At 39.6% G+C, this 115,343-nt stretch carries 105 protein-coding genes, 1 tRNA gene and 6 pseudogenes (2 of these 112 cut by a window edge); 61 read left to right on the forward strand and 51 right to left on the reverse strand.

The genetic code is table 11. The features are described from left to right. Positions 1 to 844, reverse strand: partial view of a GTP 3',8-cyclase MoaA gene (gene moaA / locus SLP02_RS16000; protein WP_319421690.1) — the 5' portion only. The gene continues 146 nt to the left of window position 1, outside the view; the window shows 844 of its 990 coding nt (coding positions 1–844); the start codon lies at positions 842 to 844; the stop codon falls past the left edge of the window. A 136-nt stretch (positions 845 to 980) separates the two neighbouring features. Continuing rightward, positions 981 to 1,088: pseudogene (locus SLP02_RS16005) on the reverse strand (nitrate reductase associated protein); the annotation flags it as partial. Between the two features lie 469 nt (positions 1,089 to 1,557). On the opposite strand from SLP02_RS16005, the pseudogene SLP02_RS26730 reads away from it, so the two are divergent. Next, a pseudogene (locus SLP02_RS26730) lies at positions 1,558 to 1,677 on the forward strand (IS982 family transposase); the annotation flags it as partial. A 167-nt stretch (positions 1,678 to 1,844) separates the two neighbouring features. On the opposite strand, the pseudogene SLP02_RS26735 reads toward SLP02_RS26730, so the two are convergent. Further along, a pseudogene (locus tag SLP02_RS26735) lies at positions 1,845 to 2,118 on the reverse strand (IS701 family transposase); the annotation flags it as partial. Positions 2,119 to 2,142: 24 nt separating this feature from the next. On the opposite strand from SLP02_RS26735, the pseudogene SLP02_RS16015 reads away from it, so the two are divergent. Further along, positions 2,143 to 2,964 (forward strand): annotated as a pseudogene (locus tag SLP02_RS16015) (cysteine desulfurase family protein); the annotation flags it as partial. A 3-nt stretch (positions 2,965 to 2,967) separates the two neighbouring features. Here SLP02_RS16015 and SLP02_RS16020 read toward each other — a convergent pair. Next, positions 2,968 to 3,462 carry a hypothetical protein gene (locus SLP02_RS16020; RefSeq protein WP_319421692.1) on the reverse strand — a complete coding sequence of 165 codons (495 nt, stop codon included), beginning with the start codon at positions 3,460 to 3,462 and terminating at the stop codon, positions 2,968 to 2,970. Positions 3,463 to 3,633: 171 nt separating this feature from the next. Here SLP02_RS16020 and SLP02_RS16025 point away from each other — a divergent pair, with 171 nt between their 5' ends. The 4 genes from SLP02_RS16025 to SLP02_RS16040 all read left to right on the forward strand — a co-directional run bounded on the left by SLP02_RS16025 (position 3,634) and on the right by SLP02_RS16040 (position 5,749). Beyond that, positions 3,634 to 4,107 (forward strand): hypothetical protein, encoded by a 474-nt coding sequence (locus SLP02_RS16025; protein WP_319421693.1) that lies wholly within the window; start codon positions 3,634 to 3,636, stop codon positions 4,105 to 4,107. Positions 4,108 to 4,116: 9 nt separating this feature from the next. Continuing rightward, positions 4,117 to 4,446, forward strand: a complete 330-nt coding sequence (locus SLP02_RS16030) for a hypothetical protein (RefSeq protein ID WP_319421694.1) — start codon at positions 4,117 to 4,119, stop codon at positions 4,444 to 4,446. Positions 4,447 to 4,500: 54 nt separating this feature from the next. Beyond that, complete coding sequence (gene cas12k, locus SLP02_RS16035; protein WP_319421695.1) at positions 4,501 to 4,929, forward strand: type V CRISPR-associated protein Cas12k; 429 nt, start codon at positions 4,501 to 4,503, stop codon at positions 4,927 to 4,929. A gap of 616 nt (positions 4,930 to 5,545) precedes the next feature. Further along, positions 5,546 to 5,749: a hypothetical protein gene (locus SLP02_RS16040; RefSeq protein ID WP_319421696.1), complete on the forward strand. Its 204-nt coding sequence runs from the start codon at positions 5,546 to 5,548 to the stop codon at positions 5,747 to 5,749. A gap of 336 nt (positions 5,750 to 6,085) precedes the next feature. On the opposite strand, the gene SLP02_RS16045 is transcribed toward SLP02_RS16040, so the two are convergent. Beyond that, positions 6,086 to 6,158: transfer RNA gene (locus SLP02_RS16045), tRNA-Phe, on the reverse strand. Positions 6,159 to 6,290: 132 nt separating this feature from the next. On the opposite strand from SLP02_RS16045, the gene SLP02_RS16050 reads away from it, so the two are divergent. Continuing rightward, the gene (locus SLP02_RS16050) at positions 6,291 to 6,464 is read left to right on the forward strand and encodes a metallothionein (protein ID WP_319421697.1); all 174 of its coding nucleotides are present in this window, start codon (positions 6,291 to 6,293) and stop codon (positions 6,462 to 6,464) included. Between the two features lie 130 nt (positions 6,465 to 6,594). On the opposite strand, the gene SLP02_RS16055 is transcribed toward SLP02_RS16050, so the two are convergent. From SLP02_RS16055 to purS, 3 genes are read right to left on the reverse strand one after another with little or no spacing between them, the layout of a single operon-like run. After that, positions 6,595 to 7,503, reverse strand: coding sequence for a D-hexose-6-phosphate mutarotase (locus SLP02_RS16055; protein ID WP_319421698.1), 909 nt, complete (start codon positions 7,501 to 7,503; stop codon positions 6,595 to 6,597). Between the two features lie 40 nt (positions 7,504 to 7,543). Next, positions 7,544 to 8,236 carry a phosphoribosylformylglycinamidine synthase subunit PurQ gene (purQ, locus tag SLP02_RS16060; protein ID WP_319421699.1) on the reverse strand — a complete coding sequence of 231 codons (693 nt, stop codon included), beginning with the start codon at positions 8,234 to 8,236 and terminating at the stop codon, positions 7,544 to 7,546. A 22-nt stretch (positions 8,237 to 8,258) separates the two neighbouring features. Continuing rightward, positions 8,259 to 8,525, reverse strand: a complete 267-nt coding sequence (gene purS / locus SLP02_RS16065; protein WP_319421700.1) for a phosphoribosylformylglycinamidine synthase subunit PurS — start codon at positions 8,523 to 8,525, stop codon at positions 8,259 to 8,261. Positions 8,526 to 8,819: 294 nt separating this feature from the next. Between purS and SLP02_RS16070 the strand changes: the two genes are divergently transcribed. Both SLP02_RS16070 and SLP02_RS16075 read left to right on the forward strand, forming a co-directional pair. Next, positions 8,820 to 9,197 (forward strand): Fur family transcriptional regulator, encoded by a 378-nt coding sequence (locus SLP02_RS16070; protein ID WP_319421701.1) that lies wholly within the window; start codon positions 8,820 to 8,822, stop codon positions 9,195 to 9,197. Positions 9,198 to 9,207: 10 nt separating this feature from the next. Further along, positions 9,208 to 9,753, forward strand: coding sequence for a Uma2 family endonuclease (locus SLP02_RS16075; RefSeq protein ID WP_319421702.1), 546 nt, complete (start codon positions 9,208 to 9,210; stop codon positions 9,751 to 9,753). Positions 9,754 to 9,762: 9 nt separating this feature from the next. Here the strand turns inward: SLP02_RS16075 and SLP02_RS26740 are convergent, their stop codons facing one another. Both SLP02_RS26740 and purM read right to left on the reverse strand, forming a co-directional pair. Then, positions 9,763 to 9,900 carry an HNH endonuclease gene (locus tag SLP02_RS26740; RefSeq protein ID WP_413467215.1) on the reverse strand — a complete coding sequence of 46 codons (138 nt, stop codon included), beginning with the start codon at positions 9,898 to 9,900 and terminating at the stop codon, positions 9,763 to 9,765. Beyond that, positions 9,875 to 10,897 carry a phosphoribosylformylglycinamidine cyclo-ligase gene (gene purM, locus SLP02_RS16080; RefSeq protein ID WP_319421703.1) on the reverse strand — a complete coding sequence of 341 codons (1,023 nt, stop codon included), beginning with the start codon at positions 10,895 to 10,897 and terminating at the stop codon, positions 9,875 to 9,877. Before purM ends, SLP02_RS26740 begins: the two co-directional genes overlap by 26 nt. A 560-nt stretch (positions 10,898 to 11,457) precedes the next feature. On the opposite strand from purM, the pseudogene SLP02_RS26745 reads away from it, so the two are divergent. Both SLP02_RS26745 and SLP02_RS16090 read left to right on the forward strand, forming a co-directional pair. Continuing rightward, positions 11,458 to 11,757, forward strand: a pseudogene (locus tag SLP02_RS26745) (septal ring lytic transglycosylase RlpA family protein); the annotation flags it as partial. 98 nt (positions 11,758 to 11,855) lie between these two features. Continuing rightward, a complete protein-coding gene (locus tag SLP02_RS16090; RefSeq protein WP_319421705.1) occupies positions 11,856 to 13,400 on the forward strand; it encodes a bifunctional pantoate--beta-alanine ligase/(d)CMP kinase in 1,545 nt (514 codons plus the stop codon). Positions 13,401 to 13,412: 12 nt separating this feature from the next. On the opposite strand, the gene ruvA is transcribed toward SLP02_RS16090, so the two are convergent. Both ruvA and SLP02_RS16100 read right to left on the reverse strand, forming a co-directional pair. Then, positions 13,413 to 14,063: a Holliday junction branch migration protein RuvA gene (gene ruvA, locus SLP02_RS16095; protein WP_319421706.1), complete on the reverse strand. Its 651-nt coding sequence runs from the start codon at positions 14,061 to 14,063 to the stop codon at positions 13,413 to 13,415. Between the two features lie 143 nt (positions 14,064 to 14,206). Next, positions 14,207 to 14,410, reverse strand: a complete 204-nt coding sequence (locus SLP02_RS16100; protein WP_319421707.1) for a hypothetical protein — start codon at positions 14,408 to 14,410, stop codon at positions 14,207 to 14,209. Between the two features lie 975 nt (positions 14,411 to 15,385). Here SLP02_RS16100 and SLP02_RS16105 point away from each other — a divergent pair. The 3 genes from SLP02_RS16105 to SLP02_RS16115 all read left to right on the forward strand — a co-directional run bounded on the left by SLP02_RS16105 (position 15,386) and on the right by SLP02_RS16115 (position 17,121). Continuing rightward, the gene (locus SLP02_RS16105) at positions 15,386 to 16,249 is read left to right on the forward strand and encodes a M48 family metallopeptidase (RefSeq protein ID WP_319421708.1); all 864 of its coding nucleotides are present in this window, start codon (positions 15,386 to 15,388) and stop codon (positions 16,247 to 16,249) included. A gap of 77 nt (positions 16,250 to 16,326) precedes the next feature. Continuing rightward, positions 16,327 to 16,698, forward strand: coding sequence for a ferredoxin-thioredoxin reductase catalytic domain-containing protein (locus SLP02_RS16110; RefSeq protein WP_319421709.1), 372 nt, complete (start codon positions 16,327 to 16,329; stop codon positions 16,696 to 16,698). Positions 16,699 to 16,704: 6 nt separating this feature from the next. Continuing rightward, positions 16,705 to 17,121 (forward strand): DUF309 domain-containing protein, encoded by a 417-nt coding sequence (locus tag SLP02_RS16115; protein WP_319421710.1) that lies wholly within the window; start codon positions 16,705 to 16,707, stop codon positions 17,119 to 17,121. A 170-nt stretch (positions 17,122 to 17,291) separates the two neighbouring features. Here the strand turns inward: SLP02_RS16115 and SLP02_RS16120 are convergent, their stop codons facing one another. Genes SLP02_RS16120 through SLP02_RS16130 form a run of 3 tightly spaced genes read right to left on the reverse strand, consistent with a single transcriptional unit; the run spans position 17,292 to position 21,505 of the window. Continuing rightward, positions 17,292 to 18,230: a hypothetical protein gene (locus SLP02_RS16120; RefSeq protein WP_319421711.1), complete on the reverse strand. Its 939-nt coding sequence runs from the start codon at positions 18,228 to 18,230 to the stop codon at positions 17,292 to 17,294. A 13-nt stretch (positions 18,231 to 18,243) separates the two neighbouring features. Next, positions 18,244 to 19,230, reverse strand: a complete 987-nt coding sequence (locus SLP02_RS16125) for a GTPase (RefSeq protein ID WP_319421712.1) — start codon at positions 19,228 to 19,230, stop codon at positions 18,244 to 18,246. A 22-nt stretch (positions 19,231 to 19,252) separates the two neighbouring features. Further along, entirely contained in the window at positions 19,253 to 21,505 is a 2,253-nt protein-coding gene (locus tag SLP02_RS16130; RefSeq protein ID WP_319421713.1) for a hypothetical protein, read from the reverse strand. A 455-nt stretch (positions 21,506 to 21,960) separates the two neighbouring features. On the opposite strand from SLP02_RS16130, the gene cysK reads away from it, so the two are divergent. Together cysK and SLP02_RS16140 are read left to right on the forward strand one after the other, a co-directional pair. After that, positions 21,961 to 22,914: a cysteine synthase A gene (gene cysK / locus SLP02_RS16135; RefSeq protein ID WP_319421714.1), complete on the forward strand. Its 954-nt coding sequence runs from the start codon at positions 21,961 to 21,963 to the stop codon at positions 22,912 to 22,914. Between the two features lie 194 nt (positions 22,915 to 23,108). Continuing rightward, positions 23,109 to 23,798, forward strand: coding sequence for a J domain-containing protein (locus tag SLP02_RS16140; RefSeq protein WP_319421715.1), 690 nt, complete (start codon positions 23,109 to 23,111; stop codon positions 23,796 to 23,798). A 47-nt stretch (positions 23,799 to 23,845) separates the two neighbouring features. On the opposite strand, the gene SLP02_RS16145 is transcribed toward SLP02_RS16140, so the two are convergent. Together SLP02_RS16145 and SLP02_RS16150 are read right to left on the reverse strand one after the other, a co-directional pair. Next, entirely contained in the window at positions 23,846 to 27,121 is a 3,276-nt protein-coding gene (locus SLP02_RS16145; RefSeq protein ID WP_319421716.1) for an efflux RND transporter permease subunit, read from the reverse strand. Between the two features lie 129 nt (positions 27,122 to 27,250). Next, positions 27,251 to 28,612: an efflux RND transporter periplasmic adaptor subunit gene (locus SLP02_RS16150; RefSeq protein WP_319421717.1), complete on the reverse strand. Its 1,362-nt coding sequence runs from the start codon at positions 28,610 to 28,612 to the stop codon at positions 27,251 to 27,253. Between the two features lie 101 nt (positions 28,613 to 28,713). On the opposite strand from SLP02_RS16150, the gene SLP02_RS16155 reads away from it, so the two are divergent. Next, complete coding sequence (locus SLP02_RS16155) at positions 28,714 to 29,088, forward strand: winged helix-turn-helix transcriptional regulator (RefSeq protein ID WP_319421718.1); 375 nt, start codon at positions 28,714 to 28,716, stop codon at positions 29,086 to 29,088. Between the two features lie 73 nt (positions 29,089 to 29,161). Then, positions 29,162 to 30,334: an LptF/LptG family permease gene (locus SLP02_RS16160; protein ID WP_319421719.1), complete on the forward strand. Its 1,173-nt coding sequence runs from the start codon at positions 29,162 to 29,164 to the stop codon at positions 30,332 to 30,334. A gap of 10 nt (positions 30,335 to 30,344) precedes the next feature. Here the strand turns inward: SLP02_RS16160 and SLP02_RS16165 are convergent, their stop codons facing one another. Continuing rightward, complete coding sequence (locus SLP02_RS16165; protein ID WP_319421720.1) at positions 30,345 to 31,481, reverse strand: ATP-binding response regulator; 1,137 nt, start codon at positions 31,479 to 31,481, stop codon at positions 30,345 to 30,347. 630 nt (positions 31,482 to 32,111) lie between these two features. On the opposite strand from SLP02_RS16165, the gene SLP02_RS16170 reads away from it, so the two are divergent. Next, positions 32,112 to 32,261, forward strand: a complete 150-nt coding sequence (locus SLP02_RS16170; RefSeq protein WP_319421721.1) for a hypothetical protein — start codon at positions 32,112 to 32,114, stop codon at positions 32,259 to 32,261. Between the two features lie 154 nt (positions 32,262 to 32,415). Next, the gene (gene ttcA / locus SLP02_RS16175) at positions 32,416 to 33,228 is read left to right on the forward strand and encodes a tRNA 2-thiocytidine(32) synthetase TtcA (RefSeq protein ID WP_319421722.1); all 813 of its coding nucleotides are present in this window, start codon (positions 32,416 to 32,418) and stop codon (positions 33,226 to 33,228) included. Between the two features lie 48 nt (positions 33,229 to 33,276). Here ttcA and SLP02_RS16180 read toward each other — a convergent pair whose 3' ends face one another. Then, entirely contained in the window at positions 33,277 to 33,945 is a 669-nt protein-coding gene (locus SLP02_RS16180; protein WP_319421723.1) for a phosphorylase family protein, read from the reverse strand. Between the two features lie 31 nt (positions 33,946 to 33,976). Between SLP02_RS16180 and lepB the strand changes: the two genes are divergently transcribed. Beyond that, on the forward strand, positions 33,977 to 34,534 hold the full coding sequence (gene lepB, locus SLP02_RS16185) for a signal peptidase I (RefSeq protein WP_319421724.1): 558 nt from the start codon (positions 33,977 to 33,979) through the stop codon (positions 34,532 to 34,534). 119 nt (positions 34,535 to 34,653) lie between these two features. On the opposite strand, the gene SLP02_RS16190 is transcribed toward lepB, so the two are convergent. Next, complete coding sequence (locus SLP02_RS16190; protein WP_319421726.1) at positions 34,654 to 34,971, reverse strand: 2Fe-2S iron-sulfur cluster-binding protein; 318 nt, start codon at positions 34,969 to 34,971, stop codon at positions 34,654 to 34,656. 328 nt (positions 34,972 to 35,299) lie between these two features. Here SLP02_RS16190 and clpB point away from each other — a divergent pair, with 328 nt between their 5' ends. Then, positions 35,300 to 38,032: an ATP-dependent chaperone ClpB gene (gene clpB, locus SLP02_RS16195; RefSeq protein WP_319421728.1), complete on the forward strand. Its 2,733-nt coding sequence runs from the start codon at positions 35,300 to 35,302 to the stop codon at positions 38,030 to 38,032. Between the two features lie 101 nt (positions 38,033 to 38,133). On the opposite strand, the gene hisD is transcribed toward clpB, so the two are convergent. After that, positions 38,134 to 39,426 carry a histidinol dehydrogenase gene (gene hisD, locus SLP02_RS16200; RefSeq protein WP_319421730.1) on the reverse strand — a complete coding sequence of 431 codons (1,293 nt, stop codon included), beginning with the start codon at positions 39,424 to 39,426 and terminating at the stop codon, positions 38,134 to 38,136. A 318-nt stretch (positions 39,427 to 39,744) separates the two neighbouring features. Between hisD and rpsT the strand changes: the two genes are divergently transcribed. From rpsT to SLP02_RS16265, 13 genes and pseudogenes are all read left to right on the forward strand, one after another. After that, entirely contained in the window at positions 39,745 to 40,035 is a 291-nt protein-coding gene (rpsT, locus tag SLP02_RS16205; protein ID WP_319421731.1) for a 30S ribosomal protein S20, read from the forward strand. A 119-nt stretch (positions 40,036 to 40,154) separates the two neighbouring features. Next, positions 40,155 to 40,946, forward strand: coding sequence for a TatD family hydrolase (locus SLP02_RS16210; protein WP_319421732.1), 792 nt, complete (start codon positions 40,155 to 40,157; stop codon positions 40,944 to 40,946). 82 nt (positions 40,947 to 41,028) lie between these two features. Next, positions 41,029 to 44,340, forward strand: coding sequence for a DNA-directed RNA polymerase subunit beta (gene rpoB / locus SLP02_RS16215; RefSeq protein WP_319421733.1), 3,312 nt, complete (start codon positions 41,029 to 41,031; stop codon positions 44,338 to 44,340). 100 nt (positions 44,341 to 44,440) lie between these two features. Further along, positions 44,441 to 46,324 (forward strand): DNA-directed RNA polymerase subunit gamma, encoded by a 1,884-nt coding sequence (locus SLP02_RS16220; RefSeq protein WP_319421734.1) that lies wholly within the window; start codon positions 44,441 to 44,443, stop codon positions 46,322 to 46,324. 46 nt (positions 46,325 to 46,370) lie between these two features. Further along, positions 46,371 to 50,312 (forward strand): annotated as a pseudogene (locus SLP02_RS16225) (DNA-directed RNA polymerase subunit beta'); the annotation flags it as partial. Between the two features lie 273 nt (positions 50,313 to 50,585). After that, positions 50,586 to 50,924: a metal-sensitive transcriptional regulator gene (locus SLP02_RS16230; RefSeq protein WP_319421735.1), complete on the forward strand. Its 339-nt coding sequence runs from the start codon at positions 50,586 to 50,588 to the stop codon at positions 50,922 to 50,924. 69 nt (positions 50,925 to 50,993) lie between these two features. Beyond that, complete coding sequence (locus SLP02_RS16235; RefSeq protein ID WP_319421736.1) at positions 50,994 to 52,388, forward strand: pre-peptidase C-terminal domain-containing protein; 1,395 nt, start codon at positions 50,994 to 50,996, stop codon at positions 52,386 to 52,388. A 175-nt stretch (positions 52,389 to 52,563) separates the two neighbouring features. Further along, positions 52,564 to 52,956, forward strand: coding sequence for a hypothetical protein (locus tag SLP02_RS16240; protein ID WP_319421737.1), 393 nt, complete (start codon positions 52,564 to 52,566; stop codon positions 52,954 to 52,956). Continuing rightward, a complete protein-coding gene (locus tag SLP02_RS16245) occupies positions 52,953 to 53,384 on the forward strand; it encodes a hypothetical protein (RefSeq protein WP_319421738.1) in 432 nt (143 codons plus the stop codon). Before SLP02_RS16240 ends, SLP02_RS16245 begins: the two co-directional genes overlap by 4 nt. Before the next feature lie 213 nt (positions 53,385 to 53,597). After that, entirely contained in the window at positions 53,598 to 53,879 is a 282-nt protein-coding gene (locus SLP02_RS16250) for a DUF6679 family protein (RefSeq protein WP_319421739.1), read from the forward strand. 465 nt (positions 53,880 to 54,344) lie between these two features. Beyond that, entirely contained in the window at positions 54,345 to 54,800 is a 456-nt protein-coding gene (locus SLP02_RS16255; protein ID WP_319421740.1) for a DUF2267 domain-containing protein, read from the forward strand. A 27-nt stretch (positions 54,801 to 54,827) separates the two neighbouring features. Beyond that, complete coding sequence (locus tag SLP02_RS16260; protein ID WP_319421741.1) at positions 54,828 to 54,974, forward strand: hypothetical protein; 147 nt, start codon at positions 54,828 to 54,830, stop codon at positions 54,972 to 54,974. A 15-nt stretch (positions 54,975 to 54,989) separates the two neighbouring features. Then, on the forward strand, positions 54,990 to 55,850 hold the full coding sequence (locus SLP02_RS16265; protein WP_319421742.1) for a DUF72 domain-containing protein: 861 nt from the start codon (positions 54,990 to 54,992) through the stop codon (positions 55,848 to 55,850). Between the two features lie 655 nt (positions 55,851 to 56,505). Here SLP02_RS16265 and SLP02_RS16270 read toward each other — a convergent pair. Next, the gene (locus SLP02_RS16270) at positions 56,506 to 57,027 is read right to left on the reverse strand and encodes a phosphoribosyltransferase (RefSeq protein ID WP_319421744.1); all 522 of its coding nucleotides are present in this window, start codon (positions 57,025 to 57,027) and stop codon (positions 56,506 to 56,508) included. A 96-nt stretch (positions 57,028 to 57,123) separates the two neighbouring features. On the opposite strand from SLP02_RS16270, the gene SLP02_RS16275 reads away from it, so the two are divergent. Further along, entirely contained in the window at positions 57,124 to 58,686 is a 1,563-nt protein-coding gene (locus tag SLP02_RS16275) for an MFS transporter (RefSeq protein ID WP_413467390.1), read from the forward strand. A gap of 413 nt (positions 58,687 to 59,099) precedes the next feature. Continuing rightward, entirely contained in the window at positions 59,100 to 60,737 is a 1,638-nt protein-coding gene (locus SLP02_RS16280) for a B12-binding domain-containing radical SAM protein (protein ID WP_319421747.1), read from the forward strand. Positions 60,738 to 60,897: 160 nt separating this feature from the next. Here the strand turns inward: SLP02_RS16280 and SLP02_RS16285 are convergent, their stop codons facing one another. The 10 genes from SLP02_RS16285 to grpE form a co-directional block, all read right to left on the reverse strand. After that, positions 60,898 to 61,044 carry a hypothetical protein gene (locus tag SLP02_RS16285; RefSeq protein WP_319421749.1) on the reverse strand — a complete coding sequence of 49 codons (147 nt, stop codon included), beginning with the start codon at positions 61,042 to 61,044 and terminating at the stop codon, positions 60,898 to 60,900. A 78-nt stretch (positions 61,045 to 61,122) separates the two neighbouring features. Next, positions 61,123 to 61,269 (reverse strand): hypothetical protein, encoded by a 147-nt coding sequence (locus SLP02_RS16290; protein WP_319421749.1) that lies wholly within the window; start codon positions 61,267 to 61,269, stop codon positions 61,123 to 61,125. Between the two features lie 78 nt (positions 61,270 to 61,347). After that, the gene (locus SLP02_RS16295) at positions 61,348 to 61,494 is read right to left on the reverse strand and encodes a hypothetical protein (RefSeq protein ID WP_319421750.1); all 147 of its coding nucleotides are present in this window, start codon (positions 61,492 to 61,494) and stop codon (positions 61,348 to 61,350) included. A 107-nt stretch (positions 61,495 to 61,601) separates the two neighbouring features. Further along, positions 61,602 to 62,480: an iron-containing redox enzyme family protein gene (locus SLP02_RS16300; protein WP_319421751.1), complete on the reverse strand. Its 879-nt coding sequence runs from the start codon at positions 62,478 to 62,480 to the stop codon at positions 61,602 to 61,604. Between the two features lie 414 nt (positions 62,481 to 62,894). Continuing rightward, entirely contained in the window at positions 62,895 to 63,083 is a 189-nt protein-coding gene (locus tag SLP02_RS16305; protein WP_319421752.1) for a CPXCG motif-containing cysteine-rich protein, read from the reverse strand. A gap of 25 nt (positions 63,084 to 63,108) precedes the next feature. Further along, positions 63,109 to 64,239 (reverse strand): small ribosomal subunit biogenesis GTPase RsgA, encoded by a 1,131-nt coding sequence (rsgA, locus tag SLP02_RS16310; protein ID WP_319421753.1) that lies wholly within the window; start codon positions 64,237 to 64,239, stop codon positions 63,109 to 63,111. Then, positions 64,233 to 64,514, reverse strand: coding sequence for a sulfurtransferase TusA family protein (locus SLP02_RS16315; RefSeq protein ID WP_319421754.1), 282 nt, complete (start codon positions 64,512 to 64,514; stop codon positions 64,233 to 64,235). The genes rsgA and SLP02_RS16315 overlap by 7 nt, the downstream gene beginning before the upstream one ends. Beyond that, complete coding sequence (gene dnaJ / locus SLP02_RS16320) at positions 64,511 to 65,647, reverse strand: molecular chaperone DnaJ (RefSeq protein ID WP_319421755.1); 1,137 nt, start codon at positions 65,645 to 65,647, stop codon at positions 64,511 to 64,513. Before dnaJ ends, SLP02_RS16315 begins: the two co-directional genes overlap by 4 nt. Positions 65,648 to 65,763: 116 nt before the next feature. Continuing rightward, positions 65,764 to 67,752 carry a molecular chaperone DnaK gene (gene dnaK / locus SLP02_RS16325; protein ID WP_319421756.1) on the reverse strand — a complete coding sequence of 663 codons (1,989 nt, stop codon included), beginning with the start codon at positions 67,750 to 67,752 and terminating at the stop codon, positions 65,764 to 65,766. 153 nt (positions 67,753 to 67,905) lie between these two features. Beyond that, entirely contained in the window at positions 67,906 to 68,649 is a 744-nt protein-coding gene (gene grpE, locus SLP02_RS16330) for a nucleotide exchange factor GrpE (protein WP_319421757.1), read from the reverse strand. 303 nt (positions 68,650 to 68,952) lie between these two features. Here grpE and SLP02_RS16335 point away from each other — a divergent pair, with 303 nt between their 5' ends. The 4 genes from SLP02_RS16335 (at position 68,953) to SLP02_RS16350 (ending at position 74,140) form a co-directional block, all read left to right on the forward strand. Next, entirely contained in the window at positions 68,953 to 70,959 is a 2,007-nt protein-coding gene (locus SLP02_RS16335; protein ID WP_319421759.1) for a GspE/PulE family protein, read from the forward strand. A gap of 74 nt (positions 70,960 to 71,033) precedes the next feature. Beyond that, entirely contained in the window at positions 71,034 to 72,143 is a 1,110-nt protein-coding gene (locus SLP02_RS16340; protein ID WP_319421760.1) for a type IV pilus twitching motility protein PilT, read from the forward strand. 163 nt (positions 72,144 to 72,306) lie between these two features. Next, positions 72,307 to 73,521, forward strand: a complete 1,215-nt coding sequence (locus SLP02_RS16345; RefSeq protein WP_319421762.1) for a type II secretion system F family protein — start codon at positions 72,307 to 72,309, stop codon at positions 73,519 to 73,521. Between the two features lie 40 nt (positions 73,522 to 73,561). Continuing rightward, positions 73,562 to 74,140, forward strand: coding sequence for a hypothetical protein (locus tag SLP02_RS16350; protein ID WP_319421763.1), 579 nt, complete (start codon positions 73,562 to 73,564; stop codon positions 74,138 to 74,140). Positions 74,141 to 74,257: 117 nt separating this feature from the next. Here the strand turns inward: SLP02_RS16350 and SLP02_RS16355 are convergent, their stop codons facing one another. Then, positions 74,258 to 74,887 carry a hypothetical protein gene (locus SLP02_RS16355; RefSeq protein WP_319421765.1) on the reverse strand — a complete coding sequence of 210 codons (630 nt, stop codon included), beginning with the start codon at positions 74,885 to 74,887 and terminating at the stop codon, positions 74,258 to 74,260. A 223-nt stretch (positions 74,888 to 75,110) separates the two neighbouring features. Beyond that, entirely contained in the window at positions 75,111 to 75,722 is a 612-nt protein-coding gene (gene hpf, locus SLP02_RS16360) for a ribosome hibernation-promoting factor, HPF/YfiA family (protein ID WP_319421767.1), read from the reverse strand. 521 nt (positions 75,723 to 76,243) lie between these two features. Here hpf and lipB point away from each other — a divergent pair. Both lipB and SLP02_RS16370 read left to right on the forward strand, forming a co-directional pair. Continuing rightward, complete coding sequence (gene lipB, locus SLP02_RS16365) at positions 76,244 to 76,930, forward strand: lipoyl(octanoyl) transferase LipB (RefSeq protein ID WP_319421768.1); 687 nt, start codon at positions 76,244 to 76,246, stop codon at positions 76,928 to 76,930. Beyond that, the gene (locus SLP02_RS16370; protein WP_319421770.1) at positions 76,899 to 77,678 is read left to right on the forward strand and encodes an HAD family hydrolase; all 780 of its coding nucleotides are present in this window, start codon (positions 76,899 to 76,901) and stop codon (positions 77,676 to 77,678) included. The genes lipB and SLP02_RS16370 overlap by 32 nt, the downstream gene beginning before the upstream one ends. Positions 77,679 to 77,700: 22 nt before the next feature. Here SLP02_RS16370 and SLP02_RS16375 read toward each other — a convergent pair whose 3' ends face one another. Continuing rightward, on the reverse strand, positions 77,701 to 78,573 hold the full coding sequence (locus SLP02_RS16375) for an inositol monophosphatase family protein (RefSeq protein ID WP_319421772.1): 873 nt from the start codon (positions 78,571 to 78,573) through the stop codon (positions 77,701 to 77,703). A gap of 166 nt (positions 78,574 to 78,739) precedes the next feature. On the opposite strand from SLP02_RS16375, the gene SLP02_RS16380 reads away from it, so the two are divergent. Next, entirely contained in the window at positions 78,740 to 79,600 is an 861-nt protein-coding gene (locus SLP02_RS16380; RefSeq protein ID WP_319421774.1) for a fructosamine kinase family protein, read from the forward strand. A gap of 45 nt (positions 79,601 to 79,645) precedes the next feature. On the opposite strand, the gene SLP02_RS16385 is transcribed toward SLP02_RS16380, so the two are convergent. The 3 genes from SLP02_RS16385 to SLP02_RS16395 form a co-directional block, all read right to left on the reverse strand. Next, on the reverse strand, positions 79,646 to 80,167 hold the full coding sequence (locus tag SLP02_RS16385; RefSeq protein WP_319421776.1) for a cofactor assembly of complex C subunit B: 522 nt from the start codon (positions 80,165 to 80,167) through the stop codon (positions 79,646 to 79,648). Between the two features lie 51 nt (positions 80,168 to 80,218). After that, entirely contained in the window at positions 80,219 to 82,588 is a 2,370-nt protein-coding gene (locus SLP02_RS16390) for a GumC family protein (protein ID WP_319421777.1), read from the reverse strand. Positions 82,589 to 82,696: 108 nt separating this feature from the next. Then, the gene (locus SLP02_RS16395) at positions 82,697 to 84,286 is read right to left on the reverse strand and encodes a polysaccharide biosynthesis/export family protein (RefSeq protein WP_319421779.1); all 1,590 of its coding nucleotides are present in this window, start codon (positions 84,284 to 84,286) and stop codon (positions 82,697 to 82,699) included. Between the two features lie 69 nt (positions 84,287 to 84,355). Here SLP02_RS16395 and SLP02_RS16400 point away from each other — a divergent pair, with 69 nt between their 5' ends. Together SLP02_RS16400 and hisS are read left to right on the forward strand one after the other, a co-directional pair. Then, complete coding sequence (locus SLP02_RS16400; protein ID WP_319421780.1) at positions 84,356 to 84,634, forward strand: TIGR02450 family Trp-rich protein; 279 nt, start codon at positions 84,356 to 84,358, stop codon at positions 84,632 to 84,634. 328 nt (positions 84,635 to 84,962) lie between these two features. Beyond that, entirely contained in the window at positions 84,963 to 86,285 is a 1,323-nt protein-coding gene (hisS, locus tag SLP02_RS16405; RefSeq protein WP_319421781.1) for a histidine--tRNA ligase, read from the forward strand. Positions 86,286 to 86,295: 10 nt separating this feature from the next. On the opposite strand, the gene pdhA is transcribed toward hisS, so the two are convergent. Beyond that, on the reverse strand, positions 86,296 to 87,327 hold the full coding sequence (gene pdhA / locus SLP02_RS16410) for a pyruvate dehydrogenase (acetyl-transferring) E1 component subunit alpha (protein ID WP_319421783.1): 1,032 nt from the start codon (positions 87,325 to 87,327) through the stop codon (positions 86,296 to 86,298). Positions 87,328 to 87,666: 339 nt separating this feature from the next. On the opposite strand from pdhA, the gene SLP02_RS16415 reads away from it, so the two are divergent. Then, entirely contained in the window at positions 87,667 to 88,140 is a 474-nt protein-coding gene (locus SLP02_RS16415) for a Tic20 family protein (RefSeq protein WP_319421784.1), read from the forward strand. Positions 88,141 to 88,173: 33 nt separating this feature from the next. Here the strand turns inward: SLP02_RS16415 and SLP02_RS16420 are convergent, their stop codons facing one another. Then, positions 88,174 to 88,953 (reverse strand): fumarylacetoacetate hydrolase family protein, encoded by a 780-nt coding sequence (locus SLP02_RS16420; protein ID WP_319421785.1) that lies wholly within the window; start codon positions 88,951 to 88,953, stop codon positions 88,174 to 88,176. Between the two features lie 287 nt (positions 88,954 to 89,240). On the opposite strand from SLP02_RS16420, the gene rpsF reads away from it, so the two are divergent. Then, positions 89,241 to 89,591, forward strand: coding sequence for a 30S ribosomal protein S6 (gene rpsF, locus SLP02_RS16425; RefSeq protein ID WP_319421787.1), 351 nt, complete (start codon positions 89,241 to 89,243; stop codon positions 89,589 to 89,591). Positions 89,592 to 89,612: 21 nt separating this feature from the next. Here the strand turns inward: rpsF and SLP02_RS16430 are convergent, their stop codons facing one another. Beyond that, positions 89,613 to 90,461 (reverse strand): MOSC domain-containing protein, encoded by an 849-nt coding sequence (locus SLP02_RS16430; protein ID WP_319421789.1) that lies wholly within the window; start codon positions 90,459 to 90,461, stop codon positions 89,613 to 89,615. A gap of 900 nt (positions 90,462 to 91,361) precedes the next feature. Between SLP02_RS16430 and SLP02_RS16435 the strand changes: the two genes are divergently transcribed. Both SLP02_RS16435 and SLP02_RS16440 read left to right on the forward strand, forming a co-directional pair. Further along, the gene (locus SLP02_RS16435) at positions 91,362 to 93,659 is read left to right on the forward strand and encodes an NACHT domain-containing protein (protein WP_319421791.1); all 2,298 of its coding nucleotides are present in this window, start codon (positions 91,362 to 91,364) and stop codon (positions 93,657 to 93,659) included. Positions 93,660 to 94,193: 534 nt separating this feature from the next. After that, positions 94,194 to 94,670 carry an NACHT C-terminal helical domain 2-containing protein gene (locus SLP02_RS16440; RefSeq protein WP_319421792.1) on the forward strand — a complete coding sequence of 159 codons (477 nt, stop codon included), beginning with the start codon at positions 94,194 to 94,196 and terminating at the stop codon, positions 94,668 to 94,670. Here SLP02_RS16440 and SLP02_RS16445 read toward each other — a convergent pair. From SLP02_RS16445 to SLP02_RS16455, 3 genes are all read right to left on the reverse strand, one after another. Then, entirely contained in the window at positions 94,638 to 94,862 is a 225-nt protein-coding gene (locus SLP02_RS16445; protein ID WP_319423695.1) for a mechanosensitive ion channel domain-containing protein, read from the reverse strand. The genes SLP02_RS16440 and SLP02_RS16445 overlap by 33 nt on opposite strands. After that, entirely contained in the window at positions 94,852 to 95,466 is a 615-nt protein-coding gene (locus tag SLP02_RS16450) for a 7-carboxy-7-deazaguanine synthase QueE (protein WP_413467391.1), read from the reverse strand. Before SLP02_RS16450 ends, SLP02_RS16445 begins: the two co-directional genes overlap by 11 nt. A 108-nt stretch (positions 95,467 to 95,574) precedes the next feature. Next, the gene (locus SLP02_RS16455; protein WP_319421796.1) at positions 95,575 to 97,407 is read right to left on the reverse strand and encodes a M48 family metallopeptidase; all 1,833 of its coding nucleotides are present in this window, start codon (positions 97,405 to 97,407) and stop codon (positions 95,575 to 95,577) included. A 275-nt stretch (positions 97,408 to 97,682) separates the two neighbouring features. Between SLP02_RS16455 and SLP02_RS16460 the strand changes: the two genes are divergently transcribed. The 5 genes from SLP02_RS16460 (at position 97,683) to SLP02_RS16480 (ending at position 101,931) form a co-directional block, all read left to right on the forward strand. Continuing rightward, entirely contained in the window at positions 97,683 to 97,856 is a 174-nt protein-coding gene (locus tag SLP02_RS16460; RefSeq protein WP_319421798.1) for a hypothetical protein, read from the forward strand. Positions 97,857 to 97,884: 28 nt separating this feature from the next. Then, a complete protein-coding gene (locus SLP02_RS16465; RefSeq protein ID WP_319421800.1) occupies positions 97,885 to 98,934 on the forward strand; it encodes a DUF3326 domain-containing protein in 1,050 nt (349 codons plus the stop codon). 6 nt (positions 98,935 to 98,940) lie between these two features. Further along, positions 98,941 to 99,543, forward strand: coding sequence for a CPBP family intramembrane glutamic endopeptidase (locus SLP02_RS16470; protein ID WP_319421801.1), 603 nt, complete (start codon positions 98,941 to 98,943; stop codon positions 99,541 to 99,543). A gap of 499 nt (positions 99,544 to 100,042) precedes the next feature. Continuing rightward, complete coding sequence (locus tag SLP02_RS16475) at positions 100,043 to 101,074, forward strand: YheT family hydrolase (protein WP_319421802.1); 1,032 nt, start codon at positions 100,043 to 100,045, stop codon at positions 101,072 to 101,074. 149 nt (positions 101,075 to 101,223) lie between these two features. Then, positions 101,224 to 101,931, forward strand: coding sequence for a GDSL-type esterase/lipase family protein (locus tag SLP02_RS16480; protein WP_319421803.1), 708 nt, complete (start codon positions 101,224 to 101,226; stop codon positions 101,929 to 101,931). A gap of 146 nt (positions 101,932 to 102,077) precedes the next feature. Here the strand turns inward: SLP02_RS16480 and SLP02_RS16485 are convergent, their stop codons facing one another. From SLP02_RS16485 to SLP02_RS16510, 6 genes are all read right to left on the reverse strand, one after another. Further along, complete coding sequence (locus tag SLP02_RS16485; RefSeq protein WP_319421805.1) at positions 102,078 to 103,337, reverse strand: GNAT family N-acetyltransferase; 1,260 nt, start codon at positions 103,335 to 103,337, stop codon at positions 102,078 to 102,080. Between the two features lie 211 nt (positions 103,338 to 103,548). After that, the gene (locus tag SLP02_RS16490; RefSeq protein WP_319421806.1) at positions 103,549 to 105,150 is read right to left on the reverse strand and encodes a Ppx/GppA phosphatase family protein; all 1,602 of its coding nucleotides are present in this window, start codon (positions 105,148 to 105,150) and stop codon (positions 103,549 to 103,551) included. A 210-nt stretch (positions 105,151 to 105,360) separates the two neighbouring features. Next, the gene (gene ilvN / locus SLP02_RS16495) at positions 105,361 to 105,888 is read right to left on the reverse strand and encodes an acetolactate synthase small subunit (protein ID WP_319423696.1); all 528 of its coding nucleotides are present in this window, start codon (positions 105,886 to 105,888) and stop codon (positions 105,361 to 105,363) included. Positions 105,889 to 106,183: 295 nt separating this feature from the next. Beyond that, positions 106,184 to 107,152, reverse strand: a complete 969-nt coding sequence (speB, locus tag SLP02_RS16500; protein WP_319421808.1) for an agmatinase — start codon at positions 107,150 to 107,152, stop codon at positions 106,184 to 106,186. Between the two features lie 27 nt (positions 107,153 to 107,179). Beyond that, entirely contained in the window at positions 107,180 to 107,980 is an 801-nt protein-coding gene (locus tag SLP02_RS16505; RefSeq protein WP_319421810.1) for a creatininase, read from the reverse strand. 402 nt (positions 107,981 to 108,382) lie between these two features. Beyond that, positions 108,383 to 108,859, reverse strand: coding sequence for an Lrp/AsnC family transcriptional regulator (locus SLP02_RS16510; RefSeq protein WP_319421812.1), 477 nt, complete (start codon positions 108,857 to 108,859; stop codon positions 108,383 to 108,385). 322 nt (positions 108,860 to 109,181) lie between these two features. Between SLP02_RS16510 and SLP02_RS16515 the strand changes: the two genes are divergently transcribed. The 6 genes from SLP02_RS16515 to codB are packed head-to-tail and all read left to right on the forward strand — an operon-like array spanning position 109,182 to position 114,526. Continuing rightward, complete coding sequence (locus SLP02_RS16515) at positions 109,182 to 110,168, forward strand: aromatic ring-hydroxylating dioxygenase subunit alpha (RefSeq protein ID WP_319421813.1); 987 nt, start codon at positions 109,182 to 109,184, stop codon at positions 110,166 to 110,168. 56 nt (positions 110,169 to 110,224) lie between these two features. Next, entirely contained in the window at positions 110,225 to 111,094 is an 870-nt protein-coding gene (locus SLP02_RS16520) for a transporter substrate-binding domain-containing protein (RefSeq protein WP_319421815.1), read from the forward strand. Positions 111,095 to 111,143: 49 nt separating this feature from the next. Continuing rightward, on the forward strand, positions 111,144 to 111,785 hold the full coding sequence (locus SLP02_RS16525; RefSeq protein WP_319421817.1) for an amino acid ABC transporter permease: 642 nt from the start codon (positions 111,144 to 111,146) through the stop codon (positions 111,783 to 111,785). Continuing rightward, positions 111,782 to 112,441: an amino acid ABC transporter permease gene (locus SLP02_RS16530; RefSeq protein WP_319421819.1), complete on the forward strand. Its 660-nt coding sequence runs from the start codon at positions 111,782 to 111,784 to the stop codon at positions 112,439 to 112,441. The genes SLP02_RS16525 and SLP02_RS16530 overlap by 4 nt, the downstream gene beginning before the upstream one ends. Then, the gene (locus SLP02_RS16535; RefSeq protein ID WP_319421821.1) at positions 112,431 to 113,225 is read left to right on the forward strand and encodes an amino acid ABC transporter ATP-binding protein; all 795 of its coding nucleotides are present in this window, start codon (positions 112,431 to 112,433) and stop codon (positions 113,223 to 113,225) included. Before SLP02_RS16530 ends, SLP02_RS16535 begins: the two co-directional genes overlap by 11 nt. 14 nt (positions 113,226 to 113,239) lie before the next feature. Beyond that, the gene (gene codB / locus SLP02_RS16540) at positions 113,240 to 114,526 is read left to right on the forward strand and encodes a cytosine permease (RefSeq protein WP_319421823.1); all 1,287 of its coding nucleotides are present in this window, start codon (positions 113,240 to 113,242) and stop codon (positions 114,524 to 114,526) included. Between the two features lie 25 nt (positions 114,527 to 114,551). Here codB and SLP02_RS16545 read toward each other — a convergent pair whose 3' ends face one another. Further along, positions 114,552 to 115,343 carry the 3' portion of a hypothetical protein gene (locus SLP02_RS16545; protein WP_319421825.1) on the reverse strand. Its footprint extends 681 nt past the window's final position, so the window shows 792 of its 1,473 coding nt (coding positions 682–1,473); its start codon lies off the right edge, out of view — the gene reads right to left on this strand; its stop codon occupies positions 114,552 to 114,554.

The following is a 115,343-nucleotide window of genomic DNA, read 5'->3' on the forward strand; positions in this document are numbered from 1 at the left end:
CAGTTTTTAAATCAATTTGACCCGTCTCGTTGAGTAAACAAGGGCGCAACCAACCATCGGCTGACAGTCTTACACGGTTACAGCGATCGCAAAAACATTCGGACATCTGAGAAATAAAGCCCAGGGTGCCTTTGGCATTGGGAATTTGAAATACATCGGCAGGACCATTGCCCTTGATATTTGATTCTACTAAGCCCCATTTTTGACGAACTGACTGCCGTATCTCTTCTGAGTCTATCCAGGCTTTTTCGCCAAATAAATAAGAATTACCAATAGGCATAAACTCAATAAAACGAATATGCCATTGGCGATCGATGCTCAAGGCAGCCAAATCCAAAACTTCTTGGTCGTTTAAGCCAGGAATCACCACCACATTAAGCTTTAAAGGATCGAACCCCACTTGATGAGCAGTTAAAATTCCTTCCCAAGTTTGTTGCCAACGGCTTTTACCACGGTTGCCAATAATTTGATCGAATATCTGGGGATCTAAAGAATCTAAACTGATATTAATGCGCTTTAATCCCGCATCATAAAGTGGCTGTGCCAAATCTGCTAATAAAAAGCCGTTGGTGGTTAGGGCAAGATCTTTGCAGGCGGGCAATTGGGCAAGATCTCTGACTAAATCTACTAACCCAGGACGTAATAATGGCTCTCCCCCCGTTAAGCGAAACTTAGTAAAACCTAAAGGCATAAAAACATCTCGCACTAAAGTCAGAATTTCTTGATTGCTTAATAATTCTTGGTTAAGGACATAATTAAGCTTTGCCTCTTCTGGCATACAGTATTGGCAACGAAAGTTGCATTTATCAATTAGGCTGATGCGTAAATAATCTATTTCAGGCATTGAGTGGCTTGGTATAGTTAAAATATATTATTAATTAGGGAATGCGATCGCTATTCGCTACGCTAAAATAGCAGTTAATTTCTTGGTAGCTGTTTATTTTTCTACTTCTATTATTTAGCTTAATTGATGTCACTCTTTAAACCAAGTGAAACTCTTTAAGAGCAGGAATAAAATTTCTATTTTCATGATTAGATCGACTTAGTTTAATCAGGACAAATCTTTGCATTTGTGTCAGATTTTCCCATTTGTACATTAAATGATTATTTGTCAATTTTAAAGAATTAGCGTCACAAATTACAATCGGCTACAAGCCCTTCATAATAAAGCTTGTAGCTTTTATCATACTCCAATAGACTAAAACTAGATTTAAAGAATTAAATGTCAATTCTTTTCCAAGACATTTTTGACTTTAAAAAATAAGTGTCAATTTTTTCACTGTTTTATTGCTATCTGAAATACTCAATATATTAAGAAACACAATAAAGCCCATAATCCTTATTTTGAAAGAGCTTTAATAGTTTTTTCAAGCTCAAATAATAAGTTTGTTTAAATAATTAAATGTCAAAATTTGATGTTGATTTGAGAAAATTTCAGCGATCGCCAGGAAGTTACCGACAACAAATGCTACGTCGATAGTATTTAACCTGAGTTCGGGATAAGAAAAGGGACAAGTAGTAAGCTTAAAATAATAACAAATTCAGTAAACCTGTCCTATATTTAGTTTAGATGCTTTGTTTTGTAATGTAGATGATTTTTGTCTTCATTTTGAACCTGAATGGCAGAAAAAGTTGCTAAATCATGAAGGAATAAAAAGATGTAGAGCCAGAAGAATTAGGAAAAATCTCTAACCAGGGAGAAACCAAGCATAATAAAAGAGTTGGTTGAATAATTAAACGACAATTATTTAAGACATTTTTCCATCCAGTTGGAGCATTCTATTCAAGATGAGAAGCCCAGTTAAAGTTGCTCTGCTCTATTTCTAAACTAGAGATATTAGATGGGCTCAAAGACAAAAAAGCTTCAGTATTTAAACTAATCATCAAATAAGCATTCATGATGATTTCCCACCATTTACTAATCTCATCAAATTTGGTAAATCTGTAATTAGTCGGGCCTAGCTCTTGCTTGCATTGTCGAAAGCCATATTCAACCCATGTTCTCAGTCCATATAAGTTACCAAGAGTTTTTTTCATTTTGTTTCTAGTCTCTTGAAGATTAGTCATAACAAAAGAAGTTGAATTCTCTGGAATAGTTTCAGGATCGGTAGTTATTTCCTAGTAAGTTCTTTCTTTTCTCGTGCCAAAAAAGGGTTAGCCGATATTATTAGTCTCCAGGTTGATTCTCTTGGCAGATTAGACTTAGAATATCTCGAACAAGTCTGCAAACAACGACTATCTCTGCTATGTGTCATGGCAGCAAATAACGAAATTGCTAATATTTACCCCATTCGAGAAATTGGTGAAATAGCTCAAAAATATAATATTCCTTTTCTTGGCGATGCTTCTCCAGCAGTAGGAAAAATACCAATCGACTTTGAACAATGGGGAATTACTTATCTAGCAATCTCTGGTCATAAATTTTACGCTCCCAAAGGAATAGGAGCATTAATTGTCAGAAAAGGAGATCATCTAGAACCGATTATCTTTGGTGGTGGTCATCAAAAAGGATTGCGATCGCGAACGTTTAATGTACCTGGTATTGTGGGTTTGAGTGAAGCCTGTCGATTAAGAATGTTGGAAATGGAAGAAGATGAACAAGCGATTACACGACTACGGGATAAATTACAGAATCTGCTTCAAGAAAAAATCCCCAATCAAGTTGTCAACGGCGATCTAACTTCTCGACTCGCTGGAAACCTCCATATTTCTATCCCAGGGATTCCCAATAGTGCCGTTCTTGCTAGAATCCGCGCTCACCTGGCAATTTCTACTGGATCGGCTTGTTCTTCTGGAGTTGCAGCACCATCTCATGTCTTGAGAGCGATGAATCTACCCGAAGAACTAATCGCAGGCTCGCTCAGAATCGGTTTGGGGAAATTTACTACTGAAGAAGAAATAATACAATCCGCAGAAATTATTTCTGATGCTGTAAAAAAAATTGATCGCTTGATGTCGGTGTAATTACTAATCTTTGGGTTTCCTTTGACCTCTTTTTAACCTTTCTAACTGTCTCTGTCTAAGTTCTTCAGCTATTCGCATATCAGTTAACTCTTCTCGGTCGAAAACCAAACCCTCTAATTTAACCAGGTATCCAGCTAATTTCTTAATCTCTTCATCAGTCGGGCGATCGCCTGACAATAATTTTTTCAGCCTACTGACAGAAATTTTGGTTTCTTTTGCTAAATGCTTCAAACCCCAGTCTGGATTATCTAAAGTTTTCTCGATTGCAGTGGAGATCGTAGGTAGCGAAGAAAAAGTTAAATCTTCTTGAAAAGAATTCTGTGATCGCCGTTCCGTAGATTGTTCTTGCTTGCTAATCCAATCCTTAACAGCTTCCTCTAGAGTCTCATTTATATTTTGTCCTACTTTCTTGGAGGCAGCCTTGAACTCCATGGTCAGTGACTTAGGAATAAATCCCCTCAATTCCTTATATTCAGATGATCTACGTTTATCTACCACTCGCTATTTATCTACCAATATCGCTCATACTCCATTTTCTCACATGATTTCGTAGACAAATTAATAACGCTATTATAGCGATATAAAATATATTGCTATTATTGCTAATTTTTTGTATATTTATCCTATCGATCGCCAGAGTAAGCTATTCGTGAGATCGCAGCTTGAACTATGAATCAATCCATCAAAAATAATTTGCCTCAGAATACGGCTTTGCCTAATCTTGCTGAAAATTTGGGCATTAAAAAGTTACAAACAAAGATTTCCTATTTGTATAGGCTAGAAAAAACAGAAGAAATTCATTTATTAACTGCATTGTTCGTAGAGCATCTGGCAGATAATTTGGAATTAATCCAGAAACCTACGCAGATAGAAAATAGCGAACTTTTACCACTGACTTGCTTTCCCAGTCTTCCGATTAATTTTCCTGACAGCGCAGAAATGCCACTTTTTCTTTATGGAGACAAAGTTGATCATGAATCGATAGAAGATTATGGAATTGTAATTGGTCGTTTTTATGCCATCGATCGCTCTATCAATCAGTGGCGGTGGAAATATCTAATTCTTAACAACGCAGATTTTACAATTAATTCTTTTTTCTCTAGTTGTATTTGTTGGGAAACAGAACTTGAGCCTTTAGATTGAGATAAAACTATGGCTGTTATTAGCATTCAATGTCTTCTACAGGCTACAGAAGAAACTCTTCACTATCTGTGGAACTTGATGATAGAACAAAACACTTTATTGGTAAGTGAAATCTTAGAAAAGATTAAAACTCATCCAGAATTAGATGTATGGATAGTTCAAGGATATATTCCAGTTGAGAAGATCGATAAAATTGCCAAACAACTCAAGCAACAACCAAAATATGATGGAATGCCTGGTAGATTTAGTACTTCCGCTAAAACGCTAGTCAAAAATATTTACAAATCTTGGTTTGTCGTTCAGAGAAAGAAAAGAAACCAAAGAAGGAGAAAAAAGTGAAAAAGCACACTCAGTACGAACTGTTTCTCAGACGCAGACAGCAGCAACAAGATAATGATGCCAAGAGACAACAGGCAAATAACGAAATTTGCCGATAATCGTTTTGGAGAATCGGAATTAGGTCAGTATGTCGATCGCCTGTTAGCGAAAGCAATAGTAGAAATAGCAATCCAATATAGAGTAAACAGTATTGTTCTGCCCGATTTTCAAAATGCCAGGGAAATTCTAGATAGCGAAATACAGGCTAAAGCAGAGGCGAAGATACCTGGATGTAGAAAGACTCAAAAACAATATGCTAAAGATTTTCGCCAAAGCATTCATCGCTGGAGCTATGCTCGTTTGTGTGATGCGATCGCGTCAAAAGCGACTCAAAAAGGTATTGCTATAGAATGCGAGCGCCAATTATTCAATGAAATACCTGAAATACAAGCACGAGATTTAGCTTTAACTGCCTATCGTAATCGTCAAAAAACCACAGGGTAGACCGCAGCTTTTAAACATTTCTTATAGTTTTTTTGTACCTAGATAATTTATTATTGAAGTAATATGCGCCGTATATTCCAATCTGGAATTACGATAAGTGTGGGGTTGTTTGGCTGTTTAGAAAGCAGTCGTACTTTCTGACCTTTTGTAGCTACTAGCTCACAGTGCTTGATTCAGTTAAGCAAAGCATTTCACTCTTGATGAACAACTTTGTTGATGAAAAGTACGTTTGCTGCCAATTCTGCGTTCTAGTTGCGGATTGGGAAAAAACTATTTTAGAAAATACTCGTTGTTCTCTATTATAGTCTAGTTTGCGCCACCAGCAAATGAGTTGATTGATAGGGGAAGGACACTTTATCAGTCAAGCTTACAAACTATTTTATAAGATACGTCTGTGTAAGTCTAAATGATTTATATGCCCTTATAAAGACCAAAGGTTTGTAAGTATAGCTCTGACTCAAGAATCATTTAACTATGATGTTCGGGGTACGAATATATCGTCTTGTGGCTACGTTTTCACCCCTTCGTGGGGAACTTTTCCTACAAATCTGTCGAACCTAAGCATGGGCGAAACTCCTAGTAGGCTCAACAGAAACTACAAAACCTTTATCTGTTCTTGCTTCTACAAATCATAGCCAACAAAAGCAATCTATTTTTAGCTGTTATTTTGATTTATTTAGAAGAACATTTTCTACCTTTGGCAGAAGTAACGGTCAAGGCTCTTGTTAAAAAAGGTTTAGAAGGGCGGAGTTGCTTCGACTCTCCCGATGTGGAAGATGTTGAAAGAGGACAAAACCTTTTATTATGCTTTATTTGTTAATTGTTGCTTCGACTCTCCCAATGTGGAAGATGTTGAAAAAGGATGTATTCAAGCATCCCCGATCCTGTTATGTTGCTTCGACTCTGCCGATGCGGGAGATGTTGAGATTATTGGAAAAGTTGAAAGGAGCAGAGGACTGAAAACTTATAAACGCAGTCCTATTTTTTGACATTAATTCTTTAAATCTGATTTTTTTAGCAAAAATATTTGCAATCTAGTCATAGGAAAACACATTTATAGGCTCAAACACCTATAAAATCGTTCAAGCCATGCAGTTTTTTGACATTAATTATTTAAAACTGACAAATAATTCTTTAATGTACAATATATCTAAAATGCCGGGAGGCAGACTTGAACTGCCGACACGAGGATTTTCAGTCCTCTGCTCTACCACCTGAGCTATCCTGGCTCGCTGATTATTGCGCTCAACTAATATAGCAAACTGAATGTCTAGTTTGCAAGAAATAAATAATTTCTGTAATTTTAATATCTGAATGTATGTTCATATATAATATATTTATTACCTTACTAGAAAAAAATTATGACTACTACCAATTTAGTAAAATGCTCTTGCGATCGCTGTGATTGCGAAATATCTTTAGAAAATGCAATTGAAAAAGGCGACCAATATTATTGTTGTGCCGCCTGTGCTAATGGTCATGCAAATGATCAAAGTTGTAAAATGTCAGACTGTGGCTGTGGTGAAACCTCATAGCAACGACTATGTATTCATCGTCCCTCAGTTTGTAAATAGTTTTTTTGACATCATCATCTTCGTTTCTTCAGCATGGAGATGATGAATTAGACTATTAATTGGTTAATTAATATAAGCAATCAAAAATGCGCTATGCAGATTTAGTTACTGCGTAGTTAGCAGTCAGCTTGTATTCACTACCCGCAGCCACTTCAATTACTTCGTCAGCCGCATTAGCAGTTTCTACACAGACAAAGTTTTGATAGTCATGGTCTTCTAAGTCAGCCATATTTGCTGAAATAGTTGCCCAGGGATTCCAAACAATTGCTGTCTTGCTATTGGTAGCAGTAATCTTAATTTGTCTTTCTAATGCACCGTCATTGATAGTTAATTCTGGCTGCACATTTAGATAAATGCGATCGCACTCTCGATCAAAAGCTACTTCGCCAGATTGGGTTTTTTGTTTACCACTATCAACCTTATCAATATAATCATTGCCTGCCAAACCAAGCACCTGCACTTGCTTAATATTTCCCACTTTGAAGTAAGTGTGCAAAGCTTGAGTAATAGAAAATGTCTTGTCTCCTGTATTGCGGGTAATTAGTTTGACGGTTAGAGACTTACCAACGGTAATGGCGATCGCAAAATCAAATCCATAATCCCAGATTGCTCTAGTCTCGGCTGTATCTGTTAGTCCTAATGTGACTTTAGTAGCACCATCTTGAGTGCTGACTACTTCTCGCATCTGGCACAGGCGATTGCGCACAAAACCATGGCTAGAACGTCCTTTATCTTCTGGATCGGGTCCAAACCAGGGCCAGCATATTGGTGCACCGCCTTTCATTGCTTTACCTTCTTGGTGATAGGCTTTGCTGCTAAAAAACATTATGTCTTCAGCCTGATCTACAGGTTGAAAAGATAGTACTTGACCAGCATAGACTGAAATAACAGCCTGAGCATATTCGTTGTTGACTTTGATAATAGGAAAACCACCTTTGCCCTCAACAAACTGAACTTTGTTAGCGATGCCGTAATCTGCGTTTAATTGTTCGATATTCATGGTGATTTTCCTGGTAAAATTTAGCTTGAATTACATCTTACTAAGCAACAGCTAAAGACTTCAGTAATCCTTCAAACATAGCCAAACCATCAGTGCCGCCGATCGCTTTGTCAGCAGCCCTTTCAGGGTGAGGCATCATACCTAATACATTGCCTTGTTGGTTAACAATTCCTGCTATATTATTCATTGAACCATTGAGATTATGGTCAGCGTTTATTTCTCCTGCTGCACTACAGTAACGAAATACTACCTGATTATTATCTTCTAAAGCTTTTAGAGTATTATCATCGGCAAAATAGCAGCCTTCACCGTGGGCAATAGGTAAGGTAATCACTTGAGCATGGTAATCTTTTGTCCAGATTAAGTCGTTACGTTCAACCTTAATAGGAGCGCGATCGCAGATAAAATGTAGACCACGATTGCGAATTAATGCCCCTGGTAACAAGCCAACCTCTGTAAGTATCTGAAAACCATTGCAGATCCCCAAGACATATTTATCTTGTTTAGCGTGTTCGATGATGCTGTTCATAACGGGAGAAAATTGCGCGATCGCCCCACAGCGTAAATAATCACCGTAGCTAAAACCTCCAGGTAGAACCACTACATCAATATCTGAAATGTCTGTTTCTTGATGCCAGACCATGCGCGTCGGTGCATCTAGTAACCCTTTAGTTACCGTAGAAATATCACGATCGCAATTTGAACCAGGAAATACTATAACCCCAAACTTCATCTTTTTGACTCCTCTGGTAATCTTACGCTGTAGCTAGTTCAGTTAGTTCAAAGTAATAATTTTCAATTACTGTATTTGCCAAAAGGCGATCGCACATTGCATCTAAATGCTGTTTTGCCTCTTCTTCATTGGCTGCACTTAACTTCAATTCAATATATTTACCAATTCTGACAGATTCCACTTCGGTATATCCCATTTGCTTTAATCCCGATTCTACCGCCGTACCTGCTGGATCGAGAACTGAGGAACGAAGAGTAACATAGATACGAGCCTGATATTTGATCGCCATAGAATTACCGTTAATTATTACGCAAAGCTTGATCGCCTCCTTGATTTTATAGTGTAGATGGTTCAAGATAATCAAATTCAAAATTCAATTTCTATGTTTGCCCAGTCAGCGATACACCGCCACGTCCGATATAAACGCCTGGGAAACCACAGGCGACACGGACTCCTAAACGGACGGTGCCTTCTTGCTCAATAGCCTCAACGGGGGAAACCCCCGCAACGGCTTTTCGCGCTGCGCTGACCGCATTCCGCGGTAAAATATATATCTATATATCTAAATTCGATATAAACAATTATGAAAGCCCAACGCACTCGTTCTCAAGAGCGAATAATGGAAGTCCTTAAGAGTCTAAAACGTTCTATTTCGGCTCAGGATCTTTATATCGAATTACGCAATCGAGAACAGGATATGGGTTTGGCAACAGTTTATCGCTCCTTGGAAGCTTTGAAGATTCAGGGGGAAGTCCAGGTAAGGGCTTTAGCTAACGGAGAATCTGTATATAGTCCAATCAAAAGCGATCGCCATCATCTTACCTGCGTCAACTGCGGTGTGTCTATTGCCATTGATGAATGTCCCGTACATGACTTGGAAAAACAGCTAGAAAAGTCTCATACTTTTAAAGTTTACTATCACACCCTAGAATTTTTTGGTTTGTGCCAAAAGTGTAATTAATGTAATTAAAATGAAAACTCGATACAAGTGGACGGTAGCAGATTATCATCAGTTAATTGAAACAGGCTTATTAGAGGGTAAACCTGTGGAATTATTAGAAGGAGAACTGATTGAAATGAGTCCAGAGGGCATTCCTCATAGCTATACTAACGATAGTGTCGTAAAGTACCTGAGAAGAACTTTGAGGGGGTTAGCAGATGTTAAGGAGTCACATCCGATTACTCTAGATAATTCTGAACCCGAACCCGATATAGTTATAGTTCGTTTGCCCGAAGAGATATATAAGCAACATCATCCTTATCCTGAAGATATTTATTGGTTAATAGAAGTATCAAATCGAACTCTTGAGAAAGATTTAAAAGAAAAAACTATTACCTATGCTCGCAATGGTATTCCTGAATATTGGGTAATAGACTTACCCAACAAAAAATTATGGGTGTTTGCTCAATCTGAGAAATCTGTTTACCGCCAGACTAAAGAATTTACTACAGGTACAGTATCTCTTCAGTCTTTTCCTAATGTTTCTATAGAACTTAAGCATTTATTGCTCTATTAACAAAAATCATCAACCAGAAAATCTGTTGCTTTTACCTTTATTGCAGTCGCTATAAAGAGTTTGTAAATTACTCAACGCATTACTACCGCCTTTAGAGAAAGGAATTATGTATAAAAATGTATTAAATAAACGACAAAGTATTATCACCAGAAATCACCTTGCCAATTCTTGAGGCGCTAATATTCTGAGACTCAAACCAATCGAGACTAGACTGAGCTTGAGTAGGAGGCACAATGATTACAAAACCAATACCCATATTAAAAGTATTAAACATTGCCTCTGGTTCTACTTTTCCAGCCTCGGCTAACCAGTTAAAAATTGGCGGAATTTTCCAGCTATCAAGCTTAACCTCTATCGATTGATCTTTATTTAAACAACGGGGTAAATTCTCTGGTAAACCGCCACCAGTAATGTGCGCCATAGCGTGAACTTGTTTGCCTGTAGCGAGAAACTCCAAAATCGGCTTAACGTAAATTTTGGTAGGAGTAATTAATTCTGCGCCCAAACTGTTTCCACCTAATGCGTCTGGAGTATCTGACCAAGAATAACCGCCAGTATCGACAATCTTGCGAACCAAACTAAAGCCATTACTATGCACTCCTGTACTAGCTAGCCCAATGGCAACGTCTCCTTCTTGCACTTGTGAGCCATTCAAAAGCTTACTTTTTTCGACTACTCCTACGCAAAAACCCGCCAAGTCATATTCCCCTAATTGATAGAATCCAGGCATTTCTGCGGTTTCACCTCCCAAAAGAGCGCAACCGCTAAGACGGCATCCCTGGGCAATTCCTTTAACCACATCTGCTAACTGTTGTGAGTTTAGTTTGCCTGTAGCTAAATAATCTAAGAAAAATAAAGGTTCTGCACCAGAAGTCAAAATATCATTGACGCACATTGCCACTAAATCAATGCCCACAGTATCGTGTCGTTCAAGTTCTTGAGCAATTTTTAGTTTTGTGCCAACTCCATCTGTACCAGATACTAATACAGGCTCTTGATAGCCCGACGGCATCTGAAAACAACCGCCAAACCCTCCTAGTCCTCCTAAAACTTCGGGTCGATTTGTACTGGCAACATCTTGGCGAATTTGCGAGACAAAAGAGCGTCCTGCTTCTACATCAACGCCAGCGTCTTTATAATCCATAGGTATTATTGTCTAGATAAAAGTAGCTTTAGGTTTAGGATGAACAATATGAACTCAATTTGATCTTAACCGCGATCGCATAATCTGCTGATAGTCTAACGACAACAACTATACCAGTATCTTCTACTCCAGCATAAATTAAGACTACTATTTTACCGAGTCTTTAACTTATTTGCTTATAGAATACTCAATCTGTCTTGAGTTTAATTGCCAACAAAACATTTTATATTACCGAGTTTTTTAATTGAACATCTAACCTATATAGCTCAATCACAATGACTTTAAACCGACAAATGTTTTACAAGCTTTCTTCCCTATTAACTTTGGCAACAGCCTCAACAATGATTGTCTTGTTTCCCACAGTAGCTAAATCCGAACTTCAAGCCCCTAAGGTGCGACGTAAACTACCTACAGTAACAACTGCCAAAAATAAGCAAGTAAAATTTAATTTTGACAATGCTGATAGCTTTTTAGACCGAAAAACAGCCACAAATATAAAATCTGCTGTTCTTCAAACTTCTGCACCAAAAAAAGATACAGTCGCACCTAAGTCAACTATAGTTGCTAACGCCTTTAACGGTAACGCTTCCTGGTATGGACCTGGGTTTGATGGTAATATGACTGCAAATGGCGAAACATACGATCAAAATGCTCTGACAGCAGCCCATCCAACTCTTGCCTTTGGTACTAGAGTTAAAGTGACAAATCTGAACAATGATCGTTCTGTAATCGTTAAAATCAATGATCGAGGTCCTTATGCTGAAGGTAGAGTGATAGATCTATCGGCAGCAGCAGCGCAATCTCTAGATATGATTCATTCTGGGGTTGCTCCAGTTGAGGTTACAGTCTTGGGACAGTAGAATGTTTTACAGCTAATATTCAGTCTATAGTTGGCAAGCTCATCTAAAATGAGAAAACAAAGAACTTTAACCTGAATATTTCAAGATACTGACCAATTATGGTGCTTTTGTGTAAAACAATTAATGAATTACGTTCTCAAATAGCAATTCATCGTTATCAACATCAGCATCAGATTGGTCTAGTCCCGACTATGGGGGCTTTACATCAGGGTCATTTGAGCCTGATCGAGCAGGCGATAGCCGATAACGATATAGTTGTTGTTAGCGTCTTTGTTAATCCTTTGCAGTTTGCTCCCCAAGAAGATTTAGCTAACTATCCGCGTCAGCTAGAACAAGATCTTCAGATTTGTCAGGAGTTAGGAGTAGATCTGATTTTTGCCCCCAGTCCTCAAGAAATGAATAGTGGAGGAGATACAGAGGCGTTAAATAGCACTACAGCAGTGATTCCTCCCCAAAATATGACACAAGCGCTATGCGGCAAATACCGTCCTGGTCACTTTACAGGAGTTGCCACCATAGTCACTAAGCTTTTCAACATTATTCAGCCAGACAAAGCTTATTTTGGACAAAAAGATGCCCAACAGCTAGCTATTATCCGCCGTCTGATACAAGATTTGCATATTCCTGTAGAAATCATTGGTTGTCCTATTGTACGAGAGGCATCGGGACTAGCATTAAGCTCCCGTAATCAATATCTCAAGCCTATTGAAAGGGAAGAAGCTGCTCGAATTTATAGTAGCCTCCAAAAAGCAAAAGCAGCCTTTTATCGGGGAGAATTAAAAGCCATAGCCTTGATTAATTTAGTCAAACAAGAATTAAGTTCTGTAGAAAGAGTTAAAATTCAATACGTTGACCTAATTGATCCTGTAAATCTTCAATCTTTAAACCAGATTGAACAGCAAGGATTACTGGCGATCGCTGCTTATGTCGGCTCTACTCGTTTAATTGATAATATCGTGTTGCAAAAACGTCAGCCAATTATAGCTATAGATGGTCCTGCGGGAGCGGGAAAGTCTACCGTTACTCGTCATGTGGCTCATCAACTTGGCTTACTTTATTTGGATACAGGGGCAATGTATCGGGCTGTAACTTGGTTAGTGATGCAATCTAAAATTGCCATTAATGACGAACCAGCGATCGCGCTTTTGATTCAAGATATTAGTCTAAAATTAACCTCCCCCAACGCCGTTAATTTACCTACGGTAGTGCATATAGATGGACAAGAAGTAACTAATGCTATTCGTACTCCAGAAGTTACGGCAAATGTATCGGCGATCGCTGCCCAGAGTAAGGTAAGAACCAAACTAGTAGAGATGCAGCAGCAATGGGGTAAAGCAGGCGGTTTGATCGCCGAAGGCAGAGATATCGGCACCAGTGTCTTTCCTGACGCGGAATTAAAAATCTTTTTGACTGCCACCGTCGCTGAGAGAGCTAAAAGACGCTGGCAAGATCTACAAAATCAAGGACGAGATGATATTAGTATTGAACAACTAGCTTTAAATATCCAACAGCGAGATGAACAAGATAGCAATAGAGCGATCGCACCTTTGAAAAAAGCCGATGATGCGGTTGAATTGATTACTGACAATCTTACTATCGAAGAAGTAATTGAAAAAATCATCGAACTCTATAATCAAATTTAATTGATAATTGATTTATTCTCCACTAAGCCAAGCGATCGCACTTCTAATCCACTCTTCTACGTTATTATTTTTAAGTAATTGATTATCTTGACTAAGAGCAGTCAAAACCTGTTCAATTTCCTCATTTGTATAGCCAAGAGCCAAAAGGGTCATTTCCAAATCCTCTTTAATTTCGGGCTTGGGAGCAAAAACAGCATCAGGCTGCTGTACTTCCACGCCAGATATATTGGAGATTTTATGCCATTCCGCTAGCTTAGTCTTTAATTCTAAAGCAATTCTCTCTGCGGTTTTTTTGCCCACACCAGGAGTTTTAGTCAGAGTAGGAATATTGCTGGTAACTATTGCCCCAACCAACTCTGATATTCCCAAAGTATCAATTAGTGCGATCGCCAGCTGCATCCCAATGCCGCTAACAGCAGTTAACTGACGAAACAAATCTCTCTCTACTAGCGTTGGAAAACCATAAAGAATTTGTTTGTCCTCTTGGATCTGTAAATGAGTAAAAACTTGCAGCAATTCATCTTGCTCTACATCTAACTGACGTGCAAAACGAGAATAGATTTGCATTTCATAGCCAATATTATTAACCTCCAAAATCAAAAAAAGGCGATTTTGAGTATTTTTGACAATTTCTACTTTTTTACCCTTAAGGTAACTAATCATTAATTTCGTAGTCTAAACAGCTATTTATTCCCTTATATTCGTTTATGGTAACTGTTTAAAACCTTTAATACTCAGCTTTTGCAGAGATAAATTAGCTCGATGTAAAAATAGCCAACTGGCAATGGCTTGATTTTAAATTAATACTAATGTTGATTGCGATCGAAGCCACAAGCCATTTCTACAGCTGCGCGCCCTTTAATATTGGCTTCTTCAGCAGTTAAGAAAATACTATCAAAATTAAATGCTGTTCCTGAAACATCAATAATACTAAAACGATATAAATGATCAACAGAACTGTAAATTAGCAAAGTGTAGCCATTAATTCCTGTTACATTTTCAATTTTCATCGCCAACTCCTTGTTGAAAATAGTTGCTTAACGGTATTGTTTTTAATCTCAGTTATTGATATATAAATACAGATGATATGCTTTGGATCTGCAATATTTGCGAATCTGCTGTCTGATACAAAATACAAAACAAAGCTACCAGGCTTACTGTCAGATAGTGATTATTTTGCGATCGGACAATAGTTTTTTGGCAACTTTGCTTTGAATATTATTGTATTTATTATTATTTATTTGAGATATAACTTATATTAGGCTTTTTTTTTAAGTCTAAATCAACCGTGATCTTACCTAAGTCACCATGTGTTCTTGGCTTTTTCAGTATTTTTGCTGAATATATTTCCCATATAAATACGAGGCTTAATCAAAAAATAGTAATAATATTGCAACATTAATTTTGACCTTATTTAATCTCTACTGCAAAATTAACGATTGAGCTTCAAGTACCTCACGGATTCCCAGTCTCATATAAAGTAAACAAGCAATACCCCAAGCCATAGTAGGTAATAAATTAGTATTTTTAAGACATAAGATTTATGATTGCTCTATTCAATTCTCAACTTGCTCTCAAAAACGAATGGAATAACTAAAGAAGCAATCTTACTCATGAACTCAGATGAACTTTAGTCTGCTTCTTAACGTCACTAATTGTCTATCACTTGTTATAAATTTATCACCACTTATAGTCATTTCAGATAGAAACCATACGAAAAGGGACAACTTTTATAAGTACCTCAAACTCTTCTGACCTCTGAACAGTAAATCATGAGGAAATTAATTGGAATGACTATACAATCAGTTTTGCACACTGCTCGTCAAGCTTTAGATAAATATGTAGATATTGTGACTGAGACAAGCGGACTTTAAATTGTAGCAATACATTTGGGCAAAAACATACTGATAATACTAAGATCGAGATAGAATAGCTAAATCAAAAATTTAGCTATTAGCTATATATTTAGTAGTGGTACTCCCTTGATGAATTTATCAAAAAAAGCTTTAATTGGCTTGAAAGCCGATCTCTTTCGCCATCCTCTAGACTTGCAGGCAACTAATACCTTGAAGCAAATACCAGGAATAGATATAGCTATTCGGAGTGTTTTAGGTTCAGTGGGGGAGCAGTTTTTTTATCTGAATAATATTGCCTCTAGTGTTCTAGTTAGCGAAAAACAGCTACCTCATCTCCATAAATTACTGTTAGAAGCCTCTGAAATTCTAGATTTAGAACCACCTCAGCTATACGTCCAGCAAAACCCTACTCCCAATGCCTATACTTTTGCCATGAGAGGCAAACAACCTTTTGTGATGCTTCATACGTCTTTGATTGAAATGCTTACTCCCGAAGAAATTCAGGCAGTAATTGCTCACGAATTAGGTCATCTTAAGTGTGAACATGGGGTTTATTTGAGTATGGTAAATATGCTGGTGCTAGCAGCTAACTTACTGCCACCTTGGGGAACCGTTTTAGCCCAATCGTTACAGGATCAAATGCTGCAATGGGTGCGTTGTGCAGAATTTAGTTGCGATCGCGCTGCTCTTTTAGCCATTCAAGACCCAAAAGTAGTTATGTCAGTCTTGATGAAGCTAGCGGGAGGTTCTCCTACTATCGCCCCACAGCTAAACTTAGATGCCTTTATTGAACAGGCAAAAGCTTATGATTCTATAACCACAGATAGCCTAGGAGAAGTTTTGCAGGCAGCGCAAACTGCTCAATTAACTCACCCTGTTCCCGTAATTCGAGCCAGAGAAATTGGTCGTTGGGCAAGTTCAGCAGAATATCAGACAATAATTGACAAGCAGCAAATTAATCGAGAGCAAAAGCTCGGCTGGAGTAATTGGTAACAGATTTTATTAAATATTGATTACTTAATGCCTCGATTCATCAAAGAAGTGAGCGGTAAACCCAATTATTTAAAGTTATGACTAAAGCAGAATCAACATCTACAGAACAAAACCAAGATAAAAACTTGGAGTCGATGAGAAAATTTGCCGAAAAATATGCGAGCCGTACTGATACTTATTTTTGTAGCGATTTATCCGTTACTGCTGCGGTAGTTAAAGGCTTGGCTAAACATAAGCAAGAATTAGGTTCTCCTTTGTGTCCCTGTCGCCACTATCAAGATAAAGAGGCAGAAGTTAAAAAAGCTTATTGGAATTGCCCTTGCGTCCCAATGCGTGAGGAGAAGAAATGTCACTGTATGTTATTTCTAACCGCCGACAATGCTTTTGCAGGAAACACTCAAGAAATTACCACAGAGCAAATTAATCAGCTTTATGGAGATATGGAGTGAGCAAAAATGGGAACAGCAGCAAAATTTGAGCAGGGTATTGCTGAATTCAACCAGCAGCAGTTTTATGCTTGTCACGATACCTTAGAAGCAATTTGGGTTGAAGTTCCCGAAGCAGACAAAAGGTTTTATCAGGGAATTTTGCAGGTGGCGGTAGGTTGCTACCATTTGAGTAATGGCAACTTACGCGGAGCAACTATTCTCTTGGGAGAGGCGGTTAGACGCTTATATGATTATCAGCCAGACTATGAGGGGGTTAATGTTGAACTGCTATTAGAACAGGCTATTAAATTGCTTCAGACATTACAGCAACTTGAACCAGAACAAGCTCAAGAGTTTTTTCAACAGCTAGAGCAAAAGCATTCAGCCGCTCCTCAAAATAATTTGGTTGATGGTTGTCAGATGCCTTATATAGCTAAAGTCTAAATAGTAGAATAGACTTCTTGCACAATTAAGTAACTTTGTAATAGATAAGCTGTAATCCAATCTAAGCTAATCTATATCATCAAGTTCTTGAAACAAGCAATCTATCTCTTTTAAAATCACTTGTTTCATATCTAGAGATTGCGTCGGATCAAAAAAATTCTGGCTCTTATTTATATCCCATATTCTTCGTTGGATATATATGAGGATGTCGGATAGTTTATCTCTTTGGCTTTGATGAGAGCAATTGACGGATTCAATTCTTCTTTTGATGTAGAAGAAGAATTCTCCTGGATTGTCGAAGGGGTCGGGATAATTTCGGGTCGTGGTTTTTGTAATGTTGTAAATTTGATGATCGACAGTACTATTACGATCAACAAGAGCGTGGCGATCGCTATGCCTAGGAATATTGTTTTTTTTTGAGCCTGTTGATTTACAGTTTTTAAAGAAGAATATTCCTCAAACTCATGATCATCAATTCTGTTGGATAAACCACGCCACACAGCAGTTTCTTTTAAGACAGAAGCAGATTTAATACTGGTAACTAAGATCAATAAGCCGTTGCGATCGGCAAGAGGATTGGTTTGTAACTCCAAAGCAATTTCTTGTCGTAATGATTCAGAATTACTGCCAATCTTGCAGCTTGGATCGGTATTTCGATTATTTTCTACATCTAAAACTGAATTAAATAATTCTACTAGACTTTTGTAATCAACTTTAAAACCATATTCACCACAAGCACTAACAGTTTTATCTATTTCTTGGTCTAATTTTCCCTTTAAAACTCGAATTAATAACGAACGTACCTTTATATTTTCACTATCTTTTTGGCAAATCCAAAGAACAGAATTGCGGATAGAACGCCCTGTAAAGTCAGTTCTATCTTCTCTTGTTTTTAAGCCAGTAACCAATAAATAATAATTATCTCGATCTGCGACTAGAATGATAGATTGTTTTTGGCTTTCAATCAAATTAACTGGTTTTAATGGGGAATTACCAATGGACTGCATTAAAAAATCAGGATTTTCTGGATAATATTCAGCCGATTTTATTCTCAACCAACGATAATCTTGGTCTTGCTTCTTGCCACGACTTTGAATATAAATAGGCATTTTTTGCTTTCTCCTAAATATTTAGCCACTTTTCACCTTTTACTACTGCAAAACTGCCGTTAGTTTTGCAACCACGTGCAAACTCATTGACTGCCTTTTCTAGATGATTATCTAACTCCAACCAATTACGAAGAAAGTTGAAGAATTTCCATTGTCGGGAGTCTAGATGTAGTTTCAATAGGAAACGTAGTAGATAACGCAAAGGTTGTTCGCTGTCACTGGGAGAGTATTCTGCATCATGTCTGGTTTTACGGAAGTAAAAATGAGGATTATTTTCACTATCTACTTCCATGCGGGAAAATATAACGCTACCAACTGTTTGAACAGGGGTGATTACATTAGCAACCCAAGGATTTAAACTTGGAGAATTAAAGTGATCTAATAAGGGTGCATAGCCCTGTTTGACTTTTTCTAATAGCTCTTTGGCAGTTTTGTTATTTTTCAAATATTTCTCGCATTTGACAGGAGCAAATATTACTAAGCGAGGGGAATCTAGATTTTGATATGCTGCGTTAAATAAGGCTTTGATTTGTTGAGGTCGATTGATCTTCTCATGAAATTTACCGTTTTTCTCCATTAAGGAAGGAGCATCAATGGGAATTAGAACGGCTGTTGATTCTCGCAAGGTCTTTTTGACAAACTCTTTCTCTTCCTTGGAGGCTTGAGATGCATGATATCCTCCTGGATAATCGTAAAAGCGTAGGTTGAGAGAGGGGGTTTCGCCTTTTCTACCTAAGCCAAAAGAAAATGAACGTAGAGACTCAGGACCAGCCATTGCCTCCGTACCTTCAATTCCTACTCTTCCCCTGGCTTCAAATACGTCAACCAAGCTTTTTAACTCGATTAAACGATCTTGTAGAATTGCAGCACTTTCGTCATCAGGAGTCAGTTGTAAATTAGTATTACCAATATTGCTTTCAAACTGTTCGTACATTGCTGTCAACAGAGTAGTCTTACCTACCCCACTTGCACCCAGCATCGTGATTTTGAGTTCTTGCATTGAGATTTCCTAATCTTGAGTTTTAAAATTGAAAGTTGTCTTTTTTATTAGCTACGATCGCGCTCTCAACTTCAACCATCCACTGTTGGCTTATTTTGCTATTATGACCAAACTCTTCAAATTCTTCGCTCCAAACGCGATCGTAGATTTCCTGTAAGAACTTGAGCCATTCTTGTCTGACTTGTTTGGCTCTTAAAATGCGATCTAAAAACTCTTCGACAATGGCAAATGCAGCTTGATTGGGTTCGGCTAACAAATCGTCTAAAGCGGATTCACATTTATAAATAGCTTCTGCGTGGAGAGAATTTAAGCAGCTTAACACTTCCGCAGCGGAGGGAGAAGGAGAAAGCTGCAAAGAGGTTTCATCAGGAGTTAGATCGTCAAGATGTTGGCGAATGCGATGCTGAATCAAACCACGATAGGAAAGATCGAACTCAGCTAATGTCTTAAAACCTAATTTAAGACGTTTGAGATTGTCGGGAATAATTTCGGCGATCGCACTAATAAATTCTGCTTCCCTAGTTTCAGTTAGATTACCCAATTTACCATGCTCTATAAGTATCTGAGCGACTTGGGTTTTAACTTTGTTTATTTCTTTTTTGAGAACATCATCTAGAAGCAGAAAGTGTTGGGATAAGTGAGCGCGAACTTCATTAAGATATTCATAATAAGCATTAGGATAGCCACCCTTACTGTGACGCATTTTCTCAATTTCATTCTCTGTAGGAATGCCGTTATCTTCTCGACAAGCAGTAACCGCAGCTTCTACCTGCTGCTTAAATTCTAAGTTTTCTATGTCTCTCTCTTCTCGTAAGCCTTGCAGTAATTCTTCTAAGCCACTGGCCAACTCTACCCAAAGCCGATCGAATAATTCGATAAATTTAGGAAAATAATTACCGTTTTGAGCCAAACCTTTTAACATCTGGCTTGCTTTGTTTAATTCTGCTGCTACTTCTTGCTGTAGTTCCCATAAACTTTCCTGACAGGAAGATACATAAGCAAGATCGAGTTCGGTAATGCGATCGACTAGATAATTTAAAACAGGATCGAGTAGTTTTTGATTGACTGCTGAAGAATCGGCACAATTAGCGGTGATACAGTCAGCAAAATATAATCCCTTATTTTCGCGATCGCTTTTTAAATCTTGACAATAAACTGAATTGTCTCCAATGAGGGAATTAGCCTCAGTCTGATTAAGAATCAGAAAAGACCACTCTTTAAAGGGTAAAGCAGTTAAAGCTCTGCTAGCTGTATCGTATAACTTTAAGTCTACATCTTTCCAATATTCCCCAGGTGGACTGGGAAGACGTACCATTAATACCAGATCGACATCCTGAGACAAAATTTCGATCAACCTTTTTTCGTCTCCTACTCCCGTATCTCCCAATCCTGGCATATCAATTAAAGCAATTTGTCCTATATCGGGATGAGGAAAAGTACAAAATATTTTGGCTTCTTTAACTGCTAAATAGTTGTGATAAACTCGTTCGCCTTTTAGATTATCTTGCGCCACATATTCTCTAATTTGCTGCTTAGTAATTTTAATTGAGGTTGATTTTCCTAACAGATGACGGTATTGAGGCAAATAATGATGATATCTTTGTAAATACTCATATTTTCCTTCTGCTACTGCTGTATTAGATAAATGAATGGGACGAGAAGATAAGGGATTGCGAGCAAACTCATCTAAACTGTAGGGTAATTGACCCAAACCTAAATCTTGGTAGTAGGGAGCGATAATTTCTTCTAAAAAAGAATGCTCTGAATGAAAAGTAATCTCTCCATAGGTATCTATTCCAGGCTGATGTAGAATCGTGCTGCGAACTCCAGTACAGTGTCCGCGATCGCCTGTAGGAATTTCATTACTCGATAATCCCGTTAGACTTTGCAGTAAACGACTTTTTCCCTGTCTAGCTCGTCCAATTACTCCAATATTGATGGTGTCCCGATTAAAGCGATTTTTGAGTAAATCTAATTCTACTAGCTGAGATTGAATTTGATTTTGTAATTGGAGAAAATTTAGTTGTTGTAGATTGCTTTGTTCTTCTGGTTCGTTAACTTGAGAGATTGGGCGTTCGCGTAGCGTACCCGAAGGGTTATCGCGATTTTGACGGGAGAAAATGAGAGAAGCATTCCCTTGTTGGGATAGAGTTTCTAAAGAACGAGATAGCGATCGCAAATTAGCTTCAACAGTAGCAATCTTTTCCCTGAGAGGAAGTCGTCGATTTAGTATTGCTTGAATTTGCTTAGTTCTTTCGGTTGTAGCAATTTGCATGACTTTTCTATTAGTAAATAGTATTTTTATTGAACTGCTTGTTCTCGCTGATACAACCAAAATGCGATGCCTTAGGCTAACTTCGCAATCGCACTAAAAACTACCGTTGCCCAAACAAGCCATAGTTAAGTGTAGAAAATATCTGTTTGTCCTAGTCTAACCCTGCTACCCAAAGAATTGCCTCGTGATCGTTATTTTTGCTTGATGAGCGAGCTTGATCTGGATGATGAACCTGCTGCTATAGAATCTCTGTAATCGTTATTGTTTTTAATTTGTGAGTAGTGAGTTGCGATCGCCATAAAATTAGAGCCTTTGAATAAAGCGATCTCACTTCTAAATTAGTTATTTAAGGTTACTAAAGGTTAATAGAAAAATATACTTTTTTATGAATTGAGCAACGAAATTTGTAACAATAGAGATTAGAGAAAATCTTGATTTGTACCTCGTTGCCACCCATGAAAATTGCGAACGACGTTACTGAGTTGATTGGTAACACTCCTTTAGTAAAACTTAATCGCATTCCTCAAGCAGAAGGATGCATTGCCCAAATAGTAGTCAAGCTAGAGGGAATGAATCCCGCAGCATCGGTAAAAGACCGTATTGGGGTTAATATGATTAATGCTGCTGAAGCCATGGGTGAAATTACCCCTGGGAAAACAATATTAGTTGAACCCACATCTGGGAATACAGGAATCGCCCTAGCGATGGCTGCTGCTGCTAAAGGATACAAGCTAATTTTGACTATGCCCGAAACTATGAGCAAGGAAAGACGGGCAATGTTAAAAGCCTATGGCGCACAGCTTGAACTAACCCCTGGTACTGAAGGAATGGGAGGCTGTATTAGAAAAGCTCAGGAAATAAGTGATAGTCTTGCCGATGCTTATATGTTGCAACAGTTTAATAACCCTGCCAATCCTGAGATTCATAAAAGTACCACCGCCGAAGAAATTTGGGCAGATACAGAGGGTAAAGTTGACATGATTATAGCGGGAGTTGGTACAGGTGGAACAATTACAGGAATAGCAGAAGTCCTGAAAAGATACAAACCAGAGCTAAAGGCGATCGCCGTAGAACCAACAGGCAGCCCTATACTTTCGGGGGGAAATCCAGGTTCTCATAAAATACAGGGCATTGGTGCAGGGTTTGTCCCAGAAGTGCTAAAACTAGATTTGATTGATGAAGTTGTCACGGTTACGGACGATGAGGCAATTGATTTTGGTCGTCGTTTGGCTCGTGAAGAAGGCTTGTTGTCTGGCATTTCCACTGGTGCAGCCCTAGCAGCAGCAGTTAAAGTAGCGCAAAGACCTGAAAACAAAGATAAACTAATTGTGATGATCCAGCCTAGCTTTGGTGAACGTTATCTTAGTACTCCTTTGTTTGCTGATTTAGAACAGCCTGTATTTAATTAAAAAGTTTTTAGCTCTTAGTCATTAGCCCTTCGGGTTCGGGCGCGTTCCCTTGCGCCTTACGTCGGCGCGGGGTCGCCCTCACTTTTAGCTCGATTTAGTTAAACAAACTATAATTCCTAAATTTTTTGAACTTCTCATTTCTGAACTCACTTACCCTTTAAATTAGGTACATATACATTCACTAATGTCGAGTCGTGAATCATTATCAAACACTCCAACTTAACTCAAAAGCCACCCAGCAAGAAATTAAGCTCGCCTATAGACGTTTAGCCAAGCAGTTTCATCCAGATAGCCAATCAGAAATCCAAGACTGTGACAGAATTATTGCTCTTAATGCTGCTTATGAAATATTAGGCGATCGCCGTAGCCGACGCTTGTACGATCAACAGCAACAACTTGGTCAAACCAGCGATTTTTTGGCTGAGCGACAGGCAAGAAATACAGCAGCACAACAACAGTATCGCAGACATAAAACCACTAGTCGTCCAGAAATCAGCTATCAGCAATGGTTGAGAGAAGTTTATCTTCCCATTGATTGTTTAGTAGCCAAGATTCTTCATCCTCTAAAAATAGAAATCGAAAAGCTAGCAGCAGATCCTTTTGATGACCTATTAATGGAAGATTTTGAGACTTATTTAGATACCTGCAATGATTATTGGGAACAAGCACAGCAAAAGCTAGCTTCTCAGCCAAATCCACCTCAAGTAGCAGGAGTAGCAGCTAATATTTACTATTGTATTAACCACATTGGCGACGGTATTAAAGAATTAAAGTGGTTCACCATGAACTATAACGATCAGTATCTACATACAGGTCAAGAAATATTTAGAATCGCAGGCAAATTACATTGTCAGGCTCAAGAAAAAATTGAATTTCTTCTGTGAGCCAAACAGTGTCCCTTAGTCTGTTTTTTAGCGAAAATTGTCCAATTTTACTGATTTGAATCAAGTCGATAGTTAGGAGCTAGGTCGGTTGGCGATTTTTCCTTGGGTGCGAGGCGACCATTATTAGAATTATTAGTCTTGCCATTATTTCCCGATCCTCCAGAGTCTTTATCTTTTTTGAAGAAAGATTCTAAACTTTTGATGATGATATATAGAGAAGGAACTAAGAATAAACTTAAGACCGTAGCCAAGAGCAATCCCCCAAATACGGCTGTCCCCAGTGACCAACGGCTAGATGCACCCGCGCCTGTGGCTACTACCAAAGGATAAAAGCCAACCAAACTAGAGATGGCCGTCATTAAAATAGGACGAAAACGCTCTTGTCCTGCTTTAATCGCTGCTTTGACCGTATTTAGTCCCTGGGCTTTTAACTGGTTGGCATATTCCACAATTAGAATTGCGTTTTTACTAGCTAGCCCAATTAACATTACCAAACCAACCTGGACATACACATCGTTGTTGATGATCGGCCAAATACTGCCAGCTTGGAGAAGATTAGCTCGTATCCAGATAGCTGAGATCGCACCTAGAACTGCCATAGGTACAGTTAGTATGATAATAATCGGGTCTACGTAGCTTTCGTATTGAGCAGCAAGAACTAAAAACGCCATTAATAAGCCCAAGCCAAAGATCAGCCCCGACTGTCCCCCAGCGGATTTTTCTTGTAAAGCTGTACCAGTCCACTCATAACCTAAACTAGCAGGTAAAGTTGCTGTTGCCACTTCTTCCATGGCTTTGATTGCTTGTCCTGTACTAAAGCCAGGGGCAGGAGAGCCTTGAATTTTGATAGTGCGGAATAAGTTGTAGTGGGTAATAATTGAAGGTCCTGTGAACTTCTTGAGACTTACTAAAGTACCTAGAGAGACTGACTGTCCACTTGCGGAATTAACATAAAGCTTATTAATATCCTGCGGGTTAGAGCGAAAATTGCCGTCTGCCTGAATATAGACGCGGTATTGTCTTTGTCCTAGGACAAAATCATTAACGTATCTAGAGCCAAGATAAGACTGGAGAGTATTAAATACGTCGTCTATATCAACGCCGATTGCTTTAGCGCGATCGCGATTTACATTCACCTCAATTTGGGGCGTATTAGCTGCAAACTGAGTAAAAGCTGCGCCAATTTCTGGTCTTTTATTGGCAGCAGCAATCATTTTATTGGAATTTTCCACCAGGACTGAGATTGGCAACCCAACACGATCCTGGAGTTGAAATTCAAACCCCCCAAAACTACTTAAACCCCTAACAGGCGGAGCATTAACCGACAAGGCTCTAGCACCTTTAATCTCCCCGAATGAAGCATTAAGACGACCAAGAATTGCATAAATTGACTGATCTTGGTTTGGTCTATCATCCCAAGGCTTGAGCTTACTAAAGACAAAACCGCGACTGCTGCCGTTACCTTCAAAACCAAAACCACTTAAGGCAAAATTGCTTTGAATATCTTCAATTTCGTTCATTTTATTGCCCACCTGTTCCATTATCTCCTGGGTGTAGTTGAGCGATACGCCATCAGGTGCTTGAACAATGGTAAAAAAATAACCCTGATCTTCTTCAGGGATAAAGCCTGTGGGAATTAAGTTATAAAGAAAATAGGTAAAGATAATCAGGGCAGTAAAACCCGCTATGACAAAAGGACGGACGAATTTTTTTGATAAAAAAGTAATGCCTTGGGTGTACTTAACGTTAATCCAGTCAAAACCCTGATTAAACTTATTAAAAAACTTGCCTAAAATACCTCTTCTTTCTTTGGGCGGGCGTAATAAAATACCTGCTATGGTGGGGGAAAAGCTAAGGGCATTAAAGGTCGAAAGAGCGATCGCAAAGACAATTGTCAGGGCAAACTGCTTGAAGATTACTCCTGTTGAACCAGGAAAGAAGGACACGGGAATAAACACTGCCATCAAGACCAAAGAGGTGGCAATTACCGCCCCGCTCAACTCGTTCATAGTATCAACTGCTGCAATACGCGGCTTCATGCCTCGTTCTACTTTAGTAGCGATCGCTTCTACCACCACAATTGCATCATCTACCACCAACCCTGTAGAAAGTACCATGGCAAATAGAGTCAGAGTGTTGATTTGAAAGCCAAAAACATTGAGAAAGATAAAGGCACCGATTAAAGATACGGGAATGGCGAGTGCTGGAATAATCATGGTGCGCCAGTCTTGCAGGAAGATAAAAATGATTAAAACTACTAGCAAAATCGCCTGCACCAAAGTTATAATCACCTCTTTCAACGATACCTGGACAAATTCCGTAGTATCTAAGGCAATTTCATATGTCATTCCAGGAGGGAAGGTTTTAGCTAATTCGGCAACTGTTTCTTTAACTGCGCTACCAACCTGTAAGGCATTACTGCCAGGAAGTTGATACACCCCCATCCCTGCCGTAGGCTTCCCTTTGAACGTTGCCGAGGTATCATAGTTTTCTGCTCCTAATTCTGCTCTGCCAATATCTCTTAGCCTGATTAAATTACCGTTTTCTCCAGTGGCTACTATTAAATCATTAAATTCTTCAGCACTTTTTAATCTACCAGTCGCCCGAAGCGTAAATTCAAACCTTTGATTGTCTTGGGTGGGTTGTTTCCCAATGCTTCCTGCACCCACCTGAATATTTTGTTCTTCTAAGGCATCAGCTACATCTTCTGGACTTAAATTGCGCGCAGCCAAAGCATCAGGATCGAGCCAGAGACGCATGGCGTATTTTCTTTCGCCAAAAATAACTGTCCGTCCTACCCCTTCAATTCTTTTTACCTGATCGAGTAAATAAAGGTCGATATAGTTACTCAAAAACAGGTCGTCATATTCGCCGTTTTCGGCAAAAAAGGCAATCCCCAGCAGCAAGTCTGGAGATGATTTTTGTACCGTTACACCAGTTTGTTGCACAACGCTTGGTAGCCGCGGTTCTGATAAAGACTCCCTGTTTTGCACATTTACCTGAGCAATATCGCGGTCTACATCTGGAGGAAAAGAAACTGTTATATTGCTGACACCATTATTACTAGTGTTGGAGGAGATATAGCTCATGTTTTCCACCCCATTGATTTCTCGTTCAATAATGGTGGTAACATTGGTTTCAGCGGTTTCTGCATCTGCGCCAATATAAGTCGAACTTACTTCTACTTGAATTGGGGCTATTTGGGGTAATTGGGAAATAGGCAATATAGGAATGCTTATTGCCCCCACTATCACAATAATGGCAGCGCAAACTGTCGTTAAAATTGGACGTTTGATAAATGGGTCGGAGATACTCAGAAGCATTTTAATTACTAATTACTAGTTATTGATTACTAATTGCTGATTAACCCCAAGCATCGGGTTTTAATCTTGTGAGGTGGGCAAGGATGTTTTTCCAGTACGTTATTTAACTTCATTTTTGGTTTGCCCGCCCTACTTACTACTTACTGCTTTACTGGTGGCGGTTTCTTCTCCAGGATTAATCGGCATACCATCGGCTAGATTAAGAATGCCAGAGGTAATTAATTTGTCCCCTGACTCTAACCCAGAAATTACCTGATAAGATTGACCTTGAATCTCTCCTAGCTCTACAGGCTTTTGTTTGGCAACCATAGCAGTTGAACCGTCTTTTTGTTTTTTCTCTACCGCCACAAAAACAAAGTCTCTGCCTGCAATACTAGATACTGCCTCAGTAGGAATTAAAAGCCCTGGCTTTTGTGACCATATTATTCTAGCTCTTGCAAAGCTATCGTCTCTTAATCTACCGTCATTATTAAATGCTGCCTTGACTAAAATCCCCTGACTACTTCTATCGGTTTTTGGTGAAATAAAGCTAATATCTCCTTTGGAGATCGCTTTTCCTTGGGGGTCGATAATCTCAACGGGTAAACCAGTCTTTAGGTTAGCAGCCTGTTCTATGGGAACGCTAATGTTTAGCTCAAAAGCATCATCTTTAGTGATGCTGGTTACTTGATCTCCTGCCTCGACATAATCACCCACTTTGGGCTGAATATTGCCCACTGTCCCATCTATGGGTGCAGTAAGTCGATTATAGTCAAGAGTGTCATTAGCAATGCCTACTCTTGTTTGTGCTTGTTTGAGAGCAGCCTGTTGTCCTGCGATCGCCGATCTGGAGGCAGTTACTTTTTCCTGTGCTGCGCCAAGAGCTTTTTGACTAGAATTGACTGCCGCTTTTAAAGCATTACTCTTTGCTTGTGCTGCATCTACGTCCCTAGTGCGATCGTCTAAAACCTGTTGGGACTGCGCCCCTTCTTTGACTAAAAACTGACTTCTACCTAGGTTAGTTTTGGCTGATTTTAATTGGGCTTGTTGCTCTACCAAGTCTGCTTTACTTTGCTCAACTGCTGCTTCGGCTTGAGCTACTTCTGCCTGTGCGCCTCTTAAATCTGCCTCAGCACTATTGATGTTAGCTCGCTGAATATTTACTTGAGACTCAGCAGCATTAACTTGTCCCTGCTCTTGGTTCAATTGCAGTTCAACAATCAGATCTCCTTTTTTGACTGGATCTCCCTCTGTGGCTGCAATATTGAGAATTCTGCCATCAACTCTAGGAGCAAGGGCTACTCTTTGTTTGGCTTCTAGGTTTCCTACATATTCAGAGCTAGTCTGGACAGTAGACTTACTCAAATCTTTAACCTCTACAGCAGCAGGGGGCGGGGGAGCTTGAGCTTCTGGCTTTTTGCCACATCCTACTAAAGCAAAAAATAGTAAAGATACGCTAATAGTTTTGCTGGCGATTGCGTAGCTAGTCGAAGACATCGCACTTTTTCTCATAGCAATATAAATATATAATTAAAATTTTATCCTTGGTCTATAATATGACGCATATAGACTCTTAATCGCAAGTAGGTACTGTTTAGTATCATAGTTACTTCATGGTTTCCCAAAAAAAACAAGAACCCCTCCTAGATATAGATTGCCCAGTACGTCAGCTAATCAATATTGTGGGTGACAAATGGACATTGCCAGTTTTATATGTCTTGAAACAAGATACTAAAAGGTATAGTGAACTACAGCGAGAAATTCCTGGAATTTCAAAAAAGATGCTGACCCAAACGTTGAGAAGGCTAGAATCAAACAACATTGTAAAACGAAAGGTTTATCCTGTCATCCCTCCTAAGACAGAGTACAATTTGACTATTTTTGGTAAAAAGTTAATTGAGCCTATAGAAGTCTTGGCAGATTGGGCTTGGGATCATCAAAAAGAACTAAAGATAATTTGCAATCGTCGTTACAAAAACGCTCAGTAGAAAAACCCAAAGATTACCAATAAATAGCAAAATAAAGATTAGGCTACAGCTAAATTTTTTCCAGTTATAAAATATGAAAATCGGTGCAGTTAAGCTATTTGATCGAGCAAGTTTAGGTTTGTCGGTAATGAACCTCTACATCATCAGGGAGTTGATTTTACCGTTTTTGTTTGGCATGGGAATTTTTACTTCCTTAGGTCTATCTATTGGCGCAGTATTTGAATTGATTCGCAAGGTCACAGACTCAGGCTTGTTTTGGGGAGTAGCTGTTAAAGTGCTGATTTTGAAAATGCCAGGATTCATCGTGCTGGCGTTTCCCATGTCTATCTTGCTAGCGACATTGATGAGCTATAGTCGTTTATCTAACGATAGCGAATTAATTGCCCTACGTAGTGTTGGGGTTAATATTTATCGTTTAATTATGCCAGCGATCGCCTTTAGCTTGTGTGTTGTTGCCCTTGCCTTTTTATTTAATAATTTTATTGCTCCCGCTGCCAATTATCAGGCTTCAGTCACCCTCGAAAAAGCACTTGGAGAGACTAAACCCAATTTTAAGACTGAGAATATTTTATATGACGAATACACAGAAATTCCCATAAAGGGAGATCAAACCCAAACCAAAGAAGTACTAACGCGGTTGTTTTATGCCGAAGAATTTGACGGGGAGCAAATGAAAAATCTAACGGTATTAGATCGTTCTCGCGGCTCGGTTAGTCAAATCGTCACGGCGCGATCGGCTAAATGGAATGTGTTAGAAAATATTTGGGACTTTTACAATGGCACAATTTATTTAATTGGCATAGACGGTAGCTATAACAACATAGTGCGTTTTCAGCATCAACAACTGGCACTTCCCAAAACTGCTTTAGATATTACTAAAGAAGGCAAAAACACCGATGAAATGAATATCTTTGAAGCTAGAAAATATTTAGAAATAATTAAACGTAGTGCTGATGAACAAAGAGTTCGTAAATGGCAAGTTCGGATTCAAGAAAAAATTGCCATCCCTTTTGCTTGTGTGGTATTTGCCTTAATCGGTGTTGCCCTAGGGATTACCCCTCAAAACTCAGGTAAAACCACTAGTTTCGGTATCTGTATTGGACTAATTTTTGCTTATTATCTTGTATCTTTTATTTCTCAATCAATAGGAATTTCAGGGGTTATCCCTCCTTGGCTAGCAGCATGGTCACCAAATTTATTAGGTTTAGGCGCAGCAGGTGGATTGTTAGCTAAGACAACTGAATAATACTTTAGTGCTAAGTAGATTTATTCGTTGTTGTTTTGACAGGAATAGTAATCACAAAGCTAGTGCTTACTTTTGGCTCACTAGAGACTGCGATCGCCCCTTGGTGTAACTCGATATATTCTTTAGCGATCGCCAGACCTAAACCCGTACCTTGAAATCCTTGAGAGTTACTGGCACGATAAAAGGAATTAAAGAGATTGGGGATATCTGCTGCGGGAATACCAATACCGCGATCGCGGATGGCTAATACTATCTCTTCCGTCTGGCAAGAAACTTCAAAATCGATCGCGCTATCTTTGGGAGAATACTTACAGGCGTTAGATAGTAAATTGGTCAGCACAGGATGGAGTAGCTTACTATCTAAGTTGAATTCTTGTTCTCCTTGATAGGCAAAGTTAACGGTTTGCTTATGCTCAAAAACTGTTTGTACTTCAGCTATTAAATCGCGACAAAAAATTTTCAAATTCAGTGATGCGGGATTAAACTCAAGTTTACCCATGTCTTTGCGACCAAGAACCAGCACATTGTCCAGCAAATTTGTCATCTTACTAACGTTACGCTGTAGCTGCTGCAAAAGCTCTGCTTTTTTCTCAGGGGGTAAATTATCTCCATATAGCTCGAAAATTTGCGCCATGCCAGAAATGCTGTTGAGAGGATTGCGAAACTCATGGGACACTATTGACACAAATCGAGATTTTAACTGATTTAAATCTTGCTCTTGAATTAAAGCCTCTTTTAATTTTAATTGCGCTGCCTGAAGCCCTAAAGAGGAAGAACGCGATCGCAACAACACCCTTAACTTTGTTCGTAGTTCAATTTTTCTAATCGGCAGATAAATAAGATCGTCAATTAACTGTTCTAAATGATCTGTAGACAGACCAACATCTTTTAAAGTCGTCAAGAAAACAAAAGGCAAAAATATCGGTGATTCTGCTTCTCTTCTAGCCTCCATTTTTGCTCGTAGGTAATAGATTGCCCCAAAGTCAATAAAGCACAAATCAAAATCTTCAGATAGCATTTGTTCGCCAACCACGACAAAATCTTCTTTCACTTCAGGAGACAAGACCTGATAATCTTGGGCAAGAGATTGAGATAACATTTGCCGATTCTGTTGATGTTCAATGAGTATAAGAATCCGTTTTAACATTTAACATTTAACATTGATCAATTGTTGGTATTAATTCTGGTGGTTTTTAAGATTAAAAATATAATTTTAGCTAACTCGTCTGTATTTTGATAGATACTGTCAAAGGATGTTATGTCTACATATCCAGTATTTTTTAATGAAAAAGACAAAATATTAGCTCTAAAATTTCTTGATGATCTTTATTTCGAGATTATCAAGGGCAAGTTAACTTTTTACACAGATATCTGCAAGATCTAGACAGCTTAATAAATCGATTGATTAGAGTAAAAAACAGCAGAAAAAAGGTTTTAGTGAGCAAATTTTTACCGCTCAAAAAAATTTTAGATAGATCGATAAAGGCAGTTTATGCTTTTTTAGGATCTGTAGTAATGTCGCGATTGCTAAACAATTATAACTTCTAACTCTTCACAGTGCGTACAAGCTATTTTAGCAGCCTGACGATATAAGTTAGTGTAGAAGAATTCAAATCCTGCAATCAAGACAATCTGTTTCATGTACCCTGGCTCTTAAAATTTATTTATATTCCTGTTTTAATTGTAAAGAAATTCTCGAACAAAAAAGTATTGAACTAGAAAAAATTGTTAATTGCGATTGCCATCTGGCAAGTAATCGCATCAGTTATTAGCTAATTTGGAGTCTGGCTTAATCAATTTAGGCTCATTGTCTCAACATAATGCTCAGGATTATCAACAACTATTATCTGAAGCGATAGAAATTGGCTTAAGCGTACATCAGGAAATTCGTAAAACTCAAACATTACGACAGTCATTTCCTGAATAAAAATCAAAACATCAATCGAAATCAACTAGAAAACGCTATATTTAGTTTTTTGGTCAGGCGATCGCCTTAATTACCGAAGGCAAGACGATTTTCTTGAATAGTTGATACGATAAAACAATGCAAAAAAGCATTCATAGTATAAAAATATTAAGATATGGAAGCGACTAAGGTTCGTACTTCTAATAATTTCAAAAGGCTTCAGGCGCGATTGCGTGGGCAAGTGGGCAAAGCGATCGCCGATTATCAGATGATCGAGCAAGGCGATCGCGTTATGGTATGTTTATCTGGCGGGAAAGACTCTTACACCATGTTAGATATGCTGCTTAGTTTACAGCGCAAAGCCCCTGTTGATTTTGAGCTACTGGCAGTCAATTTAGATCAAAAGCAGCCTGGTTTTCCCACCCACGTCTTGCCAGATTATTTAGCTGCCTTAAACGTTTCTTATCGCATTGTCGAACAGGATACCTATAGTACTGTCACAAGTATAGTTCCCGAAGGCAAAACCATGTGCGGTTTGTGTTCTCGTCTGCGTCGGGGGATTCTCTATCGGGTTGCCACAGAAGAAGGAATCAATAAAATTGCCTTAGGACATCATCGTGATGATATTGTTGAGACTTTATTTCTCAATATGTTTTATGGTGGAAAACTTAAAGCTATGCCTCCCAAGCTTTTAAGCAATGATAAGAAGAATATTGTGATTCGTCCTTTGGCTTATTGTGCGGAAGCGGAAATTGAAAAATACGCCAAAGCAAGAGAGTTTCCCATCATTCCCTGTAATTTATGCGGTAGTCAAGAAAATTTACAGCGAGTCCAGATCAAGCAAATGCTTCAAAGGTGGGAAAGAGAATCTCCAGGAAGAATTAATAGTCTGTTTCATAGTCTGCAAAATGTTTCTCCTTCTCATTTGGCAGATCCAGAATTATTTGATTTTGCTAGCCTTGGTAAAGGATCTTCTAGTAGTTGCTAAAAGCTAAAAGCTATTAGCTATAAACCAATGATTATGAACAAAGCTCATTTACATCAGGCACAATTTAGTAGTAATTTGTTGCAGCTTTTTCAATCCTATTAAAGAACCCTTGATTAATCTAATTGCAGCAATAGGCTGACGTAGAAATGCGCTCGCCAGTGGCAGAGATTTTAAATTACCATCCTCATCAATAGCTAGACTTAAATTGGGTATATTACCTGTTAAATCATCGCTAATTACCCTTAACATAGCTACAGATATTCCCTGACGCTGTAGCTCTTTAATATAGCCATAGCCCTCCATATCCACAGCTTCAGCAGCATATTGTTGAGCAAGCTTACGTTTATGGGAAGCTAAACAAATTGGGCGATCGCTAGTTAAGCCCGTAACTAAATTGAGCGATAATTTGTTATGGATCATAGTAGTTAATTCAGGCTCTAAATTAAGATACTGTCGATTTAAATTACAGCAGTCTTGGTAGAGGACTGTATCTCCTACAGAATATTGCTGGGAAAGACTGCCACATAAGCCCATAATTAATACCCTCTGGGGAGTAGTAAACTTAAAAGAGCGATTAACTAAGGTTTGTAATACATCTTTTGTACCAATAGGGATGGCAATAACTTGAATCTTACTCCCTTTCTGCTGTAAGCCACGACAGACAGCCTGGTATTCTGCCCCTTGAGGAACGACAATAGTATTAATAGATAAATTCACATCTTAAAGATAATTGGTCATTTGATAATTTATGCCTTCTACTGAAATAAATAAAAAAGCTAATTTATGGCGCAATGTTAAAGAAAATGGCACTACAGTCGCTATTGCTCTAGTTTTAGCTTTTTTAATTCGGGTTTTTATTGCTGAACCTCGCTATATCCCTTCAGAGTCCATGTTTCCTACTTTAACAATTGGCGATCGCCTGGTTGTGGAAAAGGTGGCATACAAGTTCAATCCTCCAGCCAGAGGAGATATTGTCGTTTTTGAACCGCCAACCAAACTTAGGCTTTTAGGTTACGAAAAAAACCAGGCGTTTATCAAAAGAGCGATCGCTATAGGAGGAGAGACAGTAGCTGTTAAAGATGGAATAGTTTATGTCAATAATCAGCCTTTAGCAGAAGATTATATTGCTGCACCGCCTAATTATAATCTGATGCCCGTTACAGTCCCAGAGGGACAAGTATTTGTCATGGGAGACAACCGCAACAACAGCAATGATTCCCACATCTGGGGATTTTTACCAACAGAAAATATCATTGGTCATGCTGTACTGCGATTTTGGCCCTTTGAGCGTATTGGCATAGTTTAAGCATTGAGCATGAAGATGTCTATATGGTTAGATATTAGGGTATTTGAGGTAATAGGGTATTTGAGGTAGGTTAATAATTAATCTTCCCTATCTTCATCATCTCCTCTATTCTTGCTCGTTTACTGTTTGCCAAACTGTCTTTGATAGACAATATCTTCTTTGCCAGACTCTAGTTTAATATCTGAACGAGGATATGCTACACATAATAGGGCATATCCTTCAGCTTGTAATTCTGGAGATACTCCCATGCCCTCACTTTGTTCCACCTCTCCTGAGAGAATTTGAGCAGCACAGGTAGTACATACTCCAGCACTACAGGAAAAGGGCAAATCAATACCTGCGCTGGTAGCAGCTTCTAAAATACTTTGTGTTTCTTCAACCTGGATAGTTTGAGTTTTACCTTGATGATTTATTTCGACGGCGTAGGTATTGGACATTGCAAATACAAATTTGAGCGGCTAATTCAACTGAGTTTACTATCATCTCATAGTCTAAACCCCGTCCATATTCAAAACAGAAGTTTTGATGAAAACGAAATAGTGTTAAATCTGAACTTGTTACTTAAAACAATTAACTGGAAAACTACAGATTTCAAACTATTGGATTTCTACTGGCTATCAAATAAGACTAAAATTATTATCAAGACATATTATTATATTAAGTCTTCAGACAAGGTGATTTTTGGCTTTAATATTTAGTAATTTAAGCCTGACTATACTGAGCATCATCAATTATCAAAATTCAAAAACCCTATTTAGCTAAAATATGCAGCCTACCGACCAAAGTAAGTTTACTGAACAAGCCTGGGATGCGATCGTTAAATCCCAAGAAGTCGCCAAGTTATTTCAGAATCAAAACTTAGAGGTAGAGCATTTAATCTTGGCGGCTTTAGAACAGCAGGGATTAGCCACAACTATTTTAGACAAAGCAAATATAGACTCACTGCGTCTCAAGCAACAGCTAGAGATGTTTACCAAACGTCAGCCCAGAATAGGCTCGTCTCAACTCTATCTAGGGGCTAGCCTAGATCGAATGTTAGACCGTGCCGAGGCTTGTCGCGTCAGTTGGGGAGATGATTTTATTTCCATTGAGCATATTCTGATGGGGTTTGCTGAAGATGCTCGCATTGGCAAGAAGTCTTTGCGCAGCTTTGATCTCGATGCTCAAGACTTAGAACAGATAATTAAATCAGTTAGAGGTTCGCAAAAAGTAACCAAACAAAACCAAGAAGAACAGTATCAGGCGTTAGAAAAGTATGGGCGCGATCTAACTGAAGCAGCAAAAGCAGGTAAACTTGACCCCGTGATCGGTCGAGATGAAGAAATACGTCGGGTAATTCAGGTGCTTTCTCGCAGATCTAAAAATAACCCTGTATTGATTGGTGAGCCTGGAGTTGGCAAAACTGCGATCGCCGAAGGATTGGCGCAACGAATTGTTAACGGTGATGTTCCCGAATCTCTTAAAAACCGTCAATTGATTTCTCTAGATATGGGCAGCCTGATTGCAGGGGCGAAATATCGCGGGGAGTTTGAAGAACGTTTGCGAGCGGTATTAAAGGAAGTCACTGAATCGGGCGGACAAATAGTTTTATTTATCGATGAGGTGCATACCGTTGTGGGTGCGGGGGCAAGAGAAGGTTCTGGCTCAATGGATGCGGGAAACTTGCTCAAACCTATGTTGGCGCGGGGTGAATTGCGCTGTATTGGGGCAACTACCCTAGATGAATATCGCAAGCATATTGAAAAAGACCCAGCCTTGGAAAGACGCTTTCAGCAGGTATACGTCAAACAGCCTTCCGTTGAGGATACGATCTCAATTCTGCGGGGACTGAAAGAAAGATATGAGGTGCATCATGGTGTAACTATTACGGATTCTGCCCTAGTTGCAGCAGCTACTTTGTCTCAACGTTACATTACCGAACGCTTTCTACCCGATAAGGCGATCGATCTGATTGATGAAGCAGCAGCAAAATTGAAAATGGAGATCACTTCTAAGCCCAGTGAGCTAGAAGATATCGATCGCCGTATCATGCAGCTAGAAATGGAAAAAGTCTCTTTAACAGGGGAAAGTCAACGTCCAGGGATGGCGATCGTCGATAAAGCAGCAAAGGAAAGACTAAGCAAAATTAAAGCAGAAATTGAAACCTTAAAAGGTAAGCAAACTGGACTATCTGCTCAATGGCAATCAGAAAAAAGCTTGTTAGATGAAATTAATGCTCTTAAAGAAGAGGAGGAAAAAACGCGCCTCCAGTTAGATCAAGCAGAAAGAGCTTTCGACCATGAAAAAGCTGCACTTTTGAAATATGACAAGCTAGAAACTTTGCAAAGAGATTTAGAAGCTAAGGAAACTAAGCTAATTGACATCCAATCAGCAGGGACTACTCTGCTTCGAGAACAGGTAACAGAATCAGATATTGCCGAGATTGTCGCTAATTGGACTGGTGTACCGATTAACCGACTGCTCGAAACTGAAAGACAGAAACTGCTTCAGCTAGAAGGACACCTCCATCAGCGAGTTATCGGACAACAAGAACCTGTAGCAGCAGTATCGGCTGCTATTCGTCGCGCTAGGGCAGGAATGAAAGACCCTGGCAGACCTATAGGTTCATTCCTCTTTATGGGTCCTACAGGTGTGGGTAAAACCGAATTAGCCAGAGCCTTAGCTGCATTCCTCTTTGATAGTGAAGAGGCGATGGTGCGAATTGATATGTCTGAATATATGGAAAAACACGCCGTATCTCGTCTAGTGGGTGCGCCTCCTGGATACATTGGCTTTGAAGAAGGAGGACAGCTAACCGAAGCTGTGCGCCGTCGTCCTTACTGCGTTGTGCTACTAGATGAAGTAGAAAAGGCACACAAGGATGTGTTCAACATTTTGCTTCAGGTGCTTGATGATGGCAGAATTACCGACTCTCAAGGACGAGTAGTAGACTTCCGCAACGCCATTATCGTTATGACTAGCAATATCGGTAGTGAACACATTCTCAATGTTAAAGGAGAAGATGTGGATTATGAAGAAATTTATAAGCAGGTAAATCAAGCTTTGCGGGGTCATTTTCGACCAGAGTTTCTCAACCGCATCGATGATTTAATTATCTTCCATGGCTTGAAAAAAGAAGAACTCAAACAGATTGTCTCGATTCAAATTGAAGGTATTCAACGCCTATTGAGTGAACAAAAAATCACTATTGAGCTTTCGACCGCAGCCCAAGATCGCATTGTCGATATTGGCTACGATCCTGCTTATGGTGCGCGTCCCTTGAAACGAGCAATTCAACGGGAATTACAAAATCCAATTGCGACGATGATTTTGGATAACACTTATACCGCAGGAGACAAAATTGTAGTAGATTGTGTAGCCCAAAAGCTAATCTTTGATAAAGAAACTACTCCTCAACCCATTGAACCTGAGAAAAATGAGCAGAAAGCTAATAATAAAAAAAAGCAATTACCGCCAAAATCAGATGAAAAACCTGAAGTTGTCTCATCAGAAAAGTAAACCTTTGGCTATAAAGTAGCAGCAAAAAATATCTTACTCTAGTTTTTAGATTATGGCGATCGCATCTTTACTCAGGTGTATTTTCCTTGTAATCTAGTTATCTATTCCGTCCTGAACTTTACTGAGTCAGCATGAGAAGTCAAACCTTCTGCCTGAGCTAAAATTTGAATAGTGCTAGACATTTTTTTAAGAGCCGTAGGTGAATATTGAATTAGGCTCGAATGCTTCATAAAGGTTTCTACTCCCAAGGCTGAAGCATAACGGGCAGCCCCCGACGTTGGCAGGGTATGATTAGGCCCTGCTAAATAGTCTCCAGTAGCTTCTGGAGTAGAGTTGCCGAGAAAAATCGCCCCTGCATGGCGGATTTTATCAATTAAGTCCCAAGGCTCTGCTATTTCTAGCTCTAAATGTTCGGGAGCAAACAAGTTTGAAAGCTCTGCTGCTTCGGCTAAGGAATTGACAATAACTATTAGACCATAATGAGCGATCGCCTTTTCGGTTAAGATCTTACGGGGATGATTGGCTAGCTGCTTGGTGACTTCCTGCTGCACTTGCTTTGCCAGGACAGGATCGGTAGTTATTAATATGGCAGCAGCCATCGGATCGTGTTCTGCCTGAGCCAACATATCGGCAGCAACGTAAATGGGGTTTGCCAGAGAGTCGGCAATAACTAATACTTCAGATGGTCCGGCTAGCGAGTCAATGCCCACAGTACCGTAAACCATTTTTTTAGCTAAGGTAACGTAGATATTTCCTGGTCCTGTTATTATATCAACCTGGGGAATAGTTTTTGTACCATAAGCCAATGCAGCTATAGCTTGCGCCCCCCCAATACGATAGATTTCTTCTACTCCTGCTTCTTGTGCAGCCACCAGCACCGCAGGGTTAATTTTGCCATCTTGACCAGGAGGAGTAACCATAACGATCTGAGGAACTTGTGCCACTTTAGCAGGAATAGCATTCATCAAGACTGTGCTAGGATAGGATGCTCTACCTCCAGGAACATACAGCCCTGCTCTATCTATGGGTGTATAGCGTTTGCCCAAAACTACGTTATCTTCTTCAAACTGTACCCAGGATTTGGGAACTCGCTGACGATGAAATGCTTCTATTTTCTGGCTGGCTAATTGAATAGCCCGCAGCAGATCTTTAGATATTTGCTGATAAGCAGCATCTAATTCTGAACCACTGACTCGCAATTGGTTGGCGGTGTATACTTGATGGTCAAATTTTTCCGTATACTCAAGTAAAGCGCGATCGCCATTTTTTTTGACATTGGTGATAACTTCTCTAACCACAGCTTCCTTTGGCTGAATATCATCACCATTGTTGCGATCGCCAATACGCTTTAATTCCGCTTGTGCCTCACTTTGCCGATCAATTATTCGCAGCATCGAGATCCCCATGTCCATTTGAGCTAATATACAAGAGTAAGCTTTTGCTTCTAAAATTGCTACTATAAAAAATATAAATAAAAACGAAAACTTTTATAGCAATATACTCTTCTCTTAGCTTAACGTGAATCTATATTTACTCGCCTGTTTCTCAACAAATTGCCAGCTTTAAGCAATTTGCTGAGAAACCCCAAATTATTTTTAATTTTGATTTTATCTTGACGGTATTTTTCAATAATTGATATGATATACTGTAAAATCCGTCTTCTATATATACTTTCAAAATTACTTACAAAGTAAATCTCTGTTTTTAAAACTGTGGCTAATTCTAAATCGGCAATCAAACGTATCAGAACATCAGAGCGCAATCGCCTGCGTAATAAAACGTACAAGTCGGCGTTAAGAACTCTAACCAAAAAGTATTTTGGTGCGGTAGAAACCTACACAGCCGAACCAACTCCAGAAAATATGGAGGTCGTCAATCAAGCAATGTCCGCAGCCTACAGCAAAATCGACAAAGCCGTTAAGCGTAACGTGTTGCATCGAAATAATGGAGCTAGAAAAAAGGCTCGCATTGCTAGAGTTTTGAAAAAGGCAACGGTAGCTTAATAGCTAGTAGTCTTAGTTGTTAAACAAAAATTTCTTTTTTGAGAGTTTATCTCAAGTTCGGGGTTGCTGACTCAGGTTAGTGGGCATAAAATTATCAAGCAAACAATACACCAATTTAAATGCAGTTAATAGATACCCATGTACACATCAATTTCGATGTTTTTCAAGGGAATTTAGACTCGTTGAAGCAACGTTGGCAAGAAGCAGGTGTAGTTCATTTAGTACACTCTTGTGTGAAACCAAACGAATTTCAGGGAATACAGTCCTTAGCGAATCGTTTTCCTGAATTGTCATTTGCAGTTGGCCTCCATCCTTTGGATGTAGATGAATGGCAAGCTGACACTGCTGGGCAAATTAAGAATTTGGCAGCGTCAGACCAGCGAGTGGTAGCTATTGGGGAAACGGGGTTAGACTTTTATAAAGCTGATAACCAGTCAAAGCAAGTTTTGGCCTTACAAGCGCAACTAAGAGTAGCTAAAGAATTAAATAAACCCGTAATTATTCACTGTCGGGAGGCAGCGTCAAAGCTAAAAGATGTATTAACCGACTTTTGGGCAACAGAAGGTTCGGTAAATGGCGTAATGCACTGTTGGGGAGGAAACGAAATAGAAACAAGGTGGTTTTTAGATCTAGGTTTTTATATCAGCTATAGCGGTATTGTCACTTTTAAAAACGCCAAGCAGGTTCAGGCAGCAGCCAAAATAGTCCCTAGCGATCGCTTATTGGTCGAAACAGACTGTCCTTTTCTAGCACCCGTACCCTGCCGAGGTAAAACCAACGAACCCTCTTATGTGCTGCACGTAGCTCAACAGGTGGCAAACCTGCGTCAGGCTTCAATTGAAACCATAGCCAAACAAACAACTGCCAATGCTTGTCGCTTATTTAATTTAAAGCTAGAAAACAAACCATAAAACCAAAATTTAAGTTTAATTTATCATTGACCAGTTTTTTGACGAGCCGAAAAACTCAAACACATTACCAAGCATAATCTTCATGAACAATCTGACTTATAATTTGCTACCAGACTTAATTGAAATTCAACGCTCTAGTTTTCGTTGGTTTCTAGAAGAAGGATTAATTGAAGAACTAAATAGTTTTTCTCCTATCACCGACTATACGGGTAAATTTGAGCTACATTTCATGGGTGAAAACTATCGGCTCAAAGAACCAAAATATTCGATGGAGGAAGCAAAACGCCGTGATAGTACCTACAACGTGCAGGTGTATGTTCCTACTCGCCTGATCGATAAAGAAAGCGGTGAAATCAAAGAAATGGAGGTATTTATCGGTGATTTACCTCTAATGACCGATCGCGGCACGTTTATTATTAACGGTGCAGAGAGGGTAATCGTCAACCAGATAGTGCGATCGCCTGGAGTATACTATAAAGCAGAGACTGATAAAAACGGTCGTCGCACCTATTCTGCTTCTTTGATTCCTAACCGTGGAGCTTGGTTAAAATTTGAAACCGATAAAAATGGTTTAGTTTGGGTCAGAATTGACAAGACTCGTAAACTTTCGGCTCAGGTATTGTTAAAGGCGATCGGCTTAAGTGATAATGAGATTCTCGATGGCATTCGTCATCCAGACTTTTATCAGAAGACTTTAGATAAAGAAGGCAATCCTACAGAAGAAGAGGCATTGCTAGAGCTTTATCGTAAATTGCGTCCTGGTGAGCCTCCTACCGTCAGTGGTGGACAGCAGCTACTAGAATCCCGTTTCTTTGATTCCAAACGCTATGACTTAGGGCGGGTTGGTCGCTATAAAATCAACAAAAAGCTCCGCCTGACTGTTCCTGATACTACTAGAGTTTTAACCACTACCGATATTTTGGCAGCAGTAGCCTATCTAATTAACTTAGAATTTGACGGTGGCAGCACTGATGATATTGACCACCTGGGAAACCGTCGGGTGCGTTCGGTAGGCGAACTGTTGCAGAATCAGGTCAGGGTCGGTTTAAACCGTTTAGAAAGAATAATTCGCGAACGGATGACGGTAAGTGAAGCAAATACCCTTACCCCCGCAGCTTTAGTTAACCCTAAACCATTAGTAGCAGCGATTAAAGAATTCTTTGGTTCTTCTCAGCTATCTCAGTTTATGGATCAAACCAATCCTTTGGCAGAGTTAACTCACAAGCGTCGTTTATCAGCTTTAGGACCAGGGGGTTTAACTAGAGAGAGAGCAGGTTTTGCAGTACGAGATATTCACCCTACTCAGTATGGTCGTATTTGCCCTGTCGAGACTCCTGAAGGACCAAATGCTGGTTTGATTGGTTCTTTGGCTACTTATGCTCGCGTTAATCCCTATGGTTTTATTGCCACTCCCTATTATCGAGTCGAAAACGGTCGTGTATTGCGGGAAAATGAGCCTGTATATCTGACCGCCGATGAAGAAGACGATATGAGAGTTGCACCTGGGGACATAGCCACCGATGACGATGGTTATATCTTGGGCGAGACAATTGCCATTCGTTATCGTCAAGAATTTTCAACTTGCGACTCTGAAGAAGTAGATTATGTCGCTATTTCTCCTGTACAGATAGTTTCTGTAGCCACTAGCTTGATTCCTTTTTTAGAACATGATGATGCTAACCGCGCCTTAATGGGTTCTAATATGCAGCGTCAGGCTGTGCCTTTGTTACGTCCAGAACGACCTCTTGTAGGAACTGGATTAGAAGCTCAAGCTGCTCGTGACTCAGGAATGGTAGTTGTATCTCGCACCCATGGGATTGTTACCTATGTCGATGCTGAAGTAGTTAGAGTTAGGGTAGAAGAAGGTAACAATGGACTTTATGCCCCACAACCAGGACAAGAAATTACTTACAAACTACAAAAATATCAGCGTTCTAACCAAGATACCTGTTTAAATCAGCGACCCTTAGTTTATGCAGGGGAAGACGTTGTGCCAGGGCAGGTGTTAGCAGATGGTTCTTCTACCGAAGGTGGAGAATTAGCTCTAGGACAAAATGTTCTGATCGCTTATATGCCCTGGGAAGGATATAACTATGAAGATGCGATTTTAATTAGCGAACGACTAGTTTATGACGATGTTTACACTAGTATTCACGTCGAAAAATTTGAAATTGAAGCTAGGCAAACCAAATTAGGACCAGAAGAAATCACTAGAGAGATTCCTAATGTTGGTGAAGATGCCCTACGCAACCTTGATGAGCGTGGCATTATTCACGTTGGTGCCTGGGTAGAAGCAGGAGAAATATTGGTAGGCAAGGTAACTCCCAAAGGAGAATCCGATCAACCCCCTGAAGAAAAACTACTTAGAGCAATTTTTGGAGAAAAAGCCAGAGACGTGCGGGATAATTCTCTAAGAGTTCCTAACGGTGAAAAAGGCAGAGTTGTAGACGTGCGCGTCTTTACTAGAGAACAAGGTGATGAACTACCTCCTGGTGCCAACATGGTTGTCAGAATCTACGTAGCGCAAAAACGCAAGATTCAGGTAGGAGATAAAATGGCTGGTCGTCATGGTAATAAGGGAATTATTTCCCGCATTTTACCTATTGAAGATATGCCCTATTTACCTGATGGTACTCCCATTGATATTGCTCTTAATCCTTTGGGTGTTCCCTCACGGATGAATGTCGGACAGGTATTTGAGTGTCTCTTGGGTTGGGCTGGTGAAAACCTAGCTATGCGCTTTAAAATGATGCCTTTTGATGAAATGTATGGCAAAGAAGCATCAAGAGAAACAGTACATGGCAAAATCCAGGATGCTGCCAAGAAACCAGGTAAATCTTGGGTCTATGACGAGCAAAATCCTGGCAAAATTCAGGTATTTGATGGACGCACGGGCGAAGCATTTGATCGACCTGTAACGATAGGTCAAGCATATATGCTCAAGTTAGTTCACCTTGTAGATGATAAGATTCATGCTCGTTCAACTGGTCCTTATTCTCTAGTTACTCAACAGCCTCTTGGCGGTAAAGCGCAACAAGGTGGACAAAGATTTGGAGAAATGGAGGTATGGGCGTTAGAAGCTTATGGTGCAGCCTATACTCTGCAAGAACTGTTAACGGTTAAATCCGATGATATGCAGGGACGAAACGAAGCCCTAAATTCGATTGTCAAAGGAAAACCAATTCCTCGTCCTGGTACACCAGAATCCTTCAAAGTGTTGATGCGAGAACTACAGTCCTTGGGCTTAGATATTGCGGTACATAAACTTGAAGCTTTAGACGATGGTAGCAGCCGTGATGTGGAAGTAGATTTAATGGCAGATACTCCTCGTCGCACTCCTAACCGACCTACTTACGAATCTCTGCAACGAGATGAAAGCATTGAAGAAGTCTAGTAAAGGATAAGAGATGGAGGACGAGGAAAATGATTTTTCTGCCTCCATTTGCGATCGAATAGCTTTTTTCATTCCCAGAACCTTTAATTCCTAGCCAATAATGAGAAACCAGATAGAACAAAGATTCGATTACGTTAAAATTGGTATTGCCTCTCCTGAGAGAATTCGCCAGTGGGGAGAAAGAACTCTACCTAACGGTCAATTAGTTGGGGAAGTGACTAAGCCCGAAACGATTAATTATCGTACCCTAAAGCCAGAGATGGATGGGTTATTTTGCGAACGCATTTTTGGACCCGCCAAAGATTGGGAATGTCACTGTGGTAAGTATAAGCGAGTGCGCCATCGTGGAATTGTCTGCGAACGCTGCGGAGTTGAGGTAACTGAATCACGAGTACGCCGTCATCGCATGGGCTATATTAAGCTGGCTGCGCCTGTTACTCACGTTTGGTATCTCAAGGGTATTCCTAGCTACTTGAGTATTTTGCTGGATATGCCTTTACGAGATGTAGAGCAGGTGGTTTACTTTAATGCTTATGTAGTCCTCGATCCTGGTAATGCGGGTAACTTATCTGCCAAGCAACTTTTAACCGAAGATCAGTGGATTGAAATTGAGGATCAGCTTTATAGTGAGGACTCGGAATTAGTTGGGGTCGAGGTTGGTATCGGTGCAGAAGCAGTACAAAGACTTTTAGAAGAAGTTGCTTTAGAAGAAGAAGCAGAAAAGCTAAGAGAACAAATCGCCGAAGCCAAAGGACAAAAAAGAGCCAAGCTAATTAAGCGTCTACGGGTAATTGATAACTTCGTGGCTACTGGTTCTCGTCCAGAATGGATGGTATTAAATGCTATTCCCGTAATTCCTCCAGATTTGCGTCCGATGGTGCAGTTAGATGGTGGTCGCTTTGCCACTTCTGACCTGAATGATCTTTATCGTCGAGTAATAAACCGTAATAACCGTTTAGCCAGACTGCAAGAAATTCTCGCTCCAGAAATTATTGTCCGTAATGAGAAACGGATGCTGCAAGAGGCAGTAGATGCCTTAATTGATAACGGTCGTCGTGGTCGTACTGTAGTTGGGGCAAATAACCGCCCTCTTAAATCTCTATCGGACATTATTGAAGGAAAACAAGGGCGTTTTCGTCAGAACTTGTTAGGTAAGCGGGTTGACTATTCAGGACGTTCGGTAATTGTGGTTGGACCGAAACTAAAGATTTATCAGTGTGGTTTGCCAAGAGAAATGGCGATCGAATTATTCCAACCTTTTGTAATCCACCGTCTGATTAATAGTGGCATGGTGAACAACATCAAAGCTGCTAAAAAACTAATTCAGCGTAACGATTCTAGCGTTTATGAAGTATTGAAAGAGGTGATTACTGGGCATCCAGTGATGTTAAACCGCGCACCAACGCTTCACCGCTTGGGAATTCAGGCATTTGAGCCAATTTTAGTAGAGGGTAGAGCCATTCAACTCCATCCTCTTGTATGTCCTGCCTTTAACGCTGACTTTGACGGTGACCAAATGGCGGTTCACGTACCTTTGTCTTTAGAGGCACAGGCAGAAGCTCGATTACTAATGTTGGCTTGTCATAATATTCTGTCTCCCGCTACAGGAAGACCAATTGTGGCACCATCTCAGGACATGGTTTTGGGCTGCTACTATCTAACGGCGGAAAATCCTAATGCTTTAAAAGGTAAAGGTCGTCGTTTTGGCAACTTAGAGGATGCTGTCAAAGCCTATGAACAAGGACAGGTAGATATTCATGCCCGTGTTTGGCTCAGGTATGACGGAGAAGTAGAAACAGAAGAACCAGATACTGAAATTATAGAAACAGAAGATTTAGCTGATGGCAGCAAGATTGAATATTATCGTCAAAGATTTGTCAGGAAGTCGGCTCAAGGAGAAGAAATTGCTCAGTATATAGACACTACTATCGGTCGAATTATTTATAACCAGACGGTACAAGAGGCTTTGACTGCTATGGTATAGGCGTAACTTTTACCCCCTAAAAACTCAAAAATTTTAATAGCTAAGAACAGAAAAATCAGACATGAAATTTTATAACCACATCGTTGATAAAGGTCGTCTAAAAAAACTGATGGCTTCGGCTTTTACAGAGTATGGTTCGGCTCATAGCGCAACCGTTGCAGATTCTCTCAAAGAACTTGGCTTTCGTTATGCGACGGTGGCTGGAGTGTCTATTAGCGTAGACGACCTGAAAGTACCGCCTATTAAAGCTGAAATGCTCGAAGCAGCAGAGGTGGAAATTAGAGAGACAGAGGAACGTTATGCTCGCGGAGAAATCACAGAAGTTGAGCGTTTTCAAAAGGTAATTGATACCTGGACGAGTACCTCAGAAAACCTCAAAAATGAGGTGGTAACCAATTTCCGGGCTACGGATCCTCTTAATTCCGTCTACATGATGGCTTTTAGCGGAGCGCGAGGTAACTTATCTCAGGTGCGCCAGCTTGTAGGAATGCGGGGTTTGATGGCCGATCCTCAAGGGGAAATTATTGACTTACCAATTAAAACTAATTTCCGTGAAGGATTAACCGTAACTGAATATATTATTTCTTCCTATGGAGCAAGAAAAGGGCTGGTAGATACAGCACTGCGTACTGCTGACTCTGGCTATTTAACCCGACGTTTAGTAGATGTCTCTCAAGACGTAATTGTTAGAGAAATCGATTGTGGTACTGAGCGAGGCATTAGTTTAAAGGCGATGATGGATGGCGATCGCACTTTAATTCAGCTATCAGATCGTCTTTTAGGTAGAGTTCTGGCTGAAGACGCAGTAGAAAAGAAAACTAAACAAGTAATTGCTACTCGTAATCAAGATATTGACCACGATTTGGCGCAAGAAATAGGCGATCGCGTTGAGGAGGTGATGGTACGTTCTCCTCTTACCTGTCAGGCTGCTCGTTCTGTATGTCAAAAATGCTACGGCTGGAGTTTAGCACACGGACATATGGTAGATATGGGAGAAGCAGTGGGTATTATTGCTGCCCAATCTATTGGTGAACCTGGAACTCAGTTAACCATGCGTACTTTCCATACAGGAGGAGTATTTACGGGAGAAGTAGCCCGTCAAATCCGTGCTAAATCTGACGGTACGGTCAAGTTTGGTAAAGGATTAAGTACCCGTGCAATTCGCACCCGTCACGGTGATGAAAGAAATCAGGTAGAAACCATCGGTGACATTTTGCTAGTTCCTCATAAAGGTAAAACGGTAAATACTGCCTTAACCGCTGCTTCTTTGATTTATGTAGAAGACGGAGAAGAAGTCAAGAAAGGTCAGCTATTAGTCGAAGTAGCAAAAGTACAGGTACAAAAATCTACAGAAAAAGCAGCCAAAGACGTAACTTCCGATTTAGCGGGAGAAGTTTTGTTTGCTGACCTTGTACCTGAAGACAAAAAAGATCGTCAAGGAAATACGACCCGTATAGCTCAAAGAGGAGGACTGCTTTGGGTATTATCAGGAGAAGTATATAACCTACTCCCTGGTGCCGAAGCCTTGGTGAAAAACGGCGATAAAGTTAAGCCAGGAGATTTACTAGCTCAAACTCGACTTACTGCTGCTAATGGTGGTGTGGTCAGAATGATTACCGATAGCCGTGAAATAGAAATTGTGACTGCATCTGTGTCTTTGGATCAAGCCAAAGTCAAGGTTGAAAGCGATGGTGGTCGCGAGCAGTATATTATCTACACTGCCGACGAGCGCAAATTCTTACTCAAAGCCACTCCTGGCACAAAAGTACAGAATGGTCAGATCGTTGCTGAATTGATTGACGATCGCTATCGTACAGAAACAGGGGGAATTATCAAATATGGTGGTATCACCATTGGTAAAGGTAATCGTAAACAGGGTTACGAAATTGAAAAAGGTGGGACTTTACTATGGATTCCTGAAGAAAGCCACGAAGTAAACAAAGATATTTCGCTGCTAATTGTTGAAGACGGCGAATATGTTGAAGCTGGCGCAGAAGTAGTCAAAGATGTCTTTTGTCAATCTTCGGGTATTGTCGAAGTGGTGCAGAAAAACGACATCCTTAGAGAAATAATTATTAAGCCAGGGGAAATTCATCAATTAGAGGACACTAAAAGCGAATGGCATGAGCAGCTAATTCAGCCAGGTACAGAGGTTTTGCCTGGAGTAATAGTTTCAGAACAAAGATATGGAGAAGTTGTCGAAAGTACTGAAGGACCAGCTTTAATTCTCCGTCCTGTCCGAGAATTTGAAGTAGCAGATGAACCTTCTATTCCTTCTCAAGCATCTATTAATCAAGATGATGGTCGTCAAATAGAATTACGCTCAGTCCAAAGAATCTTTTATAAAGATGGCGAAAGAGTAAAATCTGTCAATAGCCTGTCTTTAATTAGTACCCTGTTAATCCTAGAGATCGAAACCAGCCAACAAAGCGATATCATCGCCAATCTAAGCGCAGATATCGAGTTGCAGCCAGAGGAAGACGATCCAGATACTAAACGATTACAGATGGTTATCTTAGAATCTTTAGTACTCAGAAGAGATACTGATGTAGATCCTCATAGTGGTGATGTAGAAACTAAAGTTTTGGTCACGGACGGCGAAGAAATTGTCAAAGGTGCAACTATCGCTCGAACTGAAATTCAGTGTAGATCTACTGGAGAAGTACAGGGGATACGTGAAGGAGCAGAAGCTATTCGCCGTATTTTAATTGTCCGAGAAAGCGATGTGGTTACACATGAATTAAACATAGCCAAAAGCGCCTGTGACTTTAAAGAAAGAGATCTATTAGTATCTGGTACTCAACTGGCTGAGGGAGTCAAATTAGAACAATCAGGACAGGTAATTGGATTAACAGAGACAGCGGGCAAAACCACTGCGGTTCTTCGTCATACTCGTCCTTATCGTGTATCTCAAGGAGCAGTATTACATATCGATCATGGTGATTTAGTACAGCGTGGCGATAACTTAGTGCTGCTGGTGTTTGAACGTTCTAAAACAGGGGATATTATTCAAGGTTTACCCCGTATTGAAGAACTTCTAGAAGCGCGTAAACCAAAAGAAGGCTGTATCCTCAGCCGTAGCTCTGGAGTATGCCAGGTAGTCTACGAAGAAAATGAAACCGTAGATGTCAAAATCATGGAAGATGATGGGGTAGTCAGTGATTATCCGATTAAACCTGGACAAAACGCCATTGTCAGCGATGGACAAGTTGTTGAAGCTGGTGAACCATTAACTGATGGTCCTGCCAATCCGCACGAAATCTTGGAGACTCACTTCAATTTTCATCTACCCGAAAAAGGTTGTTATGGAGCGTCTTTAATTGGTTTACAAAAAGCCCAGCTATTCTTAGTTCGTCAGGTACAGTCTGTATACCAAAGCCAAGGAATTGATATCTCTGATAAACATATTGAGGTCATCGTCAGACAAATGACTGCCAAGGTCAGAATCGATGATGGAGGAGATACAATTATTCTGCCTGGAGAGCTTTTGGAATTGAGCCAGATTGAACAAGTTAACGAGGCAATGTCTATTACTGGTGGTGCGCCAGCGCAATATACTCCTGTACTGCTAGGTATCACCAAAGCTTCTTTGAATACCGATAGCTTCATCTCCGCAGCCTCTTTCCAAGAAACAACTAGGGTCTTGACTGAGGCAGCTATTGAAGGTAAGTCTGATTGGCTTAGAGGCTTGAAAGAAAACGTAATTATTGGTCGTCTGATTCCTGCTGGGACTGGTTTTAATATTCACGATGATCCTATGGGTGGTCGTAGTGATGCAGATTCTGGGATGCAGAATAGTGCAGTGTATGGCTATGGTGAGGATTTTGAATCTTATCGCTTGGCCGAAGAGCTAAATGGAGGTTCAGATAATACTCCCCGTCGCTCTTACAAAAACTTGAGTGATGATGAAAATGTCATCTTAGATGATAAATCAGCCAGAGCATATACAGGCTTTGATGCTTCAGAGAGAGCAGCAGAAGAGGAATAAATATTGATTGGGCTTGTTTACCATAAATTTGTCCAATATCATCAACTTTTAGCAGCGATGTAGTGATAATAAGAGAAATCTTAAAAACATCACGGCATCGCTTTTTTGCTGCTGGTCTATTTACAATAAAAGAATATTTGCTCAGGACTCAATACTTCTCGTCTAATAATTATAATTACCTACTATTTATTACTCGACCGATCAATAATAAAATTGAAACGAGAAGTATTAATTTGGGACGATTATATTTTCCCAAGAAATTGCTGAAATTTTATGATTAAAAGAGCGTATCATTCCCCATCTTCACCAACAGCTAATAGTAAGTCAGAAATTCATCCCCATGTTCACAGTGATGAATCTTTAAAGAAAATTATTAATCGTTTATCTCGTATCGAAGGTCATGTTCGGGGAATTAAAACGATGGTTCGGGAACATCGTCCTTGTCCAGAAGTCCTAGATCAAATAGCAGCGGTAAAAGGAGCAATATCTAGTGTGGCTAAGATTGTTTTAGAAGAGCATTTAGATGAGTGCTTGACCAACGCTGTTGACAAAGGAAACTTAGAGGTGGAAATTAGAGAATTGAAAAACTCCCTCAATCGATTTTTATCATAGTCTGATGATGGTCGAGGATGGGCTTTGATTCAATCCCCCGATAGAGGTTGTATAATATACAAAACTAAGATGGTAAAAGTTTTTCTGGGCAGTATTCCGTTCTACATCTTTGGTCTGATTATTAATCTTCTAGCTTTAGAGATTTATCCCTCCGCTGCATTGACGAAGCCTAACAAAGTTATTGCTCAATCAACATCCGCGCCTAAAACCCAACAAGCAGCAAACCCAACGCTAACTGCTTTAGAGCCAGAGATATTATCAGAAATAAATCGGGTTAGAACCAATCCTCAAGGCTACGCTCAATGGCTAGAACAGCAGCGACAATATTATGATGGCATTTGGCTTAGGCTACCTGGAGAAAAGCCAATTAGAACTAATAGAGGATTAAAAGCTTTAGAAGAAGCGATCGCCGTTCTCAAAAAACAACCGCCCTTACCTCCTTTGGATATCTCTGAGCAAACTAAGGCTAAAGCAACAACTAAGCTTGATAATTTTGCTACGGCTAACAATATCCAAAATATCAGCTACGGTAGAGTTACCCCTCAAGGCATTGTCATGAGTATGGTGGTGGATGAGCTATTTCCCGATCGCCGTCGCCGTGAAAGTCTTTTAAGCTCAAATGCTGAAGATACAGGAGTAGTCTGTAAACCCGATCCTCGGTATGCTAAGGTGTGTGCGATCGCCTATTCTAATACAGCTTCTGATCCAGAAGTCGCCGAGGCTAACCTACAGACTAAACCCCAACCCAAAAAAGAGACTATTGCTAGTCAGCCAAAAGTTGCTAGAGCAAAACCAGAAACTGCTGTTACGCCAGAAGTAAAGACTCCCCCTAGCCCAGCAGAAAGCACGGAAACTGCTGTTACGCCAGAAGCACCTACTGTCACCCAAGCACCTGCTTCTAACGAAGATACAGTTGCTGAATTACCTCAGCCACCTCAACCTCCTCTTGTTCCTGAAGTAACGACCCCAACTCCAGAAGCGGAAAACAATCAAGATGTAGAAGTTGCTCAAGCTGAAAAAGAACCACAAGCTGAAGCAGAAGACAAAGAAAAACCAATTGAAGAATCTGCAAGCAATCAAGAAAATGCCAAAATAGAAGCCGAAGACTCACAGAAAGTTGCCGCTAATTCTGATAGCGATCGCACACTAAACAATATAGAACGGGGTGCATTAGAAGATGGCGATCGCACCATACCCGAAGACGGTAGTTTCTATGATTCTTATCCCCTTGAAGGCAAAAGGGACGATTCCCTTACTATTCATCTTGAAAGCGATGAATTCGATCCTTTTGTGGCTTTAATTGACGATAAAGGTAATATTATTGAGCAGAATGATGATATTAGCGAAGAAGATAGCAACTCTGAAATTAAGGTAAGCATTCCTGAAGATGGTGCTTATAATATTATTGTCAATGCCTATGACGAGGGTGGAAAAGGGGAGTATATACTTACTATCAATCCGTAGATTAATTGATTGCAGGAAAAACATTTAGCTAGAAAAACTAGTCTTGCTGTGTAGAGGTCGTCTACAGTGAACAATTGAGATTAATTTTGAGGTTTCAACTCTTTTTTAGCTCTTAACGAGAACTTAGTCCAAGAGATGGATTATAGAAGAAAGTAGCTTTTGAAATCAAAAAATCATGCCTTTTACCCTAATTCAAGGAACTTTCCAACCCGATACAGGTAGACCTGATGGAGATACGGTACGTTTTGCGCCAGATGATTCAATGTTGGTATTTATCTTAAATCGTCGAGGTAGACCACCAAAAATAAATGAGAATAACGGCACGATTTCATTGCGTTATGAAGGCATAGATGCAATGGAAACAAAGGCAAGAATGCCTGAATCCTCAGATGCTACAGCAAAAAACTTAATTTTACTCGGTATTACCGAGACTGTTAGAGAAACGCGCGGTTATGTCTTATCCAATCAGCTCGATCCTAATGGTAGACCAATTTGCTTTATTTTTACTGGAGATCCTGAGTCTGGGGAAAACGATGGAGATAGTATTTTTCTTACTCCTGAACGGTGAAAACAAGCTTAAATTATCAACTTATAGAGAATGGCAATGTTTATCCACTGTATTATGACACATTGTTTTTCGATCTGCGCCAAGAATTTACCGATGCAGTACTAGCTGCAAGAGAAGCTAGAAAAGGTATCTGGAAAAATGACGTAACTACCGAAGGTGCAACTTGGGATGGTGCTAATTCTCTTGGTGCTATTCCTCCGTTATTTCCTAAACTGTGGAGAAGGCTACAGGGGTATACTCAAGATCGCGATTATCGTGAAGATTCTGAGACATTGGATCGCTTTATTGAATATTTACAAACTAAACGCTCAGAAAGAGTATTGGTGAGCGATCGAGGACGTTTTACAGGATTCGATAACGTAGTTGAAGTTGACGGCGACACAATAAAACTTCTATATCGACCAGAAGAATTAATATTTATGTCATAGCATTATTTTTACTGTCTGATAACCCTTACCTCTTAATCTTTGACCTTTTCCCTAAATCAACTTTTGTATTCTTATATACAATTAATTTTAAAGTCGTCATCTATCTCAAGATACAAATAAATAGGTATTTTCCAGTGTGCATATTAAAAATATATATCTTATAGTAGATTTGAAAATTTATTAACTATATGAACACCTAATGGTTATTGACTCATGGAAAAAAAGCTAAAGGAACTTATTGGTCAAGCGGATATTTGGCTTTTTATTAAAAGTAGTAATGGCTGGGTTAAGAACGTAGAGATTCTAGATGTAGAATCACATACAGTATCTTTCCGATATCAGCACGAATCTTCAGCAGAGGTAAAAATTTGGGAAAAAACAACTAGATTGGATAATATTTTAGAAATTGATATTCGTGTCACGGCTATTCCTAGATGTGAACTAAAGCTAAAGGATATGCGCCATAAACTTAGTCGACTATTAGAACAAGAATAAATGTAGGGGAAAGGAAAAAGGGGAAGTTAAATGTGTAATTAATAAGGACGCGATTTCTAAGGTTTATTTCCTCAGAAATTAAGGCCGTCCTTTTTGTTTAGACACCTAAATGCTTATTTGCTCAACCTAAATTTAATCATCAAAAAACTGAAAAATAGAAATGAAGATTCAGAATACTATCCGCCATATTTATGATCTAGTTCGCCAATCATCGAAGATGAGAGTATTATCTATTCGCCTTGATCGTTTCTTTAAAGTATCTTTATTAAACAAAGAAAACAAGCTGTTTCGTTACCCGTTTTTTAATTATCAGCAAATAGTTAAAAAATATCCGTCTTAAGGAATAGATATCGTCAATATTCGTTGACTACACTTACGAAAAATATATACTCAGTAGGAGGTTTGATAAGCTTTAATTCTGTCAAAATATCTAAGAAAACAAAAAACAAAACTTTACAATTACTTATGTCTGCCAATGGATTAGCGGTATTTGACCGCACCACAGAAAAAACACATCAATTTATTAACGATGTTGCTCAACAAATTGATATAGAAGATAAACACCTTGTGTTTATTGGTATTAAAGCAGTTTTACATGGTTTACGCGATCGCATTCCTCTTGAAGAAGCTGCTCAACTAGCCGCACAGCTTCCTGTACTGTTGGCAGGTTTTTATTATCAGGGTTGGAAACCAGCAGCCACACCTACTAAAGAGAGATCTGTAGATGCTTTTGTAGATAAAGTTAAAGGTAATTTACCTAAGGGAGATTATCCTGTAGAAATAGAAGCTTTAATTCGAGGGGTTTTTGCCGTGCTATCTGAGTGGGTAACTCAAGGAGAAATCCAAGACGTAGCTAATATGTTGCCTAAAGATGTGCAAGAATTTTGGCCAGAAGCTATTGTTGCTCAATTAAATCAATAAGAACAACAGATATGACTGTAGGTAAAGATGTTTTTTAAAAACGTCCATCCCGCACTATGTTTGGATGTTGTTAAGGCGATCGCTTATATTAAAAAATTTGGCGATCTTACCCACAGAATATTGGGTAAGATCGCCAACCCTATATTTATTAGATCTTTAGATAGTAGACTGTAAGAAAAAATAATTAAATTGAAGGCAAACTTTTATCTTGGCTGTGCAGTTTGGTCATATAAGGATTGGGTAGGCAACCTGTATCCTCCCAAAAGCCAACCGCGAGATTTTTTAAAGCTATATAGCCAGCGTTTTACTACGGTAGAAGGAAATACGACTTTTTATGCTATTCCTTCAGAAGCAACAGTAAAAAATTGGGTGGCGCAAACTCCCGTTGGCTTTAGGCTATGTCCCAAGGTAAATCGAAATATTACCCATCAAGGTTTGTTATCTCCCTCAATTTCTGATGCCTTGAGTTTTTTAGAGCGAATTTCAGGCTTGAATGATCGTCTAGGAACAACATTTATCCAGTTACCACCTAGCTATAGTCCAGAGAATTTTGCTGATTTAAGCGAGTTTTTGACTGCCTGTAGCCAGTCCAATTTACCTTTGGCTTTGGAAGTACGACACTTAGATTGGTTTAAACAACAGTATCGCGATCGCCTTAATTATTTGCTAGCAGACTTAAACATAGCTATAACTCTACTTGACACTCGCCCCATTTACAATTGTCCAGACGATCCCCAAATTCATTCCCCCAGAAAAAAACCTGATGTTCCTCTTCAGCAGGTAGTTACTGGAAACACTGCTTTTGTACGTTTTATTAGCCATCCCGATTTGCAATACAATCAGGCTTATCTAAAACAGTGGGCGTATGATTTAAATAACTGGTTATGTCAAGGGAAAACAGTATACTTTTTCGTTCATTGTCCCCAAGAAGTGCGATCGCCTGATACTGCTAAGTATTTTTACTCTTTATTAAAGGCTCAGAACTATGATATTCCTGCTTTACCATGGAATAAGCTCGATCCCCACCCCACGCAATTAAGTTTGTTTTGATTTTTTTAATTGTAAAATAAATATAAATTTATGGCAGATCAGAGAAATATCAAGTTTTTATTAAACTTATAATTGTTTTGAATAGAGAATAAGGTTTACTTTGAATTACTTCGAGCTAGCTGATTCTTAATTTACGACTCGATCAAGATATTGCTTAACAGTTCTATAAGAATAATGTTAGGGCCGTTGTTTGGCTGACGACACCCCTAAATTTTTTTTATAGCTTCGTGGAAAATCTTGAGGCAAAAGTTTAAAAAACTTAACATTAGCCAAACCTTCGTGGCTGTCTATAGTTCAAACCCCTAAATGTCTTTATGACTTTTCAGGAGAATGAAAAAGTTTGGAGAGCGGCGTAAAATAGATAATGTTATAGACCCATTTAACAGCAAGAGTTCTAGCTGACACTAGTAACTCTTATAGCGATTTACGACTCGGCTCAAATATTGCTTAACGGTTCTATATGGTTGGTATTAGGGGTGTTGTTTGGCTGACAACGCTCCTAATTTTTTTTTAACAAGCAATTTAAGCCTTTGTATCTAAAATATAGGTTAATTGCAAACTCAACTTCTTGTCTTCTGTAAATATACTAGTTTTTTCAACTAATTTGGCTTATTTATTTTAAAGTTTTGATAATCTTTTCCCTAATTCAGCGTACTTACTTTATCTTAACTTTATTGAACTGAGCAGCAAGACTAATAATGTTGGTTTGTTCGTACTTTTCAAAAGGTTGATGAATCCAAGGATTATCAGGAAGATAGTCAACATAATAATCGGGTATTTTTATCGACGTACTTTTGTACCAAATTACAGCAGTGCGAATTTCTGCTATGTTGGCACCGTAATTTGTCTGAAGCCAGTTTAAAGATTCGGCTAAACTGACCCCAGAGTCAACCAAATCATCTACCAGTAAAATGCGATTATCTAAAGGTTGAATCGTCGCCAGATGTTCAGAAAACTTAATTTGACCACGCTGTTGATTATTTTCTCCCCCATAAGAAGCAGTAGAGAGAATAGCTAATGGTTGGTCATATAGCCGACAAAGAATATCTCCCACTCTTAAACCACCTTTTGCCAAACACACAATTTGATTAAACTGCCAATCTGACTGATGGATCTTGACAGCTAGAGTTTCGATTTTATGATGATATTCTGACCATGTAATGTGTAAATCTGTCATAAAAATAGGAATTTAAAATAATTGGACATCAGCGAGAAGTCAATAGATCGAGAAAAGCTTAACTTCACTACCAAGCTGGCATATGGTTCTGGAGATATGGGACCAGCCATCACGGCTAATATTTTAGTATTTTTTCTGTTATATTTTTTTACTAATGTGGCGGGATTACCTGCGGGTTTAGCAGGAAGCATTTTAGCCATCGGTAAGGTTGGAGATGCGATTAATGATCCCATTGCTGGAATTTTGAGCGATCGCACTCGTACCAGATGGGGAAGGCGTATACCCTGGATGCTATTTGGGGCAATTCCCTTTGGAATTTTCTTTTTTCTTCAATGGATTGTACCTACATTTAGCGAAGATCCTAACGTCAATAATTGGGGACTGTTTGTCTATTATGTAGTCGTAGCAACGCTGTTTAATATAGCTTATACGGCAGTTAATTTACCCTATACGGCACTAACTCCCGAACTAACTCAAGACTATGATGAACGAACCAATTTAAATAGTTTCCGCTTTGCTTTTTCCATTGGTGGGAGTATTTTATCTTTAATTTTAGCGACGGTTATTTTTAAAGTTTATTCTAACGATCCCAAGCAACAATATCTAATTTTGGGAGGAGTTTCTAGTTTAATCTCGATAGTTGCCTTATTTTGGTGTACCTTTCGGATTCAAGAACGAGGCGCAGCACCGCTTTTGCAACAGCAAGGAAAAAAAATACTCGGCTTTATTTTAACTGCGGTTGGGGCATTAGGAATAGCTTATGGTGTCAGCCAAATAGCTAATAGTACGACAGGAATTAGCGTTCTAGGCATTGCCAGTATTTTATTTGGTTTACAGTTTATTGGTTTTGGCATAACCCTAATTTTAGCTAAGACTGAATCTCATTTAAATAGTCGTGAAGCAGTTGAAGCAAGAAACTTGGCTAATAGTGTTCCCAGTGTTCCGATTCGAGAACAATTAAAGGTGGCATTTGCCAATAAAGCATTTTTATATGTAATTGGCATCTACTTATGTTCTTGGTTGGGAGTGCAGCTAACGGCTTCAATTCTGATTTACTATGTTGTCAGTTGGATGGGAATGGATGAGGCTGCTTTTCCTGCATTTGCGATCGCCGTACAGGGAACAGCCTTAGTCATGTTGTTTTTCTGGAAGTTTGTGAGCGAAAAACTAGGTAAAAAAGCTGTTTATTATCTAGGGATGGTTGTTTGGATTGTTGCTCAAGCAGGCTTATTCTTGATTCAGCCTGGTCAAACTGGAGAGCTTTATATATTAGCTATCATGGCTGGTTTTGGTGTCTCTGTGGCTTATCTTATTCCTTGGTCAATGATTCCCGATGTGGTGGATTTAGATGAACTAAATACGGGACAAAGAAGGGAAGGAGTTTTTTACAGTTTCATGGTACTGCTGCAAAAGCTTGGTTTAGCCTTAGCATTATTTTTAGTCGGACAAGCTTTAGAATTCTCTGGTTTTGTTGCCCGAATACCAGGAGAAGCTATTCCTGTGCAGCCAGATAGTGCTTTGTTGGCTATTCGGATTGCGATCGCGCCTTTGCCTACAGTGTTTCTAATTATTGGTTTAGTTTTGACCTATTTCTATCCGATTACCAAAGAAGTTCACGCCGATATTCGGATGCAGTTAAAAGCCAAAAAAAATAGTTAAAAACAATTTTACTAAATCCTATTTAGATACATCACTTAAAAATATTGTAGGGTCAGAGGTCAGAGGTCAGAGGTTAGAGGTCAGAGGTCAGAGGTTAGAGGTCAGAGGTCAGAGGTCAGAGGTCAGAGGTTAGAGGTCAGAGGTCAGAGGTCAGAGGTCAGAGGTCAGAGGTCAGAGGTCAGAGGTCAGAGGTCAGAGGTCAGAGGTCAGAGGTCAGAGGTCAGGAGAATGATAGCGATTTCAAGGAAAGAGTACCTTATCAATCAGATTTAGTATGAGATGGTTAAATAGCTATAAGAGGAGATTGTAATTTTTAAAAATACTGAGAATTTCTGCAACCTGACCCTAAAGGGATAGATAATTAAAATAGGTGCATATTTCAGCTACAACTAAAGCCAACTAATTAATAATCTGTGACTGTATTTCAACAAGAACGTCTGTTATTTACTCCTGCAACTCCAGAAACCAACGCCATTCCCGCTATTTTTGCTTTTCCTAATGAATATACCATTGGTATTACTAGTTTGGGTTTTCAAATCGTTTGGGCGACTCTGGCAATGCGTTCTGATGTTGATGTCAGCCGCTTGTTTACCGACCTGAGTGAAACCCTACCCAGAAATCCTGAATTACTTGGTTTTTCAGTATCCTGGGAACTAGACTATGTTAATATTTTTAATCTATTAGAGTCTTTAGATATTCCCCTTGAGAGCATTGATAGACAAGACGAGCATCCTTTAGTATTCGGAGGGGGAACTGTTTTAACCGCTAATCCTGAACCCTTTGCCGATTTCTTTGATGTAATTTTGCTAGGAGATGGAGAGAATTTACTCGATAGCTTTATTGATGCTTATCAACAGGTAAGAAACGCAGACCGCTTGACTAAGCTTAAGCATTTAGCCCAAGTTCCTGGAGTTTATATTCCCAGCTTATATGAAGTAACTTATCATAGTCCTGAAGGCGAAATAAGCGCGATCGCACCTATCGATCCTGACATTCCCGCAGCAGTTGAAAAACAAACCTATCGTGGCAATACTCTCTCAGCTTCTACCGTAGTTACGGAAAAGGCAGCCTGGGAGAATATTTACATGGTGGAAGTTGTCCGCAGTTGTCCTGAAATGTGTCGCTTCTGTTTGGCTAGCTATTTAACTTTGCCATTTCGCACGGCATCTTTAAATGACTCTTTAATTCCTGCTATTGAAAAAGGTTTGAAAGTTACTAAGCGTTTGGGTTTACTAGGCGCATCTGTAACCCAGCATCCAGAATTTGCCGCCATCTTAGATTATTTGTCTCAGCCTCAATATGAAGATGTGCGTCTTAGTATTGCTTCAGTGCGTACCAACACCGTTACAGAAAAGCTGGCTGCTACCTTAGCAAACCGTGATACTCGTTCAATTACCATTGCTGTAGAAAGTGGTTCAGAAAAAGTTAGACAGATCGTCAATAAAAAACTTACTAATGACGAAATCATTCAAGCAGCTATTAACGCCAAAGCAGGAGGCTTAAAAGCCCTTAAGCTTTACGGAATGGTTGGTATTCCAGGAGAAAATATGGCTGATGTAGAAGCAACTGTGTCTATGATGTCGGCAATTAAAAAAGCTGTTCCTGGTTTACGCTTAACTTTAGGATGCAGCACCTTTGTACCAAAATCTCACACTCCCTTTCAATGGTTTGGAGTCAATCCCCAAGCCAAGAAAAGACTTAAATATCTAGAGAAAAATCTGCGCCAGCAGGGTATTGATTTTCGTCCTGAAAGCTATAATTGGTCAGTAATTCAGGCTTTAATTTCTCGTGGAGATCGCCGTTTAGGAAAGCTGCTGCAATTAACCAGAGAATATGGTGACTCCGTAGGCAGCTACAAACGAGCCTTTAAACAACTGCGAGGGCAAATACCTACCTTGGATTACTATGTTCACGATCGTTGGGATTCAGATAAGCAAATTCTTCCCTGGCAGCATATCCAAGGCGCATTACCTCAGAAAACACTAGTTAAACATTTGGATGAGGCAATGGCGATCGCGAGTAAATCTACTTTATCAGAACAATTTAACTAAAGAAAATTTTGGAAGAAGTAAAACTTTACCTCATCAAGTTTATTTGTACTTGAAAATAAACTCAATGAGGTAGTATTTTTTAGCCTTTAACAAGCGTCACCTATAAATAAAAGAAAAGCGAAAAAAGTGCATTTCTCTAAGTGACTTCAAGCCTTAAAATTTAATAGCAGTTGCTAATATCACTAGATAATCCTCTTTCAAGCTCTTTAGCCAAAATATTATCTAGCTCAATTTCAATGCCAAATTGGTTCAAAACTTCTAGAGTATTTTCAACGTGTTTGATTTGAGTAGCTGTTGCAGTCTTCATAATTATTCTCCGTGAATTGTTAGTTAATGAAAAGCGAAATAAAGTGTATCTTTGCGAGTGATATGCAGGTCTTAAAATTTAATAGCAGTTGCTAATATCACTAGATAATCCTCTTTCAAGCTCTTTAGCCAAAATATTATCTAGCTCAATTTCAATGCCAAATTGGTTCAAAACTTCTAGAGTATTTTCAACGTGTTTGATTTGAGTAGCTGTTGCAGTCTTCATAATTATTCTCCGTGAATTGTTAGTTAATGAAAAGCGAAATAAAGTGTATCTTTGCGAGTGATATGCAGGTCTTAAAATTTAATAGCAGTTGCTAATATCACTAGATAATCCTGCTTCAAACTCTTGAGCCAAGATATTGTCTAGCTCAATTTCGATGCCAAATTGATTCAAAACTTCTAGAGTATTTTCAACGTGTTTGATTTGAGTAGCTGTTGCAGTCTTCATATTTATTTTCCGTAAATTTTTAGCTGTGGATATGTACCAAAAACTGTTTGTTCTTGGTTGATGAATTATTTTGTGGGTAGGCTTAAATCAACTTTCAGCTAATAGAATTAATTAAGCTTTAATAATTCTAGGGTTTGCTGAAGCTCAACATCAGAAATATAGCCTCCAGGTGGTGGACTAAAAGACATAAGTGCAGTTTCATAACAAGCTCTTGCCACACGAGTTCTTTCAGAGGCAGTAAGCCCTGCTACTAGTGAGACATTTTCTACTGCGTGTCCAGCATCAGCACCAACAGAACTATGTACGCGCAGACAGCGAGTAGCATTGGTCTGAGTTGGAAACAAAGCTTCAACCTTTTGGATATAATCCTCTTCAATGCCCAAAGATAAACGTTCCATTGTGTAGGTGTAGCCCACACAATCGATTGGATTGCTATCTTTGGCACTACGAGTAAAATAATCCATCAAAGCAACAGCAGCAGGGGGAACAAGAGTCTTAACCACAGCCTCAGCATCGTAACCCAAGGACTGAATATCGAGCAAAGCTAGGCGATCGTGACCTGTTTCCTCTTCAGCTTTTTCTAAAGCCCACTCTTCTAATGCAAAATGCCTATTAGCAGCAAAGTTTTTAGCAGCATCTCTCATTAGATCTGGGACAGAAGAAGTCAGGTGATAAGCACCAGCCAATCGCCAAATCCAGCGAACAGTAGTTAACGCAGGTGGTCTAAGTTCAGATTTGACTGCATACTTAGCAACAGCGATCGCCGTATCTAATAACTTCCGAGTGGTAGCAAAACTACCAGCACCTTTCATTGATTGAGCAAAGCGATCGTCAGCAGAACGAGGTTTATATAACCAAGCACGTTCAGCAGTAGCTACTACTACTTTATCTGGGGCAATTTGCACCCATTCTGCATTGGCAAGATCTGATCGATCCTGGCTACCTCTTGCTCGATCGGCAGCATCTGTGTTATGATTATTAGCCATATAGAGTCACAAAACAATTCGTTAAACATTTGCGGTGAAATCTACTAGTTTGCAGACTGAATATATTTGACCGCATTTTCTTTTTTAATTACAAAATAAACTAAGCCATAGCTAATTACGAAATTGTTCAGAGAAAAAACTTTGAGCAATTTATAGCTTTTGGTTTATTTAAAGTCAATCAAGAAATAATATTTCGTATGTTTGATTAACTTTTTACTTTGTAACTTTATGCTCTAAATATTAGGTGCTTGTCAGCTAATTGGCATCCGAAAGTCTACCTAATTTTAAACAAGAAATAAACTAACATTTAAAGTTAATCTCAGTATTTTTACATCTACAGCTAAGTATTTTTCCTTATTTTGAAAACATAGTTGTCAACTTAATAAAAATTACTTAAATAAAATTACTTAAAGCTTATTCTTCATAATCGCTGTTAATTTGAACATCTAGAGTATCTTCATCAACATAAATATATAAAACGTTGGGACGACAGCACACCTGGCAATCTTCGGTATAAGATTGCTGCATTCCCGCACTTAGATCGATGAAAGTACTATTAGACTCGCCACAAAAAGCGCAGATATATTCAGAAGTAGTTTGCATATTGACCTAATTAATAATCACCTAGTTAATTCTCATCTTCTATTTCTTCTTGTAACTGTCGATCGTAAACATCCTGTAGATTTTGATGTTTCTTCTTGCGCGAGGTACGACGGTATTTCTTAGTTTGTAATTTTGGTTCGTAATAGCTTTTTCCTGCTCTTTTGACCTTTAGTTTTAGGCTAGACTCTCGATCTGGCTGTTGATCTAAGATATCTTGACGAGCGATCGCCTTGTCTAAAAAATCAAGATAATATTCATAACGTTCCCAATCTCCTCTAACTGCACAGTTAGGTTCATCTCGGTGCAGACAATCACTAAACTGACAGCTTTTTGTATGTAGTCTAGCTCTGGCTTCGGGGAAATATTGAGCTAAATCTTGGGGAAGGCAGTCTAAATCTGGCTGGTTGAAGCCTGGGCTATCTGCCAACAAACCACCCCCAGGAAGCTCAAATAACTCTACATGGCGGGTAGTATGACGACCTCGCTGTAGCTTGCCTGAGACTTCGCCAATCCTGAGATTAACAGAGGGGATTAAAGCATCAATTAAGCTTGATTTTCCGACACCACTTGGTCCTGCTACCACGGTAATGATACCCTTTAAATGTTCTAATAACTCATTGATGCCAGACTGCTGCTGAACGCTAATATAGTTTGCTTGGTAACCCCATTGCTCAAGACGTTCCTGCCATTGTTGCTGCTGCAACTGGGTAATCAAATCGCATTTATTGAGACATAAGCATAAATTTAAAGCAGTAGATTCCGCTTTAACCAAAAAGCGACTTAGCTGCCAGGGATCTAAAGTAGGTTCTTCAACCGCAAATACTAGTAAAATGCTATGGGCATTGGCAACAGGAGGACGCTGTAGTTCGGTGGTGCGAGGAATAACTTGAGAGATCGCTCCTCTAGCATCTTGCCAATCTGGTTCCTCGACGATAATGCGATCGCCAACCATCACTTTTTGCCCAATTTTTTTGAGCCGAGTCCGACGGGTACACAGCAAAAACCGAGCCATGTCATTATTTTCTAGCTTGACATGGTAAAAGTTAGCCTGAACAGCAACTACAGTGCCAATGATTTGACGCTCGGTATCTATATACTGGCTTGAGCGATCGAGCTTAAGCTCAACTGCGCCGTTCAAATCTCCATCCTTCACCATTTTGTCGGACGACGAACTAGTAACGAAAAAAAGCCCTGACGCTCATCAATAGCTTCTAAATGATAGCCTTCCATCTTTAGGCTGTCTGGAACTTGTTCAATCGGCTCACCAGAATCGAGCCAAACTTCTAATAAAGAACCAGGGGACATTTGTTCTAAACGAAGCTTAGTTCGCACAAAATTAATCGGACAGGGAGTACCGCGCAAATCTAGATGAGCATCAGCCTCTTTGGAGGTAGCATTATCCGCACCTTTTGAAGAGTCAACAGGGTTCATTTTTGAAATAAACCTCCCAAAAAGCCCTCTTTGTTACCTTTACCTGTAGCTTCACCTCTAACGGTGGCTAGCTTTTCTAATAGTTCCCTTTCTTCAGAGTTGAGCTTAGTTGGAATATCTATCTTGACTGTAATCAAGTGATTCCCTCTACTGACAGGATTACCTAGCTTAGGTACGCCTTTATTTTCTAGAGTCAGCACAGTATTAGGTTGAGTTCCTGCTGGAATAATTAATTCTTCTTTGCCATCAACAGTGTTTATATTTAAACTACAGCCCAAAATTGCCTGTAGATAGCTGATGGTAAGTTCTGACCTGATGTTAATTCCTTCTCTAGTAAACTCTTTGTCAGATTCAACAAACAAATATACGTATAGGTCACCTGGTGTACCGCTACGAACTCCAGCGTCTCCTTCCCCAGAAACTCTCAGGCGAGTTCCATTGTCCACGCCAGGGGGAATAGTAATTTTTAGCTTTTTAGTTTCTTGTTGCCGACCTGCACCATGACAAGTATTACATTTTTCCTCAATTACTTGTCCTGTGCCATTACAAGTAGTACAAGCTGCAACCTGAGCAAAACTACCAAAAGGAGTGCGAGTTGCACGACGTACCTGACCGCTACCGCCACAAGTACCACAGGTTTTAACGCCTGTACCTGGTTTAGCTCCCGTACCGTTGCAGGTGTTACATGATTCTAGATGAGGAATTTTTATTTGCTTTTCGCCACCAAAGACAGCCTCTCGGAAGTCCAGCTTTAAGTCTAGTCGTAGATCGTCTCCTCTTGCTGGGCCATTACGACGACGAGATTGACCTGGACTAGTACCAACGCCACCGCCAAATCCACTAAAGATAGTTTCAAAGATATCGGCAAAACCGCCCATATCACCGTAATCGTATCCCGATGCCCCTGCTGCACCACCTACGCCAGCCTCGCCAAAGCGATCGTATCTGGCGCGAGTTTCAGGTTCAGAAAGAACCTCATAGGCGCGACTAATTTCTTTGAACTTTTCCTCTGCTCCCGATTCTTTGTTGACATCGGGATGATACTGGCGAGCCAGACGACGATAAGCACGCTTTAATTCATCTTTATCTACATCTTGGGATACGCCCAGAATTTGATAGTAGTCCCCTGCCATAAAATCTTAATTTTTTCCTATGGTTTGTTGATTGTACTTTAGCAAAATCAGCACTAGAAAACATAGTACGGTTACTACTAAGAGTTGTTTGTTCCAGCAAAACAATCTCAATTTACTTAGTCAACTGCTTCATAATCATCATCATCAAGACCTAAACCAGCACCGCCTTCAATGTTGGCATCATTAGATACGTTAACTACTGCCTTGACGCTATTATCTTGTGAAATACCCATTTCAGTTTTAGCATCAGCAAAATCATCATCATCAAATTTGAATGAATCATCTAAACCAGAATTCTTTTGTTGATAGACATCTGTTCCAACTTCTAATAAAGTTTGACGCAGGTTTTCTAAAATACTGCTGACATTTTTGATAGTTGTGTTGGGATTATTACAGGCTATCTTAAATTCTTCGCTAATTCTGGCAATTTTTGCCTTTAATTCATCACGGACTAGATCTCCTTGTTCGCTTAAAGTTGATTCGTAGTTATAGATAAGATTTTCAGCTTGATTTTTTAAGTTGACCAACTCAATATTGCGGCGGTCTTGTTCAGCATAATTATCTGCCTCTAGGCGCATTCGTTCAACTTCATTAGAACTTAAGCCTCCAGTATTGCTAATAGTAATACCTTGTTGCTTGCCCGTGCCTTTATCTTGCGCCCCAACCTGCAAAATTCCGTTAACGTCAATTTCAAAAGCAACTTCTATTTGAGGCATTCCTCTCGGAGCAACAGGAATACCCGTTAGCAAGAATTTACCAAGGCTTTTATTATCTTTTGCCATGGCTCTTTCACCCTGAAGCACATGAATTTCGACGCTTGTTTGACCATCAGCAGCAGTAGAAAAAACCTGAGATTTGCTTGTCGGTACGGTGGTATTTCTTTCGATAATTTTAGTAAAGACCTCCCCTAAAGTTTCAATCCCCAAAGAGAGAGGAGTAATGTCTAAAAGCAAAACATCTTCTATTTCTCCACCTAGCACTCCTGCTTGAATTGCAGCACCAGCAGCTACCGCCTCATCAGGGTTGACAGATCTATCAATCTGCATTCCCTCAAAGATGGTTTGAATTGCTTGTTGTACAGCGGGAATACGGGTTGAACCACCTACTAGGATAATACGATCTATCTCACTAGGCTCTGAATCTGCATCTTTGAGTGCCAGCCTAACAGGATCTAAAGTTTTTTGAATTAAATCTTTAGCTAATTCCTCAAATTTCGCCCGACTCAACTCCATTTCAATATGTTTTGGGCCAGTTTCATCTGCCGTGATAAATGGCAGATTTATTGAAGTTGTAGGCGCAACTGAAAGCTCAATTTTGGCTTTTTCCGCAGCTTCTCGCATTCGCTGTAGTGCCATTTTGTCAGTTCTTAGATCAATTTCTTCCTCAGCATAAAAAGTTTTGATCATCCAACGGACAATAACATTATCAAAGTCATCTCCACCCAAATGATTGTTGCCCGAAGTTGCCTTGACCTCAAAAACACCATTTCCCAGTTGCAGAATGGAAACATCAAAAGTACCGCCACCCAAGTCAAAGACTAAGATGTTTTCTTCTCGGTCTTGTTTATCTAGACCATAAGCCAATGCTGCTGCCGTTGGTTCATTAACAATGCGCAAAACATCTAAGCCAGCGATAGTTCCTGCGTCCTTTGTTGCCTGTCTTTGAGCATCTGTAAAGTAAGCTGGAACAGTAATAACTACCTCAGTTACGGGTTCTCCCAGAAAACTTTCGGCATCTGTTTTTAATTTCTGCAAAATCATAGCCGAAATTTCTTGGGGAGTATACTGATGATTGTTAATTTGAACATCAACAGTACCATCTCGACCAGAAATACATTTGTATGGAGTACGCGATCGCTCTTCTTCTGTATCTTCCCAGCGACGACCAATAAAACGCTTAATACTGTGAACAGTATTTTTAGCATTAGTAACTGATTGTCTTTTAGCTAGTTGACCAACTAAACGAGTGTCACCTTTAGCAAATGCCACCATACTCGGTGTTGTTCGCGCACCTTCTGAGTTGGCAATTATTACAGGCTTTCCTCCTTCAAGCACAGCAACGCAACTGTTGGTAGTTCCAAGGTCAATACCGATAACTTTTGCCATAGTGCTTAGGCAGTAACTTTCTTTCTATAGGGTTATCAGAAGTTAACAGCAAATTAGAAAGCAGTGTCGGCATTTCCCTATGCCGAAGCTACTTATCCTAAGCCTACGTCTAAAATTTTAAAATACTTAAAATATTTGGTATTCTAAAATTTCTTAGCCGTTGTTTTCCTGTTCTTCTGTATTTTTCTCTTCCGAAGTTATCACAGGATCTTTAGGAACAGCAACTTTAACCATGGCATGACGTAAAATTGTATCCCCCAGAACATATCCTCGCATCAACTGCTCCATAACAGTTCCTTCTGGATACTCATCGGTTTGCTCGCGCAACATTGCTTCATGAAAATTGGGATCAAATTCTTTTCCTTCAGGACGCATTGCCGATACACCCATTTTTTTGAGGCATTCTACTAAGGTCTTATAAACGCCTTGATAGCTGGTATGAATCGCCTTTTCACCGTCAGTTTCTGGCTTAAGTTGAGTTCTGGCACGTTCAAAATTATCGACTACTGGAAGTAACTCAGTAATTACATTTTTTTTTGCCTGTATTTCTAAAATTTCTTTTTCATTGATGGTTCGTCGGCGAAAATTCTCGAAATCAGCAGCTAATCGAGCGTATTGCGCTTTTGTTAGTTCTGCCTGTTGGCTTTTCTCATCTAAAAGATTTTTAAGATTGGCATTTTCTTGTTGAAAAGCAGCAAATATCTCTGCCTGCTCTTCAGAAAATTGTTTTTCTGGTTCTAAATTGACCTCTATAGACTCTACAGTTTCAACAGTGGACTCTACAGAATTTTTCTCAATAGATTCTGGAGCAGCGTTGAAAGTATCTGCTGGGGTGTCTGAAATCGTTACTTCAAGGTTTTGGTTAATTGTTTCTGGTTGCTTCTGCTCTTCAGTCATAGGAATGTTTATTTCTCCATATACAAAATATAGGATATTGCATTCTTTAGGGAAACTAATAGTTTTTAGGGAAATTTAGGGAACTTCTTAGTAATCGTTTTGCTTCATAAGCGATCGCACCTAAGATCATTTTCTTTGATTCACGTTAGCTCAAGCCCTATGAACAGAATAACGCAGCTTAAAAGTAATAACTAAAAAAATCTGTAAATCAGCTAGCAAAGTTATGTTTTGTCAAGGTGAGTTGAAATTTTAATAAAACTTTGGGGAACACTAGATAACGTGACTAAGATCTTTTTACATTCTATGGCTTATTCTTCCTCTTCTAAAAAAACTAGGGCGATCGCTTTACGTAACAATCTATCTCCTTTTGGAAACCAATTGGTTCAAAAAGGATTTATTGATGGTAACGAAATGCAGAAGGCTTTAGCTGAAAGTCGCAAAACTGGTCGTTCCTTGGTAGATATCCTCGAATCATCTACAGGTAAACAATTACCACCAGATTTATTACGCCAGTATAAGAGACACCATTTATTTGAACTCAAGGTTTTGTTTGGCGTAGAGTCGGCAGATCTAGAGTTAGAAACAGACCAGCTTAACAATAATCAAATGGGGGAATTAATCAATTCTTTAATTTCCTTGGATATTTGCCGTCGTTATCGATTGATCCCCATCAGAAAAGAAGAAGAACCAGCGACACTCGTGGTAGCAATGGTTGACCCTGAAAACTTGGAGGCTCAGGACGATCTCAACCGTATTCTTCGACCCAAAAAAATTAATGTTAAACGATTAGTTATTACCCAAGCTGACTATCAGCAGTTAATCGATCAATTTTTAGACGAGCAGGTTAAAAAAGAAACCGCCAAGAAAAAAGAAGTTAACGTTGATGTTTCTTTAGAATTAGACAATTTTGAGTTTAATTTGGAAGATGCAGAGGACGAGCTTGCTGATGATTTGGGTGCTGCTAATGAGGCACAGGCAGCACCGATCATTACTCTAGTTAATAAAATTCTGGCAAAAGCATTACAAGAAGGAGTTTCTGATATTCACATCGAACCCCAAGAAGAAAGTCTGAAAATCCGTTATCGCAAGGACAGCGTTTTGCAGCAGCCTTTTGATAAGATGCCGAAAAAGATTATTCCTGCGGTAGTAGCTCGCTTCAAGATTATGGCAGAGTTAGACATTGCCGAAAAACGCTTGCCCCAGGATGGCAAGATTCGCCGTATGTTCCAGGGTCGAAAAGTAGATTTTCGGGTTAATACCTTGCCCAGTCGCTACGGAGAAAAGGTAGTACTCAGGATTTTAGATAACACAGCTACTCAGCTAGGTCTTGATAAGCTGATTTCTCATGAGCCTACTTTAGAAATAGTTCGGGACATGGCAAAACGTCCCTTTGGTTTAATTCTGGTAACAGGACCTACTGGTTCGGGTAAATCTACAAGTCTTTACTCCGTTTTAGCAGAAAGAAATAGTCCTGACGTTAACATTTGTACTGCTGAAGATCCGATTGAATACTCCCTAGATGGGATTACTCAAGTACAGGTAATACGGGAAAAAGGCATGAACTTTGCCTCAATTCTGCGGGCTTTTTTAAGACAAGATCCTGACGTTATCTTAGTCGGTGAGACTAGAGACTCAGAAACCGCTAAAACGGCGATTGAAGCTGCCCTCACGGGTCACCTGGTATTAACTACACTACACACCAATGATGCTGCTGGTGCGATCGCTCGTCTCGATGAAATGGGGGTAGAGCCATTTATGATCTCTGGAGCATTGCTAGGAGTATTAGCTCAAAGACTAATGCGTAAAGTCTGTAGCGAATGTCGTATAGCCTATAATCCGACGCGCGCCGAGTTATCTAGATTTGGATTATCCGCAGCCGCAGAAGAGGAAGTTACGTTTTTCAAAGCCAATAAGCTGGATGTAGAACAGATGTCTAAGGCAAAAGCCAATGGCAGCATCTGTCCTAAATGTTCTGGGGTGGGATATAAGGGCAGAATTGGTGTTTACGAAGTCATGAAAAATTCCGAAAGATTGGAAAGCTTAATTAACCAAGGAGCAAACACCGATCGCCTTAAAGAAGTAGCAATCGAAGAAGGGATGATTACCATCCTGGCATACAGCTTAAATCTAGTCAAAGAAGGTCAAACCACCCTCGAAGAAGTAGAGCGGGTCACATTTAGCGATTCTAGCGTGGAAGCGGAGCGCAAGTCCAAGCAAAAAAGTAGCCTGACTTGTCGTACCTGTAGTGCCGAGCTACAGCCTGAGTGGTTGGATTGTCCTTATTGTATGACCCCTCGCTTTAGCAAATAACCAGCCAGCCAGAGAATAAATTCTCTGTCTGAAAAGGTTCGCATTTTAAATTATGACTTTAGGAGAAAAGAATTATGGATTTAATGATTGAAGACTTGATGGAGCAACTGGTAGAAATGGGTGGCTCAGATATGCACGTTCAGGCTAGTGCGCCAGTCTATTTTCGGATCAGTGGCAAATTAACCCCTATTGGCGAAAATCTTAATCCTCAAGAGTGCCAAAGATTGATTTTTAGTATGCTCAACAACAACCAAAGAAAGGAATTGGAGCAGCACTGGGAATTAGATTGTTCTTACGGTGTCAAAGGACTGGCTCGTTTTCGGGTCAATGTTTACAAAGAGCGAGGCTCTTATGCAGCTTGTTTACGGGCATTATCTTCTAAAATCCCTAACTTCGATCAGTTGGGTTTACCTGATGTAATTAGACGAACTACCGAAAGACCAAGGGGACTTGTCTTGGTAACTGGACCAACAGGCTCAGGCAAAACTACCACCCTGGCAGCGATGCTCGATTTAATCAACCGTACCAGAGGTGAGCATATCCTAACGGTAGAAGACCCGATTGAATATGTCTTTGATAACGTTAAAAGCTTATTCCACCAGCGACAGAAGGGAGAAGATACCAAAAGCTTTGCTAACGCCTTAAAAGCAGCACTACGGGAAGATCCAGACATCATTCTGGTAGGAGAGATGCGGGATTTGGAAACAATTTCTCTGGCAATCTCCGCAGCCGAAACAGGTCACCTAGTATTTGGCACTCTGCATACTAACTCTGCTTCAGGAACAGTCGATCGGATAATTGATGTTTTTCCCGCAGGTCAACAGGCACAAATTCGCGCCATGCTGTCTAACTCCTTAATTGCTGTATTTAGTCAAACCCTAGTTAAAAAGAAAAGTCCTAAGCCTGGCGAGTTTGGAAGAGTCATGGCACAGGAAATCATGATCGTCACTCCAGCGATCGCCAATTTAATCCGCGAAGGAAAAGCAGCAATGGTCTATTCTGCCATTCAAACAGGAGCAAAAATGGAGATGCAAACTATGGAACAAGCTTTAGCTGAGCTTGTTAAAAAAGGCATCGTCAGTATGGAAGAAGGAATAGCAAAAAGTTCTCGACCCGATGAGCTACAGCGTCTTACAGGTGCTGTAGCGGGCATGGGGATGGCAGCAAATGCCAAGCGTCATTAATTGCTCCTCAACCACGGCATCTAATCAGCGTCGGCTAAGTATTTTTAAGACAAAGTAAGGCTGACCAACGGTCACGCAAACCTCGTCGTCTTACGGCGGGGAAGGTGACCTAAATTATTTAACCAACTATTTTTCTATTAGCAATTTAATTATTAATTTATCTATGTCTGTATTCGTAGCCAAAGTCAAAGATCATTCGGGGAAAATCTTTAAAGAAAAGATCGAGGCAGCCACTGCTGAACAAGCCCGTTTAGCATTAAAAAACAAATACGTTGCCGTGGGCAAGATCAATAAATCTGGTATGGAAATTGACCTGTCTGCGTTGGAAATGGCTTTAGCCAAAGTCACAATTAAAGATAAAGCTGTATTCTCCCGCCAGTTTTCGGTCATGGTCAATGCGGGGGTAGCAATTGTTCGCGCTTTGGGTATTCTCTCGGATCAAGCTCCCAACGTCAAATTAAAAAAAGCTCTTTTGGGCATTAGTGCAGAGGTACAGCAGGGGATAAGTCTTTCTGAGTCGATGAGCAAATACCCTGAATGTTTTAACGATCTCTATGTCTATATGGTGGAGGCTGGAGAAGCTGGTGGGGTACTTGATGAAGTCCTGATGCGTCTATCTAAACTTTTAGAAGACATGGCAAAGTTACAAAACCAAATTAAGTCAGCTATGGCTTACCCTGTTACGGTGGGTATTTTTGCCGTTATCGCCTTTTTGGGGATGACTATTTTTCTAATTCCTGTGTTTGGCGGAATTTTTGAAGGTTTAGGGGCAGAATTACCGCTTCTGACCAGAATTATGCTAGGTATAAGTAATATTCTCCGTAGCTGGAAGGTTGTAATTCCCATTGTTGCCTTTGTCGGCACTAGTTTTTTGCTTCGCAATTATTACAAAACCACAATGGGTCGTCTGCAAATTGATGGCTTTATGCTAAAAATGCCGTTGTTTGGTGACTTAAACCAGAAAATTGCTGTAGCTCGTTTTTGTCGTGTATTTGGTACTCTGACTCGTTCTGGTGTTCCCGTCTTGCAATGTTTTGATATTGTTTGTAATACCATTGGTAATCAAGTAATTATTAATGCGGTTCAGAATGCTAAGGCAGATATTCAACAAGGGGGCATGATTTCTCTGGCAATTCAAAAGGAAAACGTTTTTCCGCCTCTAGCAATTCAGATGATTAGTATTGGTGAAGAAACAGGTGAATTAGACGGCATGATGGAGAAAGTGGCAGATTTCTACGAGGATGAGGTAGAACAAGCAGTTAAAGCTCTTACTAGTATGATTGAACCAATTATGATGGTGGGTATTGCTTTGATGGTGGGTACGATTTTGCTATCTATGTATTTACCGATGTTTTCCATCTTCGATCAGTTGGGTTAATTTTAAGGAGCGAATATGTTTCAAGGCTTGTGGGCGCAATATGTCTATTAAAAAATCTGACTACGAAACTTTGCTGGCTGAATATAGCACCCGTAGTGGGGCGATCGCTTTACTCAAGCAACATCGCCCTTATTTGGAGGCTTTGCCAAGCATTCGTCGCTCAGAACAAAGTTTAATTACTATTCCTCTTCCCGTTGTCCGCATTCGCCGACCTGAAATCGATTACAGTAATTCTCTACAGCCTAAAACTCCGCGCATTGCTACATCTCTTCCTTGTGATCTGGCTATTTTGATGTGTGACCCAGAATGGAAAATTAAGTTGGGTACGGAAATTATTGTTTTTATTCATCGTCCAGAAGAAGATTTTTCTGATTTAATCGATCGCTGGCGCAAAACTCAGATTTATCTTGATCGGGACTATGAATGGTTGATGCCTCCTAATGAACAGCATATGTTTAGCGAAGCAGCAGAGGAAATTAATCCCCTGTTTGTTGTCTTTGAAGCTACTAGCGATCGCATTAAACAAGGTTTATCTGGTGCTGGTTTTCCCTTTGTTATCCAATCTCTTGATTTACCGATAGAGTCAGAAATTGAAGAGAATGCTCTTAATCTAGATTGAAAGAGAATAAGATTTTTTATTTATGGATGATTTTCTTAACCATGTAATATCTTGAGATATTTTATCTTGTTTGTTTCTTATTTGTACTTCTGTTGATTGTTCTGACATTTTAAATACTTAAAGTTTATAGTGATCCTTTGGCACGGTATCTAAGTAAAAATTAGTCTTGTTAGGCTTGTAACTTAGTGAAGTCATTATTCCTGAATTTTTTAACTCAATAATTGTGTAATCCTTTTCCCATATAGCATTTAATTCTGAAAATTTATCGCTATTTATATTTTTACTATTCGGTTCGCCATATTTTTCGCTTAAAAGTTTATATAATTCAATAGAAGCGTTCCAGCTAACCTGCTTCATTAAGTTATTAGATCTCAAAATTTCTTCAATACTATTATTATTGCTACTTGCTAAAATTTCTGAGCTTTCATTGTGCATAAAATAAATATTTGACAATTGATTATTTTCAAGCCTAAAAGATATTTGATAATGTTGATTGCCTATTTTATAATTATCTAAAGATATAGATTGACAGCTTTCTAAATTTTGGCTTTGAATATATTTTTTATTGCATTCACCTTTGTTTATTTCGGAACTAGTATTGTCAAGTTCAATAAAATTAAGCAATTGCTGTTCTGTCATTCCCCAATAAGTATCACTCCAGGCTTGATATCTATTTTTTAGTTCAGCTTTGTTATCAGAACAGCCAATTAAAGCAAATATTAAACAAATAGCATATAGTTTTTTCATTATAGAAAGTAATATTATTTACCTCTACAAAATGTCATATTTAATATTATTAATATTGTGATCGCGATCGCACTTTATTTGTGAATTTAAACTTTAGTTTTGTTACCTTTTTGCTTTTTTTTCAATAAGAAAAGGTGAGAGTTATCTTTCCTTCTCACCTTATGTTTTTTAAGCTTTTAACAAGAGCGACGAGCTTCCTTATCCTTTATCCCTTATCTCTTGCTTAGTGTGAATAATCTGCCTGACGAGCATCGCTATCTGAACGAGGTTGAATTACGCCATAACCACCATGATTGCGACTGTAGATAACGTTGATCTCTTTAGTTTCGCTATTTTGGAACATATAAAAATCATGGTCTACAAGCTGTAGGTGTTCTAAAGCCTCCTCTGTAGTCATTGGCGGCATGGCAAAATACTTGCTTCTAACTACTTTAGCAGGTAATTCTGGGGCGCGATCGCTATCTAATTCCTCTGTTTTGATTACAGCGTCTTCTTCTACTATTTCATCTTGGCGCACATGAGCATGGGCGTTTTTGGCTAAATGCTTTTCTTTATACTTGCGTAACTGACGGGCAATTTTATCTGCAACCATGTCTATACTTGCGTAGAGACTTTCACTTCCTTCTTGAGCGCGGATTACTGTTCCGTTGGCAAATACCGTAACTTCAGCCTTATGTTTTTTTTCGATCCGAGAATTGCGGGCTACAGACAAGTGAACATCTACTTTACTGGTTATATTTTGAAAGTGTTTAACCGCCTTTTCTAATTTTTGTTCGACATAATCATGAATTGATTCTGTGACTGTAATATTGTTTCCTTGGATCAAAAGCTTCATGTTTGCTACTCCATATAATACAGTTGCCAAGCTAATAATAAAGTAGATATATCGTTCTTACTAATTAATAGTAAGATATACAAGTCGCTCAATCTAAAAATGATATTTTTGAACTACAAAACTTAGTAGCTAAAGTTACCTTTTAAAATTGAATTTTTCAATTTAACTCTGGTCGGCTCAGGTACTATAAGCTTTAAGTATAACTACTACAGAATCGTCTATTATGGTCTTACAGTCCTGTGTTTCACAGATTTCCTAAACAATTATCAAAGGTTAATTAAACTGGTTTAGGCTTAAATCTAACTTGTGCTGATGGAAAATCTACTGATTCAAACATTATACATTTAGGATAGTTTGCAGTTTTTTTGTTCCTGGCAATTCCTTAAATCAATGCTTTCTTTTTAATAGCTTTATGATGAGTATACTAACACTTTGTAGCCTGCAAAACATTAAAAACTTCAATTGTTTTGATGTTCTGTTACATTGTTTAATATTTGTTAAAATTGAATAGCAATAGCGATATGATGCAAAACAAAAGATATTGTCAATTAAATAACTATAAATTAGTTACATACAGCCAAGCATGGGCATATCAGCGATCGCTTGTAGCTGAAAGAATCAATAATCCGAGTTTAAATGATGTTTTGATCTTATTAGAACACCCTCCCGTCTATACACTAGGAACAGGTTCTACTCTTGATTTTCTCAAGTTCGATCCGCAAGTAAGTGACTTTGAAATTCATCGTACCGAAAGAGGCGGAGAAGTTACCTATCACTGTCCCAATCAGTTAGTAGGCTATCCAATCCTCAATCTACGCTATTATCAACAGGATTTACACTGGTATCTTAGACAGTTGGAAGAAGTAATAATTAAAACCCTAGCCCAATATGATTTAAAGGCTTATCGTCTTCCTGAATTAACAGGGGTTTGGTTAGAAGGAAAAAAAGTAGCTGCCATTGGCATAAAAGTTCGTCGCTGGATTACGATGCACGGTTTTGCCTTAAACGTATGTCCTAATATGAGTGGTTTTGAGCAGATAATTCCTTGTGGTATTGCTAATAAGCCAGTTGGGAGTTTGGCGGAGTTTATTTCGGATATTACAGTAGACCAAGTTCGAGTTAAAGTAGCAGAAGCTTTTGCAGAAGTATTTCAAGTAGAGTTAATTGAGCATAATTATGAGTCAGCCACCCTTAAAGCCATTATCTGATAAAACTTGGGAAGATATCCGTCTTGTTGCCTCAGATATGGATGGTACTTTAACTAGAGAAGAAAAGTTTGATTCTGAGTTATTTAAGACTTTAAGCAGATTAGCTGCTGCGGGAGTAGATGTTTTAATTACTACAGGACGTTCAGCGGGATGGGTTCAGGCGATCGCAACTTATTTACCTGTCGTGGGTGCGATCGCCGAAAATGGTGGCTTGCTGTACTGGCAGGGTAGTGTAGTACCGCAATTGATGAGCGAAATCGATATTGATGAACATCGTCTACAGTTGAGTCGAGTCTTTGAGTTATTACAAAGCAAGTTTCCTCAGCTAAAAGAGTCGCAAGATAATCGTTTTCGCTTAACAGATTGGACTTTTGATGTTGAAGGGTTGAGTCAAAATCAGTTAGAACAAATAGAGTATATATGTCAATCCGAAGGTTTTGGATTTACCTATAGTACAATTCAGTGTCATATAAAATCGCTACATCAAGATAAGGCTTTTGGCTTGAGTAAAGTGATCCCGCAGTATTTTTCTAAGTTAAAAATAGAAGAAATATTGACTGTGGGCGATAGTCCTAATGATGAGTCTATGTTCAATCAAGAACAGTTTCCTGTTTCAGTTGGGGTGGCAAATGTTTTGAAGTATCGCGATCACTTAAAGTATTTACCTACTTATATTACCAGTAAATATGAAGGAGAAGGCTTTTGTGAGTTAGCAGAATTAATTATCAATCATCGTCAAAATAGATAAATTATTATTAATTGATTAGAAGTTAATTATCGTGTCCTAATTTTCGACAGGCTGCCAATAAATCTTGATGAAGTTCTAAGGAATTAGCGACGATCGCGCCATTATAGCTATAGTCTTTACAGGCGTGTAAAGGAGGCAAGGGTAAACCATCTAATCCCGTTACCTTACAGCCGTTTTCCTGCGCCATAAAAGCCAGTGCAGCACTATCAATAAACTTACCCCGTTTAGTAATCCAGCCAATTAGATCTCCTGAAAAAATGCCGTTATAGTTGGGTAATTGGCGATCGCTACAATAGCAGTTTTCAATATCGATTACGTCATATTTAGATTGCAAAGCAGGTTTGAGGTGCGCCATTCCCCAACCTAATAAAATACTTTGAGCGGGATTTGTGATCTTTAGCAATTGGCATTCATTTAAATCTCGATCTAACTTGCCTTTGTATACTCCTTGATTTTTAAAAGCATAGTAATAACAATCCTGTGCAGGAGAAATAGCAATTACCGCTTCATAGTGTTCTGCATTTAAAATACTTAGAATAATTTGGTAATTATCAAAACCATCGAGATAGTACTGAGTGCCATCAATAGGATCTAAGGTAATTAAATAATCATTTTTGCCTAATTCTGTAGAAGTAAAATATTTAGTATTACGAGATTTTTCATATTCCTCACCATAAAAGGCAAGATCGGGGAAAGTTCCTAATAAAGCTACTTCTACTAAAGTCTGAATTGAAAGATCCGCATCGGTTAATGCTGCTGATAAAAAATTATCCCCTGTTTCTTTGGCTGGTAAAGAAATAATTTTAGCTTGAATCTGCTTTGCATAACCCGCAGCCACTCTTAGATGGGGTAGTAGTGTCTGGAGTATTTCACGAGGAGAAGGCTGAGAAGACATATAAAGGTTACGCTTAGATTAATCTTTGAATCAACTTGGTTAGTTGAAGTTTTTAAGCTAATTACAATCATTCATTAGCTTATTACAAATTTACATTCGGGTGTATGGTAATTTTACTAAATTATTAATTGATCTAATATTTAGTTGAATTTCAACTTTCAAGCCAATGTGGACACAGATTACTCAAGCTATTACTCAAGCTACAGGAAAAGAATTTGCGATCGCCAATACGAAATCGGTTAGTGGAGGCTGTATCAATCAAGGCTATAAAATAAGCGGTAATAATACAGAATATTTCGTTAAGCTTAATCAGGCTTCTCAGGTAGAAATGTTTGCAGCCGAGGCTTTAGGACTAAAGCAAATGTATGCTACTCAGACAATTACTGTGCCACAGCCTGTATGTTGGGGATTAGCAGATAATTCTAGCTATATTGTCCTGCAATGGCTAGATTTGGGTAGGGGAAATAATGAAAGCTGGACAAAAATGGGTCGTCAGTTGGCAGCAATGCACCGCCAAGGAACAAACCAAAACTTTGGATTTGAAATTAATAACACTATTGGTTCTACCCCTCAGATTAACACCTGGATGGCTAACTGGGCAGACTTTTTTGCCCAACAGCGTATTGGCTATCAGTTAAAGTTAGCTAAACGCAGTGGCGGAAGTTTTCCTGATACAAACAGGGTTGTTGATGCAGTTAGGGATAGATTGGCTGATAGGCAGCCTCAAGCCTCTATAGTACATGGAGATCTTTGGTCTGGGAATGCTGCAATTACCGCCGATGGCGCACCTGTAATCATAGATCCTGCCACATATTATGGCGATCGCGAAACTGATATTGCCATGACAGAATTATTTGGTGGTTTTCCTGCCGTTTTTTATCATGGCTACAATGAGACTTGGCAATTAGACAGTGGTTATCAACAACGTAAAAGTGTTTACAATCTTTACCACGTCTTGAATCACTTCAATCTCTTCGGCAGTGGATACGCTAATCAAGCTAAAAGAATTATTGAGACAATAATTTGATTGCTAGACATGAGCGTCCAAATAACTTAGATTCTGACCCTAAATTTAATCTACTGTTTGCACAGATAAATTTTCCTGTAGTTGAATCAATTCATCTCTATGGGCAATAACACTAACTAAATTAGGACTATCAGTTTTAGACACAACCTGAAGTAGTATTTGTTCCCAACGTCCTGCTTTGCGCCAATAAAAAACACCTGCTGCGGGGGCGAGTAAAAGCAAAAGCCAAAATACGCCTCTGACACTAGGAAATAAGAGAAACAAAATTAAAGCCAAGCAGGAAAAGCCAACTAAAGCTAAAAAGGTAAGCAATATAGCCAGAAATAGACTAGGCTGCACAAAGCCTTTAAAAGTAACCTGTTTGTTTTCTGGATCGACAGCAGTCATCTGATAGGCTCGTGTTTCAAAATACTGCTGCAATTTTTTAATTAAAATATCCTCTGATTCATCAGGAACAAGTTGAATTTGTTTGGTACGGTCTTTAACCGAAGCACGAATAAAGAAGAACAACCCAATCATCATCAATAGGGTTAAAAGAAAAGTTGAGGAAATAATTGGCAGATTCACGCTGATTAAATTTAGTTTGATTATCAAGATTAAGTCTACAAAGAATATAGACTATTTTCTATTAGCATAATAATGACTGTAATAGTTATAAGAACCTGTAGAGCGATTTACCTGATTAGCTATGACCCCTAGAACAGGTACATTAGACATTCTAATGTTGTCAAGATTCTGCTTTAACAAAAAGCGATCTGTTTTACCAATTCTTACTATCAGTACAACTCCATCGGTATGGCTTGAGAGAATTCGACCATCGGCAAACTCTAATATGGGTGGAGTATCATAAATAATTAAATCGTATTGCTTACTTGCTTTTAGCTGATCCATTAAAGCATACATTTTCTGAGAAGAAAGTAGGCGGGTAGGATCGGGCGGAATGTCTCCTGCGGGAATGACGGATAAATTCCCCCACCGAGGAAGGTTAACAATTGCTGATTCTATATCTAGACCAGTAGCCAAAACATTACTCAAACCAGCTTCATTTTTGACACCAATCCAACGATGAATTTGAGGACGACGCAAATCAGCATCAATTACCAGTACCTTTTGTCCCATTGCTGCTGCTGCTTGAGCCAAATGACAAGAGACAGTTGACTTTCCTTCAGATGGAATAGATGAACTGATCACGAATGTGCGAATTGAAGTATCAGAACCCAAAAGCTTGATATTAGTATTGAGAGAGCGAAATGATTCTAGAAAATGAGTAGCACCATACCATTTTTGACCTCTATTTGTAGTTGACGCTGGCGTTAATTGATTGATGTTTAACGGTGTATCTCCTATGTATAGTTGAGGTAGGCTAAATTTATCTTTTTTAGGCGTTGCTTCTAGTTCATCTAAAGGTTTTAGATCTTTTTCAATAGGGATTTGACCCAGCAGAGGTAAATTAATGCTCTCTTTTAATTCTTCTGCCGAATGGAAAACAGGGTCAAGGCGTTCAGCCAGCAATGCTGCACTAAGACCCAAAAGAACGCCAGAAAACAGACCTAAAATAAGATTGCGAGGAGGGTTAGGGGAAATAGGCTTTTTTAACAAAGAAGGCTGAGAAATTGTTTGCCAGGGCAAGGCTTGCTGCGCTCCCTGTAGCTGCAATTCTTCTTGAGCAGTTAAGAAACGAGTTAAGCTTTCCGTTGCTACTCTTAACTGTCGCCTTAAATCTGTATACTGACGAGCAATCACAGGCATTTGCTTAGTATATTTGTTAATTTTCGCCAATTCTCCCTTAAGAGCCTGTTCACGAATTTTTAGTATTTCTAGCTCGTTGGCTGCCTGAATATATTGCTGATTTAGTTGCAAACGTAGAGAGCTTGGAGAAGTATTATTTGGCTTATTTTCGACGGAGTTAGATAAATTGTCTCCTAATACTCCGCCAGCTTCCTCTTGAAGTAGATTAGTTAAATTTGCTCTTTTCTCTTCTAAAGCTTGAACAGTTGGATTTTTGGCTGAAAAGCGAGTAGATTCTGTAGCTAACTCTACTTCTACCTTTTGTAATTCGTCTAGCAAGTTTTGATAGCGTGGAGATTCACTTAAATAGCTAGCTGCTAATGCCTGTTGCGGTTCTAAACCTAATTGTTTTTGCAGCAGAGTATATAAAGATTTTGTTTCTTTAGTTTTGGCTTGAGTGTCAAATAGCTTTTGCTCAAAGTCAACTTGTTGTCCTGCTAGTATTTCTGCCTGTTGTTCTGGGTCGAGTAAATTATGAACTTGACGAAATTTTTGTACTTCACCCTGCAAGCGATCGACTCGTCCTCTCACTTCGGGTAGTTGCTGTTCAACGAAGTCTATTCCTTGCTGTACTTTGGCTCTTTTTTCCTCTAAAGAGTATTTAGGATACGCTTCGGCTAAAGTATCTAGGACAAATTTAATTTTTTTGGGGTCAGGATCGACGTAAGAGACCTTTAAAATTTTTGTTTCGTCTAACTGAGCGATTTTAAGGGGAGATTTTTTGGGTTTTATTAATTCATCGTATTCAATTTCGGGATATTTACTGGCGAGGCTTTTGATGATCGGTTTTAAAACACGAGGGCTACGTAGTACTTCTATTTGAGAATCGTAATCTAAACCACCAAGATTTTGTTGCAAGATAGATAAGGGGTTATCACCTAAAGGGCTATCTTGCTTCTCGGAAACAGGTTCAACTAAAAGCTGAAAACTGCCTTCGTATTTTGGTTCTTGAGTAAATGTTACTATTGCCGTAGTGGTAGTGACACCAAGAATTACGGCACTAATAAGGCGCAAGCGATGTTTAATTATGCTTGCAAGGTGACGCAGATCGATACTATCTCCATCGGCTTTATTCTCTGATTGATTAACAGCAGGTAAGGAATAAACGTAGTTATTATTTCCATTTTTACCGTTAATTCCCTTGCCGTTTCCATTTTTTGAGGGGAGATAAGTAGAATGATCTGAACTTCTATCGGGCATTATTTTATCAATCCTCACAACACGAATTATTTTTTATAAGCAGTCCTAATAGTAGTCCATTACTAATACACGGCAAAGCAATGGACTGCTGTTATTTGTGTTTGAGGCTTAGAATATGAGGTTTAGTAAACCACCAAATGCCCCAAGTGGACCGAGGAACTTACCTACACTATCAGAAGCTTTTGTTGAACCAGAGCGACCGACCACAACTACATCATTTTCATTCAGAACAGGGTTTGTCTCTTCATTGACTTCCGAGCCTAAGTCAACCTCGATTTGGCGTTTATCTACTGTGCCATCAGGCTTTAAACTAATTAACTGTACTTTACCGCTGTTAGCACGCGTAGCATCAAAGCCACCAGCAGCCAAAATAGCCTGGTTAAGAGGAGTATTGGGTTCTACTGTCACTGGTCCAGGAGTAACAACTTCGCCAACAACATTAACTGTAATGGGTTGATTGAAACTACCTGAAGCAGTTGTCCGCCTATCTTGTTCGGTTAAATTATTTGCCTTAGCAATAACAATCTTGTCTCCATCTTGGAGAATAAGATCTTGGTTGGTATCTCCAGATTGGATTAATTCCCACAAATTCACAGCAATAACTTTTTCCGAACCATCCCAAGCAGTGCGCTTGACTTTTATATCTCTAACATCAGCTAAAGGCTTAATCCCCTTAGCAGCAGCTATAGCTTGAGTAAGTCTGGGAGGACTGGACTCTTGTTTGCCCTCATTTGCCCTACCACCATTGTTACTTGCCAATTGCTCTGGCTGAATAAAGTGAGAACCAGGACGATTGACTTCTCCAACTACTCCTACTTGGATCGGCTTATCTGTTTGTAGACCATAGCTGGCGGTGGCTAGTTTGTTTAACTCAACGGTATTAATTTTGTCAGTAGTAGGTACAAAAATAGTATCTCCATCTCTTAAGGAAATATCTTGCTTGATTTGACCTTTGGTCAGCAAATCCCACAGATTAGAGTTGTAGACAATCTCTTTGCCATTCGTGTCTCGTGTAACTCTAATATTGCGTACATCAGCAATAGTATTTATACCGCCAGCCTGCTCCAATAAATCAGTAACAGTAGGAAACTGAGGACTGTCGGGAGTGATAGCGACTTGATAAGAACCAGGGTTATCTACTTCACCAGAAACGCCAATTTTCAGAGGACGAGGAGCAATTAAACCGACAGTAATAATAGGTCTTTTGAGGTAAGCAGAATACTTTTTAGAAACTTTTTCCGAGGTCTCTTTTAAGCTCAATCCGCGAACATCAACTCGCCCTACCAACGGCAAACTAATTGTACCATCAACTAATACAGGATATTCTCCGCTATATTCGGCTACTTGAAAAATGTCGAGTTTAATTTGATCTCCAGCACCGAGGGTATAGTCAGTTTCGTCAGTGGCAAAATCAAGGTTTTCTGCGGGAATAGGAGTAACATTACTACCAGGAATCGACTGAGGAACAGTTTGACCTTCTAAAGGAGGTAAATCTCGGTAATTAATTGGTTGGTTTGGAGAATTAATTTGTTGGTTTGGAGTTTTTGATTCTCCTGAACCTGCATCCTGCAATTTTATGGTGTTGTCTTGAGCGATCGCTGGTGCAGCTGCCAATGCCAAACTAAAAGCTAAGGCAATTGCACTATATTTATTAACTCGTTCTAAAATTAATTGATACAAAACAGATTTAGTTTTCATAAATAACATCACAATGATAAAAGATTGATTATTGCGACTAGACTATCATTATTGTCTCTTGAAGTTAAAATGTCGAAAAAAAGAAAACAGAAGTTCCCTTATTTAATTGGTTCAAAGTGGACAGCTAAACAAAAAACTTGGGGATGGAGACATTTTCAGGTAATTAACCGCAAAAACCATGGTAAGTGGATATTTGCCGAAATGGTAGCATCTTGTGATTCCCAAACTCGTTTCTGGTTGAATGCCTCGCAGCTCAAGGATGATTCTCTCTGGCTATCTGGATGGAAAACTCTTCAAGAGACTGAACAGCTAGAGAACAGCAACGATATTAATTATTTTAGCTATTAATCTTGTTTATTTGTTTGAAGTTTGAATCAAGTTTTTATTAACAATCTAAATAAAAGGCTTGGAAAAAATAATAGCATTCTCTTTGGTAATTGTTTCTTAATTTCTTGATAAAGCTATCGATAATAAATGAAGAAGAGATGAAGTTTTTAAAACTGGCACTATTTATATATATAAACTGATATTAGATAATTCCATTCAAAATAATTAGTTTTCAGCTATCAGCCATCAGCTATATTGTCCCACGTAGATGGGATTAGCTCTGGCTAAATAATTGATAAGTGTTCAATAATAACTGATAATTGATAACAGCTTAGTTAATAACTAATAAATGATTCAAGCACTCAGAGGAACAAGAGATATTCTGCCAGAGGAAGTCGGTTACTGGCAGTTAATTGAAGCCACGGTCAAAGAAATACTAGGTCGAGCGGTATACCAGGAGATTCGAGCGCCAATCTTTGAGCAAACAGACTTATTTGAGCGTGGTATCGGCGAAGCCACCGACGTGGTAGGTAAAGAAATGTATACCTTTAAAGATAGGGGCGATCGCTCTTTAACACTGCGTCCAGAAGGTACAGCAGGAGTAGTACGAGCTTATATCAGCAATAAGCTTCATGCTCAAGGAGGAGTCCAGCGTCTTTGGTATACTGGACCAATGTTTCGTTATGAACGTCCTCAGGCTGGTCGTCAGCGTCAGTTTCATCAGGTTGGTTTAGAGTTACTGGGTAGTGATGCTCCCCGTGCAGATGTGGAGGTAATTGCCTTAGCGACTGATATTTTGCAAACTTTGGGTTTAAAAAATTTAGAATTAGATATAAACTCGGTTGGTGATAATAGCGATCGCGCTAACTATCGAGAGGCATTAGTTAGTTATTTTGAACCTTACAAGGATGATTTGGATCGAGATTCTCAAGCTCGTTTAACTGGCAATCCTCTTAGAATATTAGATAGCAAAGATCCTCAAACCCAAAAAATTGCTCAAAACGCACCTAAAATTATCGAACATCTTAGTACTGAATCAAAAAAACATTTTGATACTGTGCTGCAATTATTGACTGATTTAAATATTAAATACCAAATAAATCACTGCTTAGTTAGGGGTCTAGACTACTATACCCACACGGCTTTTGAAATCAAGTCTGATGATTTGGGCGCACAGGCAACTGTCTGTGGAGGTGGACGTTATGATGGTTTGGTTGGCGAATTAGGCGGACCGCAGACGCAGGCTGTAGGTTGGGCGATCGGCATGGAAAGGCTGGTGTTATTGCTGCAAAAACTGCGGTCTAACCCTGTGAACAATCCCGATTTATATATTGTTTCTCGTGGAGAAGTTGCCGAAGCTCAAAGTCTGATTCTGGCGCAGAAATTACGTAGTGCTGGCTTGAGTGTTGAACTAGACCTCAGCGGCAGTGGCTTGGGAAAACAGTTTAAACGAGCCGATCGCAGTGGTGCAGTTGCTTGCCTAGTTTTAGGAGACGCTGAGGCGGAAAACCAAACCGTAAACTTAAAGTGGTTAGCATCAGGGGAACAACAGGCGATCGCACAAGCTGATTTATTAGCAATGAGCAGGGAATTAGAGTCGAAAGAGACTTTTGGTCAAAAAGCCTCTTTGACCGACTTGTTAAAAACTAAGATCGCCAAGCTAAAAGATTAAATATTATTTATTAATCTTCCGCAAAAATATAACGATGTAAATCGCTTGGATTAGGTTCGGAACTATTTTCAGCAAATTTAACCGCCTCATCTACTCTTGCCGATATCTTATGGTTAATTTCCTTAAGCTCGTCTGCGGTGGCTAAATTTTGCTCAATCATATATGTCGCGAATTTTTTAATCGGATCCCGTTGACCCCAAAATTCTTTTTCCGCAGGATCTCGCATCTCATCTGGATCGGCTAGAGAATGACCTCTAAAACGATAGGTCAAGGCTTCAATCAAGGTAGGTCCTTCTCCAGCACGAGCGCGGGCAACAGCTTCCTTAGCTAAAGTGTTAACTGCCAACACGTCCATACCATCAACTTCATAACCTGCCATGTTAAACACGCTGGCTTTTTTGTAAATTTCGGTTTGAGAAGTAGCGCGATCGTGAGCCATGCCAATTGCCCACTTATTATTTTCGACTACGTATATAATTGGCAGCTTCCAGAGGGCTGCCATGTTCAAACATTCAAAAAATTGACCATTATTACTTGCTCCATCCCCAAAAAAGCAAACCGCAACACTATCTGAACTATCGTCCCCCATTGCTTCACGGCGATATTTACTTTGAAAAGCTGCACCAGTAGCTACGGGAATTCCTTCGGCTACAAAAGCGTAACCTCCCAAGAGTCCATGTTCAGCAGAAAACATATGCATTGAACCCCCTCGACCTTTACTACACCCAGTTTCTTTGCCAAAAAGCTCTGCCATTACTTCTTTGGCAGGAACACCTGCACTCAAGGCATGAACGTGATCGCGATAAGTACTGCAAACGTAATCTCCCTGAGCGCGCAAAGCCTTAACTATGCCAGAAGAAACTGCTTCCTGACCATTGTAGAGATGGACAAAACCAAACATTTTGCCTCGATAATACATTTCAGCACACTTGTCTTCAAATAAGCGTCCCAAAACCATATCTTCGTATAGAATCAGTCCTTCTTCTTGGGTAATTTTGACAGAAGCAGTATCAAATTTAGGTAAGGTTCTTTCGGCACACATAGAGCAGTTTTTAGAATAAAGGCGCAGACTTATATTGAATCATAAAACCCAAGCCGATGAAAGAGAAAACTACTAAGTTGGATAGCTCAAAATAAATCTAGATTAAAAATAGCTAAAATACATAAATAAGATTACAAGATTACTTGTTGCAGGGAAATTGTTCAGCACAAGCTATGGTGAAGGATAGTTAACGAAAATCAAGTTATAGTGCTTGAGAATCTGGCAATGTAAAAAGCAGTAAGTAGAGTTTGCAAGCATTGTCAGACACGAGTTGGATCCTATTCTAAATTGCTATACAACAAAGCATTCAATTGATAATTTAATTAAGGAGATATTTTTATGGGAAGTGGTTCTGCTAATAATTACCTAGACCGTTTTTTTGGGGCAGCTGTCTATCTTTTTGCTCTATACGATGCCGTAGTTTTGGGGGCTGCTTTATTGACTATTCCTGCTCTGCGACCACTATTTCAACTGATACAAGTTCTCTTACTTCCTATTTCTACAGTCTATGGATTGATTCCCCTAGGGTTAGGTAGTTTAATTGTCTTTTTTGCTTTGTATTTAGCGGTAGTCCAAAATAATAATATTTCCTTTTTTATTCGTTTTAATGCCATGCAATCAATTTTGCTGGGTATTGCTCTATCTTTAATTCAAATTATCTTGCAGACTTTACCAGCATTAGGTTTGGTTGGTAGCGTAATTTCTCTGGTGGCAATTGGCGTTTGTTTTTTCTGTATGGTGCAGTGCCTCTTAGGTCGTCGTCCTGAAATTCCTTCTTTCTCTCATTTTGTCTATAATTTCATTTCCAGATAAAAACAAACTCAAAATCTTGGTATTTATTGGTTATTAATTCAAGATTGCTATAACTTGATTGGAAATACAGCCAATACCTTCGATTTCTATTCTGACTGTATCTCCTGGATTCATTGAGCCAATTCCCTCGGGTGTGCCTGTCAAAATAACGTCTCCTGGGGTTAAAGTCATCACCTGAGAAATATAAGATACAAGTACATCGGGGTTGAATACCATATTGGCAATAGAGGCAGATTGCTGGGGTTTATCTTCATTATTAAGAAAAGTCTGTATTTTTGCTTCGACGCTCAATTCTCTGACAATCCAAGGTCCTAAAGGGCAAAAAGTGTCAAATCCCTTGGCTCTTGTCCACTGTCCGTCTTTTTTCTGTAGATCTCTTGCCGTAACGTCGTTGGCAATAGTATAACCCCAAATGCTTTTAGCTGCTTGCTCTGGGGTGGCATGACTACAGCGATCGCCAATGACTACAGCCAATTCTCCTTCATAATCAACCCGTTGAGATTGGGGAGGATAATGAATATTTTGACCATCGGCAATTACAGTTGTTGAGGGCTTGAGAAACAACAATGGTTCTTTTGGTACTGGTGTACCCATTTCGGCTGCGTGTTTAAGATAGTTTTTGCCGACTGCCACAATTTTTGAAGGTACACAAGGAGCAAGTAATTCGTAGGTATCTAAATCTTGCTCAAGCTCCGTTGCTTGCCCTCCCAGCCAAGGAGGAGCATCATATATAGATACACTTCGATTGGGCTGTAGCAGACCATAGTAAATCTGGTCACGATTAGTTTTAATGCGAACATAGCGTTGTGCCATAACAAAACCAAGTTAAAAATTAATCATACTAAAGATAAAATTCACCAACGAGCGCAGATAATCTGCGCTCGTTTAAGGCGGAGTAATCTTTGACTCAAAAATAGTGTTGTTTTGAGCTAGCTCAATTTTAAATTAATTTGTCGATGGAAAATCAAAGAACTGGTAATTAATCATCAAGTAATAGTAAGATTGTAATTCCTTGCTTTTGTGATTGCTAGAAAGTGAATACCGCTTTCGACTGAAGCTAATTGCCAAAAGCCATACTGTCCATAAGGAGAACAATTAAAATGAGCAACACTTACGAAATGATGTACATCCTCCGTCCTGATTTGTCAGAAGATCAGGTAGGAGAAGCAGTGAGTAAATATCAGACTTTTCTCAATGAAAACGGTGCAGAAAACTTAGAGGTTCAAATCAAGGGCAAAAGAAGGCTCGCCTATGCTGTAGGTAAGTATTTGGACGGTATTTATGTACAGATGAATTATCAAGCTGATGGAAGCCAAATAGCACCATTAGAAAGGATGATGCGCTTGAGTGAAGACACTATTCGTTATCTCACCCTCAAACCCAAAAAACGTGCTATTATTGCTGCCCAAAATGCCCTAGCCGAACCTGTCTCCGAAGCACCCCAATCATAGATAATCTAGAAAACTGAGATTTTAGTTTCTAGTTTCTAGAACCCGCAGGCGATCGCCTACCTGGATAATTCCCTCATTTTGGGGAATCATATTAACACCAAACATTACCCCTTGTTCACTTAACTGTCTAAAAGTTCCCAGTGTATTAAGGGGTTCTTTTAATTTATTTTTGTCTCCACTTGTTTGATCGATGGTAGTCATAATACAGCGACTACAGGGTTTGGCGACTGTAAATTTAATCTCGCCAATTTGAATTACGCTCCAAGTATCTTCAATAAAAGGCTCCATAGTCTCTATGACTATGTTTGGGCGAAAACGATCCATGGGAATAGCCTCTTTTTGTTGCTGATGAATTTCCATGATTCTTTGGTTTAACTCCACTAAAGAAGCTGTTGCCGTAAGCATGAGCGGATAGTTATCAGTAAAGCTGATAGGGTTGTCGAGATCGCTGGAATATTTTTTATCTAGTAGGCGAGTATGTTGACTAGACTGCCTAACCAGACGGCAGACTTTGCCAAGCTCTAAATTTAATAATTGATGAAACCATTGAGCTACCTCATTTCCCTGATCGATTGCTAAAATGCGATCGCGCCAAATTTCTACTTCTATAGCTGATCCTGTCAGGGTGGGAGTAAAAACCAAAGGAGGCAAAGTTTCGTCTGACAGCCTCAAAGTAATCTGATTCTCGTCCAGTTTAACTATCACTTTAGCCAATTGAGGAAATTGCCTTTGAGTGATAAATTTGCCACTACCAGAAACGAGCATCATTTCTCTGTCTAACAAAAATCCTTTAATTTTAACCTGCGTTTGCTGTAACTCAATTCCTTGACAAGATTTAAGGGGATAAATACACAATTGCGAGACAATCATAAGCTTTGATAAACTGGCAAAAATAGGAAGAATAATCTATGAAGGAGATTGTCTTTATCCCAGCATTTCCATAGAATTACTTAAAAGCAAAGTTCAAGAAGATATTTATTTGATTTGATGGTTGCTCTTCTATGTTTTGTAAGGCAAAATTTCCAATTCGTCCACTTTTACACCCATAATAGTTGTTATATTTATTTTGCCAAGACAGTCTAAAGTCTCAATCAAAAAAGGCGTTCTTTTTAATACTTTTGGTTTCCAAGGCGATCGCTTTATTTATATTTGCTTTGTAAATATAAATAAAGTTATTAAGTAGTTAGACAAAATCAAATTCAACTTTGACTGTGGTGAAATCTTTCTCAACGATTGGCTTAAGACGCGCTCTTAAAAATGATGTGGGAGATGCCAGTAGAACCTATGTTGTTTGCAGCAACGACACAGTAGTAGCCTATTACTCTCTCCATTTAGTAAGTAATAAGTAATAAGTCAGGATAATTAATACATCCTAACTTTAGTTTTTTTAGTTTGGCAGTTATTTACGCTCGCCTACTTAATAAACTGCTAGCTATAAAAGTTGATAAATTATTTAATGTTACATGGTTTATCTGGCTTTGTCTGACCTATACCAGACATAGTAAAAGTTTTTCAGCAACTTAAAAATTCTTAACTTATACAAATTTGGCTGTACTACCTGTCTTGTAAGGTTATAGCAATTAATACATTTATTTTAGGCAGTTAAAGTAAGCTATTGATTTAATTTAGATAAATTATTTCTCTGAAAAATACTACGATCAAAGAATAGTAAGAAAGATCAAAAACAATAAAAATAAAAAACTTTGGTAGGCAATCAAATATTCAAATATCTTATGAAAACTCGGCTAGAAGAAAAGTCGTTTCTTGATTATGTTTAAAAGATCGCTCCAGGCATCAGCAGCAGGAATCAAGCAGGCTAAAAAAGCTTTTAACTACAAAGGCTGGACTCAAGAAAATCTAGCCGAAGAAGTAAATTTGAAGACTCGTCAGCCAATCTGGAGGTTTTTCACTGGTCGTCCTATTGAACGTTACAATTTTAGGGAAATTTGCTCAATTTTAGACTTAGATTGGCGAGAAATTGCTGTCGATCCACCAGAGGAGTTTTCTGATAGAGAACTATCAGCTATTAATGTCGATGTCCTAGTTAAAAGAGTGCGATCGCAACGCCATGCAAAAATTAAAGTTCAGTGCGGGACTTTAAAGTTATTAGATACTAATCATCCTGTGGATCTAGAAAACATCTATGTCGATGTCAATATTTTGCCAGACATTGCCAGTCAACAGTGGTTAGACATCGCCAACTTAGAAAATCCTACTACCGAAGAATTTTATCGCTTTGGTTTAGGACAAATTTCTCAGTCACAAATTTCAGGCATGGATGCAGTCAAAACTCATTCAAAACTTAGATTATTGGGTAAGCCTGGGTGTGGTAAAAGTACCTTTTTGCGACATCTAGCTGTTGAATGCGATCGAGGTAATTTTGCTGCCAATTTAGTACCGATCATGATTACCTTGAGAGATTTTGCTGACGAATCAAAAGATATCTCTTCATTTAGCTTATTAAACTACATCCACTCTGAATTAATTGTCGATGGTGTCGAGCTTTCGGAACTCAAAATTCTACTACGCAATAGCAGAGTTTTACTTCTACTCGATGGGCTGGATGAGGTTTCCCAGCAAGATAATAATGCAGTCTTAAAAGAAATTCGCCGTTTCTCTGAAAAATATAGCCAGAATTTGTTTGTCGTCACCTGTCGAACCGCTGCCAAAACATTAGATCTTAAGGGCTTTACCGATGTTGAAATTGCTCCTTTTACCCAATCACAAATTGTCGCTTTTGCTCAGAAATGGTTTGCCGTATTTAGCAAGCAAAACAATCTCAACGATTTAGATCCAGCAGTTGAGTTCATCGCCCAACTAGACTTACCAGAAAACCTCTCGTTTCGTAGATTGGTAGTTACCCCCTTGTTTCTCCATCTTGCTTGCTGGGTATTTCATCGCCAAGAAAAATTCCCCCGTAAAAAAGCCGAATTCTATAAGCAGTGCTTAGATCTGCTCTTGGGTAAATGGGATAAAATTAGGGGCATCAAGCGAGATGAAGTATATCGAGGATTTTTGCTGCCTCAAAAGCTGAAGCTGATGAGTCAAATTGCTGCTGCGACTTTTGAACAGGGGGACTACTTTTTTGAGCAAAAAACTGCCGAACAGCAGATTTGCGACTTTATTAGTAATTTACCCAATGCCCCTATCGAACCAGAAGAACTAGTATACGATAGCGAAGTGGTGCTAAAGGCGATCGAACTGCAACATGGGCTATTAACCGAACGAGTGCGAGGAATTTTCTCTTTTTCCTCTTTGACCTTTCAAGAATACTTTACTGCTCGTAATATCGTTGCTAGTCATAATTTAAAGTCCTTGGAGCGAGACTTAGAGCGTTTAGTTAGTCACATTACCGAACCACGCTGGCGCGAAATCTTTTTATTAACGGCTGCTATGTTACGCAGTGCAGACTCTTTAGTCAATCTAATGAAGCAAGAGATTGATGCCTTGGTAGCTGAAGAACCCTATCTTCAAGAGTTTTTAACCTGGACAAATCAAAAATCTCTGCTCGTACCCCAACCCACCTTAGCAGCAACTCGCGCTTTTTATCTAGATCTTACAGAAACTTTTTATCTAGCTCCTCACTTTGCTCTTGCCTATACCCTCAATCCAGGTATTTTCCTCGATACATTATTGGACAATCTGGTGTTGGAATGTGCCATAGAATCTAGTTCTGACTTTGTTCATGCCCATGCCTGTGGGGATGCTTTGGATAATGCCTTAACTATTGTGCTTGACGTTGCTTTACAGCAATCCTTGCAGCAACTCAGAGACAAACTCCCCGATCCAGATGGCGATCGCCAAGTCTTTCAGTCATGGTATCAAGTCAATCATTCAGCTTGGAATGAGCGTTTAAAAAGTGCGATCACCCAACATCGCCATATACAGTCTGATTGGCACTTTAGCCCCGTACAGCAGCAGATTCTGCAACGCTACTATGATGCCAACAAGTTACTCCTCGATTGCCTCAACAGTAACTGTGAAGTAACGGCTGCGGTGCGACAGGATATTGAAGCTAGCTTGTTATTGCCACTAAAAGAACTGGAAAACAAAGAGTGGGATAAGTAAGTAGATAGGCAGAATAATTTATAAAACCTAAAAAGCTAATCTTTTCCCTACACCCTACACCCTGACACAACCCAAGTCTCTGGCTATATTCAAGAATTGGTATTAATACATCAATCTGCAACTCTTATAGATTAGATAATACGCTAATTAATCATCGACATTACTTATTGATTAAAAAATGAAAGAGCGATCGCTTCACTAATGCAGTCGCTACAACGGAGGTTCACTCCCTTCGGGTTCATGAATTGCATTGCGATTATTGTGACTTTTCAAATATCCTCTTGGCAAAAAATTAAAAATGTATGAATTCTAAACGAATTGAATGACTCTAACTGCAAAGATTATTTTAAATTTTATAACGAACTCAAACATAACAAACTTATCTTATACATTTCTAATGTTGACCGCCATAAATCTGTCGTAATATATATAGAAAAAATATAGAAAAATAGCATTAAACACCAATTAATCAGGCTATTAAATTATTAATCAAAGATTATTTCTTTATTAATAATTTATTACTGAATTCTAATTATGCCCAAATCTCAGCTTGTTTCTACCCATGAACTTATCTTTGACACCCTATTGGATAATTTGTTGTTGCAATTTAGCATTAGCTCTATTTATAGTTGTAATCTTGTCCAGGCTCATGCTTGTATTGATGCTCTTATCTATGCCATAGATACTGTCCTTGATGTTGGGTCAAAGCAACCTCTACAACTATTCAAAGACCAAATACCTAATTTAAGAGATCGATCGACACATAAATTACGCTGGTGCCAGGTCGAGTATCTGGTCTGGATTGAAGAGTTGAAAACGGCAGTTTCACTCTATCGAAAAATGCAGTCTTGCTGGAATTTTACTAGCGAGCGCAAAATTCTCGAACAATATTACAACGTTAACAAATTCTTAATCGACTGTCTCGATCACCACTATGGAATAACAATTGAGCTACGCCAAAAAATTGAAACTGCTTTGTTATTTTCCGATAAGCAACCAATAGAAAGATAGTATGAACCAAATCAGCAATCGGTAATTATTTGTAAATAACTCTGCATTAGGAATTACAATTTTTGTGCCTTCATAGGTTCTAATCGTAGTAGCGCGAATTTGAATGTTTTCTAGCGTACCTTCAAACTTCTTGGAAACAATCCGATCGTTAATTACAAAAGGTTCGTTTAAATTTGTTTTGTTATTGAATATCTAATAGTTTATGAGTTTGCAAACTAATGCGCCATTGCGGATGCTGAAGCACGTATTGGAAGATTAAGTCTTTACTCAAAGAAGAATTCCACTCTGGCTGTAAATAATACAAGGCAGTTTTGGGAACTGAGGCTGCCTGTTGTTCTGCCCATTTCAAGTCGTATTCATTAGTCACCACTACTTTTAATTCGTTGACACGCTTATAAACACTACTGTGAGGTGCTTTAAACTGTTTGGGAGAAAAAGTTACCCAATCAAAATGACCGCTAAAAGGATGTGCGCCAGAAGTCTCTAAATGAACTTGCAATCCTGCTTTTTTGAGTACTTCAGTCAGAGGAGTTAAATCGTGCATTAGGGGTTCACCTCCCGTAATAATAACGATGGCAGGACTAACCGCTTTTGCTGCACGAGCTAACTCAACCGTAGACTGTTGAGGATGATGTTGAGAATTCCAAGAATGCTTAGTATCGCACCAAGGACAATGAACATCACAACCACCTAGACGAATAAAAAAAGCGTTTACTCCAGTCCAATAACCCTCCCCTTGAACAGAATGAAAAGTTTCTACAATCGGATAGGTAATGGTTTTGGCAGCAATGTTCAAAGTATTCAAAATGATTGAAGTTTTTGGTGTTTAGCTCTCTTTAATTTTATCTTTATTTTTAGTTTCTAGGTTTGATTCTGATTTGGACTGGCGATCGCGCTTGGATCGCTAATTGCTATTTTCAACTTTTTTTTCGTCTGTTTCTTCATTAGCCTGGGGTTTGTCTTTAGATTCTTCTGGCTCTACATTTCCTGCACATTTCTTAGCTTCTTTAATAGTGTTGATATCCTTGGCACATTTTTCGTACTCTTGCCACTCAACAGTTACGAGCTTTTTAATTTTTTGGTGTCGAGCTACTCCTTCGTAAGCGTAACGATTAAGATTGTTATCCACAATCAATTCTTCCATATACTCAATCCTTTGTTTGCTGTTGGGATGGGTTGATAGCCAAGCAGGAGGCTCTGAATTTTCTTCATCGTGATTAACTTTATCGAGTTTTGCCATCAAATTCCTGACTCCATCTGCTGCATAGCCAGCGTTGACTAAGGTTCTGGTGCCAAAGAGATCTGCTTGTTTTTCCATCCCTCGGCTGTAGTTAAGGACGATTAAGCTAGTGGCAGTATTGCCCACATAGGGGACGTAGCTGATAATATTGGCGGTCAAATTCCCTTTGGCAGCTAATTGGAAGCCATGAGATAAAGCAGCATGAGAAATTTCGTGTGCCAACAAGCCAGCTAATTCAGCCTCAGAATCAGTGTTCATAATTGCTCCTGCATTAACAAATACTTTTCCTCCAGGTAAAGCAAAGGCATTAAGTTGATTATCCATAACCAAATAAAATCCATAGGTAAATTCATCTCTTCCAGATGCAGCAGCAACTTTTTGACCAATTTCATTTACATATTGAGTCGCTTGTTTATCTTCGAGCAGAGGTAGCTGTTTTTTAATTTGTTTAACGGAACTTTCTCCTACCGCCGACTCTCCTTTTAGCAACAAAGAGCTAGTTTGTAAGGCAGAAAGAGGACCAAATAAATTACCCGTTAGAGCAAAACCAACTGTACCAGCGATCGCATTGCCGATAGCATTCCAAGTAATTGAAGAGCGTAAATTGCTTTGATACTTAGCTAAATATTGATCGGCTAATTGACCAAATTCTTCTGCTTCGGGTAAATTAGGATTAAATAAGGCAAACTGACGCGCCGTAATTGAGGCATCAAGCCATTTATCTTCAGCAATATCCTCATTCATTTTGGCTTTGAGCAACTTTGGTTCATTAGGATAAAGATTAACCGCCCGATTTAAAACTTGCAGAGATTCTTCTTCTCGTTCGTATTGTTTTAGTACCTCTGCATAGCGAATATGACCAGAAATAAATTGAGGCTCTCTGGTAGTTAACAGCTTTAGTGAACTAATAACTTTAGTTTCTAGCCCTTGTTCTTTTCCTTGTTGATAGTTGCGCCAAAATACTTGACCTGCGGGGCTTAATTGCTCAGGATCGTCAAAAGTTGCCACTTGTTTATTTTCTGTGGCTCTTTCCTTCTCAATTGGCCAGACTTCTTTAGCCTCGCGATATAGTTTGACAGCAGCAGCTTTATTTCCTGCCAGATATAGCTTATCTGCTTTAGCTAATTTTTTTAAGCGCGCAATTTCTTCTGGAGTTGGTTTTTTGACTTTATCCTTGGCTTCTGACTCGTCTTCTGTCGGTCTATCTTCATCAGTAGTTTCTGGCTCTGACTTTTCTGTTGAAGTATTTGCTTCGGTATTGTCTATTTCAGCATCTTCGGTTGATGTTTGTTGCTGAGGTTCAGGCTCTGATTCTTGCTCTTTTAAATCTTCTGTTGACGTATCATTGGCAGCAGTCTTAGGATCATTTGACTCTGATTTTACTAGGTTAATTGTATTTGTCTGATCGATCTTGCTGTCTGTGGCAGAGTCTGCCAAAGTAATCGTCGGAAAAATTAAAATATTTAAAATTATTAAGTAAAAGTTTAGAAATTTCATTAAAATGCCTCGTAGTTTAAAATGTTTTTATCTTTGGACATAAATGCCAACAAGTTTGTGATCGTCAAAGTTAAACAATGCCGATTAATAAAAATTGATTATTGTTTAAAACTGGAATTAGATAAATTTAATAATTTGACTGCTAAATATTGAAAAATGTTGCCAAAAATACAAAAAAAGTAATAAATAATCAAAAAATATTAACTATTACCTTTTGTTTTAGAATTTGCACCTTTTAGATTGGAAAATGTTAACTAATAATTAAAGTAAAAATCATGACTACACATTTTATTACCGCCGAAATCAACCTTCAAGAAACTCCCCTGCAACTTCACAAAGAAATTGAATCCCAGCTAGAAAAAGAGGGTAAGCCTTTACGTTGGGCTGTGACTCAGGTAAATAAAGAGAAACAAACAGCGACAGTAGAAGCTATCGTTACTAAAGAGTAAGTTTTTTTTTAGACTAGATTAAAAATTTATGTCCCCGTTTACAGTTGTTCTTATTGTTCCCACAGGAGTGGGTGCAGCTATCGGTGGTTATGCGGGAGATGCTCTACCTGTAGCTAAGGCGATCGCAAGTTTGAGCGATCGCCTGATTACCCATCCCAATGTTCTCAATGGCGCGCAGCTTTATTGGTCTTTAGACAATACTTATTACGTCGAAGGTTACGGTTTAGATCGTTTTGCTGCTAATCAATGGGGATTACGTCCTGTCAGACAAAATAAAGTCGGGTTATTATTAGATCGAGGTATTGAACCTGAATTGCGTCTACGACATATTCAGGCTGCTGATGCTACTAGAGCTACTTTAGGGCTAAGTTTAACTGATTATGTGATTACCGATGCTCCTTTAGAAGTTGAGTTGCGTACTGCCGATTCTGGGGCTAGTTGGGGAACAATTGGTAACCCTGGCAGTTTGCTAAGGGGAGCAGAAAAGCTAATAAAGCAAGGAGGTGCAGAAGCGATCGCCGTCGTTGCTCGTTTTCCCGATGATCAAAGTACAGAACTACAAAATTATCGTCACGGAGAAGGAGTAGATCATCTAGCAGGGGCAGAAGCAGTTATTTCCCACTTGATTGTGCGTCATTTTCAAATACCTGCTGCCCATGCACCCGCCCTCCAGCCTTTAGCTGTTGATGCTGGTGTACATCCTCGTGCTGCCGCCGAGGAATTAGGCTATACTTTTCTTCCCTGTGTTTTGGTGGGCTTGAGTCGCGCCCCCCAATTTATTACCGAAGCTAAATCCTTAACTACTGATAGTATTTGGGCAGAATCAGTAGATGTAGCGATCGTTCCCTATAGTGCCTGTGGTGGTAGTGGAATTCTCAGCTTTAGCAATACTCAAACCGAAATTATAGCTGTAACCAACAATTCAACTCACATTCAAGTACCTCCAGAACCTTTGGGCATTAAAGTAACTAAAGTTAATTCTTATCTAGAAGCTTTGGGTGTTTTAGTGACTCGTCGGGCGGGGGTAGATTATCGAGTTTTAGATCCTAATTTATCTTCTCTTCGTTGTATAGTATAAAAACCAGTGGCAAATCCTAATAATCCCGAACTCGAACCCCTTAGCCGTACCCAGATCTTAGTTTTCATGGGTATTACTGCCATTATTTTGTTAGCAGTCGCTAAGATTTGGCAAAAGTTGGGATCAGTTCAAATGCTTTCGATCCAGTTTGATACTCAAGCTCTATTGTGGAGTTTAGGGCTGGCAATTAGCATTATTCTTACCAGTGGTCTAATTTACCGTTTGTGGCCAGGCTATCGTCGCAGTGCTGATATCTACTTAGAATTAGTAATTAAGCCCCTAGTGTGGACTGATTTAATTTGGCTAGGACTGTTGCCTGGACTGAGCGAAGAACTATTATTTCGGGGAGTGATGTTACCAGCTTTAGGTTTAAATGTGGCTGCGGTAGCTATCTCTAGTATTCTCTTTGGAGTCTTGCATTTAAGTGGCTCAGGACAATGGCCTTATGTAGTCTGGGCAACGATCATCGGTTTTGCATTGGGTTACTGCGCCTTAGTTACAGGAAATTTAGCTGTACCTGTAGTTGCTCATATCATTACCAATTTAATTTCTAGCTCATTGTGGAAAGCTAACCATTGGCAAAAAGAGCCGATTGACTCTGATAATTAAGTTAGGTAGGCTTGGTTGCATGAATTGTCATTTGCTATGCCTTCGTGACAAGTTAAGAGAGTGTGCTGTTTGTCAACACAGCGATTAGAGATGCTTTCTAACCGAAAGCATCTCTCGCCGTCAATCGGTTTTAAGCTATAAGCTTTATGCTGTCTTGTCGAGCATTACATGCGGACAAGTCCTTTGTTTGCGCAGTAGCGGCGACGCGGGCAGATGCGGCTAAAGCCTTAGATGCGGACAAGTTCTTTCTCGACGCTATTAGCTATTAGCTTTAGAAAAGTGTTTACTAACTAACGTTACGCAGAATAGCCAAAAATCAATACTTTCATCAAGCGCAGGTCAGCAGAAAAGTAAAATTTACTACCCACTACCCACTACCCACTACCCACTACCTACTTTTCACAGATTAATTAGTGCGTAACATCAGTTACTAATAAATAAAACACCATCTTTGCTTTTAACTGTTAGCTTTTAAAAGCATCTTGATCGCAAATTATAAATGAACAGTTTATTTTCTCCACCTTGGTTACTCAACAACGGGCTGTCAATGACCTTGTATACTGCCCTGCACTCTAGTAAAATCTGGTCTCAAACTTTAGCAGAATCTCAGCCTGAGTACCAAAAAGTGCAATTTACTAGGGGAGAAGTCCCTCTTTTTGCCTGGGTAGCAATTCCTAATAATCCACAAGGAACAATTGTTGGGACTTATGGCATAACTGGAACTTTAGATAATCAGTGGTTTCTACAGATAATAGGCAGAAAAGCCTATGCTCAAAATTATGCTGTAGTTTTGTTTGATTGGCGCGCTCATGGAGAATCAGCTAAGTTATCTCCTGCACTTACTTCGGATGGCATTAATGAAGGAAAAGACTTTGTAAGTGTTGCTGCCGAGAGTAAAGCAATGGGTTGTCCTGCGCCATTTTGGTTTACGGGCTATTCTTTGGGAGGACAGTTGGCTTTGTGGGGAATTTATTATTCTCAATTTATAGAGGTAAACGGCTTAAGTGCTTCTGATGTGGCAGGAGGAGCAGTTATTTGCCCGAATTTAGATTCTAATCGCTCCTTACCTTACCTAATGAAGCATCCAACTGGTAAATATATTGAAAAGGCGATCTCCAAGGAACTAAAAAAGCTGGCTCTTAAGCTTCATTCTTATCATCCTGAGAAGATTGATTTGGCAGCAATTGAACGAGCCAATACTATCTGGGGATTTGACCATGAATTAGTAATTCCTCGCTTGGGGTTTGCTTCAGTAGAAGAATACTTTAGTGCTAGTAGTCCGTTGCGAATTTTGCCTAAAATCAATAAGCCAACCTTGATTCTTTATGCAGCAGATGATCCAATGTTTGCGCCTGAAGTTATTGACGATCTAAAAGAGGTTTGTCAGCATAATCAAGCATTAGATTTATGGCTCACCAAATTTGGAGGACACGTAGGCTATATCAGTAGTTTAACCTGTCAACAAGCCAATGGCGATCGCGATTGTTGGTGGGCATGGAATCGGATTTTAGACTGGTGGAGAAGTCATTAGACATGAGTCATAAACCAAGATCACTAAAGGGTTTTTGGGGATCGGCTATACTTTATTATTGATAATAATCTCTTAAATGATCACTTAATTGTGTATTATTGTTTCTAAATATAAATGCTTCTCGCTCAAATACTTTTATATTATTTTTTATGCAGACTATTCTTTCTCCTAACTCTACTTTTACCTCCAGTAACAATAGAGTTTTACAGCAAAAATTACAGACAAAGCAGCCACTAAAAGTTATTGCTTTGGGAGATAGTCTGATTTATGGCTATGGAGATTATGTGGGAGGTGGCTGGGTAGAAAGGCTGCGTCGCCAGTGGATGTCTCCCCAGGGAGAAGGTCACGTATTATATAATTTAGGAGTAAGAGGCGATCGCACACAGCAAGTTGCCCAGCGTTTAGAACAAGAATTTAACTGTCGTGGAGAATTGCGTAATTGTGTTCCAGATTTAATTGTGCTTTCAGTTGGTCTCAACGATTCTGCTCGTCTGGGCAAGCCAAACGGAAAGCTTTACACTAATTTTGCAGATTTTAAGCGACAGATTGCCTATTTGCTTGATGTTTCTCAAAATCTTTGCCCTGTATTGTTTATTGGTATGACTCCAGTTGATGAGGCAAAAATGCCCTTCATGGATTGTTTATACTACAATCACTTCGAGCAATATCGTTATAAAGAAGCAACTCTACAGGCTTGTCAACAGCGAAATATTCCCTATCTAGATATCTTTGATATTTGGCTATCAAGGAAGACAAACTGGATCAACACTCAGCTTGGAGATGATGGTTTACATCCTAATGTAAATGGTTATCAAAACTTGTTTGCAGACATCATGGCATGGGGTTCAATTGAATAGTTTCATAATCTAAAAACTTATAGATACACTTAAGAAAAGGTTTTATACTAGTTTTAAATTCTTGACCTCTGACCTCTAACCTCTGACCTCTGACCTCTGACCTCTGACCTCATTCTCAATCAATATTTCTGATTCGTGCCAGAGGTCTATTTATCTTTTGCAAGCTGAGGATTCCATAACATCCACTGTAAATTAGCAGGTTGAGCAACAAATCCTAATTGATGATAAAAATCGACAATGTGAGGACTGGCAAATAAAGTAATGTCTTTAATTTTCCTTTGATGCAGCAGCTTAATTAAGCTTTGAACAGTCTTTTTGCCTATGCCTTGTCCTTGAAAGTTGGGATGAGTTACTATATCTAGCAATGTTGCCTGAAACACTTCATCAGAAACGGCTCTAGCAAATCCAATTAATTGTCGTCTGTCATCAACAAGATGCCAAGCGCAGACATAACAAAAGCTGTTGGCGATCGCTTGTTCTACCTTGTCTAAAGGACGGCGTGACCAGCCTACAGCAACGCATAAGTCTTCTAGCTGATTTGGCTGAATTAGGCAATTAGCTTGAAAGATAACTCGACCCGCAATCGAATTATTTTCAGGTTTATGAGTGGCAGGAGTTGTGTATCTTGTAACTAATTCGCTTTCTAGGTTGCTTTGATTAGAGGCAATTTTTTGTTCTAATTGGTTTTGCCGTAGAAGCAATTGAGCAAGCTGCTGTAAAACCTCAGTCTGATTTGGCTGAATTTCCAAAATCATATAGTAAGCAATAATTGCGCCAACAGTTTGATGTTCGGTGGCTAAAGCATTTGCCAGATTAAGCAATTCTTGGGGCTTTGTCTTGAAAGCATTAAAAACCGAATTATGTCCGCAAGACTTTATTAGGTAACGATAATCTTGAATTGATTGCTCTAAACTATCTCTTTGTTTAAATGCTGTGCCTAATTTTTGATAAACAAGCTGATGTTGTGGATCGAGTTGAATAGCCTGAAGATAATTAGCGATCGCTTTATCCCATTGTTCTAACTTGCTCAATACATCTGCCAAATTATACCAAGACCAAAAGAAACTAGGGTCAAGTTCTACTGCATGGCTATAAGCCTCAACCGCCTCTTGCCATTGCTGAAGCTCACTGAAGGCATCTCCTAAATTATGCCAAGACCAAAAGAAACTAGAATCAAGTTCTACTGCACGATTATAAGCCTCAACCGCTTTTTCCCACTGCTGAAGCTTACTTAAGGCATCTCCTAAATGATGATAAGACCAGAAAAAACTAGGGTCAAGTTCAATTGCTCGTTGAAAAGCTATGCTTGCTGCTTGCCACTGCTGTTGTGTTTTATAAGTATCAGCTAACTCGTATATTTCCAACCAATTTTGCTTAATTGCAATCGCCTTTAATTCTGCGGTCATTATGATGATTACTAATTACTTGGTGGGCATTAAGTAGGCAGGAAACAATAAACCTTGGTATAGATTGACTAGGGAACTAGGGGACTATAGGGGACTGGGGGACTAGGAGAATTCTATTTTCAGTTTAATTATGTCGCTTTACTTAATCAATTGTATTTTTATGATGAACAGAATTTTGTATTATGCCCAGCCTACCAATACTAATTACTGATTAAGTTTTCACTGGTAATTTACTTTCGGCGATCGCGGCAATTAATTCTACATCAAATTCTTCTTCAAAGAGTTCTTTTTTGTAGCTCAAGTTCCATAATTCAAGCTTGCATTTATCTCCTATTTCTACTGGCTCAATTTGGAAATCGAGAGAGTGATTGTGCTTATCATATTGACAGTTTACTTCCGCGATCGCGCCTTTATTTCGGCGTTCTAAAGCTACTGCCAGTCTAAGAATAGCACTCAACTGTCTTACCATTAGCTGATAATGTTTATCTGGCAAACTGTTATATGGTTCATGTTTTTTCTTGGGCTTACTTTTGCGATGGTAGCGGGCAATACTCGCAATTAACTCTAATTCTAATTCAGTAAAACCTAGCAATTCGGCGTTACGAATTAGATAATAAGAATGCTTGTGATGAGATGAATGACTAATGTATATTCCACAGTTGTGCAAAATTGCTGCTGACCACAATAATTCTCTTTCTGCTACATCCCAAGAATGTAATTTATCTTTTAGCTGGTCAAAGATACTCAAGGCAAAATACGCTACTCTCTCGCCGTAATCTAAATCTACATGATACTTTTGGGCAATTTTTAAAACATTGCGCTTTTTAACTTCGTTTTGATAACGTAATCGACTGTTGATCAAGCCACGAGTTAACATCCAATCAACAATCATGCCTTCTCGCAATGCCCGTTCACAAATCACGATTGATTCTAGCTTGAGCATAGTCATCGCCTCAAGCAGAATAACCGCACCTGGGATGATAATTTCGGCTCGTTTTTCTGAAAGTCCTGATACATCTAGTCTTTCTTTAAAGCTCATTTTTGCCAGCTTCTTGACAATTTTTTCAATATCCTTACGACTGACTTCATAACCGTTGAGGGGGTCGGGAACATAACCCAACTCGTCTTTGGCATGAATCGCTGCAATAGTTTCAATGGTGCCAGATGTCCCAATTGTTCGAGGTACTTCATTTAGCTGTAAATTGCGCCAAATTTCATCTACAGGACGCTCTAGCATCCCTTTGACATAGGCTCTCAAAACCTTTAATTCGCTATCGCTAATGGGATCTGTAGTCACAAATTCTTTAGCTAAACGTACCGCACCGATTTTGGTACTGCTCAAAAAGCGCGGTTCATGAATATCTGCTAATACTAGTTCGGTCGAACCACCACCAATATCAATAATAATGTGAGGCTGATCGTTAAAGTCCATTCCTGATAGGACTCCCAGGTAAATTCGCCGAGCTTCTTCCTGACCAGAAATTAGATTGACCACAATACCTAATTCCGATTCAATTTGACGCAAAAAAGCTTCACCGTTAGGTGCTTCTCTAGTTGCACTGGTTGCCACAGCAATAATTTGACTGGCTTCTAAGCTATTGGCTAAGTCTCTACAGCGTCTTAGAGTGTCAAGCGAACGTTGAATTGCTTCTGGAGTTAACTTACCTGTTGTCGGGTCGCGATCGCCTAATCTTACCGTATCTTTTTCTTTGGCAATAACTGTAAAGGATGGTAGAGAAGGCTCTATTTCAACAATTACCATGTGAATTGAGTTAGTGCCGATATCGATCGCTGCAATAATCTGTTGGTTCATGGTAGCTGCGTTTGCTTTAAACTCGCTTTGAGAGACGATTTATAGATAAAATTAGTTTATGAAACCTCTTAACAAAACGATAATTATTTTCTATCAAATTATTAAGATATTCTTATAATCTCATGGATTTTGCGAACAAGATATAAATACACTTAATTTTTTTAAATATTTATCTATTTATCTAAAAAGCAGCTAACAACTAATTACCAATTACGACCAAGTTACCTTCGCTTCTAAAGACTTGAGATATTCCGTATTTACCTTAGACTCTCTAATAAGGGCAATTTTACCAGTACGGGCAATTTCCCGTATGCCAAACTTGTTTAGCATTTGAATAATGGCGACTATCTTGCCAGGATCGCCCACCACTTCAATGGTTAGAGCCTCTTCTGAAAGATCGACAATACGAGCGCGGAAAATTTGAGCCAACTGAATAACTTCTGCCCGATTAGATGCAGTGGCGTTGACTTTAATTAACATTAATTCTCGTTCGACGCTAGGCTGTTGGCTAATATCCTGTACCTTAAGTACGCTAATTAACTTGTAAAGTTGTTTTATTAGCTGCTCGATAATTTGTTCATCTCCAGGCACAACCATAGTAATACGAGAAACACCTAGCTGTTCGGCAGGTCCTACTGCCAGACTTTCAATATTAAAACCACGACGGGCAAATAATCCTGAAATGCGGGTCAAAACTCCCGCTTCGTCTTCTACTAAGACAGAAATGGTGTGCTTTATCATAGCTGAAATATTAGTCGGTTTTTATTGGGTTGATTTTCTATCATAAATTAAATTGGTTATCTAGATTAGGGTAGTACAGCTTCGCTTAAGAAAGAATTTATAAAGTGAAACTTAAGAAGCGAGGCAGACACAGCATAAATTTAACCATAGCACTGTAAATTGAATCCTTTCTAACTTCACGAATGAACTTATAATCAACTACTAAACGCCGACCAAAAAACCAGCCGAAGGTACGCTTGACTACCCAACGTCAAAATAAGAATTGAAAACCCGATTCGGTTCGTTCTCCAATTTAATGTTTTAACTTTGGGCTAAGAGACAGCAAATTGATCAGTTCGTAGGTGATAGTCGCAGCCGCCAGGGAGGTAATTTCAGCATGGTCATAAGCGGGAGCTACTTCTACAACGTCAGCAGAAATTACAGATAGACCAGCAAGCCCTCGTAGCACCCCCAACAGTTCGCGGCTGGTCATTCCAGCAAGTTCGGGTGTCCCTGTACCAGGAGCATGGGCTGGGTCGAGGACATCGATATCAATGGATAAATAAAGTGGGCGATCGCCTACTCGTTCTCGAATTCGTTCAACAACGCCAGTGATGCCAATGGTTTCAAACTCATCGCAATGGACAATTCTAAAACCTAGTTCCTCATCATTAGATAAATCGTGACGGCTATAAAGCGGACCGCGAATTCCTACGTGCATTGAGGCACTATCTAGAAACAAGCCAGCCTCGGCTGCTCTTCGGAAGGGAGTGCCGTGGGTATAGGGCGCACCAAAATAGGTGTCCCAGGTATCGAGGTGGGCATCGAAGTGAACCAAAGCCACTGGCCCGTAACGTTGATTGACTGCCTTAAGCAGGGGATAGGCGATCGTATGGTCGCCACCCAAACTAATTATTGCTCCAGTCTGTTGAAGCAGTTCTGTAGCCGCCGTTTCGATTTGCTCGATCGCCTGATTGATATTATAGGGATTGCAGGCAATATCTCCAGCATCGGCGACTTGTTGAACCATAAACGGCTCAACGTCATAGGCAGGATGATACTGCGTCCGCAAGTTTCTAGAGGCTTGGCGGATTGCTTGGGGACCAAACCGCGCACCAGGACGAAAACTCGTACCAGCATCAAACGGAATGCCTACAATGCCTACATCACAGTGAGGAACATCTCGAAGTTCGGGCAGGCGAGCGAAGGTTGAAGCCCCCGCATAGCGAGGTGAGATCGTGCCATTAATCGGCTGAATGGGAATTAAGTCGGGATTTTGCATGATGCGATCGCTATAAAGGTAAAGTATTTAGGCTTTGTGATTTAGTGCTACTGCGTTAGTAACCGAACCCTGAAATTCTTGCTTGAGTGCGGTGGCAATTCCCTTGGCGATGTGGGCTGCCATGAGTGAACCTTTCTCAACGCTGGCAGATTTAGCCGAGGAGAGTACCCCCGACGCATGAACCCAATCCGAACACTGGGGAAACAGATCGTAGGGGGGAAATTCTGCTGCTGAAACGTCAGGAATCAGATCGAGTCTGACTAAGTTTGGGTGATAATACGCCATTAGCGAGGTTTCAATTACAGCAGCGTGTTCGAGAGCAAAACCAGGAAAGCCATCTGGAAACACCTTGGTAATAATATCTGGAGTGAGAAAATCCCAGTATTCCAAGCGCATGACGCGCATTGATGTATTGCCTACATCTCGTATTGCTAGCTCGATTCCTTCAGTAAGAAACCACTGATTTTCATAATGCCCATTAACTAAAACAATTTGGGTCGCCCCTTGGCGTGCCAATTCCCGCACGATATCTCGAATTAATTGGCTCAGGCTGTTGCCATCTAAACTGGTGGTGCCAGGAAAATTTTGTCCTCCGCCACATTTGGGCTGAGATTTATAGCCATAGCTAATAGTTGGTGCAACAATGCCGTTAATTTGTTCGGCAACGCTTTGAGCTACGGAAGTACTGAGTAATGCGTCGGTGCCTAATGGCAAATGGGGACCGTGTTGCTCTAATGCACCACAAGGCAGGAGCAAGATCTGATTTTCATCCTGTAGGCGTTGCTGGTATTCAATCCAACTTAATGAACCCATCATTAGTGGATGCATAAGGTACTATCTCTCTTACAACAAATTAATTCGGCAGCAATTTGACAAGCACTATTTTGAGAAAATCCTTGATGGCTCGATCTCGCTGCTGAATTTATAGTAGAGGCACTAAAGCGATAATTTATGTAGCCTTTGTTACTAAACTATAAATTATTTTGCTGAATACGCAATGTTTTTTCGCTCCTGATTAATAAAAACACATTTTCTTTATTATATTAAATAATTTAGCAACTTTAAGCTGATATTATTACGTTTACCTTAAAAAAAAGAAAAATAAAGCTAATGTTGAGATTACCTGACTTTCCAATAAGTAAAAAGCTAGAGGCATTGTGCAGCATAAATTCCAGCAGTTTTTATTAGCTACGCTGATTGCCAACGAAGCAAAATCCGAGCGAGGTTTCCCTAACTCAACACATATTTATACTCAGCCTTTAATAACTTCATCACCATCTGAGACTCGTAGCGAATGATACCTGGAATTTTGTGCAGCTTGGCATAGAAGGACAGCATCTCATCATGGGTATCAAAGCAGACATCAATCACTATATTGTGATGTCCAGCAGTAACGGCAACAAACTGAACTTCTTCAATCTCAACCAATGCTTCTGCCACCGCATCAATCTTATTATTTTCGACAAAGAGTTGAACGATTACTGTGTGTGGCGTACCAAGACGATTTGGATTAGGGGTGGCATGAATTTTCACTACCTTAGATTGAAGGAGTCGCTGTACGCGATAACGCGCCGTAGCCTCTGGAAGATTGAGCCTTTTGGCAACCTCTGTAAAGGAAATTCGCCCGTCAATTTTTAGTAAGCCAATAATGTCGCGATCGAGATCGTCAAGTGCGAATGGAGTAGTATGTGAATTCTTTTGGGTCATAGCGTTTGAAAAAACACAATTATGGACTAAGAAATTGCTAATTTAGCAAACAAAAAAATGTATGCAATAAGATTGTATCATAAATAACTTTTTTGCCTTGCTACTTTATTTAAGATTAGTTTCAAAGGTTAAGGTTTTAGTAATCGAGCTAGTATTTAGCACTTTATTTATATGTGCAAAAGTTGCCAGCGTTAGATTGAAATTTAGACAAAATTGATACTTTACGTAGTGAACACAAGCTCTGCCTTAAAAGAGCGGGGTACTTGTTATAAGCCAGAGAAGCCCCTAACCGCCTAAAAACCATGCTATTGAGGATGTAGTCATGCTCAAAGACACTCTCATCTACGATCCGATTCTGCACGACGCTTGGCATATTGTGGCTTTAGCAGAAGATGTTAAAGCACGACCGCTACAAGTTCATTTATTGGGTGAAACAATTGCCCTCTGGAGGTCTCAAGCAAAGATTATTGCTTGCCAAGATCGCTGTCCCCATCGGGGTGTATCGCTCTCAATGGGATGGCTCGACGGCAACAGCGCGATTGTCTGCCCTTATCATGCAATGTCATTCGACTCGCAAGGATACTGTACTCGAATTCCAGCCGATCTGAAAATAAAATCGTTTCCTCAAGCTGCCAATCTTCGCACCTACAAAGTTAAGGAGAAGTATGGTTTTGTTTGGGTGGCTTTGGGTGAACCAAAGCAAGAGATTCCAGTTTTTCCCGAATGGGAACAAAGTAGTGCGATCGCCTTTGAGTGCGGGCCTTATTATATTAATGCCAGTGCGCCACGCATTGTCGAAAACTTTGTCGATATTGCTCACTTTCCCTTTACCCACAGGGGTTTATTAGGCGATCCTCAGTTCCCAGAAGTGCCAAACTATAGATTGGTAGTAGAGGCTGAAGAAATTAGCGCAGAAGACATCCACTTCTATCAGCCCAATCCAGAAGGGACGGGGGAAGCCAAATCTGTTTCTTATCTCTATAAAATAGTGCGACCGTTAGTAGCTTGCTTTGCCAAGGGAGAAGACAGCAAGCAGTTTTCGATCTTTTTAGCCGTGACACCTATAGAAGAAACCCGCAGTATCGCTTGGTTGGGGGTAGCGCGCAACTATTCGCCTGAAATTGACAATGATGAACTACGCACCTTTCAAGATGAGGTCATGGCGCAAGATATACCGATGGTCGAGTCCCAGCGTCCGCAAAAGCTACCGCTAAACCTACAGCAAGAGTTTCATTTTCCCTGTGACAAAATGTCGATCGCCTATCGCAAGTGGCTCAAGCAACTCGGTCTTCAATTTGGCACCTGCTAATAAAGATTCTCGTATCGCTTTAGAGAACTATAACTTACTTATTTCTAGAATTAATTATGAATTGGAATTTTAAACGGTCAAATTTTGGGCTTCGCCTCTGTGTTCTGCTTATCCTTGCCAGTTTAACTTGCTTTAGCGTTATCGCCTGTTCTTCGACCGATAGTGCTTCAGGAGGGAGTCAGGAAATTGTTGTAGCGACAGAAGATGACTATCCTCCCTATGATTTTCTCAAAGACGGAAAGCATGCAGGTTACAATCAGGAACTGCTCGAATTGGTGACTAAAAATGCTCCCTTTAAGGTCAAGCAAGAGATTTTACCCTTTCAAGGAATTTTGACTGGGATTGCCACTAATAAATACGATGCTACCAATGCAGCCGTGGCAATTCTAGAAGAACGCCTGGGAACTGTAGACTATACAATGCCTACGACAGATATTACTAACTACTTTATTAAACGCAAAGGCGATCCGATTAACTCGATTGACGATATGGCAGGTAAAACCATCGGTATTCAGCAAGGCAGCGTTACTGCTCAAGTTGTGGCTGAGGAAATTAATCCAGCCTTAAAAGCAGCGGAGAAACCAGAAGCCAAAACCGTCGAGTATGGTGCTTTTGCCGAAGCCTATCAGGATTTAGAAAACAAGCGTGTAGATGTGGTAATTAACAATTTGGTGGCACTTACTCAAACTGTAAACGCCAAACCTGAGGTCTTTGAAATCCTCGAAAAGCCAGTGGGAGGTAAATTGTACGCTGCTTGGGCAGTTAAAGAAGGCAAAAAAGATATTCTGCAATTCTTAAACGATGGACTGGCAAAGGCGAAGACAGATGGCTCTTTGAAGCAACTACAAGAGAAATGGCTGGAGGTTACTTTTGACCTACCTAACGAGCCGAGACTACCAGGAGATAAACCAATTCCTGCTTCCTAAAGCAGATTAAACTTCTGTGCGTAAATTAGTTGAATTCAAGGTGAGTTAATTGGGAAATTTAGAATATTTATTGTATGGGTTATTAGTTACTTGTGCTGCATCTTTAGTCGGGGTTGTCATTGGGATTCCTCTAGGTTTAGCGATCGCTCTATGCAGAGTAAAACGGATTCCCGTTCTCAGTCCCCTACTGGCAGTTTATGTCAGTTTCATTCGCAGTCTACCACTGGTGCTGCTAGTACTCTGGCTTTACTTTGGGATGCCGATGCTGGGTATCGACCTCAATGCCTTTGTCGCGGGTAGTATCGCCCTCGCCCTCAACCATTCCGCATTTATTAGCGAGATTTGGCGTTCCTCGATTATGAACTTTCCCGTCAAGCAAATTGAGGCAGCAAAAGCCTACGGGTTGACTGATAACCATGCCTTCGTCCGCATCATTTTGCCCCAGGTGTGGCGCACGAGCCTACCAGCGATCGCCAACGAAATTACCTTCATTATCAAAGCCAGTCCAGCCATCGGTGTGATTGGGATTGACGATCTAACCCGTCGCGCCAGCAAGTTGGCTGCCAGCAACTTCCAACCGTTAGCCATGACAGCGATCGCCATGTTGCTTTACATCATTGTTTTATTTGCCGTTACTCGCTTAACCCGCAGGCTCGATTATCGGCTACAGCAGAGGTACGAATTGGTATGAGCATTCAATTTAACGTCATTATCGAACAGTTTCCCAAATTTCTTGAAGGCTTATGGAACACGGTTTGGCTTTGTTCTGTGGGTACATTTGTCTCTCTTTTGCTGGGTATTCTGCTGCTGATTCCCTTGACCTCACCTTACCCAGTTGCTCGTAATTCAGCTCAAGCATTCATCGATGCAGCCAGAGCAGTTCCTTTTCTGATGTTGGCATACTTTGTCTACTATGGGTTGCCATCTTTGGGAGTGACCTTAAACAGTTGGACAACGGCAATTTTGACCATCATAATTTACAACACGGCTTACATGGCAGAAATTTTGCGATCGGCATGGAAAAGCTTGCCAAATGGACAAATTGAGGCAGGGCAAGCTTATGGCTTCGGTGGCTGGCAGTTATTGAGACGAATTATTTTACCTCAAGTGATGTTGGCTGCGGTGCCAGTGTTGGGTAATCAGTTTATTCAGGTAATTAAAGACTCTGCATTCCTGTCGATTATTACCATTCAAGAATTAACCTTTGTAGCGCAATCGATTCAGTCTACCTATTATATTCCCTTTGAATCATTTTTCGTCGCAGCAATATTGTATTGGCTCTTATGTTTAACCGTAGAATTTGGTGTCAAGCAAATTGAAAACAATCGGAGGATTTATGCTGGATAACAGAACGCAAACAAAAACGATCGCAGCAGTGGAGTTGCAGCATTTGCAAAAAAGCTTTGGACAGCTTGAGGTATTAAAAGATATTAGTTTGTCAATTATGCCAGGAGAAACGGTATGTTTACTCGGACCGAGCGGTTCGGGCAAATCTACCCTACTTCGCTGCATCAATTGGTTAGAGCCTCCCAGCCACGGAAAAATCATGATTCATGGAGCGCAGATGGGACGGAGAATCAGACGCGGTAAAGATTCCCCGATGACCGAAGCAGAGTTAGCCAAGATGAGAACTCGTGTCAGCATGGTCTTTCAGCATTTTAATCTTTGGCCTCACATGACGGTCTTGGAAAACGTCACCGAAGCACCAATTTACGTACAAAAGCGTCCTAAAGACGAAGTGATTGACGAAGCCAAACAACTACTGAATAAAGTTGGGCTGCTCGAAAAAAAAGACGCTTATCCCGCTCGGCTTTCAGGGGGACAAAAACAGCGCGTAGCCATTGCTCGTGCGCTGGCGATGAAATCAGAAATAATTTTATTTGATGAACCAACGAGTGCGCTCGACCCAGAGTTAGTCGGGGAAGTACTTTCGGTTATTAAAAACATAGCAAATGAGGGGATGACGATGCTGATTGCAACCCATGAAATGAAATTTGCCGAAGAAGTAGCCGACCAAATTGTTTTTATGGCTGGAGGCAATATTGTTGAAGCTGCCGACCCTCGCAGTTTCTTTAGAAACCCACAAACAGAGCGTGCTAAACAATTTTTAGAACGCTATATCAACGTATAAACCAGCAAAAAATTATGAGCAAGACTACAGAACCAATCGTTACAGAGCGATCGCCACAACCAAACGAAGATTTTCCTCTAACTCCCGTCCCTGTTAATTCTAGAAAGCCGATCTGGTCTTTGGCACCGCTTTTAATTGGCTTTACCCTCTATTCGGGAACTCTTTTCGGTGGAGGCTTAGTTGGTCCTAATTTTCGCTTTTTCCCCGATTTGATTGGCTTAATTGTTTTAGGAAACCTGATTTTAGGTCTATATGCGGGAGGATTGGGCTATATTGCAGCTAAAACGGGTTTGAGTACTGTCTTAATGTCACGCTGTAGCTTTGGTGAGTTTGGTTCTCGCTGGGTCGATTTTATTTTAGGTTTTACCCAAGTGGGCTGGTATGCTTGGGGTTCGGCTTTGATTGCCGATCTGCTGATAAAGCTCGCTGGTGTTCCCCCGTCTCTCAACTGGCTTTTGGTTATTATTGCTACCTATCTTTTTTGTATTACCGCATATATGGGCTACCAAGCGATGGACTGGATAAGTCGCCTTGCTGTACCTGCAATGATTATTCTGATGATTTGGAGTCTTTCTATTGCCTGGGGAGATATCGGCGGTTATACCCAGTTGCAAGCACTTCAGCCAGCAGGAAAAATGGGAGTAGGTGAAGCTTTAACCGTGATTATCAGTACTTTTATCTCTGGTGGTACTCAGGTAACGAACTGGAGTCGTTTTGCTAGTTCGCCGAATACGGGATTTTGGGCAACTTTCCTGGCATTCTTCTTAGCAAATGGGTTTTTAATTTTTAGCGGTGCTTTTTGTGCTTTGGTTTACGGCAACGAAGATATTGTACAGGTGATGGCACAGCAAGGTTTGTTGTTTTGGGGCTTAGTGCTATTTCTCTTAAATATGTGGACGACTCAGGATAATACAATCTATGCTTTCTCCGTCGCGGGGGCGCATATGTTTCGTACTTCCAAAAGAACTTTATTTGTTCTCGGTGGTGCTACCTTTGCCCTTGTTTTATCTCTAGGCGGTATTTATGAGGCGTTAGTTCCCTATTTAGTGTTGCTGGGAACTTTTATTCCTCCCATTGGTGGTGTCGTGATGGCAGACTTTTGGCTGTACCGTAAACAAGGGTATGATTTAGAGCAAAGACAACCGAACTTTAATTGGGCAGGTATCATAGCTTATATCTTGGCAAGTGCGATCGCCTATTTTACTCCAGGAATTAAACCAATTAACGGTATCGTTGCTGCTGCTTTGATTTACTGGCTTTTGAGTTCTATTTTAAAAAATAATTCAGAACTACAAACTTAGTCAGCGTTACACCGCCGTGAATCGCTTAAGGTAACCACTGGGGACGAAAACCCACAAATGGTAGCTGTTCGGCGTTAAAATCAGCAGAATTGGACTTTTGGGAAGCTCGAATTAACAACCAAATGCTTTGACCGCTTGTGGTAGAAGAATCGGTAGCTGAAGAAGTACTATTTGGCGATCGCTCGAAGAGAATTCCTAGTCCATCTGGTGCAACACTAAGTTGACTGTCTTGATATTCTGCTAAAGATATCAAGGTTCTAGCTTTTCCAGTTTTGAGATTAATTTCTGCTATGTAGGGTTTTTCGATATATTCTTTACCTTTAATCAACTCTGTCAGCCAACAATATAAATAGGTTGCAGTAGGATCGAACTGACAGCTTTGAATTGAGCCTTCTGTATTTAAGAGTTCTTTCTGGATTCCCTGAGTATTGACATAAAAAAGCGATCGCGTGTAGCTTAACTTAGCATTGTCGGTATTATAATTAATCATTGCTGCCCCCGTACCATCAGCCGTAAAATCAAGAACTTGACCAAATTTAGGGATAAAGTCTAGCGGTTTAGCATTGGTTTCTAACGGCAACAAAGCGATACCTTCCCCTTGAGCAACTGCTACGGTTTGACTATCAGGAGCAATCAGAAAATCGCCAATTTGAGCATCGGTTATTAGCTGCGGTGGCTGATCGGCAGTAATCATCCACAAGCCAGAGTTGTTAGGGTTATTACGGTTTAGCCTCTGTACCAAAATCTTCTTACCATCCTCTGCCAGATCGAATTGATTATTTTGATATTTTTGATTATCTAAAATCAACTTTGGTTG

The sequence above is a fragment of the Pleurocapsa sp. FMAR1 genome (assembly GCF_963665995.1).
Taxonomy (GTDB): Bacteria; Cyanobacteriota; Cyanobacteriia; order Cyanobacteriales; family Xenococcaceae; genus Waterburya.

What these genes read in the sequence shown, in the direction of transcription:
- SLP02_RS16130 (WP_319421713.1), bottom strand. Translation starts at nt 21,505, where the DNA reads ATGCAAATTGCTACAACCGAAAGAACTAAGCAAATTCAAGCAATACTA.
- SLP02_RS16375 (WP_319421772.1), bottom strand. Translation starts at nt 78,573, where the DNA reads ATGTCTTCTCAGCCTTCTCCTCGTGAAATACTCCAGACACTACTACCC.
- SLP02_RS16255 (WP_319421740.1), top strand. Translation starts at nt 54,345, where the DNA reads ATGTCTGCCAATGGATTAGCGGTATTTGACCGCACCACAGAAAAAACA.
- SLP02_RS16400 (WP_319421780.1), top strand. Translation starts at nt 84,356, where the DNA reads ATGTCGAAAAAAAGAAAACAGAAGTTCCCTTATTTAATTGGTTCAAAG.
- SLP02_RS16290 (WP_319421749.1), bottom strand. Translation starts at nt 61,269, where the DNA reads ATGAAGACTGCAACAGCTACTCAAATCAAACACGTTGAAAATACTCTA.
- purM (WP_319421703.1), bottom strand. Translation starts at nt 10,897, where the DNA reads ATGGATTATAAAGACGCTGGCGTTGATGTAGAAGCAGGACGCTCTTTT.
- hpf (WP_319421767.1), bottom strand. Translation starts at nt 75,722, where the DNA reads ATGAAGCTTTTGATCCAAGGAAACAATATTACAGTCACAGAATCAATT.
- SLP02_RS16390 (WP_319421777.1), bottom strand. Translation starts at nt 82,588, where the DNA reads ATGCCCGATAGAAGTTCAGATCATTCTACTTATCTCCCCTCAAAAAAT.
- SLP02_RS16190 (WP_319421726.1), bottom strand. Translation starts at nt 34,971, where the DNA reads ATGTCCAATACCTACGCCGTCGAAATAAATCATCAAGGTAAAACTCAA.
- SLP02_RS16090 (WP_319421705.1), top strand. Translation starts at nt 11,856, where the DNA reads ATGGTGCTTTTGTGTAAAACAATTAATGAATTACGTTCTCAAATAGCA.
- SLP02_RS16145 (WP_319421716.1), bottom strand. Translation starts at nt 27,121, where the DNA reads ATGCTTCTGAGTATCTCCGACCCATTTATCAAACGTCCAATTTTAACG.
- SLP02_RS16155 (WP_319421718.1), top strand. Translation starts at nt 28,714, where the DNA reads ATGGTTTCCCAAAAAAAACAAGAACCCCTCCTAGATATAGATTGCCCA.
- pdhA (WP_319421783.1), bottom strand. Translation starts at nt 87,327, where the DNA reads ATGTGTGCCGAAAGAACCTTACCTAAATTTGATACTGCTTCTGTCAAA.
- SLP02_RS16150 (WP_319421717.1), bottom strand. Translation starts at nt 28,612, where the DNA reads ATGAGAAAAAGTGCGATGTCTTCGACTAGCTACGCAATCGCCAGCAAA.
- SLP02_RS16420 (WP_319421785.1), bottom strand. Translation starts at nt 88,953, where the DNA reads ATGGCACAACGCTATGTTCGCATTAAAACTAATCGTGACCAGATTTAC.
- SLP02_RS16210 (WP_319421732.1), top strand. Translation starts at nt 40,155, where the DNA reads ATGCAGTTAATAGATACCCATGTACACATCAATTTCGATGTTTTTCAA.
- SLP02_RS16070 (WP_319421701.1), top strand. Translation starts at nt 8,820, where the DNA reads ATGAAAGCCCAACGCACTCGTTCTCAAGAGCGAATAATGGAAGTCCTT.
- purQ (WP_319421699.1), bottom strand. Translation starts at nt 8,236, where the DNA reads ATGAAGTTTGGGGTTATAGTATTTCCTGGTTCAAATTGCGATCGTGAT.
- SLP02_RS16105 (WP_319421708.1), top strand. Translation starts at nt 15,386, where the DNA reads ATGAATTTATCAAAAAAAGCTTTAATTGGCTTGAAAGCCGATCTCTTT.
- cas12k (WP_319421695.1), top strand. Translation starts at nt 4,501, where the DNA reads ATGATGCCAAGAGACAACAGGCAAATAACGAAATTTGCCGATAATCGT.
- SLP02_RS16515 (WP_319421813.1), top strand. Translation starts at nt 109,182, where the DNA reads ATGCTCAAAGACACTCTCATCTACGATCCGATTCTGCACGACGCTTGG.
- SLP02_RS16235 (WP_319421736.1), top strand. Translation starts at nt 50,994, where the DNA reads ATGGTAAAAGTTTTTCTGGGCAGTATTCCGTTCTACATCTTTGGTCTG.
- SLP02_RS16160 (WP_319421719.1), top strand. Translation starts at nt 29,162, where the DNA reads ATGAAAATCGGTGCAGTTAAGCTATTTGATCGAGCAAGTTTAGGTTTG.
- speB (WP_319421808.1), bottom strand. Translation starts at nt 107,152, where the DNA reads ATGCAAAATCCCGACTTAATTCCCATTCAGCCGATTAATGGCACGATC.
- ttcA (WP_319421722.1), top strand. Translation starts at nt 32,416, where the DNA reads ATGGAAGCGACTAAGGTTCGTACTTCTAATAATTTCAAAAGGCTTCAG.
- clpB (WP_319421728.1), top strand. Translation starts at nt 35,300, where the DNA reads ATGCAGCCTACCGACCAAAGTAAGTTTACTGAACAAGCCTGGGATGCG.
- SLP02_RS16100 (WP_319421707.1), bottom strand. Translation starts at nt 14,410, where the DNA reads ATGAAAATTGAAAATGTAACAGGAATTAATGGCTACACTTTGCTAATT.
- SLP02_RS16075 (WP_319421702.1), top strand. Translation starts at nt 9,208, where the DNA reads ATGAAAACTCGATACAAGTGGACGGTAGCAGATTATCATCAGTTAATT.
- SLP02_RS16490 (WP_319421806.1), bottom strand. Translation starts at nt 105,150, where the DNA reads ATGAACCAACAGATTATTGCAGCGATCGATATCGGCACTAACTCAATT.
- SLP02_RS16355 (WP_319421765.1), bottom strand. Translation starts at nt 74,887, where the DNA reads ATGAAAAAACTATATGCTATTTGTTTAATATTTGCTTTAATTGGCTGT.
- SLP02_RS16285 (WP_319421749.1), bottom strand. Translation starts at nt 61,044, where the DNA reads ATGAAGACTGCAACAGCTACTCAAATCAAACACGTTGAAAATACTCTA.
- SLP02_RS16120 (WP_319421711.1), bottom strand. Translation starts at nt 18,230, where the DNA reads ATGCCTATTTATATTCAAAGTCGTGGCAAGAAGCAAGACCAAGATTAT.
- SLP02_RS16345 (WP_319421762.1), top strand. Translation starts at nt 72,307, where the DNA reads ATGTCTGTATTCGTAGCCAAAGTCAAAGATCATTCGGGGAAAATCTTT.
- SLP02_RS16465 (WP_319421800.1), top strand. Translation starts at nt 97,885, where the DNA reads ATGTCCCCGTTTACAGTTGTTCTTATTGTTCCCACAGGAGTGGGTGCA.
- hisD (WP_319421730.1), bottom strand. Translation starts at nt 39,426, where the DNA reads ATGCTGCGAATAATTGATCGGCAAAGTGAGGCACAAGCGGAATTAAAG.
- SLP02_RS16315 (WP_319421754.1), bottom strand. Translation starts at nt 64,514, where the DNA reads ATGAACCCTGTTGACTCTTCAAAAGGTGCGGATAATGCTACCTCCAAA.
- SLP02_RS16275 (WP_413467390.1), top strand. Translation starts at nt 57,124, where the DNA reads ATGGGACCAGCCATCACGGCTAATATTTTAGTATTTTTTCTGTTATAT.
- SLP02_RS16300 (WP_319421751.1), bottom strand. Translation starts at nt 62,480, where the DNA reads ATGGCTAATAATCATAACACAGATGCTGCCGATCGAGCAAGAGGTAGC.
- grpE (WP_319421757.1), bottom strand. Translation starts at nt 68,649, where the DNA reads ATGACTGAAGAGCAGAAGCAACCAGAAACAATTAACCAAAACCTTGAA.
- SLP02_RS16455 (WP_319421796.1), bottom strand. Translation starts at nt 97,407, where the DNA reads ATGAAATTTCTAAACTTTTACTTAATAATTTTAAATATTTTAATTTTT.
- SLP02_RS16535 (WP_319421821.1), top strand. Translation starts at nt 112,431, where the DNA reads ATGCTGGATAACAGAACGCAAACAAAAACGATCGCAGCAGTGGAGTTG.
- SLP02_RS16025 (WP_319421693.1), top strand. Translation starts at nt 3,634, where the DNA reads ATGAATCAATCCATCAAAAATAATTTGCCTCAGAATACGGCTTTGCCT.
- SLP02_RS16115 (WP_319421710.1), top strand. Translation starts at nt 16,705, where the DNA reads ATGGGAACAGCAGCAAAATTTGAGCAGGGTATTGCTGAATTCAACCAG.
- SLP02_RS16030 (WP_319421694.1), top strand. Translation starts at nt 4,117, where the DNA reads ATGGCTGTTATTAGCATTCAATGTCTTCTACAGGCTACAGAAGAAACT.
- SLP02_RS16125 (WP_319421712.1), bottom strand. Translation starts at nt 19,230, where the DNA reads ATGCAAGAACTCAAAATCACGATGCTGGGTGCAAGTGGGGTAGGTAAG.
- dnaJ (WP_319421755.1), bottom strand. Translation starts at nt 65,647, where the DNA reads ATGGCAGGGGACTACTATCAAATTCTGGGCGTATCCCAAGATGTAGAT.
- rsgA (WP_319421753.1), bottom strand. Translation starts at nt 64,239, where the DNA reads ATGGTGAAGGATGGAGATTTGAACGGCGCAGTTGAGCTTAAGCTCGAT.
- SLP02_RS16440 (WP_319421792.1), top strand. Translation starts at nt 94,194, where the DNA reads ATGCCCAAATCTCAGCTTGTTTCTACCCATGAACTTATCTTTGACACC.
- SLP02_RS16305 (WP_319421752.1), bottom strand. Translation starts at nt 63,083, where the DNA reads ATGCAAACTACTTCTGAATATATCTGCGCTTTTTGTGGCGAGTCTAAT.
- SLP02_RS16480 (WP_319421803.1), top strand. Translation starts at nt 101,224, where the DNA reads ATGCAGACTATTCTTTCTCCTAACTCTACTTTTACCTCCAGTAACAAT.
- SLP02_RS16250 (WP_319421739.1), top strand. Translation starts at nt 53,598, where the DNA reads ATGGAAAAAAAGCTAAAGGAACTTATTGGTCAAGCGGATATTTGGCTT.
- SLP02_RS16055 (WP_319421698.1), bottom strand. Translation starts at nt 7,503, where the DNA reads ATGAATATCGAACAATTAAACGCAGATTACGGCATCGCTAACAAAGTT.
- SLP02_RS16505 (WP_319421810.1), bottom strand. Translation starts at nt 107,980, where the DNA reads ATGCATCCACTAATGATGGGTTCATTAAGTTGGATTGAATACCAGCAA.
- SLP02_RS16165 (WP_319421720.1), bottom strand. Translation starts at nt 31,481, where the DNA reads ATGTTAAAACGGATTCTTATACTCATTGAACATCAACAGAATCGGCAA.
- SLP02_RS16415 (WP_319421784.1), top strand. Translation starts at nt 87,667, where the DNA reads ATGGGAAGTGGTTCTGCTAATAATTACCTAGACCGTTTTTTTGGGGCA.
- codB (WP_319421823.1), top strand. Translation starts at nt 113,240, where the DNA reads ATGAGCAAGACTACAGAACCAATCGTTACAGAGCGATCGCCACAACCA.
- SLP02_RS16430 (WP_319421789.1), bottom strand. Translation starts at nt 90,461, where the DNA reads ATGATTGTCTCGCAATTGTGTATTTATCCCCTTAAATCTTGTCAAGGA.
- SLP02_RS16370 (WP_319421770.1), top strand. Translation starts at nt 76,899, where the DNA reads ATGAGTCAGCCACCCTTAAAGCCATTATCTGATAAAACTTGGGAAGAT.
- SLP02_RS16520 (WP_319421815.1), top strand. Translation starts at nt 110,225, where the DNA reads ATGAATTGGAATTTTAAACGGTCAAATTTTGGGCTTCGCCTCTGTGTT.
- SLP02_RS16475 (WP_319421802.1), top strand. Translation starts at nt 100,043, where the DNA reads ATGAACAGTTTATTTTCTCCACCTTGGTTACTCAACAACGGGCTGTCA.
- dnaK (WP_319421756.1), bottom strand. Translation starts at nt 67,752, where the DNA reads ATGGCAAAAGTTATCGGTATTGACCTTGGAACTACCAACAGTTGCGTT.
- SLP02_RS16220 (WP_319421734.1), top strand. Translation starts at nt 44,441, where the DNA reads ATGAGAAACCAGATAGAACAAAGATTCGATTACGTTAAAATTGGTATT.
- SLP02_RS16230 (WP_319421735.1), top strand. Translation starts at nt 50,586, where the DNA reads ATGATTAAAAGAGCGTATCATTCCCCATCTTCACCAACAGCTAATAGT.
- SLP02_RS16110 (WP_319421709.1), top strand. Translation starts at nt 16,327, where the DNA reads ATGACTAAAGCAGAATCAACATCTACAGAACAAAACCAAGATAAAAAC.
- SLP02_RS16380 (WP_319421774.1), top strand. Translation starts at nt 78,740, where the DNA reads ATGTGGACACAGATTACTCAAGCTATTACTCAAGCTACAGGAAAAGAA.
- ruvA (WP_319421706.1), bottom strand. Translation starts at nt 14,063, where the DNA reads ATGATTAGTTACCTTAAGGGTAAAAAAGTAGAAATTGTCAAAAATACT.
- SLP02_RS16350 (WP_319421763.1), top strand. Translation starts at nt 73,562, where the DNA reads ATGTCTATTAAAAAATCTGACTACGAAACTTTGCTGGCTGAATATAGC.
- SLP02_RS16260 (WP_319421741.1), top strand. Translation starts at nt 54,828, where the DNA reads ATGTTTTTTAAAAACGTCCATCCCGCACTATGTTTGGATGTTGTTAAG.
- SLP02_RS16460 (WP_319421798.1), top strand. Translation starts at nt 97,683, where the DNA reads ATGACTACACATTTTATTACCGCCGAAATCAACCTTCAAGAAACTCCC.
- SLP02_RS16435 (WP_319421791.1), top strand. Translation starts at nt 91,362, where the DNA reads ATGTTTAAAAGATCGCTCCAGGCATCAGCAGCAGGAATCAAGCAGGCT.
- rpoB (WP_319421733.1), top strand. Translation starts at nt 41,029, where the DNA reads ATGAACAATCTGACTTATAATTTGCTACCAGACTTAATTGAAATTCAA.
- SLP02_RS16295 (WP_319421750.1), bottom strand. Translation starts at nt 61,494, where the DNA reads ATGAAGACTGCAACAGCTACTCAAATCAAACACGTTGAAAATACTCTA.
- purS (WP_319421700.1), bottom strand. Translation starts at nt 8,525, where the DNA reads ATGGCGATCAAATATCAGGCTCGTATCTATGTTACTCTTCGTTCCTCA.
- SLP02_RS16530 (WP_319421819.1), top strand. Translation starts at nt 111,782, where the DNA reads ATGAGCATTCAATTTAACGTCATTATCGAACAGTTTCCCAAATTTCTT.
- SLP02_RS16335 (WP_319421759.1), top strand. Translation starts at nt 68,953, where the DNA reads ATGGCTTATTCTTCCTCTTCTAAAAAAACTAGGGCGATCGCTTTACGT.
- SLP02_RS16395 (WP_319421779.1), bottom strand. Translation starts at nt 84,286, where the DNA reads ATGAAAACTAAATCTGTTTTGTATCAATTAATTTTAGAACGAGTTAAT.
- lepB (WP_319421724.1), top strand. Translation starts at nt 33,977, where the DNA reads ATGCCTTCTACTGAAATAAATAAAAAAGCTAATTTATGGCGCAATGTT.
- hisS (WP_319421781.1), top strand. Translation starts at nt 84,963, where the DNA reads ATGATTCAAGCACTCAGAGGAACAAGAGATATTCTGCCAGAGGAAGTC.
- SLP02_RS16485 (WP_319421805.1), bottom strand. Translation starts at nt 103,337, where the DNA reads ATGACCGCAGAATTAAAGGCGATTGCAATTAAGCAAAATTGGTTGGAA.
- SLP02_RS16050 (WP_319421697.1), top strand. Translation starts at nt 6,291, where the DNA reads ATGACTACTACCAATTTAGTAAAATGCTCTTGCGATCGCTGTGATTGC.
- SLP02_RS16340 (WP_319421760.1), top strand. Translation starts at nt 71,034, where the DNA reads ATGGATTTAATGATTGAAGACTTGATGGAGCAACTGGTAGAAATGGGT.
- rpsF (WP_319421787.1), top strand. Translation starts at nt 89,241, where the DNA reads ATGAGCAACACTTACGAAATGATGTACATCCTCCGTCCTGATTTGTCA.
- SLP02_RS16270 (WP_319421744.1), bottom strand. Translation starts at nt 57,027, where the DNA reads ATGACAGATTTACACATTACATGGTCAGAATATCATCATAAAATCGAA.
- lipB (WP_319421768.1), top strand. Translation starts at nt 76,244, where the DNA reads ATGATGCAAAACAAAAGATATTGTCAATTAAATAACTATAAATTAGTT.
- SLP02_RS16510 (WP_319421812.1), bottom strand. Translation starts at nt 108,859, where the DNA reads ATGACCCAAAAGAATTCACATACTACTCCATTCGCACTTGACGATCTC.
- SLP02_RS16240 (WP_319421737.1), top strand. Translation starts at nt 52,564, where the DNA reads ATGCCTTTTACCCTAATTCAAGGAACTTTCCAACCCGATACAGGTAGA.
- cysK (WP_319421714.1), top strand. Translation starts at nt 21,961, where the DNA reads ATGAAAATTGCGAACGACGTTACTGAGTTGATTGGTAACACTCCTTTA.